96 protein-coding genes and 1 tRNA gene (2 of these 97 only partly in view) are annotated in these 115,343 nt (G+C 32.8%); 61 read left to right on the forward strand and 36 right to left on the reverse strand.

Annotated elements, in window-relative coordinates; translation table 11 throughout:
- From V6246_RS09710 to V6246_RS09720, 3 genes are all read left to right on the forward strand, one after another.
- A protein-coding gene (locus V6246_RS09710; protein WP_341560204.1) for a prolipoprotein diacylglyceryl transferase crosses the window boundary here: on the forward strand, positions 1-664 show its 3' portion. It extends 86 nt beyond the left edge of the window; only the last 664 of its 750 coding nucleotides appear in the window; its start codon lies beyond the left edge, outside the window; the stop codon is at positions 662-664.
- 108 nt (positions 665-772) lie between these two features.
- On the forward strand, positions 773-2,167 hold the full coding sequence (locus V6246_RS09715; protein WP_341560205.1) for a radical SAM protein: 1,395 nt from the start codon (positions 773-775) through the stop codon (positions 2,165-2,167).
- Positions 2,164-2,361: a hypothetical protein gene (locus V6246_RS09720; RefSeq protein ID WP_341560207.1), complete on the forward strand. Its 198-nt coding sequence runs from the start codon at positions 2,164-2,166 to the stop codon at positions 2,359-2,361. The genes V6246_RS09715 and V6246_RS09720 overlap by 4 nt, the downstream gene beginning before the upstream one ends.
- A 97-nt stretch (positions 2,362-2,458) precedes the next feature.
- Here the strand turns inward: V6246_RS09720 and V6246_RS09725 are convergent, their stop codons facing one another.
- Together V6246_RS09725 and V6246_RS09730 are read right to left on the reverse strand one after the other, a co-directional pair.
- Entirely contained in the window at positions 2,459-3,541 is a 1,083-nt protein-coding gene (locus V6246_RS09725) for an HmuY family protein (RefSeq protein ID WP_341560208.1), read from the reverse strand.
- Between the two features lie 18 nt (positions 3,542-3,559).
- The gene (locus tag V6246_RS09730; RefSeq protein WP_341560209.1) at positions 3,560-5,692 is read right to left on the reverse strand and encodes a TonB-dependent receptor plug domain-containing protein; all 2,133 of its coding nucleotides are present in this window, start codon (positions 5,690-5,692) and stop codon (positions 3,560-3,562) included.
- Between the two features lie 114 nt (positions 5,693-5,806).
- Here V6246_RS09730 and V6246_RS09735 point away from each other — a divergent pair, with 114 nt between their 5' ends.
- The 5 genes from V6246_RS09735 to V6246_RS09755 are packed head-to-tail and all read left to right on the forward strand — an operon-like array spanning position 5,807 to position 11,326.
- Positions 5,807-6,712, forward strand: coding sequence for a DUF6607 family protein (locus V6246_RS09735; RefSeq protein WP_341560210.1), 906 nt, complete (start codon positions 5,807-5,809; stop codon positions 6,710-6,712).
- Positions 6,713-6,717: 5 nt separating this feature from the next.
- Positions 6,718-8,211, forward strand: a complete 1,494-nt coding sequence (locus tag V6246_RS09740; RefSeq protein ID WP_341560212.1) for an ankyrin repeat domain-containing protein — start codon at positions 6,718-6,720, stop codon at positions 8,209-8,211.
- Positions 8,212-8,217: 6 nt separating this feature from the next.
- Positions 8,218-8,709, forward strand: a complete 492-nt coding sequence (locus tag V6246_RS09745; protein ID WP_341560213.1) for a DUF2271 domain-containing protein — start codon at positions 8,218-8,220, stop codon at positions 8,707-8,709.
- 46 nt (positions 8,710-8,755) lie between these two features.
- Positions 8,756-10,957 (forward strand): PepSY domain-containing protein, encoded by a 2,202-nt coding sequence (locus V6246_RS09750; RefSeq protein ID WP_341560214.1) that lies wholly within the window; start codon positions 8,756-8,758, stop codon positions 10,955-10,957.
- 12 nt (positions 10,958-10,969) lie between these two features.
- Positions 10,970-11,326 carry a DUF6686 family protein gene (locus V6246_RS09755; protein WP_083415727.1) on the forward strand — a complete coding sequence of 119 codons (357 nt, stop codon included), beginning with the start codon at positions 10,970-10,972 and terminating at the stop codon, positions 11,324-11,326.
- A 52-nt stretch (positions 11,327-11,378) separates the two neighbouring features.
- On the opposite strand, the gene trhO is transcribed toward V6246_RS09755, so the two are convergent.
- The 7 genes from trhO to V6246_RS09790 all read right to left on the reverse strand — a co-directional run bounded on the left by trhO (position 11,379) and on the right by V6246_RS09790 (position 17,887).
- Entirely contained in the window at positions 11,379-12,455 is a 1,077-nt protein-coding gene (gene trhO / locus V6246_RS09760; protein ID WP_341560215.1) for an oxygen-dependent tRNA uridine(34) hydroxylase TrhO, read from the reverse strand.
- 362 nt (positions 12,456-12,817) lie between these two features.
- A complete protein-coding gene (locus V6246_RS09765) occupies positions 12,818-13,678 on the reverse strand; it encodes a reverse transcriptase family protein (RefSeq protein WP_341560216.1) in 861 nt (286 codons plus the stop codon).
- Complete coding sequence (locus V6246_RS09770; RefSeq protein WP_341560218.1) at positions 13,675-13,968, reverse strand: helix-turn-helix domain-containing protein; 294 nt, start codon at positions 13,966-13,968, stop codon at positions 13,675-13,677. The genes V6246_RS09765 and V6246_RS09770 overlap by 4 nt, the downstream gene beginning before the upstream one ends.
- A gap of 36 nt (positions 13,969-14,004) precedes the next feature.
- Positions 14,005-14,250, reverse strand: coding sequence for a hypothetical protein (locus V6246_RS09775; RefSeq protein ID WP_341560220.1), 246 nt, complete (start codon positions 14,248-14,250; stop codon positions 14,005-14,007).
- Positions 14,251-14,922: 672 nt separating this feature from the next.
- Positions 14,923-15,687: a pentapeptide repeat-containing protein gene (locus V6246_RS09780; protein ID WP_341560221.1), complete on the reverse strand. Its 765-nt coding sequence runs from the start codon at positions 15,685-15,687 to the stop codon at positions 14,923-14,925.
- Between the two features lie 167 nt (positions 15,688-15,854).
- Positions 15,855-16,232 (reverse strand): hypothetical protein, encoded by a 378-nt coding sequence (locus V6246_RS09785; RefSeq protein WP_341560223.1) that lies wholly within the window; start codon positions 16,230-16,232, stop codon positions 15,855-15,857.
- A 2-nt stretch (positions 16,233-16,234) separates the two neighbouring features.
- Positions 16,235-17,887, reverse strand: a complete 1,653-nt coding sequence (locus V6246_RS09790) for a hypothetical protein (RefSeq protein ID WP_341560224.1) — start codon at positions 17,885-17,887, stop codon at positions 16,235-16,237.
- Between the two features lie 505 nt (positions 17,888-18,392).
- Between V6246_RS09790 and recA the strand changes: the two genes are divergently transcribed.
- The 4 genes from recA to V6246_RS09810 all read left to right on the forward strand — a co-directional run bounded on the left by recA (position 18,393) and on the right by V6246_RS09810 (position 22,115).
- Positions 18,393-19,400 (forward strand): recombinase RecA, encoded by a 1,008-nt coding sequence (recA, locus tag V6246_RS09795; RefSeq protein WP_341560226.1) that lies wholly within the window; start codon positions 18,393-18,395, stop codon positions 19,398-19,400.
- Between the two features lie 160 nt (positions 19,401-19,560).
- Positions 19,561-19,968, forward strand: a complete 408-nt coding sequence (locus V6246_RS09800; protein WP_159018722.1) for a hypothetical protein — start codon at positions 19,561-19,563, stop codon at positions 19,966-19,968.
- Positions 19,969-19,995: 27 nt separating this feature from the next.
- Positions 19,996-20,538, forward strand: a complete 543-nt coding sequence (locus V6246_RS09805; RefSeq protein WP_341560229.1) for an RNA polymerase sigma factor — start codon at positions 19,996-19,998, stop codon at positions 20,536-20,538.
- Positions 20,538-22,115, forward strand: coding sequence for a hypothetical protein (locus V6246_RS09810; RefSeq protein ID WP_341560230.1), 1,578 nt, complete (start codon positions 20,538-20,540; stop codon positions 22,113-22,115). The genes V6246_RS09805 and V6246_RS09810 overlap by 1 nt, the downstream gene beginning before the upstream one ends.
- Positions 22,116-22,199: 84 nt before the next feature.
- On the opposite strand, the gene V6246_RS09815 is transcribed toward V6246_RS09810, so the two are convergent.
- Positions 22,200-22,937, reverse strand: coding sequence for a lysophospholipid acyltransferase family protein (locus V6246_RS09815; protein WP_341560231.1), 738 nt, complete (start codon positions 22,935-22,937; stop codon positions 22,200-22,202).
- A gap of 115 nt (positions 22,938-23,052) precedes the next feature.
- Between V6246_RS09815 and trpS the strand changes: the two genes are divergently transcribed.
- Together trpS and V6246_RS09825 are read left to right on the forward strand one after the other, a co-directional pair.
- Positions 23,053-24,021, forward strand: a complete 969-nt coding sequence (gene trpS / locus V6246_RS09820) for a tryptophan--tRNA ligase (protein ID WP_341560232.1) — start codon at positions 23,053-23,055, stop codon at positions 24,019-24,021.
- Positions 24,022-24,089: 68 nt separating this feature from the next.
- Positions 24,090-24,899: a DUF1853 family protein gene (locus V6246_RS09825; RefSeq protein ID WP_341560233.1), complete on the forward strand. Its 810-nt coding sequence runs from the start codon at positions 24,090-24,092 to the stop codon at positions 24,897-24,899.
- Positions 24,900-24,960: 61 nt separating this feature from the next.
- On the opposite strand, the gene V6246_RS09830 is transcribed toward V6246_RS09825, so the two are convergent.
- Positions 24,961-27,114 carry a prolyl oligopeptidase family serine peptidase gene (locus V6246_RS09830; protein ID WP_341560235.1) on the reverse strand — a complete coding sequence of 718 codons (2,154 nt, stop codon included), beginning with the start codon at positions 27,112-27,114 and terminating at the stop codon, positions 24,961-24,963.
- Positions 27,115-27,241: 127 nt separating this feature from the next.
- On the opposite strand from V6246_RS09830, the gene V6246_RS09835 reads away from it, so the two are divergent.
- On the forward strand, positions 27,242-28,198 hold the full coding sequence (locus tag V6246_RS09835; protein WP_341560236.1) for a M28 family metallopeptidase: 957 nt from the start codon (positions 27,242-27,244) through the stop codon (positions 28,196-28,198).
- 61 nt (positions 28,199-28,259) lie between these two features.
- On the opposite strand, the gene V6246_RS09840 is transcribed toward V6246_RS09835, so the two are convergent.
- The 4 genes from V6246_RS09840 to V6246_RS09855 all read right to left on the reverse strand — a co-directional run bounded on the left by V6246_RS09840 (position 28,260) and on the right by V6246_RS09855 (position 31,627).
- On the reverse strand, positions 28,260-29,249 hold the full coding sequence (locus V6246_RS09840; RefSeq protein ID WP_341560237.1) for an aspartate-semialdehyde dehydrogenase: 990 nt from the start codon (positions 29,247-29,249) through the stop codon (positions 28,260-28,262).
- A gap of 135 nt (positions 29,250-29,384) precedes the next feature.
- Complete coding sequence (gene mscL, locus V6246_RS09845) at positions 29,385-29,792, reverse strand: large conductance mechanosensitive channel protein MscL (protein WP_159018731.1); 408 nt, start codon at positions 29,790-29,792, stop codon at positions 29,385-29,387.
- Positions 29,793-29,877: 85 nt separating this feature from the next.
- Complete coding sequence (gene alr / locus V6246_RS09850) at positions 29,878-30,987, reverse strand: alanine racemase (RefSeq protein ID WP_341560239.1); 1,110 nt, start codon at positions 30,985-30,987, stop codon at positions 29,878-29,880.
- Positions 30,980-31,627, reverse strand: coding sequence for a thymidine kinase (locus V6246_RS09855; RefSeq protein WP_159018733.1), 648 nt, complete (start codon positions 31,625-31,627; stop codon positions 30,980-30,982). Before V6246_RS09855 ends, alr begins: the two co-directional genes overlap by 8 nt.
- Before the next feature lie 97 nt (positions 31,628-31,724).
- Here V6246_RS09855 and V6246_RS09860 point away from each other — a divergent pair, with 97 nt between their 5' ends.
- The 9 genes from V6246_RS09860 (at position 31,725) to lepA (ending at position 41,182) form a co-directional block, all read left to right on the forward strand.
- A complete protein-coding gene (locus tag V6246_RS09860; RefSeq protein WP_341560241.1) occupies positions 31,725-32,468 on the forward strand; it encodes a hypothetical protein in 744 nt (247 codons plus the stop codon).
- Entirely contained in the window at positions 32,468-33,142 is a 675-nt protein-coding gene (gene rsmI / locus V6246_RS09865; RefSeq protein ID WP_074936626.1) for a 16S rRNA (cytidine(1402)-2'-O)-methyltransferase, read from the forward strand. Before V6246_RS09860 ends, rsmI begins: the two co-directional genes overlap by 1 nt.
- A 4-nt stretch (positions 33,143-33,146) precedes the next feature.
- Positions 33,147-33,494 carry a HopJ type III effector protein gene (locus V6246_RS09870; protein ID WP_341560243.1) on the forward strand — a complete coding sequence of 116 codons (348 nt, stop codon included), beginning with the start codon at positions 33,147-33,149 and terminating at the stop codon, positions 33,492-33,494.
- 40 nt (positions 33,495-33,534) lie between these two features.
- The gene (locus V6246_RS09875; RefSeq protein WP_341560244.1) at positions 33,535-34,545 is read left to right on the forward strand and encodes a dipeptide epimerase; all 1,011 of its coding nucleotides are present in this window, start codon (positions 33,535-33,537) and stop codon (positions 34,543-34,545) included.
- On the forward strand, positions 34,545-35,594 hold the full coding sequence (locus V6246_RS09880) for a pyridoxal phosphate-dependent aminotransferase family protein (protein WP_341560246.1): 1,050 nt from the start codon (positions 34,545-34,547) through the stop codon (positions 35,592-35,594). Before V6246_RS09875 ends, V6246_RS09880 begins: the two co-directional genes overlap by 1 nt.
- A 75-nt stretch (positions 35,595-35,669) precedes the next feature.
- Positions 35,670-36,092, forward strand: a complete 423-nt coding sequence (locus V6246_RS09885; RefSeq protein ID WP_341560247.1) for an OsmC family protein — start codon at positions 35,670-35,672, stop codon at positions 36,090-36,092.
- 149 nt (positions 36,093-36,241) lie between these two features.
- A complete protein-coding gene (recJ, locus tag V6246_RS09890; RefSeq protein WP_341560249.1) occupies positions 36,242-37,936 on the forward strand; it encodes a single-stranded-DNA-specific exonuclease RecJ in 1,695 nt (564 codons plus the stop codon).
- A gap of 61 nt (positions 37,937-37,997) precedes the next feature.
- A complete protein-coding gene (locus V6246_RS09895; protein ID WP_159018743.1) occupies positions 37,998-39,266 on the forward strand; it encodes an MFS transporter in 1,269 nt (422 codons plus the stop codon).
- A 119-nt stretch (positions 39,267-39,385) separates the two neighbouring features.
- On the forward strand, positions 39,386-41,182 hold the full coding sequence (gene lepA, locus V6246_RS09900) for a translation elongation factor 4 (protein WP_159018744.1): 1,797 nt from the start codon (positions 39,386-39,388) through the stop codon (positions 41,180-41,182).
- Between the two features lie 143 nt (positions 41,183-41,325).
- On the opposite strand, the gene V6246_RS09905 is transcribed toward lepA, so the two are convergent.
- From V6246_RS09905 to V6246_RS09915, 3 genes are read right to left on the reverse strand one after another with little or no spacing between them, the layout of a single operon-like run.
- Positions 41,326-42,090 carry a LytR/AlgR family response regulator transcription factor gene (locus V6246_RS09905; protein WP_341560251.1) on the reverse strand — a complete coding sequence of 255 codons (765 nt, stop codon included), beginning with the start codon at positions 42,088-42,090 and terminating at the stop codon, positions 41,326-41,328.
- A gap of 7 nt (positions 42,091-42,097) precedes the next feature.
- Entirely contained in the window at positions 42,098-43,108 is a 1,011-nt protein-coding gene (locus tag V6246_RS09910) for a sensor histidine kinase (protein ID WP_341560253.1), read from the reverse strand.
- Between the two features lie 15 nt (positions 43,109-43,123).
- The gene (locus V6246_RS09915; protein ID WP_341560255.1) at positions 43,124-45,478 is read right to left on the reverse strand and encodes an outer membrane beta-barrel protein; all 2,355 of its coding nucleotides are present in this window, start codon (positions 45,476-45,478) and stop codon (positions 43,124-43,126) included.
- Positions 45,479-46,207: 729 nt separating this feature from the next.
- Here V6246_RS09915 and glgA point away from each other — a divergent pair.
- The 6 genes from glgA (at position 46,208) to V6246_RS09945 (ending at position 56,110) form a co-directional block, all read left to right on the forward strand.
- Positions 46,208-47,410, forward strand: coding sequence for a glycogen synthase (glgA, locus tag V6246_RS09920; RefSeq protein ID WP_341560256.1), 1,203 nt, complete (start codon positions 46,208-46,210; stop codon positions 47,408-47,410).
- A gap of 30 nt (positions 47,411-47,440) precedes the next feature.
- Positions 47,441-48,706: a glucose-1-phosphate adenylyltransferase gene (locus V6246_RS09925; RefSeq protein WP_341560257.1), complete on the forward strand. Its 1,266-nt coding sequence runs from the start codon at positions 47,441-47,443 to the stop codon at positions 48,704-48,706.
- A gap of 107 nt (positions 48,707-48,813) precedes the next feature.
- On the forward strand, positions 48,814-50,751 hold the full coding sequence (locus V6246_RS09930) for an alpha-1,4-glucan--maltose-1-phosphate maltosyltransferase (RefSeq protein WP_341560259.1): 1,938 nt from the start codon (positions 48,814-48,816) through the stop codon (positions 50,749-50,751).
- A gap of 73 nt (positions 50,752-50,824) precedes the next feature.
- The gene (gene glgB / locus V6246_RS09935; protein ID WP_341560260.1) at positions 50,825-52,732 is read left to right on the forward strand and encodes a 1,4-alpha-glucan branching protein GlgB; all 1,908 of its coding nucleotides are present in this window, start codon (positions 50,825-50,827) and stop codon (positions 52,730-52,732) included.
- 329 nt (positions 52,733-53,061) lie between these two features.
- A complete protein-coding gene (locus V6246_RS09940) occupies positions 53,062-55,458 on the forward strand; it encodes a glycoside hydrolase family 31 protein (RefSeq protein ID WP_341560261.1) in 2,397 nt (798 codons plus the stop codon).
- A 262-nt stretch (positions 55,459-55,720) separates the two neighbouring features.
- Entirely contained in the window at positions 55,721-56,110 is a 390-nt protein-coding gene (locus tag V6246_RS09945) for an MFS transporter (RefSeq protein WP_341560263.1), read from the forward strand.
- A gap of 11 nt (positions 56,111-56,121) precedes the next feature.
- Here V6246_RS09945 and V6246_RS09950 read toward each other — a convergent pair whose 3' ends face one another.
- Positions 56,122-57,957 carry a cation:proton antiporter gene (locus V6246_RS09950; RefSeq protein WP_341560266.1) on the reverse strand — a complete coding sequence of 612 codons (1,836 nt, stop codon included), beginning with the start codon at positions 57,955-57,957 and terminating at the stop codon, positions 56,122-56,124.
- Positions 57,958-58,019: 62 nt separating this feature from the next.
- Between V6246_RS09950 and V6246_RS09955 the strand changes: the two genes are divergently transcribed.
- The gene (locus V6246_RS09955; RefSeq protein WP_341560267.1) at positions 58,020-58,907 is read left to right on the forward strand and encodes a universal stress protein; all 888 of its coding nucleotides are present in this window, start codon (positions 58,020-58,022) and stop codon (positions 58,905-58,907) included.
- Positions 58,904-61,108 carry a SulP family inorganic anion transporter gene (locus tag V6246_RS09960; RefSeq protein ID WP_341560269.1) on the forward strand — a complete coding sequence of 735 codons (2,205 nt, stop codon included), beginning with the start codon at positions 58,904-58,906 and terminating at the stop codon, positions 61,106-61,108. Before V6246_RS09955 ends, V6246_RS09960 begins: the two co-directional genes overlap by 4 nt.
- A 23-nt stretch (positions 61,109-61,131) precedes the next feature.
- On the opposite strand, the gene V6246_RS09965 is transcribed toward V6246_RS09960, so the two are convergent.
- The 3 genes from V6246_RS09965 to V6246_RS09975 form a co-directional block, all read right to left on the reverse strand.
- Positions 61,132-62,355 (reverse strand): PepSY-associated TM helix domain-containing protein, encoded by a 1,224-nt coding sequence (locus tag V6246_RS09965; protein ID WP_341560271.1) that lies wholly within the window; start codon positions 62,353-62,355, stop codon positions 61,132-61,134.
- Positions 62,356-62,504: 149 nt separating this feature from the next.
- Entirely contained in the window at positions 62,505-64,820 is a 2,316-nt protein-coding gene (locus V6246_RS09970; RefSeq protein ID WP_341560273.1) for a TonB-dependent receptor, read from the reverse strand.
- A gap of 142 nt (positions 64,821-64,962) precedes the next feature.
- On the reverse strand, positions 64,963-65,340 hold the full coding sequence (locus V6246_RS09975; RefSeq protein ID WP_341560275.1) for a hypothetical protein: 378 nt from the start codon (positions 65,338-65,340) through the stop codon (positions 64,963-64,965).
- Between the two features lie 228 nt (positions 65,341-65,568).
- Here V6246_RS09975 and V6246_RS09980 point away from each other — a divergent pair, with 228 nt between their 5' ends.
- The 9 genes from V6246_RS09980 (at position 65,569) to V6246_RS10020 (ending at position 76,175) form a co-directional block, all read left to right on the forward strand.
- Complete coding sequence (locus V6246_RS09980) at positions 65,569-66,429, forward strand: MBL fold metallo-hydrolase (protein WP_341560276.1); 861 nt, start codon at positions 65,569-65,571, stop codon at positions 66,427-66,429.
- Between the two features lie 27 nt (positions 66,430-66,456).
- Positions 66,457-68,064 (forward strand): S8 family peptidase, encoded by a 1,608-nt coding sequence (locus V6246_RS09985; protein ID WP_341560278.1) that lies wholly within the window; start codon positions 66,457-66,459, stop codon positions 68,062-68,064.
- Between the two features lie 53 nt (positions 68,065-68,117).
- Positions 68,118-69,965, forward strand: a complete 1,848-nt coding sequence (locus V6246_RS09990; RefSeq protein WP_341560279.1) for a M1 family metallopeptidase — start codon at positions 68,118-68,120, stop codon at positions 69,963-69,965.
- 243 nt (positions 69,966-70,208) lie between these two features.
- On the forward strand, positions 70,209-71,054 hold the full coding sequence (locus V6246_RS09995) for a hypothetical protein (protein WP_341560280.1): 846 nt from the start codon (positions 70,209-70,211) through the stop codon (positions 71,052-71,054).
- Between the two features lie 5 nt (positions 71,055-71,059).
- Positions 71,060-71,452: a hypothetical protein gene (locus tag V6246_RS10000; protein ID WP_042496260.1), complete on the forward strand. Its 393-nt coding sequence runs from the start codon at positions 71,060-71,062 to the stop codon at positions 71,450-71,452.
- A 296-nt stretch (positions 71,453-71,748) separates the two neighbouring features.
- Complete coding sequence (gene rnpA / locus V6246_RS10005) at positions 71,749-72,123, forward strand: ribonuclease P protein component (protein ID WP_042496266.1); 375 nt, start codon at positions 71,749-71,751, stop codon at positions 72,121-72,123.
- 11 nt (positions 72,124-72,134) lie between these two features.
- Positions 72,135-73,769 (forward strand): S41 family peptidase, encoded by a 1,635-nt coding sequence (locus V6246_RS10010; protein WP_341560283.1) that lies wholly within the window; start codon positions 72,135-72,137, stop codon positions 73,767-73,769.
- 114 nt (positions 73,770-73,883) lie between these two features.
- Positions 73,884-74,762: an OmpA family protein gene (locus V6246_RS10015; RefSeq protein WP_341560284.1), complete on the forward strand. Its 879-nt coding sequence runs from the start codon at positions 73,884-73,886 to the stop codon at positions 74,760-74,762.
- Positions 74,763-74,768: 6 nt separating this feature from the next.
- Positions 74,769-76,175: a T9SS type B sorting domain-containing protein gene (locus tag V6246_RS10020; RefSeq protein ID WP_341560286.1), complete on the forward strand. Its 1,407-nt coding sequence runs from the start codon at positions 74,769-74,771 to the stop codon at positions 76,173-76,175.
- Positions 76,176-76,180: 5 nt separating this feature from the next.
- On the opposite strand, the gene V6246_RS10025 is transcribed toward V6246_RS10020, so the two are convergent.
- Genes V6246_RS10025 through V6246_RS10035 form a run of 3 tightly spaced genes read right to left on the reverse strand, consistent with a single transcriptional unit; the run spans position 76,181 to position 78,059 of the window.
- Positions 76,181-76,624, reverse strand: a complete 444-nt coding sequence (locus tag V6246_RS10025) for a GNAT family N-acetyltransferase (RefSeq protein WP_341560288.1) — start codon at positions 76,622-76,624, stop codon at positions 76,181-76,183.
- Between the two features lie 36 nt (positions 76,625-76,660).
- Positions 76,661-77,581 (reverse strand): cation diffusion facilitator family transporter, encoded by a 921-nt coding sequence (locus V6246_RS10030; RefSeq protein WP_341560290.1) that lies wholly within the window; start codon positions 77,579-77,581, stop codon positions 76,661-76,663.
- Positions 77,582-77,624: 43 nt separating this feature from the next.
- Positions 77,625-78,059: an RpiB/LacA/LacB family sugar-phosphate isomerase gene (locus V6246_RS10035; protein WP_042496276.1), complete on the reverse strand. Its 435-nt coding sequence runs from the start codon at positions 78,057-78,059 to the stop codon at positions 77,625-77,627.
- An 889-nt stretch (positions 78,060-78,948) separates the two neighbouring features.
- Here V6246_RS10035 and rnr point away from each other — a divergent pair.
- Positions 78,949-81,153: a ribonuclease R gene (gene rnr, locus V6246_RS10040; RefSeq protein WP_341560292.1), complete on the forward strand. Its 2,205-nt coding sequence runs from the start codon at positions 78,949-78,951 to the stop codon at positions 81,151-81,153.
- 723 nt (positions 81,154-81,876) lie between these two features.
- On the opposite strand, the gene V6246_RS10045 is transcribed toward rnr, so the two are convergent.
- A complete protein-coding gene (locus V6246_RS10045) occupies positions 81,877-82,407 on the reverse strand; it encodes a sigma-70 family RNA polymerase sigma factor (RefSeq protein WP_341560294.1) in 531 nt (176 codons plus the stop codon).
- 367 nt (positions 82,408-82,774) lie between these two features.
- Between V6246_RS10045 and V6246_RS10050 the strand changes: the two genes are divergently transcribed.
- The 3 genes from V6246_RS10050 to V6246_RS10060 all read left to right on the forward strand — a co-directional run bounded on the left by V6246_RS10050 (position 82,775) and on the right by V6246_RS10060 (position 86,420).
- Positions 82,775-83,074: a heavy metal-binding domain-containing protein gene (locus V6246_RS10050; protein WP_341560296.1), complete on the forward strand. Its 300-nt coding sequence runs from the start codon at positions 82,775-82,777 to the stop codon at positions 83,072-83,074.
- A 114-nt stretch (positions 83,075-83,188) separates the two neighbouring features.
- Positions 83,189-83,863: a head GIN domain-containing protein gene (locus V6246_RS10055; protein ID WP_341560297.1), complete on the forward strand. Its 675-nt coding sequence runs from the start codon at positions 83,189-83,191 to the stop codon at positions 83,861-83,863.
- 133 nt (positions 83,864-83,996) lie between these two features.
- Positions 83,997-86,420, forward strand: coding sequence for a hybrid sensor histidine kinase/response regulator (locus V6246_RS10060; RefSeq protein ID WP_341560298.1), 2,424 nt, complete (start codon positions 83,997-83,999; stop codon positions 86,418-86,420).
- Here the strand turns inward: V6246_RS10060 and V6246_RS10065 are convergent.
- The 4 genes from V6246_RS10065 to V6246_RS10080 all read right to left on the reverse strand — a co-directional run bounded on the left by V6246_RS10065 (position 86,413) and on the right by V6246_RS10080 (position 88,956).
- Positions 86,413-87,753: a sigma-54-dependent transcriptional regulator gene (locus V6246_RS10065; protein ID WP_341560301.1), complete on the reverse strand. Its 1,341-nt coding sequence runs from the start codon at positions 87,751-87,753 to the stop codon at positions 86,413-86,415. The two genes, V6246_RS10060 and V6246_RS10065, sit on opposite strands and share 8 nt — an antisense overlap.
- 114 nt (positions 87,754-87,867) lie before the next feature.
- A complete protein-coding gene (locus V6246_RS10070; RefSeq protein ID WP_341560302.1) occupies positions 87,868-88,197 on the reverse strand; it encodes a hypothetical protein in 330 nt (109 codons plus the stop codon).
- Positions 88,198-88,240: 43 nt separating this feature from the next.
- Positions 88,241-88,585, reverse strand: coding sequence for a hypothetical protein (locus V6246_RS10075; RefSeq protein ID WP_341560304.1), 345 nt, complete (start codon positions 88,583-88,585; stop codon positions 88,241-88,243).
- Between the two features lie 41 nt (positions 88,586-88,626).
- Positions 88,627-88,956: a hypothetical protein gene (locus tag V6246_RS10080; RefSeq protein ID WP_341560305.1), complete on the reverse strand. Its 330-nt coding sequence runs from the start codon at positions 88,954-88,956 to the stop codon at positions 88,627-88,629.
- A gap of 382 nt (positions 88,957-89,338) precedes the next feature.
- On the opposite strand from V6246_RS10080, the gene V6246_RS10085 reads away from it, so the two are divergent.
- Together V6246_RS10085 and V6246_RS10090 are read left to right on the forward strand one after the other, a co-directional pair.
- The gene (locus V6246_RS10085) at positions 89,339-89,926 is read left to right on the forward strand and encodes a DUF3575 domain-containing protein (RefSeq protein ID WP_341560307.1); all 588 of its coding nucleotides are present in this window, start codon (positions 89,339-89,341) and stop codon (positions 89,924-89,926) included.
- Between the two features lie 84 nt (positions 89,927-90,010).
- Positions 90,011-90,691 carry a LysE family translocator gene (locus tag V6246_RS10090; RefSeq protein WP_341560308.1) on the forward strand — a complete coding sequence of 227 codons (681 nt, stop codon included), beginning with the start codon at positions 90,011-90,013 and terminating at the stop codon, positions 90,689-90,691.
- Positions 90,692-90,775: 84 nt separating this feature from the next.
- Here the strand turns inward: V6246_RS10090 and V6246_RS10095 are convergent.
- From V6246_RS10095 to V6246_RS10105, 3 genes are all read right to left on the reverse strand, one after another.
- Positions 90,776-90,846, reverse strand: a tRNA-Cys gene (locus V6246_RS10095).
- 50 nt (positions 90,847-90,896) lie between these two features.
- Positions 90,897-91,259: a dihydroneopterin aldolase gene (gene folB / locus V6246_RS10100; protein ID WP_042496298.1), complete on the reverse strand. Its 363-nt coding sequence runs from the start codon at positions 91,257-91,259 to the stop codon at positions 90,897-90,899.
- On the reverse strand, positions 91,259-91,468 hold the full coding sequence (locus V6246_RS10105) for a zinc ribbon domain-containing protein (RefSeq protein ID WP_341560310.1): 210 nt from the start codon (positions 91,466-91,468) through the stop codon (positions 91,259-91,261). The genes folB and V6246_RS10105 overlap by 1 nt, the downstream gene beginning before the upstream one ends.
- A gap of 114 nt (positions 91,469-91,582) precedes the next feature.
- On the opposite strand from V6246_RS10105, the gene V6246_RS10110 reads away from it, so the two are divergent.
- From V6246_RS10110 to V6246_RS10125, 4 genes are all read left to right on the forward strand, one after another.
- Positions 91,583-93,592, forward strand: a complete 2,010-nt coding sequence (locus V6246_RS10110; protein WP_341560312.1) for a glutamine--tRNA ligase/YqeY domain fusion protein — start codon at positions 91,583-91,585, stop codon at positions 93,590-93,592.
- Between the two features lie 21 nt (positions 93,593-93,613).
- The gene (locus tag V6246_RS10115) at positions 93,614-94,717 is read left to right on the forward strand and encodes a TPM domain-containing protein (RefSeq protein ID WP_341560313.1); all 1,104 of its coding nucleotides are present in this window, start codon (positions 93,614-93,616) and stop codon (positions 94,715-94,717) included.
- Between the two features lie 75 nt (positions 94,718-94,792).
- Positions 94,793-95,278: a DUF1761 domain-containing protein gene (locus V6246_RS10120; RefSeq protein ID WP_341560315.1), complete on the forward strand. Its 486-nt coding sequence runs from the start codon at positions 94,793-94,795 to the stop codon at positions 95,276-95,278.
- 66 nt (positions 95,279-95,344) lie between these two features.
- Positions 95,345-96,505, forward strand: a complete 1,161-nt coding sequence (locus tag V6246_RS10125) for a GNAT family N-acetyltransferase (protein WP_341560317.1) — start codon at positions 95,345-95,347, stop codon at positions 96,503-96,505.
- Between the two features lie 68 nt (positions 96,506-96,573).
- On the opposite strand, the gene V6246_RS10130 is transcribed toward V6246_RS10125, so the two are convergent.
- Complete coding sequence (locus V6246_RS10130; RefSeq protein WP_341560319.1) at positions 96,574-97,500, reverse strand: SPFH domain-containing protein; 927 nt, start codon at positions 97,498-97,500, stop codon at positions 96,574-96,576.
- A gap of 77 nt (positions 97,501-97,577) precedes the next feature.
- Here V6246_RS10130 and V6246_RS10135 point away from each other — a divergent pair, with 77 nt between their 5' ends.
- The 3 genes from V6246_RS10135 (at position 97,578) to V6246_RS10145 (ending at position 101,971) form a co-directional block, all read left to right on the forward strand.
- The gene (locus V6246_RS10135) at positions 97,578-98,261 is read left to right on the forward strand and encodes a hypothetical protein (RefSeq protein WP_159018787.1); all 684 of its coding nucleotides are present in this window, start codon (positions 97,578-97,580) and stop codon (positions 98,259-98,261) included.
- A gap of 16 nt (positions 98,262-98,277) precedes the next feature.
- On the forward strand, positions 98,278-99,393 hold the full coding sequence (locus V6246_RS10140; RefSeq protein WP_341560321.1) for a glycoside hydrolase family protein: 1,116 nt from the start codon (positions 98,278-98,280) through the stop codon (positions 99,391-99,393).
- A 73-nt stretch (positions 99,394-99,466) separates the two neighbouring features.
- A complete protein-coding gene (locus V6246_RS10145) occupies positions 99,467-101,971 on the forward strand; it encodes a T9SS type A sorting domain-containing protein (RefSeq protein WP_341560323.1) in 2,505 nt (834 codons plus the stop codon).
- A 303-nt stretch (positions 101,972-102,274) separates the two neighbouring features.
- On the opposite strand, the gene gltX is transcribed toward V6246_RS10145, so the two are convergent.
- A complete protein-coding gene (gltX, locus tag V6246_RS10150; RefSeq protein ID WP_341560324.1) occupies positions 102,275-103,786 on the reverse strand; it encodes a glutamate--tRNA ligase in 1,512 nt (503 codons plus the stop codon).
- Between the two features lie 191 nt (positions 103,787-103,977).
- Between gltX and V6246_RS10155 the strand changes: the two genes are divergently transcribed.
- From V6246_RS10155 to V6246_RS10175, 5 genes are all read left to right on the forward strand, one after another.
- Positions 103,978-107,424 (forward strand): hypothetical protein, encoded by a 3,447-nt coding sequence (locus V6246_RS10155; protein ID WP_341560326.1) that lies wholly within the window; start codon positions 103,978-103,980, stop codon positions 107,422-107,424.
- Positions 107,417-107,827, forward strand: a complete 411-nt coding sequence (gene ybeY / locus V6246_RS10160) for an rRNA maturation RNase YbeY (protein ID WP_341560328.1) — start codon at positions 107,417-107,419, stop codon at positions 107,825-107,827. The genes V6246_RS10155 and ybeY overlap by 8 nt, the downstream gene beginning before the upstream one ends.
- An 83-nt stretch (positions 107,828-107,910) precedes the next feature.
- Positions 107,911-109,782, forward strand: coding sequence for a tRNA uridine-5-carboxymethylaminomethyl(34) synthesis enzyme MnmG (gene mnmG / locus V6246_RS10165; RefSeq protein ID WP_341560329.1), 1,872 nt, complete (start codon positions 107,911-107,913; stop codon positions 109,780-109,782).
- A gap of 618 nt (positions 109,783-110,400) precedes the next feature.
- The gene (locus V6246_RS10170) at positions 110,401-111,261 is read left to right on the forward strand and encodes a class I SAM-dependent methyltransferase (protein ID WP_341560331.1); all 861 of its coding nucleotides are present in this window, start codon (positions 110,401-110,403) and stop codon (positions 111,259-111,261) included.
- Between the two features lie 251 nt (positions 111,262-111,512).
- The gene (locus V6246_RS10175; RefSeq protein WP_042496322.1) at positions 111,513-112,043 is read left to right on the forward strand and encodes an OmpH family outer membrane protein; all 531 of its coding nucleotides are present in this window, start codon (positions 111,513-111,515) and stop codon (positions 112,041-112,043) included.
- Positions 112,044-112,130: 87 nt separating this feature from the next.
- Here the strand turns inward: V6246_RS10175 and V6246_RS10180 are convergent, their stop codons facing one another.
- A complete protein-coding gene (locus V6246_RS10180) occupies positions 112,131-113,285 on the reverse strand; it encodes a DNA polymerase III subunit (RefSeq protein ID WP_341560334.1) in 1,155 nt (384 codons plus the stop codon).
- Positions 113,286-113,491: 206 nt separating this feature from the next.
- Here V6246_RS10180 and V6246_RS10185 point away from each other — a divergent pair, with 206 nt between their 5' ends.
- Both V6246_RS10185 and V6246_RS10190 read left to right on the forward strand, forming a co-directional pair.
- Positions 113,492-114,679, forward strand: a complete 1,188-nt coding sequence (locus V6246_RS10185) for a phosphoglycerate kinase (protein ID WP_341560336.1) — start codon at positions 113,492-113,494, stop codon at positions 114,677-114,679.
- A gap of 296 nt (positions 114,680-114,975) precedes the next feature.
- On the forward strand, positions 114,976-115,343 hold the 5' portion of the coding sequence (locus V6246_RS10190) for a lytic transglycosylase domain-containing protein (RefSeq protein ID WP_341560338.1). 1,219 nt of this gene lie beyond the right edge of the window; only the first 368 of its 1,587 coding nucleotides appear in the window; its start codon is at positions 114,976-114,978; its stop codon lies beyond the right edge, outside the window.

Below are 115,343 nucleotides of genomic sequence, written 5' to 3' on the forward strand. Positions count from 1 at the left end.
TCGGTATTACTTGTTTTTACGGCGTAATAGTAAAGATGTAATTTCTACAACAAACCGCTTATCAATAATTCTTGGTGCTGCTTTGGGTGCACTTATTGGCTCCCGCTTGGTTGGTTTTTTAGAAAACCCCTTGGTAGAATTCTCAAAAGAAAACCTGGTAGAATTGCTAAACGCCAAAACCATAATGGGCGGTTTATTTGGAGGTTTACTTGGTGTAGAACTTGCTAAAAAAATAGTTGGCGAAACGCAACGCTCTGGCGATTTGTTTGTGTTTCCTATAATTTTAGGTGTTTTTATTGGCCGAATTGGTTGTTTTCTTTCTGGAATTAACGAGTTTACGTATGGTTATAAAACCTCTTCTATATTTGGAATGGATTTAGGCGATGGCCTTTTAAGACACCCAACATCGCTTTACGAATTGGTGTTTTTAATATTACTTTTTATAGGCTTACAAAAGCTTAAAACATCTGCAACTCTAGAAAACGGAATGCTTTTTAAATGGTTCATGATTTTGTATTTCGCCTTTAGGTTTTTTATTGAATTCTTAAAACCTAATGTGTTTTATGTTTTTGGTTTAAGCTCAATTCAAATATTATGTTTAATTTGTTTGCTGTATTACAGAACCACTATTTTTAGCCTAAAAATTGGCAAAAAAGTGCGTTAGGGATTGCAACGTAAAGCCCACAGCCTGACGAAGGAAGTGCGAGGACTTGCAGAGAAAAGCCCGACCCTTTTCGGGTAACGCCCAAAATATTTATTTAAAAACAAAAAAATGCCTGTTAGAAAATATACTTATTACGATTTTACTTTAAGCTTATGCCCGGAATGTTTAAAGCGTGTGGATGCTAAAATTGTGTTCGAAAACGGTAACGTTTACATGCTAAAACGATGCAAGGAACACGGGAATTCTAAAGTGTTAATTGCCGACGATATTGAGTATTACAAAAACATACGGAATTACAATAAACCTAGTGAAACGCCTTATATTTTTAACACCAAAACCGATTATGGCTGCCCTTACGATTGTGGGTTGTGCCCAGACCATGAGCAACACAGTTGCTTAACGGTTGTGGAGGTTACGGACCGCTGTAATTTAACGTGCCCGACTTGTTATGCAGGATCGTCGCCTACTTACGGCAGACATCGTACTTTAGACGAGGTTAAGGCGATGTTAGACACTATTGTTAGGAATGAAAAAGAGCCTGATGTGGTTCAAATTTCGGGGGGTGAACCCACTATACATCCGCAGTTTTGGGAGATTATGGATTATGCAAAATCGTTACCAATTAGGCATTTAATGCTGAATACTAATGGTATAAAAATTGCTAAGGATATCGCTTTCGCGGAACGATTAAAAACGTATTCACCCGATTTTGAGATTTATTTACAATTCGACTCTTTTGAGAATAGCGTTTTACAGGAATTACGTGGAGCAGATTTAAACCATATTAGAGCGCAGGCTATTGCTAATTTAAACGTTGTAAACCTATCGACCACATTGGTTGTTACGTTACAAAAAGGATTGAACGACCATGAAATTGGAAAAATTATAGAGTATGCTTTAAAGCAAAAATGTATTCGCGGTGTAACGTTGCAACCAACACAAATTGCTGGTCGATTGGAGAATTTTAATCCGGAAACGGACAGAATGACTTTAACGGAAGTGAGACGGAAAATAATGGAACAAACCGATATTTTTAATCCTGACGATTTGTTACCTGTACCTTGTAATCCGGATGCTTTGGTGATGGGTTATGCTTTAAAATTGGGTGAAGAAGTTTTTCCGTTAACGCGATATATAAATCCTAACGACTTGCTAGATAATAGCAAAAACACTATTATTTACGAGCAAGATGCACAACTACAAGATAAAATGGTTGAGCTCTTTAGCACAGGAAACTCTGTTGAAGTTGCCGAAGAAAACTTAAAATCTATTATGTGCTGTTTACCTAATATTGATGCGCCAAATTTGGGTTACGATAATTTGTTTAGAGTTATTATAATGCAATTTATTGATGCTTATAATTTTGATGTGCGTGCCATAAAAAAATCGTGCGTGCATATTGTGGATAAAGACAATAAAATTATACCTTTTGAAACCATGAACTTATTTTATCGTGATGATAAAAAGGCCAGATTAGAAGAACTTAGAAAAGAAATATTATGATGTTTTTAGAAGTAGGAAATTTAGATAGTTTAATATACCTTATTCTAGCCATTATGTTTGGGCCAGCAATTTTCCTGGCTATTATTGGCTTTATCGTGTTTAAAAAACATAAAAAAGCAGCTAAAATTCTTTTCATTTTAGCTGCCGTTTATTCTATTGTTAGTTTGGGGATTTGCGGGAGTATGATGGCTTAATTAAAACATAAACTACCATTTATAAAAAACTAAAAAGCCACTCATTTACGAGTGGCTTTTTTTAACTAACTTAAAATAACTGGTACTAATACAGTTGCTATTGCAACAGGCTATAAACAAACTCAGGGTAACCACGCTCGCCATCAGCGTTGGTTAATGCTAAAAATTGTAATTTATATAGGTTTCCATCGGTATCGTTTACCACATAAAACACATTATCTTTTAAAGAAGGTAGAGATCCTGGGCCACCACCATTTCTCCAGCTACTACCAATACCGCGTTGATCGCTATTAAAATTTGCGCTATTAACGTTTGCTAAAGTAAAATCGGCATAAGTAAGAGCATCTACCTCAGTATCCACCATATAAACTTGCGCATTTGCTTTTACATTATTTACAACAAAATCGGAATATCCGTAAGATCCATAACCTTCTATTTCATTAGTGAAAACGGTAAAATTTAAATCCCAATTTGTTTTTTCTGGCTCTACACTTACTATAGCTTCTGTATTAAAACTAAAGAATGTAAAGTTGTAATTAGAATTTTTAGAAATAGTTACTTCTTCATGAGTGGTAGCGTCTAAATCTGCATATTGTAAAACATAATCGTCTCCACTTTTTAAAACACGTATTTTTTTCCACCCTCTAGAATCTCCAGAAATAGAAACACTACCTGTAGCAGGAGTTTCTGTACCTACGGCGTTTCCTAAGTTTACTAGATACACTTTGTTATCTGCATCGGTAGCAGATGTTTCTGAAATGGCAGTATTTGTAATTGCACCTTCTGGAGAATCTACATATATAATGTTTTCAGCTTGGTATGTACCAACAGCCACTAAAGGTTGTAAATCTTGTACTTCGGTAGACGTTGAACTTACAGCATCAATGTCGGTTTCGGTTAATTCGGCTACAGCCATATAAATTGCCCCATTTATAGCAACTCGAAACTCCGCCCCTCCATAGAAACCTAAATCCCAAGAATCTCTTTGGATAGCCGTTGTTGTATTAGAACTTAAATCGATATAAACTTGGTTTTGCTCGTTTGGCCCACCAACTTCTGGAGATACCGCAGCTCCTTCAATTACTATTTGTATAGGTTCAGTTGGTGTATCGTCACTACTACAACTCGAAAAAACAAGTGCAGAAATGCATAAAATTAAAGTTGAAAATTTGTTATTCATATTAAAAGTATTTATTGGTTAAAAATTAAGATTGTATAAAAGTTTTAAATAATAAGATCGTCCATACCCCAGTAATAACGAACTGTTAGTACCAGCATGAACAGCGCCACTAGAAGAACCGCTAACTCTAACATCAGTGACATCGAGCAAGTTTCTACCTCCCAGAGTAGCTCGAATTTTATTATTAAAAAAAGATTTTTTAATAGATGCATCTAACCACGAGTAAGCATTGGTTGTTGCTTTTTCGAATACAGAATTTCCATCGTCATCGGTTCCCGATCCCACATAGTCTTTCTGTTCTCCGTTGTGTTTTAAAAGCAGCGTTACACCTGTATTCCATTTTTTAATGAAGTAATTTGCGCTTGTATTTATTTGATACGAATACAGAAAATCATTATTCGCATTTACCTCATTATTAGCAATTCGGGAAATCCCCTGAAGCGTAGCGCCTAAATTGAAAGACCAATTATTGGTTTTTATTTTATTTTCCGAAGTTATTCCCCATAATTTATAAGCATCAATATTGATATACTGATACTGCAAAGGCGAAGTATTTACAACGGCTAAATCTATTTTATCATTAACATCGAGATAGGTAATTTTAAATGTATTTATAAGCGAAACATCATCTATCCAACTTCGTTTTTTAAGATTTATGGTTGCTGAAAACCCATTCTCAGGATTTAAATTTTCATTCCCTTGCACATCGTGATTAGAATCTACAAAATAGTAGTACAACTCGCTAAAGCTTGGCGTTCGGTACGACGTGCCAATATTTCCTCGCAATTCAAAACCATGTTTCATTAAATAGCGCGTGCTAAAAGAACTTATTAATTTGGAATGAAATAGCGAATTGTACTCATATCGAATTCCTGGTCGAATTGAGAATTTTTCACTTAAGCTAAATTCCGAAGACCCAAAAACAGCCGTATTATTTTGCTTTTGTTCCTTATCTAACTGAGTAACATCTCCCGAAGCTTCGGTATCAAAGCCCTTCATCAAGCGACTTTCAAACCCCAATTGAAAGTTAAATACATCACTTTTTACCAAATTACTAACCAATCCTTTTGCAAAAAACACATGACTAGACTGATAAGTTTCATCGGTTTCGTTTGTTCTGTCTTGGGTAAGTATGTAATAATTAAACTCGTTTAAATCGCGTGTTTGCTGCTGGTAAGAAAGCGACAGTCCATAATTTGCTCCGGATGTAAAATGTCCGTTAAGGTTTAAATTATTTAAAAATCTATTGGTAGTGAAAATTTTATCGGTTGCCGACGGATTACTAGTTTGTGTTTCGGTATCAATATTGGCACGAACAGCGGCATCGTAATAATGAATCACTTCATTAAAATACTCCGATTTATAAGATAAGCTGAAGGATTTCTTCTTATAATTTAAAAATACATTAGAGTTTATTTGTGTTTTTGGAAGCCAATCATACCCGCGTAAACCATCATTTTGATAATGGTTTTCACCTAATTGTGCATTATAAAATCCCGCAAACTGATTTCGGTTTACACCAACACGGCCAAACCAATTTTCATTAATATTATGCGAAACATTTAAACCTTGTATATGCCTACCTTCATCAAACCAAGCATACTCATCGCTTACTGTTTCTTCTTGTAAAATGGCCTGAATACGCCATGCATTATCTATGGATGTTTTTGTGATAATGTTAATAACACCCGAAACAGCATTGGCTCCGTACTCTACACCCATGGCGCCTTCAACAATTTCAATACGTGCAATATCATCTAAATTTATTTGAGTTAAATCGATATTATTCCCTAAACCATTATCGCTTACTAACGGAATATTATCAATCAAAACATTGAAATACTGCGCATCTAAACCAAAAAATGAAATAGTAGATTTTCCGCTTTGCGCATTAGGAATAACCGTTAAGTTTAGATTATAATTAAGTAAATCGGCCAAATTATTCGCAGCCTGATTTTCAATTTGTTCGCGATTTATAACGATAACACTATTAACCGATTTTCGGATAGACTGCGGATTGTATTGGCCCGTAACCACAACTTCCTCTAAACCATTCACTTCTTGTTCCGCTTCTTTTTCTGCTTGAGAAAATGCAATGCTTGAAAAAGTTATTGAAAAAAAGATTAAAATAATGTTTTTATTTAGATTCATTCTATATAAATTTGCTGCAAATATAAACGTTATTTTAATTCAGTCTAAATAAGAACAATAAATTTTAATTTATTTTACATCAATCACTAACCCAAGAAAAAAAACAGCTTAAAAATGAGACCATTAGCGCTATTAATTTTAATATGCTTTACAATTACAACAACAGTAAAGGCCCAAAACAAGAAAAAACAAGATGCCGCTGCCATTAAAAACATGTGCGGTTGTTTTGAAGTTACCTTTAATTTTGCCGAGACTTTTAACTACAGCGAAGACTCACTATACAAACCATCGCAAACCAAAGTTGATAAGGGTTTAGAGTGGGCGCAACTTGTTGAAGATGATAAAAACAAAATTTCTATTCAGCATTTATTACAAGTTGGACCAGCAAACAGCCCATACATTGTAAAGCACTGGAGACAAGATTGGCTTTTTGAAAACACAGAGTTCTACATGTTTAATGGCGATAATACTTGGAATTTTATCACAAAACCAAAAGCTGAAGTGAAAGGGCAATGGACGCAAAAAGTATATCAAGTAGATGATAGTCCGCGTTACGAAGGTTCAGGAACTTGGGTACATGTAGACGGTAAAAATTACTGGGAAAACACCACTGATGCGCCACTACCAAGACGAGAATACACAAAACGTAGCGATTACAATGTAACCACACGTGGCAACCGTCACGAAATTACAAGCACTGGCTGGGTACACGATCAAGATAACAGTAAAGTAATTCGTGAAGCTGGCAAAGCTGATGTGATTTTAGCTAAAGAAAAAGGGTATAACACTTACGTGAAAGTAGCCGATAGCAAATGTAAAGCTGCTGCCGATTGGTGGACAGAAAACCAAGATAAATGGGCACTTGTTCGTAACAAATGGGATGCTGTTTATAACAGAAACACCAACCTTATTTTGGAAGAAAAAGTAGACAATAAGCCACTTTATAAGTTTTTGTTTGATAATGAAAACTACAATACTTCAGAAAAAATTAATCCAGTAATAGAATCTTTTGTAAAATAATAAATATGAAACAATTAATAAAAATTGCATTAATCTTAGTTTGTACTATCAGCGCCTTTGCACAGGACACAAACTCATTACGCAACAAAAAATTCTGGGCAAATAAACCCAGTTTAGAAAAAATAAAGCAAACTATTAAGGAAGGCAATAGTCCTTCGGAATTAACCGCCTTTGGTTTTGATGCTGTAACAAGTTCTATCTTTGCCAAAGCCGATTTTAACATCACAAAATACTTATTAAGTTTTGAAGAAAACGGTGTTAACAAATTAACACACGATGGCAGAACCTACTTATTTTGGGCCGCTTACTCCGGAAATTTAGAACTCGTAAATTACCTATTAAAAAACGGTGCAAAAACAGATATTATTGATGATAAAGGAAGTTCTCCATTAATTTTCGCAGCTGCCGCAGGACAAACAAACACCAAAATATATGATGCTCTAATAGCTCATGGAGCTAACGTACTTACTGAAACAAGTAAAGATGGAGCCAATGCGCTTTTACTTCTAGTTCCTAAACTGTCAGATTTTGAACTTGTCAACTATTTTGAAGCTAAAGGCATCGATTTAAAAAGTAAAGATAATTACGGAAATGGCGTGTTTAATTACACGGCAAAATCAGGTAATATCGATATGCTTAAAAAGCTTGTAGCAAAAGGTATTGAATACAATACCATCAATAAAAACGGTGGAAATGCTTTTATTTTTGCTAGCCAAGGCGGTCGTGGACATTCTAATGGTATTGAGGTTTACAACTATCTAGAAAGCTTAGGTATTGAAGCCAATATTACTACTAAAAACGGGACAAACCCATTGCATAACGTTGCTGCAAACACTAAAGACATCAAGATTTTAGATTATTTTATAAAAAAAGGAGTCGATGTTAATAAGCAAGATGAAAACGGAAATACGCCATTTATAAAAGCAGCGCAATCTAATAGTTTAGACATTGTAAAATATTTAGAGCCACTTAATAAAAATATTAATGTATTAAACAAAAAAGGACAATCGGCTTTAACGCTTGCAGTAGAACGTAACAAGCCAGAAGTTGTATCTTATTTATTAGCTAACAAGGCCGATGCTAAAATTGTAGATAAAGAAGGTAACAATTTAGCTTACTATTTAGTAAACACTTACAGCAAAAGGCAAAAAACTGGTTTTAACGAAAAGGCAAAACTATTAAAAGCGCACCAAGTAGATTTTACCGCTACGCAAGCTGGTAATAACACCTTATACCAAATCGCAATAGAGAAACTAGATTTAGATTTACTAAAATTTTTAGAACCAATAAAACTCGACATCAACACTACCAATAAAGATGGCCTTTCAGTACTTCATATTGCAGCCATGAAAGCGAAAGATGCTTCAATTTTAAAATACCTTATTGAACAAGGTGCCGATAAAAATGCTGTAACAGAATTCGAGGAATCTGTTTTCGATTTAGCACAAGAAAACGAGATACTAAAAGCAAATGCAATCGATATTAACTTCTTAAAATAATACCCAATGAAAACAAAAATAAAACCATACGCATTCCTTACTATACTTGCCCTAACCTTAATAGCATCTTTTGCTTTTACACCAAAACCAAACAGCTTTAAATGTATGGTGCAAATGATTAATTATTCTGGAGAAGGCGCTTATGTCGTAATTTCCTTAATTAATCCAGAAGGTGAATATGAAAAAACACTTTACGTACAAGGTGACGATGATGAATGGTACCATGATATTTCGGAATGGTGGCGTTTTTACGGTAAAACAAGACCATCTATCGATGCCATTACAGGCGCCACTATTGGCGGAGGAGAACGCGCTATAAGTGTAGTTGAAATTGAAAACGATAAAATAAACGCTGGATACAGCATCCGTTTTGAAACCGCCGTAGAAGATAAAGAATACCACACTAAAGATGTTGAGTTTCCTTTAACTTCAGAAAACGTAAAATTAAAACATGAGGGAAATGGTTACATACGCTATGTACGTATGATACCGCAATAAATCTCTCGGGGCACTACGCCTTAATATTTAACAAATATTGCATTAAATGACCATTTCTATTTGGAGATATAGCCATCTTATTTTGGCTATATCTTCTTCTCTATTTATTCTACTAGCCTCTATAACTGGCATTATTTTAGCATTCGAACCTATTTCGAATAAGCTAGAGCCTTATGCTGTGCACGAAGCAGAGACCTTATCTTTAGCTAAAACCATTGAGGTTTTACAAAGCGAATACTCAGAAGTTATAAATATAGATATTGATAAAAACGATTTTGTAAGCGCTTCTGTAATAACAAAAGAAGGAAACAATGAAACCTTTTATATAAATCCTTTTACAGGAAAAAAAATAGGAGAACTTATTGAAAAAGCGCCCGTTTTTAAGTTTGCAACCAATCTACACCGGTCCTTATTTTTAAAATCGACAGGCCGTGCTATTATTGGTATAGTCTCGTTTTTACTCCTTTTAATGGCTATAACAGGCGTTATTTTAATAGGAAAGCGTCAAGGTGGTTTATCAAAATTTTTCTCTAAAGTTGTAAAAGAAGAATTCGATCAATATTATCATATTATCATTGGTCGTTACACGCTTATCCCAATAGTTATTGTAACTATTACTGGTGTTTACTTGTCTTTAGAAAAGTTTTCATTATTACCTTCCGATAAAATTTCGCATCAATTTTTAGATGAATCTTTTACCGAAACCTCAAAAATTAATGTTGCAGACTTTCAGCTTTTTAAAAATATTCCATTAGAAGATGTTGAACATCTAGAATTCCCTTTTTCTGATGACATTGAAGACTATTTCACCTTAAAATTAAAAGATGAAGAAATACTTGTAAATCAATTCTCAGGAGTTGCCATTAGCACGCAACAAAAACCTTTAGTAACACAAGCCTCAAACCTAAGTTTTGTCTTGCATACTGGGCAAGGTAGCATAATTTGGCCTCTTGTTTTATTATTTACTTCTGCAGCTATTTTATTCTTTATTTATTCTGGTTTCGCTATGTCTATTCGACGTACAAAAAAGAGTACCGTGCCAAAAAATAAGCACAAAAAAGACCAATCGGAATTCATTATTCTAGTCGGCTCAGAAACCGGAAACACATTTGCGCTCTCAAACGCCTTTTACAATGCGCTTTTAGCAGCAGGAAAAGCGGTTTTTATTACTGAATTAAACAAATACACAACTTACAAAAAAGCCAAACAGCTTATTATTTTTACATCGACTTATGGCGAAGGCGAAGCACCAACAAACTCCAAAAATTTCGAGAAACTAATTAGCAATATTCAGCAAAAAAACAGTCTACAATATTCTGTGGTTGGCTTTGGGTCAATGGCTTATCCAGATTATTGCAAATACGCTGTAGTGGTAGATGCCACACTACAGTTTCATAAAAACTTTATTCCTAATACGGCCCTTCATAAAATAAACAATCAATCGTTTTCCGATTTTTCTCTGTGGGCAAAAAAATGGAGTGAACATAACGGTTTAACCCTAAATCTAGAAGCTCCAAAAAACAGAATAAACACCAAAAATCAAAAAACATTTCAACTAGTTAACCGCACAAATCTCAACCAAGACCAAACCTTCTTACTTCATTTAAAACCAAGTAAAAAAGTAACATTTCAATCAGGAGATTTACTTTCTGTTTACCCAGAGAATGATCCGGTAGAGCGCTTGTACTCTATTGCTAAGCTAGACAACAATATACTTTTAAGTATTAAAAAACATGAGTTTGGTTTATGCTCCAATTATTTTAACCACCTAAATATTAACGACATGACGACAGCCACGATAAAAACGAATACCGATTTTCATTTCCCTAAAAAAGCTAAAGAAGTAGTCATGATTGCCAACGGTACCGGCATTGCACCTTTTCTAGGCATGATTAACGATACTACCAAGCAAGCCAGAAAATACTTGTTTTGGGGTGGTCGCTCAAAAGAATCGTTAAAAATGTATTCCGATTTAATAGATCGTGCGTTTTATAGCAAAAGTCTTTCTGGTTTCTTCGTGAGTTTTTCTAGAGAAGAAAGCCAAAAGAAGTATGTGCAAAACTTAATTATGGAAAAAACAGAAATCATAACTCGGGTTTTAAAATCTGGTGGTGTTATCATGATCTGCGGCTCGGTTGCCATGCAAAACGGTGTTTTAATAACTCTTAACGATATTACCTCAGCCGAGTTAAACCTACCGTTAAGTGCCTTTCAAGACAACAATCAAATAAAAACAGACTGCTACTAAAAATTATAAATTATGTGTAGAGATAGTGTAAAAGTTTTATCCAAAGTCCCCAGTGGCGAACTCTCCTTTTGTAGTGAATGCCATGTATTTCATTTGGAATTCAACAATATATACTTAGAGTTTCAACAAAGCGAGTTTAAACAATTTAAAGACTATGTAATCAATATAGAAATAGATTATTGGGAGCATAAATATGCCTGCGCCAAAGTGCAGCGTAAAATACCAATACCATCTATGCAGCCCAATTTAGTACTTATGTTTAATCGCGAAGAAATAAAAGAATTACAATCGCTATTTAATCTCGAAAACCGAAAAGACATCAGCCTTTTATCGCTACAAGACATTAACTACACGCTTATTATAAACTAAAAATGCCACCAGGTGTCCCCGTGGCATTTCAATATTAATTTGTAGTAAAAAATTAAGCTTCTTTTTGTGTTTTCAAAACATCAAAAATGTTGCGTAAATCCTTTTTATAAGGTAAGTGATCCGCACGACCTTTCTTAAAAATATCGTTGCTATTACCTTGTCCTTTACGGAGTTCTTTTTGTTCCTCGAAAGGTAAAGCGTGTATTTCTTTACAAGCTGTAGAACAACAACTGTCCATTTCTGTTTTACAATTATCGCACTGTATAAATAATAAGTGGCAAGCCTCGTTAGCACAGTTGGTGTGTACATCAAACGGTGCTCCACATTGGTGACAATTAGCAATCACATCGTCACTAATACGTTCAGCACGACGCTCATCAAAAACAAAATTTTGTCCTAAAAATTTATTCTCAAGTTGATCCTCTTTCACCTGGCGCGTATATTCAATAATACCACCTTCCAACTGAAAAACATTTTTGAATCCTTTATGCTTAAAATAGGCACTCGCTTTTTCGCAACGTATGCCACCGGTGCAATACATCACTAAATTTTTATCTTCTTTATGCGCTTTTAAATCGTCTTCAATAATATCTAAAGACTCTCTAAAAGTATCCACATCTGGAGTTACAGCATTTTTAAAATGCCCAATTTCACTCTCATAATGGTTTCGCATATCCACCAAAACGGTGTTTTCATCTTCAATTAATTCATTAAATTTCCCAGCATCTACATGCACACCTTTGTTACGCACATCAAAGGTATCATCGTTTAAACCATCGGCAACAATTTTGTTTCGCACTTTTACTTTCAACTTCAAAAACGACTTATTATCCTGCTCTACAGCAACATTTAATCGAATATCTTTTAAAAAATCTATGGTATCTAAATGCGATTTAAACTCGTTAAATCGATCGGCTGGCAAAGATAATTGCCCGTTAATACCCTCGTGGGCCACGTAAATTCTACCTAAAACCTCCATCGGGTCCCAAGTTAAAAACAAATGATCTCTAAAAATTTGCGGATTGCCAATTTTGGCATACTGATAAAAAGAAAGTGTTAATCGACTTTTTCCTGCGTTGTCAATTAATTCAGCTCTTTCTTCGGCGCTTAATTTGTTGTACAGTTGCATGCTATACTAAGTTTTTAAGGTTAAGAAATATTTTAAGCCACAAAGATAATATTTTCAAAAGAACTCACACTTAGAATAAAAACATTTTGAGCGCTACCCGAAAAGGGTCGGGCTTTCACTACTCAATCTTTTTGTTTTTAAAGGAAAAACAAAAAGGATTTCAAACATACCGTTCAATCCCTAGCGCGAGTGTTTGCCGAGGTTTGATAGTTATAAACAAATTAACTTACCATAAACGTTACCTATCCAAAAAAGAAAAGCCTTTACTGAAAAAAGAATGGAAAACCAGCGATTGTTATTACAAGTCAAGGCTGATTTACGATAATAACTGTTAGAGTAATTTAGTGAGTTTCACCTATTTTTTAGCACAGTACTTTGTTGGCAACTGGCTTTTTTCCGTAATTCGCTTTATCTACCTTTTCTTTATACATTTTAAGACCAGCAATTTGTTCCGCTGTTTTGTTTTCAGTCGATTCTAATTTTGCTATAAATGATTGAGGTAATTTTAAATGGTTATTCATTGCGTGAAGTCCAGTAATATTTGGATTTCGAGAGTAATTCGTTTTCTTGTGACTTATTTTATAGTCGTTTGTAATAATCTCTAAAATCTGAGGAATTTTACTTTTAAAATCTTGTGCTGAAGAAAAAGTCATATCGTCCACAAATGAAGTGAAAGTCGCATTATTTTCTTTGGCGAATTCTTGTAAAATATCTCCAGTTTTGATAAAGACTAAATTAGCCAAAGTAGAGGAAGTTGGTGCTCCTTGTGGAATTTTACCTTTATAAGTGGTTAGTTTAGTAAGAAGACTTGAAACTTCGGGCGAAAAACCTTGACTAACAAACATCTTAAAAACAGCTTTGTTAGTTATTGATGGAAAGAAATCTTTTAAATCTGTTGTAAATTTGTATCTTTTTCCTTGATGTTGTTTAGCATTGTCAACATTGTCTTTCCCTTTTACAGCACCAAATGCATAACTTGGCATTGCAATTTGGTTTAGAATATTTCTATGTATTCTAGTTTGAATTACTTTTAATCTTTTTGTACTTGGATTTATTATTCTTTTTTTAGGTTCACCCTTTGCATCTAGTTTTGGTTTACCAAATTTATCCTTTTTAATTTCAATTTTCTCTCTGTAGAAATTGTCGATATTATTTAAAATTGAATGTATTTCTTTAATATCTACTTTTAAAGTAAAGGCTAGATGTTTTGGTGTTTTAATCATTGAGTTGTGAAAAATTGATTTATCAATGATTTTACCGATGGTGCAATTATCTTGAAAGCATCTTCTTTTTCTGGACTGATGTCATCACTATCTATTGAAAGAAAAAATAGAATAGGTAATGGTGTTTCTAGTTTCTTAGAAATTGTTTTTAAAGTCGAAAGATTTGGTTCTTTGTTATTATTCTCAATCTGTGATAAGTAGGCTTGAGTAATTTCACAAAGTTCCGCAAATTGGTTTTGTTTTAAACCTTTTTGTTTTCTAATTGATTTTATTGCTAGTCCTAAATCCATGTGTTATTTATTTGAAAAAATTAATGGGGTGTCAGGTTAGAAAATGTTCGGAAAATCATCAAAATTGGTCATTACTCTGTTGAGTAAATCAATTCCTCTGAAAACTAAACTCCAATCTATAGGCTTTTTATCGCTTTCTTTTTTAGAGTTTTCTAAATATCTAATTGCATTAGATAAGTGAACTTTTTCTTCGTCTGAGAATGAACAACGGTTCTCAGAAAGGATAGTACTTATACCTAGTATAAGACCATCGACGTGTTGATAATTGTGCTTTTTACGCATATCTATTGTGTATTTAATTAAAAGGCAATATCGCCTTGCTACATTTACAATATGCTTGTAATTAAATCCAATATGCGTTGTTCACATTATCACCCCAAAATTATTCCTTGCTACTAAGGTCTCTTTTAAAATAGACTCTTTTACAAGTTATTAGTTTTATTCAATTCAGGTTAACTTCGAGCGCGTTTCTAGGGGTTTTCCTAAATGCATCTTTACTGCTTTCCTTATTGAATGACTTCGTGTTTTCGGCGTTTGCCTGAACCGAGTTTCATCGTTGCTTTCTTTTCAGAGCGCTACGTGTCGTCGCCAATAGAACCATAATTGGTTGTGTAACTTAATACACTTTAGTAGTTTGAATTTTAATTACTACAATTTTCAATACTCTTTCAAAGAACTTATGATGCAAAGATAGAAGTTATTTTGGATTCACCAAACAAAATTGAATAAAATATTACTGTGAGTATATAAAACTAGTGGTTTGATATTCTTTAGGAAATAAAAAGTTGATGGTTTGTTACGATTTTCAGCTTGTTGCCAACGTTTATGTATAAGAATAGTTGCGGGTTTGTATGCGAGGATTTTCCGAAGGAAAATCAGACGTTACAAACACGCAACGACCTTTGATTAAGCACTAAAACCGCAATTATTTTTATACTTTGTTGTGTGTAGGTTTTATTTCTTAATTATTTTATAACCAGTTCTTTCTTCTTTCATCTTTGGGATTTCAAAAATCTTATATTTATCTTCTAATTCTTTAATTCCAATGTTTCCATTTTCTTTCATTTCTTTAAACCAGTTTTCAGTATGCACAATTGTACCAACTAATGATACATCTGTTAAATTACATTCTGTAAATTGAGTTTTAAATAAAATTGCTGAATCAAATTTACAATTAGTAAGGTTTACATTTCTAAATGAACTTTGATATAGTTCAGTTAAATAAAATATAGAGTTAGAGCAATTATTCATTAACCAAGAAGTGTCATTCAAGTTTGCCGCAGAGAAATTCCATTTTTGCATTTCTTCGTTCTCAGTTATTCCATTTGCATTTTGTAAAAAACAATGTTTTAAATTTAATTCTTTTTCATTAAGTTTTATTAACCTTTTTACTAAACCACTTATTCGAAATTTGGCTTCTTCACTTTTCCAGAATCTAAAATCATTTATTTCTTCCTTATATCTTTCAATTTTTTCACTTTTCGCCTTTGTTATTCTTTCTTTTTCTTGTTTTCTTTCTTTGTTAGTTTCATATATAGTCAAAACAATTCCAAAAACAAAAAGATCATAAATAAGGCCGTGAAGTTCAACAAGTATATCGTGAAAATTAAACTTTTTATCAATTAAATCTAATATTATAATTAGCAAAACACCTAAAATTCCTAGTAGAATAAATAAATTAATTTTAGAATTGAATAAGTTAAAAATATGTTTTTTCATTTATCGGATTTTGAGTTTTTTTTAACTTACACACAACGGTTGGTTATATGAAAAGTAGCAGATTTGTATGTGCATTTTTCGGATAAGAAATAAAGAAAGCAGAAAAGAACCAAACTTTGGTTTAGCTCTTAACTGCTATTTTTTATATAACGTGTTGTAGGCAGTATTTAATCAATTATTTTATCCTCAATCATCCATATTTTTTCAACTTCTATAAGACAACCTTTATCATCTTTTTCTTTAATAAAAACATAAAATATATATTCAGTAAAATACTCTGGATATTTTTTCTTTTTATTTAATTCAATAAATTCAGAGTAAGAAGTTAAAATACTACTTTTTAGTGAATTATATTTTACATCAATTTTTTTATTTTTTTCGTTATCATACTTAAAAGTATGTTTTTTATCAATGGAATAAATTTCTGAGTTCTCTTTAATAATCATGGTATCTTTACTTTCATTAAAAAGAAATATTATTTTTTCTTTTTCTTGTGAAAAAAGGTTTATTGATATTAATAAAAAAATATAAATTAATTTTCTCATAATTATTGACAATTAGGATTATTAATATTAAAGTCAGCAATAGTTTGGCTAATGCTATCTCTTTTAGTTTGTGTTAAATTATTCCAAGCGACTGTATTTTGAAGTCCAGTCCAAGCAAGAGCTTCGTAAATTTCATTGGTCTGCGAATTATCAAATTCTTTGAGCGCTTGTTTAATAATGCCTCTATAGTGTTGAGCCATAGCTTCATGTTGTGCACTTGAAGGGCTCTGACCTTGAGGTACATTCCATTTCCACCTCATATAGTAATCATATAAACCTGGATAATCATTCCTTAATTGTATCAATTGATTGTGGTCTAACTGAATACTTGGATGTTGTGCTACAGATAAAAGTTTTCTGAAAGTTTCAGCATGAATCATTTCATGAATAAAAGTTCTTGCAATAGATAAGATAGGTCTATCTAAGTTATTTTCATTAAAGGTAATTGTAATTAAATAATTTTGTGGTGCACTTGTTTCTGCATTTGTATTGGCATCAAGAGTAGTACTTGATGTTAGTTTTAAATTAGCAACAGACATATCTCCATCAAAATTATTTAAATAATTTGCAAAAGTTGTAGATTTGCCCATCCCTGTATATACTGAATAAAGACAATCGTTATCTTTTAAATCACTATCTAAAATTAATTCTTCTTCAAAATCCACTTCGCCACCATTTATTAAAGACTCAATGGCACTTTTAAGAAACTCTTTAGCTTTATCATCACAGTTATTAGTATTTAAAAAGTCGCTAAATGGTCGTAGTTTAATGTTATTTAGAGAGTTTAAATAAGAGTTTTGTTGAGTTGTTAAATTTGTTATGCAATCTTTTATATTATTTAACAAAAGGGCTTTAATTTGAGAAGAACTAGCCGTTGGGGATGTTACCCCTCCACCATAATTATTGGTTGTTGGGTTTGTTTCCCCTGCAGGGTCAGGAACACCTTGATTTACATTAGAAGTATTGCTTATGTGCAAGGAGGAAGTGCTTGTGGTTGGGTGTGTGCAACTAGCTGTTAAATGGTCATCTTGATGTTCAGGATGAGAGCAAGGTTCTTCTGTAATTATAACAATGGTAGTAGCTTGATTGTTTTGTTTTGCAAAAATATTGTTTACTAATTGGTCATCTTTAAATTCAGCAAAACTTACCTTATTGTTCAAATCTACAGGAAGGTTATTGTTCAAGTCTAAAACCTCTTGCTCGGTCAGGTCATAGGTAACAATAAAAGTTTTATAAGCTCCGTCATTTTGGCTTGATAACATTAAATTTTCAAGTCCAAAATTATTGTTTGCTCTGTAAATAGGAAATGTATAAGAATGATAAGTGCTGTCTTGATTCTGTATATATTTAACAATACCTGTGTCTATAGAAAAATCTTGGTCAGAACTATAAACTACTTTTGGATTCTTACTATTCTTGTTGGTTTTGTTTGATTTGTTTTTAATGCTTTTGATTTTATTAAAAGCGTAAGTATTGGATTCAATATCTTTTAACTCTAGTGTTTGGATTGTAAAATCAGATTGGGAATTAGTTTGAATTATTGCATTGCTTTCTTTTTCTGAAATGATTTCGTCTTTTTGACAGTTTGTAAAAAATAGAGAGATTCCAAGGATTAGAATTCCGAGTTTGAGTGTTTTCATTAATTTGTCTTTCATTTATACCGTTGTTTATGGTTTGTTAAAATGTTCAATGTGAAGGCATATTGCCTACAACTTAATTATATGGATTAATAATTCGTCTATAATAAATTAAAAAGGAGGGATAAGCTTACTTTTTCTAGATAAATCCCATCCATATACTTATTTAACTTTATAAATATATGCTTTTTTTAAAACCCCTAACTCACTTACAACATCAAATTTTCCTACAACCAATAAATAGCATAAAAAAAGCACCTAAATAATAAATATCTAAGTGCTATTAAAATAGTTTGAGCTAGTCGTTATCAAGTGCTCATTTGTTAAATTTCACAGCAAACAATTTTCCCTTTTTCATTTAATAGATGCAAAACAAACTAAAAGGTTGCGTAAATAGTTTCATTTTCTTCCAAAAACCAATAAATCAACCCTATTACAATCTAAATTATGTTGAAAACTATTATTGTGTTCTCCCAAAAGATGTAGTATTTTAGCAGACAAATCTTCAGAAAAAAAATATATAATGAGCAGCGAAAAAGAAGCGAAATTAAAAGCCCTAAAACTTACTTTAGATAAACTAGATAAAGCCTACGGAAAAGGTACGGTAATGAAAATGAGCGATGCCGCTATTCAAGATGTTGAAGCTATTCCTTCAGGTTCGTTAGGTTTAGATATCGCATTAGGCGTTGGTGGATATCCACGTGGACGTGTTATTGAAATATACGGACCAGAATCGTCGGGTAAAACCACATTAACGTTACACGCTATTGCCGAAGCTCAAAAAGCTGGTGGAATTGCAGCTTTTATTGATGCAGAGCATGCTTTCGACCGTTTTTACGCTGCAAACCTTGGTGTAGATATAGATAACCTAATTATTTCTCAACCAGATAATGGTGAGCAAGCATTAGAAATTGCCGATAATTTAATTCGTTCTGGCGCTATCGATATTGTTGTTGTCGATTCCGTTGCTGCATTAACACCAAAAAGTGAAATTGAAGGCGAAATGGGAGATTCTAAAATGGGCTTACACGCACGTTTAATGTCTCAGGCTTTACGTAAACTTACAGGGTCTATTAGCAAAACAAACTGTACTGTAATATTTATTAACCAATTACGTGAAAAAATTGGTGTAATGTTCGGTAACCCAGAAACAACAACTGGTGGTAACGCATTAAAATTCTACGCATCTGTACGTTTAGATATTCGTCGTTCTACCCAAATTAAAAACAGTAATGGTGATGTTTTAGGTAACAAAACCAGAGTAAAAGTTGTAAAAAACAAAGTAGCTCCACCATTTAAAATGGCCGAATTCGATATTATGTACGGAGAAGGTGTAAGTAAAGTTGGTGAAATTCTTGATGTTGCTGTAGAGTACGAAATTGTAAAGAAAAGTGGTTCTTGGTTTAGTTACGAAGATACTAAACTTGGGCAAGGTCGTGATGCTGTAAAAGCAATCATTAAAGACAACCCAGAGCTTTTTGATGAGTTAGAACAAAAAATAAAAGCAGCTATTAAAGAAAGCCTGAACTAAACATCGTTTTCTTTTAAATATATAAAATCCCGATACTTTCGGGATTTTTTTTGCTCCAAACTTTAGGCTTACTAAACTAAAATCAATTATCTACGCAACCATTTAGCAAAAGTGGCATCTATAAAACAAAACGCAAATTTTAACTAAAAAAAATATTGAAATGAAAAAATTGCTTGTAATTTGTTTAACTCTAATTTTGGCCTCGTGTAGCGTAGATGATGACGGCTTAGATTATAGTTTTGAGATTTTACCCGTAGAAAGTGTCGATATTCCAGAGGAATTTACATTAGGTGAAACTTACCCAATTACGGTATCATACCTAAGACCATCTAATTGCCACTCTTTTAGAGAATTTTACTATAATAAAAACAATAACGAACGTACCGTTGCCCCAATCAATTATGTATTTGAAAATAACGATTGCGAAACATTAGAAAACGAACTGGTTGAAAACACTTTTAACTTTATTGTAACAAGTAACGGATCGTATATTTTTAAATTTTGGCAAGGCGAAGATGCCGACGGCGAAAACCAATATTTAACTATTGAAGTGCCTGTTGTAGAGTAAAAATAACTAATTAATACGTGTGTAATTTTGAGTTTAAATCAACTCATAGAAAATTGTAAAACTAACGATACTAAGGCACAGGGCGAACTGTACAAACTCTTTTCGAGTAAACTTTTCGCTGTGTGCTTAAAGTATTCTAGAAACTATGCTGAAGCAGAAGATAATCTGCAAGACGCATTTTTAACCATATTTAAAAAAATTGAACAATTTAAAAACAAAGGCTCTTTTGAAGGTTGGCTAAAACGCATTACCATTAACACCGTAATGCAACGCTACCGCAACGAAAAAGTTTTTGATATTATTAACGAAGATGCCATTGAAGATGTTGAAGTTGATATAGATGACGACCAACTTTCTATAGATTATTTACTTCAAATAATACAAGAATTACCAGACAGATACCGACTCGTTTTTAACCTGTATGTACTAGACGATTATTCGCATAAAGAAATAGCCGAGATGCTAAAAATTAAAATAGGAACTTCAAAATCTAATTTAGCCCGAGCTAGACAAATTTTGAAACAAACTATCGAAACACATAAATCCGCAACAAGTTTGCAATCATTATAATGCGTGATAAAAAACACATAGACAGACTTTTCCAGGAAGGCTTAAAAGATTTTGAAGCCACTCCCAGCAATGCTGTATGGAAAAACATAGAAGCCGAACTTAATCAAGACAAGAAAAAACGACGAGTAATACCAATTTGGTGGCGCTATGCAGGTGTTGCTGCACTTTTATTAGTTTTTCTAACGCTAGGTATTAATATGTTTTACAACGAAATTAAAGGCAACCAAACACACGAAGTTGTTAATACAGAAGCCGAACAAGCCCCTGAGATTGAAGACACATCTATTACTGATGCAATCTATTCAGAAACAACTATAAATTCAGCTATTTCAGAACAAAACAGTCAAGAAAACAGTGTAAATCTAGATTCGGAAAAACACACTATTAGCAATAAAAACAACAATCAAAACACGAACAGTAATAATCAAAACTCTGCAACAGCAACAACAATTGCAAGCGCCGACCATACAAATCAAACCAATAGTAATTCCGCCCAATCAGCGAAAAAATCAAATAAAAGCAAGCCATCTTCTTCAGTAAAAAACAAAAAAGAAAATGTGTTTTATGAAAAGAACAATAATACTGTAGCTCTACAAAACTCAAAAGAAAGCAACGCTTCCGCGGAAACCAAAAACAATAATATTTCAATTTCCGAAGAAAAAATTATTGCTAAAACAAATACAGAGAACACAAATCTAGAAAAGACTAAAGCAGAGAAAATTAAAACAGTAGAAACTAGCGAAGCTATTGCCTCTAATGATACAAAAGATAACAACTTAAGCATTGAAGACGCTCTAGATAAAACAGAGGACCTAATTGATACAGACACCCCAACAGACCGTTGGAGTTTAGCTGCCAACGCTGCTCCTGTTTATTTCAATACCACCGGAAAGGGCTCGTCCATAGACCCTCAATTTAATAGCAATTCTAAAACAGGTGAAGTAAACATGAGTTATGGTGTTACGGCTAGTTATGCAGTAAATAAAAGATTACGTGTTCGTTCGGGAATTAACCGTGTAAACCTTGGCTATAATACAAATAACGTGGTAAGCTACCAATCTATTGGCGTAAGTTCTCCGACTAGCACTTTACAAAATGTAAGTAACAATAGCACCATTAATAATAGTGTTAGCAATGCACCAACCGAACAATTATCGCTAATTAGTGCCGATAATTTAAGCTCTAAAAACGCGAGTGGTTTATTAAAAACATCAAACACATCTATTAATCAAAGTTTAGGCTACATAGAAGTGCCACTAGAATTACAATACGCTGTTTTAAGCAATAAATTTGGCGTTAATGTTATAGGTGGTTTTAGCTCTTTATTTTTAAATAATAACGAAGTGTTTTCGGAAGCTCAAGATGGCAACCGCACCTTTTTAGGTGAAGCAAATAATATTAATAAGGTAAGTTACAGTGCTAACTTTGGTTTAGGTTTAAATTACCAGGTCACTAAAAAAATTGATTTGAATTTAGAGCCTATGCTTAAATATCAAATAAATACATTCAATAATACATCTGGTGATTTCCAGCCATTCTTTGTTGGTGTATACACCGGACTTGCTATTAAATTTTAGGTTTTTGGTTAAATCTAGTTATTGATTTCCTTTAAGCTCGGAAATCAATACTAAATAAAAACGACTCTACTTAGGGTCGTTTTTTTATTTCTTAAACGCTTGTAGTTGATTATATATAATTTCGCGAGACGCATCATTCAATTCTCGGGTTTCTTTAATAGTTAAACCTTCGGTTGAAATAAATTTATGCATCTTAACACGCATTCTTCCCGGACCACCGCTAAAAAAAGTATACGAAAATCGTTTTTTATTATCAGCAAAAGTTATTGGCACAACTGGTATTTGGTGGTTTATTGCCAACCTAAAAGCGCCATCTTTAAAGGCATCTAAATCAATATGCTCTTCCGGTACACCGCCTTCTGGAAAAATACAAATACTCACGCCTGTTTTTAATCGGCGTTGCGCTCTTAAAAACACCGCTTGTCTACTTTTAGCAGAACTTCTATCTACCAAAATACAGGTGCGCTTATAGAAAAATCCAAATAACGGAATTTTAGATAACTCCGCTTTCCCAACAAAAACAAATGGGTTTTTAACCGAAACTAGCATTAGCATAATATCAACCATTGAAGTATGGTTAGCAACAAACATGTAGCTTTTAGAACGATCTGGAGTTTCCTCACGGTCTATTTTATAAGCAAAGCCCATACCAACCAAAATTATTTTAGCCCAAACCCGAGCTATTCTAAAAAACAGTGGATACCAAGCCTCTTTAGCGATAGACACTAATAAAATTGGAAATAAGATAATTATAGGTAACCCTACCAGTATATAAAACCAAACACGGTACAATACCCAAAAAATGTATTTAAAAACTTTCATCGTCTCAAAAATACATAATTGTATTGAGCAATTCTATTAAAAAAATTACCTTTGCTAGCATATCAAAAATTGAGTTTAATTTTAACAAGATTCCCACAATTTAGGGAACGCACACATGGCAAGAATACTTACAGGCATACAAAGCACAGGAACACCACATTTAGGTAACATTTTAGGCGCTATTATTCCAGCAATTGAAATGGCTAAAAACCCTGAAAACAATTCGTTTTTATTTATCGCAAACCTACATACTTTAACGCAAATTAAAGATGCAAAAACATTGCGCGAAAACACGTATTCTACTGCTGCAACCTGGCTTGCTTTTGGTTTAGATATTGAGAAAACGGTATTTTACCGCCAAAGCGATATTCCACAAACTACAGAGCTATCTTGGTATTTGAGCTGTTTTTTTCCGTACCAACGCTTAACTTTAGCTCACAGTTTTAAGGATAAAGCAGACCGTTTAGACGATGTTAACGCAGGGCTTTTTACTTACCCAATGCTTATGGCTGCCGACATTTTATTGTACGACGCTAACATTATTCCGGTTGGAAAAGACCAATTACAACATATAGAAATGACACGTGATGTTGCATCACGTTTTCATGCTAAAATGGGTGAAACTTTTGTGTTACCAGAAGGAAAAATACAAGAAAACACTAAACTTATTCCTGGTACCAACGGTGGTAAAATGAGTAAGAGTGCTAATAACACTATCAATCTATTTTTAACCGATAAAAAATTACGCAAGCAAATAATGTCTATCGAAACTGATAGCACAGCGCTTGAAGACCCTAAAGATTGGAGTACTTGTAACTGCTTTGCTATATACAGTTTGCTAGCAACAGAAGCTCAAATTGAAACCATGAAAGCTAATTATGAAAATGGTAATTATGGCTACGGACACGCAAAACAAGCTTTGTTTGAATTGATAGTTGAAAAATTTGCAACAGAACGTGAACGCTACAACTACTACATGAACAACCTAAACGAAATTGATGCTGCTTTGGCCATTGGTGCAAAAAAAGCGCAATTAGTTGCTAACGATGTATTGAGCAGAGTTAGAGAAAAGGTTGGTTACTAAAATACCAGAATCACATAAAGACTTGCTGAAGGCTAAACATTTCGGCAAGTCTATAATATTTTGAGTTTGTGACAAAACACACCAAAGACGTACAGAATAGATACGACGGCTTCCTAAAAACACCTAGTTTATGGAAAAAGGATGTGGTTTTCAACATGACTCAATTTGAAACATCCTCTAAATTTGATAAAATAGATTTAGATATTGACGACAAACTTAGAGTCGGAAAATATATAGAACGCTTAGTTTCTTTCGAATTAAGCCAAAATCCAGCCATTAAAATACTCTCAGAAAATCTTCAAATTCAAGAGAACAAAATCACTTTAGGCGAAATTGACTGCTTATTACTAAAGGAAGAGAAACCGATTCATCTTGAAGTTATTTACAAGTTTTATGTTTACGATGCCTCGGAAGGCGCTTCGGAAATTGATCATTTTATTGGCCCTAATAGAAAAGATGCGCTAATAGAAAAACTAAAGAAACTTAGCGAAAAGCAATTGCCTTTACTTTATTCTAAAAGTTGCGAACCTTACTTAGAAAACCTAGGTTTAAAAGCTTCAGAAATTGATCAACAAGTTTATTTTAAAGCACAATTATTTATTCCTTTAGGTGAAAAAATTATTTTAAAAACCTTAAATCAAGACTGTATTTCAGGTTTTTACATCAAAAAAAAACAGCTCGCTCAGTTTTCAGAATGTAAATTTTATATTCCGAAGAAAATAGATTGGATTATAGCGCCACACACCCAAGTAGATTGGCTTAATCATCAAGATTTCACAACCGTTTCTAACACTATTTTAGAACGTCAATTTTCACCAATTTTCTGGTTAAAACAACCAAACGGTATATTAAACAAATGTTTTCTAGTTTGGTGGTAATCACATTATTTTTAAAGCCTAGCAGAGTTTAAAGTCTACTAGGCATAAATTTAAAACTTCTTTATTCTTCAATGGCAACAGGCAATTTATTAAAGCCCATATTAAAAAGGGTAAACCCATAAATATCGGCATATTGCTCAATAGTTTTACTTATTGGCGTTCCTGCACCATGGCCGGCATCCGTTTCAATACGTATTAACGTTGGGTTGCTTCCTGTTTGCTTACTTTGTAATTCGGCTGCAAATTTAAAACTATGCGCAGGCACAACCCGATCGTCATGATCTCCGGTAGTTACTAAAGTCGCTGGATATTCTACTCCAGGTTTTACATTATGAACTGGTGAATATCCTTTTAAGTATTCAAACATCGCTTTATTATCTTCAGCTGTTCCATAATCGTAAGCCCAACCAGCTCCTGCAGTAAACGTATGGTAGCGTAACATATCTAAAACACCAACAGCAGGTAAAGCTACCTGTGCTAAATCCGGACGCTGCGTCATGGTTGCACCAACCAATAAACCACCGTTAGATCCGCCTCGAATTGCTAAATACTTTGTGCTCGTGTAATTTTGTGCCTTTAAATATTCCGCTGCAGCGATAAAATCATCAAATACATTTTGTTTCTTTTGCTGCGTTCCGGCATCGTGCCAAGCCTTTCCATACTCACCACCGCCACGAAGGTTAGCTACGGCATAAATACCACCTTGCTCCATCCAAACTGCATTAGGCGTGCTAAACGACGGTGTTAAGCTTACATTAAATCCACCATAACCATATAAAATAGTTGGGTTTTCGCCGTTTAATTCTAGCCCTTTTTTATGTGTTATTATCATTGGTATTTTAGTTCCATCTTTAGAGCTGTAAAATACTTGATGACTTTCAAAATCATCACTATTAAAAGCAATAGCAGATTTCCTATACAATTCCACAACGCCAGAGTCGGCATTTAAAGTATAAGTTGTAACCGGTGTGTTATAATTTGTAAACGAGAAGTAATTTGTTTTTTCTTCTTTTTTACCACCAAAACCACTTGCTGTTCCTAAACCTGGTAATTCTATATCTCTAATAAATTTACCGCTATAATCGTATTGTTTTACTTTAGAAATCGCATCGACCATATAAGTTGCGTAAAAGTAACCACCGCCTTTGGAAATAGACAGCACATGCTCCGTTTCTGGAATAAAATCTACCCAATGCTCTGGTGTTGGATTTGTAGCATCTACCGTTACTATTTTTTTGTTTGGCGCATTTAAATTAGTAATTAAATAAAGTTTACTTCCCTCGTTTTCTAGAACACCTGTATCGCTATCTGTGTGATCTAAAATGGAAATAAATTCACTATTTGGCACAGATAAATCTTTTATTAAAAGCTTGTTTCCGGAGGTTGAAACACGAGGAGATATAAACAAGTATTTATTATCTTCGGAAACGTTGGCGTAGATATAACGGTGTTTTTCTTCGGGTGTTCCACCATAGATTAATTCGTCTGCGCTTTGTACTGTTCCTAATTTATGATAGTATACTTTATGCTGATCTGTTTTAGCCGAAAGCTCACTTCCTTTTGGTTTATCGTAACTAGAGTAGTAAAAACCTTCGTTTTTGTACCATGATAGCTGCGTGAATTTCACATCAATTAACGCATCTTCCATAATCTCTTTAGACTCAACATCCATGATTAGAATTTTTCGCCAATCGCTGCCGCCTTCAGAAATAGTATAAGCCAAAATTTTTCCATTTTTAGAAAAACTTATTGCACCTAAAGATACCGTTCCGTCTTCCTTAAACGTATTTGGGTCTAAAAATACGGTTGCCGTTTTAGAATCGCCCCCTTTTTTAAAACGATAAAGTACACTTTGGTTTTGTAAACCATCATTTTTATAAAAATACGTGTAATCGCCCTCATTAAACGGAGCGCTTACTTTCTCGTAATTCCATAATTTAGACAAACGATTTTTTAACGCCTCTCTAAACGGTATTTGATCTAAATAGGTATTTGTAGCTACGTTTTCGGCTTTTACCCAAGCTTCGGTTTCTGCACTTCTATCATCTTCTAACCAACGGTATGGATCTTTTACTTCAACACCAAAATAAGTATCAATAGTATCTACAGTTTTTGTTTTTGGGTAACTCACAACAATATCTTTTTTTTCTGTTTTATCATTTCCACAAGCAACGAGCAAGCTTAATGAGAAAAACGTTAACGCTATTTTTTTCATGATTCATTAAATTAATCATTCAAAAATAAACAAAAAACATAAGCTAAAGTTCTAGATTTATTCAATAATAACGGAATTAAAATGCCGTATAATTATATATTTGACAATGTTACTCAAAACCCTAATAATGAAAAAAACAGCACTACTCGTATTATCCATCGCATCATATTTCAGTATGTTTTCTCAAGCTGAAATAACCGAAAATGAAATAAAAGATCATATTGAATTTTTAATATTAGATAAAAACGGAGGAAGATTTCCAGGAGAAAAAGGCGCTAAACGCGTTGTAAAATATATTAAAAAAGAATTTAAAACTATAGGCTTAAAACCGTTAAGCAAAAATTACGAGCAACATTTTAAAGCCATATTACGAGTTGATAAAGGTATAGACGAAAAACCAGAAGTAAGCACTTGTAATGTTATTGGTTTTATTGAAGGAAACGATCCGGAATTAAAAAACGAATACATTGTTTTAGGAGCACATTACGATCATTTAGGACTTGGCGGACCATCTTCCAAATCGGATAAAAGAGGCGTAATATATCATGGTGCTGATGATAATGCTAGCGGAACAGCCGCTCTATTAGAAATTGCAGAAAAGTTAATTTCAAAACAAGACCAATTAAAAAGAAGTGTACTATTTATTGCCTTTGGAGCCGAAGAACAAGGTTTATTAGGTAGTAAATACTTTGTAGAAAACCCGTTAATTCCACTTTCTCAAATAAAATTAATGATTAACATGGATATGGTTGGCCGCTTAAACGATAAAAAACATGTGTATGCAGGTGGCGCAGGCACATTTACTAATGGCGTAGATTTCATGAAGAACCTCGGGAAATCTCTAGGTTTAAACCCTATAGTTCACGCAGGATCTGTTGGTGGTTCCGATCATGTTTCATTCTACAAAAAAAGCATATCGGTTTTAGGTGTACATACTGGCGGACATCCACAATACCACACACCCGAAGACACTTTGGAGCTTATAAATCTAGAAGGCGAAAAGCTGGTTTGCGAATATGTTTTTCAAACTATTTTAAACAAAGCATCAACACCCGATAACATTGAGTTTATAAACCAAGATTAACACCAAAAAAAAAAGCTCCTGTAAAATTTACAGGAGCTTAAAATATTTAAAAAAGTGTAAATTACACTAATTTATTTGCTACTAAATATTCAGCAATTTGCACGGTGTTTGTTGCAGCACCTTTACGTAAGTTATCGGCAACAATCCACATATTTAAAGTGTTAGGTTGTGTTTCGTCTCTTCTAAGTCTTCCAACAAAAACCTCATCTTTATCGTGTGCGAAAATTGGCATTGGATAACTGTTTGTAGAAGGATCATCTTGAAGTACAATACCCGATGTTTCGCTTAACATTTTACGAACGTCAGCTAAATCGAAATCATTTTCAAACTCAACGTTAACAGATTCTGAATGCCCACCAGCAGTAGGAATACGAACAGCCGTAGCCGTTACAGAAAATGTACGATCATTAAATATTTTTTGTGGCTCACGAGCCAATTTCATTTCTTCTTTAGTGTATCCGTTTTCTAAAAACACATCACAATGTGGCAATGCATTTCTACCTATTGGGTAAGGATAAGCCATTTCGCCTTCAATACCAGCAATTTCATTTTCTAGTTGTTTTACAGCTTTTACACCTGTACCAGAAACCGATTGGTAAGTTGAAACAACAACACGTTTCATTTTATATTTTGCATGTAGCGGCGCCAAAGCCATTACCATTTGTATGGTAGAACAGTTTGGGTTTGCTATAATTTTATCTTCTTTTGTTAATTCGCTTGCATTAATTTCCGGAACCACTAATTTTTTAGTTGGATCCATTCTCCATGCAGAAGAATTATCGACTACCGTTGTACCAGCTGCAGCAAATTTTGGTGCCCATTCTACCGATGTATCTCCACCTGCAGAAAAAATTGCGATATGTGGCTTTGCGGCAACAGCATCGGCTAAACCAATAACGGTATATTCTTTATTCTTGAAAGTTAATTTTTTTCCAACAGAACGCTCTGAAGCTACCAATAATAATTCGGTAACAGGAAAGTTACGTTCTTCTAAAACCTTTAGCATCACCTCGCCTACCATTCCAGTAGCGCCTACAACTGCTATTTTCATAATTTTTTGTTTATTAAATTTCTGTTAGCAAAACTAAGTATTAATTCTATTCTAAAATCTAAAAAAAGCCCTCATTTACGAAAAATGAGGGCTTTTTAACAACAAATAACAGTGTGTTATATAATTAACACTTTGTTATTTTTTAAGTAAATCTCTAATTTCAGCAAGTAAATCTTCTTGAGATGGTCCAGCTGGAGCTTCTTCTTTAACCTCTACTGGCTTTTTAGTTTTATTATAAGCTTTAACAATTAAAAACATTACAAGACCAACAATAACTAAATTAACAATAGTGTTAATCCAAGCACCATACATAATTGCATTTTCTGCAGTAGTTACAGCACCTTCAGCATTAACTGCAGCTTCTGTTAATACAATTTTCATGTTCGCAAAATCGGTTCCACCTGTAAAGTGACCAACTACTGGCATAACAATATTGTCAACAAAACCTTTTACAACACCACCAATAGCTCCTGCCATGATAACTGCTACAGCAAACTCTATAACGTTGCCACCTGTAATAAACTCTTTAAATTCTTTAAGCATAATTTTAAATTTTATAATTCTTGGTTAATAATTATTTAGACCACAATATAGTTAAAAAGTCACAAATTAAATTGAAACAAAATATTTAACCTGAGATAATTTCTCGCTTTACGCGCTGTGAAATACTCGTAATCAACTCATAAGAAATTGTGTTTGCGGTTTGCGCTAAGGTTTCTGCCGTAGAATTAGCATCAAAAACAATAACCTCATCACCCTCATTACAATCTATATCGGTAATATTTACCATAATCATGTCCATACAAACATTACCAATTATGGGTGCTTTTTGATTGTTAATTGTTACAAAACCCTTTCCGTTTCCATAAATTCTACCAATACCATCGGCATGACCAATAGGTAAGGTTGCAGTTTTTAAAACCGATTCGCTTTTAAACGCTCGATTATAACCAACTGTTTCTCCTTTTTTTAAATGATGAATTTGTGAAATAGCAGTTTTTAATGTTGCAATAGGTTTAAAATGTATATTTTCTTCTTCGGAATTTCCAAAACCGTACAATCCTATACCGCTACGCACCATATTAAACTGTCCTTCAGGATAATTTAAAATTCCTGAAGTATTACAAATATGAAGCATAGGCTTGTAGCCAAACATGTCTTCAAAATTAGTTGCAATACCTTTAAAAGTTTCTATTTGATTTAGGGTGAACGCTTTCTCTTCCAAATCTTCACTAGCCGCTAAATGCGAAAAGATCGATTTTACATGAATAACTTTGGTTTCACCTATAGTATTATGAATAGTTTCTACATTGCCTTGCCAAAACCCTAATCTATTTAAACCCGTATTAAACTTGACGTGAATAGGATAGTTTTGTTTTTTTTCCGCGGAAGCGATTTCAATAAATTCTTTAAGTATTTTTAAATTGTAAATACTAGGTTCTAAATTATTTTCTAGTAAAACTTTGAAATTTACCGTTTGCGGATGCAGTACCAAAATAGGCTTTGTTATCCCTGCTTTTCGTAATGCCACACCTTCATCTATATAAGCTACAGCAAAATAATCGGCCCCAATAGTTTCTAAATAATTTGCAATTTTAGAAGCTTCATTACCATAAGCAAACGCTTTAACAACGGCTAAAAATAGCGTATCGTTATTAAGTCTCGATTTTAAATACTCAAAATTATGTTTTAGTTTTTTTAAATCGATTTCAAGCACAGTTTCTCTTGCTTTAGGCATCGGAATCTTTTGTTTTAGATTCAACCTCCTCTTCATCTTTCACTTGCATATTGCGCACTTTATCGCGCTCCATAGCTTTGTAATAAGCTGCTCTGCTTAAAGGTTCGTACTCTTCCACTTCACCTAAAAGCACCAAACTATCGCTTTTAGCTTTACGGTAACTGTATTGTGCTAAATTCCCCGTGCGGGTACAAACAGCGTGAACTTTAGTAACATAATCGGCTGTTGCCATTAAGTTTGGCATAGGCCCAAAGGGATTTCCTTTAAAATCCATATCCAATCCGGCAACAATTACGCGAACGCCTTTGTTGGCCAAATCGTTACAAACACGAACAATTTCGTCATCGAAAAACTGAGCTTCATCTATACCAACCACATCACAACCATCGGCCAAAATAGGGATGTTTGCTGCTGCTGGAACAGGTGTAGAACGAATTTCGTTAGAGTCGTGAGACACTACCATTTCCTCGTCGTAACGCGTATCTAAGGCTGGTTTAAAAATCTCAACGCGTTGCCTTGCGAACTGTGCACGTTTAAGTCTACGGATGAGTTCTTCGGTTTTTCCCGAAAACATAGAGCCGCATATGACTTCAATCCATCCAAATTGTTCTTTATGATTTACCGTATTTTCAAGAAACATTTCGTAATTTTAACACTAAAATTGGTTTGTATAAAGGTGACGCAAATTTATTAAAAATCAAACGCCTTAATACCTTTAAATTTTAAATTTATAAACAATGAAGAAGAAATTAGAATCTGAACTTGTAAGTATAGCTCATAGAATTCTGAAACTGAAAGGTAAAGAAGATGTAATTAAAATGCATACCGAAGCAAAAGAGTTGTTTGAAAAGCTATCGGTTTTAAAGTTTGCTCAGGAAAATTTTGAAGATAGTATCCCGAGTATAGGTAACGACTCGTCGTTTTTTAGCATGCTCGACACGGCTTTTAACAATAAAATTAGTGATAATATTGAGGAGGACGATAAAATTTACACCAACTTAGAAGATCACCAAAACGAAGAGATTACCGAACCATTAATGGAAACCATTAAAGATATGGTTGCGCAAATGCCACACGAAACTCAGCAAGTAGATGATTTATTTGAAAAAATAGAGCCAAAAACACCTGTTGTTAAACATAATTTGGAAGATTTGACTTTAGGCTTTGAAGAAACACCTGTTTTTGAACCTGTGAATAAAAGTGATGGCGATGTTTTAACCGATAAAAAATCGCTAAACGATAAGCTTAAATCTGGCGGATTAAAAATTGGCTTGAATGATAAAATAGCCTTCATTAAACATTTGTTTGACGGTCAGGTCGGAGATTACGATCGTGTTATCTCGCAACTAAACACCTTTCTTTCTTATAAAAACGCCAAAGAATTTATCGATACCATGGTAAAACCCGATTATAATAATTGGAACGATAAAGAAGAATTTGAAACCCGCTTTTTGGAAATTATTGAAGCCAAATTTGAATAATGAGTAAACTATATATAGTACCAACACCTATTGGCAACTTAAAAGATATCACTTTTAGAGCCGTTGAAGTTTTAAAAGATGTCGATTTAATTTTAGCTGAAGATACCCGAACATCGGGAAAACTCTTAAAGCATTTTGAAATTTCGACTCACATGCAAAGCCACCATATGCATAACGAGCATAAAACGGTTGAAAATATTATTCAGAAATTAAAAAGTGGAACAACCGTAGCTTTAATTAGCGATGCCGGAACGCCTGCTATTTCCGATCCTGGATTTTTATTATCTCGTGCCTGCATTGAAAATGGTATTGAAGTAGATTGCCTACCAGGTGCTACAGCATTTGTGCCGGCATTAGTAAATTCTGGACTACCCAATGATAAATTTATATTCGAAGGTTTTTTACCAGTAAAAAAAGGACGCCAAACACGTTTATTACTTTTAGCTGAAGAAACTAGAACCATTATATTTTACGAAAGTCCGCATAAATTAATAAAGACGTTAGGCCATTTTTGTGAGTATTTTGGAGAAGACCGAGAGGTTTCTGTATCTCGAGAACTTACAAAACTATACGAAGAAACTATTCGCGGCACCGCAAAAGAAGTATTAGAACATTACACCAACAAACCACCAAAAGGTGAAATTGTAATTATTGTTGGAGGAAAAAAGAAATAAAAAAATGACATTAGAATTATTTAAAAGCACATTAAAAAACGCACCGGAAACCATTGCTTTTTCGGATACTATAACTACTCTTGAAGCGAAATACAATTTTACACCAACCGCTTTTACAAATGGGGAATTAACAAATGCTGCAGGCGAAAACTCTGGCTCTTGCAAATTATTTGCCTTTGCTAAAAACGAAGGTTTTACAAAAGAGGAAACACTAGCTTGTTTTGGTCAATATTATTTTAACGATGTGCTAAAGGATCCAAACGGAGACGGCCACCAAAACATTAGAAACTTTATGAAAACAGGTTTTGATGGATTAGCTTTTGAAGGTAAAGCGCTTACTGAAAAACAATAAACCTTTACAACATATCACAACTCTCTATAAAAACTCATAAATGCAAATACAATTAAAGGCTTACAACCTAAAACTCAAACATACATTCACCATTTCTAGAGAGTCTCACGACATTCAACCTAGCTTAATTGCTTGTCTTACCCTAAACGGAAAAACAGGTTATGGTGAAGCAACATCCAACCCATATTACAACATTACTGTTGAAAGCATGACGGCAGAAATTAACGCAATTTCAACTGAAATTGAAAACTTCAACTTTACAACGCCAGAAGTTTTTCATACATTTTTAGTTGAAAAAGGCTTAACCAATTTTGCTATTTGTGCTTTAGATTTAGCTGCTCACGATTTATACGGCAAACTAGAAGGTAAACCACTTTATGATATTTGGGAAACAACTTTAGAAACATACCCAACAACCAATTACACTATTGGTATTGCGAGTATCGATAAAATGGTTGCTAAAATGAAAGAAATGCCATGGCCGATTTACAAAATAAAACTTGGCACCAACGATGATGTTAACATTGTAAAAGCATTAAGAAAAGAAAGTGATGCTGTTTTTAGAATTGATGCTAATTGTGCTTGGACGGCAGATGAAACTATTAAAAACGCACCGCTTTTAAAAGAGTTAGGTGTTGAGTTTCTAGAACAACCATTAAAAGCTGATGACTGGGAAGGCATGAAAAAAGTAATGAAGCATTGCGTTTTACCAGTAATTGCAGACGAAAGCTGCATTGTAGAAAATGATGTGGAAGCTTGTGGAAATCACTTTAGCGGTATAAATATTAAGCTTACCAAATGTGGCGGATTAACACCTGCTTTGCGCATGATTAAAAAAGGTAAAGCCATGGGCGTAAAAGTTATGGTTGGCTGCATGACGGAATCTACCGTTGGTATTTCGGCCATTGCTCAACTTATACCTCAACTAGATTATGTTGATATGGATGGAGCTCTTTTACTGAAAGAAGATATTGCAAATGGTGTAATTATTAAAGAAGATGCTAGTGTTATTTTCCCAACTTTAGGAGGCAGTGGCATAACTTTAAAATAATGACTTATAATTTAGATTCCTTTCCGTCTAACCACATTTTAATTGAAGGTAAAAACTACCTTTATTTTGGTGGCACCTCTTATTTGGGGCTACAAACCGATGTGGATTTTCAAAATATATTTATTGAAAACATTAGAAAACATGGAACAAATTATGGTGCGTCTCGAAAATCTAATGTACGTCTAAATGTATATGATGAAACGGAACGCTATTTATCTAAATTAGTTGGCAGCGAAGCTTGTGTTAGCATGTCTTCCGGGTATTTAGCCGGACAACTTATTGCTCAAAGTTTAAACACTGAAAAGTACAGTTTTTTTTATGCTCCAAATACACATGCTGCATTAAATTTATCAATTACAGAAAATAAATCAACCCAGTCTTATAGAGAGCTAAAAGCCATTTTAAGTTTTCATTTAGCAAACCAAACAGAAGAAATCCCTGTTGTTTTTTTAGATGCTGTAGATTTTCATGGTACAAATTTCCCTGATTTTGAAGGTTTAAAATCGTTACCACTTTCTAATACTATTTTGGTGGTAGACGATTCTCATGGCATCGGTATTACTGGTAAAAATGGTGGTGGCGTATTTAAAACTATTGAGGCATTAAACCCAAAAGAACTTATAGTTTGCTGCTCCTTAGGGAAAGGTTTCGGAATTCAAGCTGGTGCTATTTTCGGGTCTAAGTATAGAATTAATAAATTAGAAAGCACGCCGTTTTTTGGAGGTTCTAGCCCTGCCGCTCCTGCTAATCTAGCAACCATAGCTAGCGCAGAAAACATCTATAATGCGAAACGAAAAACGCTAAAACATAACATCGATTATTTCATAAACAATATAGAAAACCTTGAAAGGTTTAAATGGATGAAAACACATCCTGCTTTTAGCTTTTCTAATGAACAATTAAATAAACATCTCGAAAATAATAACATTATAATAACTAGTTTTAGGTATCCCGATGAAACATCTCCTATAATGAGTAGAATTGTAATTAGTGCAGCCCATACAGAAGAAGATATTAGCAGATTTTGTACGGTATTGAATGGGTATTGAAACCTTACTGCTCTATTTTAAGAAAAGCATTTTTACATTATTTTATACTATTTTTGAGCAAACAAATTAAGAAAAATGAAAAATTTAGTTACTACAACCTGGTTAGGCGAAATGAGATTTGAAAGCACAAACCCATCAGGACACAATCTTTTTATAGATGCAGGTGAAGAAAACGGCGGAAAAAGCGAAGGTTACCGTCCAAAAGCATTGATGTTATCTGGCTTAGCAGGTTGCTCTGGGTTAGATGTAGCATCATTAATTAAAAAAATGAAATTAGAGGTCGACGATTTTAAAATAGAAACCGAAGCCAACCTAACCGAAGAGCACCCAAAATATTACGATAAAGTTGCTATGCGCTTTCATTTTTACGGCAATGACTTAAATGAAAAAAAGCTTCAAAAAGCAGTCGATTTATCTATTGAAAAGTATTGTGGTGTTATGGAAATGTTCCGTCAATTTTCAGAACTAACCATCGAAACACACTTTCATTCAAAATAATATTTTTAAGTATAATAAACGCAATAAAAATCGCTAGTACTAAGTTAAATCACATAAGTAATACGGTTCTATAATTGTTAGTATTTTATACGAAGCCCTTTAAAGTATAAAGTTTTAATTACATTTGAAACCTCTTAAAGAAACACAAAATGCGTTGGACATTAAAAGAAAAACCACAGGCAGAAGAAACTGAAGCTTTGCAAAAAGCACTAAATGTAGACGCTACCACCGCAATATTACTTTTGCAACGTGGCATTAAAACTTTTGAAGAAGCAAAAACTTTTTTCCGCCCCAGTTTAACAGATTTACACGATCCATTCTTAATGAAAGATATGGACAAAGCTGTGGCACGTATAGAAAAAGCAATAGCAAACAACGAAAACATTTTGGTTTACGGCGATTACGATGTAGATGGCACGAGCTCTGTGGCGCTTATGTCTACCTACCTTAAATCGATACATAATTTGGTTTACACATATATCCCAAACAGGTATGATGAAGGTTACGGTGTATCTAACAAAGGAATAAACTTTGCACTAGAAAATAATTTCACTTTAATAGTTGCTCTAGATTGCGGTATTAAAGCCATAGATAAAGTGGCACACGCCAAAGAATTGGGTATAGATTTTATTATCTGCGACCACCACCGACCAGGTGCTAAAATTCCAGATGCGGCAGCCGTTTTAGATCCAAAGCGAGAAGATTGCAACTACCCATATAAAGAACTTTGTGGCTGCGGTGTAGGCTTTAAACTTATTGAAGCCTTAGCTTCTAAAGAAGGGAAAACAGCCGAAGATTTAACCGAATATTTAGATTTAGTAGCCACGGCTATTGGAGCAGATATTGTTCCTATAGATGGTGAAAACCGTGTTCTTGCTTATTTTGGTTTACAAGTTATTAACACCAATCCTCGACCAGGAATTAAAGCCATTTTAGCGCAAGTAGAAAAAACAGAACTAACCATAACCGATGTTGTATTTATTGTAGCACCACGTATTAATGCTGCCGGCCGTATGAAACATGGTAATTATGCGGTAACCTTATTAACCGAGGAAGATGATGAGTTAGCGACTAAATATGCCGCAGAAATTAACGATTACAATCTTGAGCGTCGCGAAACAGATAAAAGAATAACAGAAGAAGCACTTGTTCAAATTGAAAAAAATAAAGAACAAGACCGCCTAACCACAGTTGTTTACGATAAAGATTGGCATAAAGGCGTTATTGGTATTGTAGCTTCTAGATTAACCGAAACCTACCATAGACCAACTTTGGTTTTCACTAAAAGCGGTGAGTTTTTAGCAGCTTCGGCACGTTCGGTAAAAGGTTTTGATGTTTACAATGCCTTGGAAGCTTGCGCCGAACATATTGAACAATTTGGTGGACACAAATACGCGGCAGGATTAACATTAAAAGAAGAAAACTACGAAGCCTTTAAACAAGCTTTTGAAGACGAGGTTTCTAAAACTATAGATAGAAACTTACTTACACCCGAAATAAAAATAGATTTAGAAATAGATTTAGACAACATTACACCTAAATTTAATAGAATTTTAAAACAATTTGCTCCTTACGGCCCCAGTAATATGACACCTGTTTTTTTAACCGAAAACCTAATTGATACAGGCTACGGAAAACCAGTTGGTGCAGATCAAACTCATTTAAGATTAACAGCTACGCAAGCCGGCACATCTAAAAATGTTGTTGGTATTGGTTTTAGTATGGCAGATAAATTTGAAATTATTTCAAACGGCAAGCCATTTAAAGCTGTTTATTCTATAGACGAAAACGAATGGCAAGGTAATATAAGCTTACAAATGAAAATACGTGATATTAAGGCTTAAAACCTTAGTAGTTACTATTGCAAGTTAAAACTAAAATTCCTGTCTTCGCAGGAAGGTAATCATGGCAAAAACTGATCCCTACGCAGCATTGCGTATTAAAGAATTCAATATATTTTTATTAGTCCGCTTTCTACTAGTTTTTGGTTGGTCTATGCAGTTTATTGTTATTGAGTGGCAAGTTTACAGCCTTACAAAAGACCCTTTATCTCTTGGCATTATTGGTTTAATGGAAATTATACCGGCCTTTACCATGGCTCTTTTTGCAGGACATATTGTAGATCAAAAAGAAAAACGAAATCTCTTAGCTACTTGTATTGCTGCTTTTTCTCTAATTAGTTTTGGGCTATTCATGCTTACTTGGGATAAAATTGTTGGTGATTGGGGTTCTAAAAGCATTTTATATTCCATTTACGCCTTAGTCTTTTTTGGAGGTTTTTTACGTTCCTTTTTTGGACCTACAATCTTTTCTCTTGTAGCTTTAATTGTTCCTAAAAAAGTATATCCAAACGCCGCCACATGGAACAGTTCAACCTGGCAAATGGCAGGTGTTTTAGGCCCCGCTTTAGGAGGTTTTACCATCGGTTGGATTGGAGTACATTGGTCGCTATGCATCATATTCGGACTCATCCTTATGTCCTTTTTTATCTTATTACAAATAAAACGTAAACCTATTTTAAACCCTAAAATAGGCGAACCTGTAATAGACAGCTTAAAAGAAGGTGTGCGTTTTGTGTTCAAAACCAAAGCCATTTTAGGTGCCATGACTTTAGATATGGTTGCCGTACTTTTTGGTGGAGCCATTGCACTACTTCCTGTTTTTGCTCAAGATATTTTAAAAGTAGGCAGCGAAGGTTTTGGTGTATTACGTGCCGCACCAGCCGTTGGCGCTTTTATAACTATGCTGATTACAGCATATATTCCGATAAGTAAAAATGCAGGCATGAAATTATTAGTGGCTATTTTCGGTTTTGGAGTCTGTATTATTGTATTCGGGTTATCTAATATATTTTGGGTTTCAGCAATAGCCTTATTCTTTAGCGGCATGACAGATGGTGTGTCTATGGTGATTAGACAAACCATTTTTCAGATAAAAACACCCGACCATATGCGTGGTCGTGTATCCTCAGTAAACTCTATGTTTGTAGGATCTTCAAACGAGTTGGGCGCTTTTGAAAGCGGCGTTACCGCGAAATTTTTCGGCGCCGTTACTGCTGTGGTTTTTGGAGGCACCATGACATTAATTACTGTGGTTGCCACAGGTTTAGCTTCTCCTTCTTTTAGGAAATTAGATTTAACTGAAGATTTAAAAGCACACGAAAGTGACGATTAATTTTTACTTCATATTAAATTGAAATCGAAACAATGTAAGAAACCTAAAAAGTCTAATCGTAAAACTCAATGAAAACAGCTATCTTTGGCAAATCTTCGATTTTTTGAAGACTGTTGATTATGAAGAACATTAGAAACTTTTGCATTATTGCACATATTGACCACGGAAAAAGCACACTTGCCGACCGTTTGTTAGATTTTACAGGCTCTGTAACAGCTAGAGAGCAACAAGCCCAACTACTTGATAGTATGGATTTGGAGCGCGAACGTGGCATTACCATAAAATCGCACGCCATCCAAATGGATTATGAGTTAGATGGTGAAAAATATATATTAAATTTAATTGATACTCCTGGCCACGTAGATTTCTCTTATGAGGTTTCTAGATCTATTGCTGCCTGCGAGGGTGCGCTTCTAATTGTAGATGCCGCACAAAGTATACAAGCACAAACTATTTCTAACTTATACTTAGCTTTAGAGAATGATTTAGAGATTATTCCGGTGTTAAATAAAGTAGATTTACCAAGTGCAAACCCAGAGGAGGTTACCGATGATATTGTAGATTTATTAGGTTGCGATCCAGAAGAAGTTATTCACGCTAGTGGAAAAACAGGCTTTGGTGTCGAGAATATTTTAAAAGCTATTATCGATCGTGTTCCTGCTCCAAAAGGAGATCCTGACGCACCTTTACAAGCCTTAATTTTCGACTCGGTTTACAATACTTTTAGAGGTATTGAAACGTATTTTAGAGTTTTTAATGGTGAAATAAAAAAGGGACAAAAAATTAAATTTGTTGCTACAGATAAAGAATATTATGCAGACGAAGTTGGAACTTTAAAACTAACTCAAGTTGCTAAAAAAAGCGTAAAAACTGGAGATGTAGGTTACTTAATTACAGGTATTAAAACCGCTAAGGAAGTAAAAGTTGGTGATACTATTACCGATTTTGCTAACCCTACTACAAATATTGTAGAAGGTTTTGAAGACGTAAAACCAATGGTATTTGCTGGTATTTACCCTGTAGATACTGAAGATTACGAAGAGCTTAGAAACTCTATGGAAAAGCTACAACTTAACGATGCCTCGTTAGTGTTTGCTCCAGAAAGTTCTGCAGCTTTAGGTTTTGGTTTCCGTTGTGGATTCTTAGGAATGTTACACATGGAAATTATACAAGAACGTTTAGAACGTGAGTTCGATATGACGGTAATTACTACTGTTCCCAATGTATCTTACCATGCTTACACAAACAAAAACCCGAACGAAGCTTTTATTGTAAATAACCCGTCGGATTTACCGGAACCTACCACAGTAAATCGTGTTGAGGAACCTTATATTAAGGCTACTATTATTACAAAATCTGATTTTGTTGGTAATGTGATGTCTCTTTGTATTGAAAAACGTGGTATCGTTCTTAATCAAACGTATTTAACACCAGAACGTGTTGAGTTAACTTTTGAAATGCCTCTTGCAGAAATTGTATTCGATTTTTACGATCGTTTAAAAACAGTTTCTAAAGGTTATGCTTCTTTCGATTACCATCCTATCGGAATGAAAGAATCAAAATTAGTACGTTTAGATATTTTATTAAATGCACTTACTGTTGATGCGCTTTCTGCCTTAATTCACGCCGATAACGCACAGAATATTGGTAAGAAAATGTGTGAGAAATTAAAAGAATTAATTCCACGTCAACAATTCGATATTCCAATTCAGGCGGCTATTGGTGCAAAAATTATTTCGAGAGAAACAATTAAAGCCCTCAGGAAAGATGTAACAGCAAAATGTTATGGTGGTGATATTTCTCGTAAAAGAAAACTACTTGAAAAACAGAAAAAAGGTAAAAAACGTATGCGTCAAGTTGGTAATGTAGAAATACCTCAACAAGCGTTTATGGCTGTTTTAAAGTTGAATGATTAAAAATAAAGACATCTTATAATTAAGAAAAACAATCTTTTATAAGATCTTAATTTATATTAAAACTCCTGCTTCTGTAGGAGTTTTAAGTTTTGATATTATTCATTATTAAAACATGCAAGCTCCCTTTTTACAAAGAGATTTTTTTACTGCTCCAACCACCTTCTAAAATCGGAAGTTGTTGACGAACTCGTCATCACTTTGTCTTTAATTCCTGTTACTGTAATTAATAAACGATTTTTAAAATGACTTTCTATATTTTCGATACCATCGATACTGATAATTTCACTTCTATTTATTTTAAAAAATTTACTTGGGTGTAATTGACTGTGAATAGCTCCTAAATTTTGAGAAATAGTATGGCGTTTCCCTTTTAAATCGGTTGCCATGCAGAAATCGCCAGAGGCTTCTATTTTTACTATTTCTGAAACACTTAATAACTGAATGCCTTTCGACTTCTTTATTACAAATCGTTTTTTATAACTGGTGTGCTCTTCTTTTAAAGCTGATTTTAGCTCGCTTATTGTTTCTTGATTTAATGCCGTGTAATGCCCTTGTTTAAATAATGATTGGTATTTCTCGATAGCTCTTTTAAAATCCAACTGCGTGTATGGTTTTAAGATATAAGCAATACCATTGGTATTAAAAGCTTGAAATAAATAATCATCGTGAGCAGAACAGAAGATAATAGGCGTATTTATGGAAACATCATTAAACAAATCGAAAGAAAGCCCGTCTAACAGCTGAATATCCGATAGAATAAAATCGTAAGTATTATTCGTCAACATCAGTTTTCCCTCACTTACAGAGCGCGCCCAATCGTGAGGAATTTCATCTTCAAAATAATCGTTTACAAAGGATAGCAACTTTTGGTATGCTGGTATTTCATCTTCTAAAATTAAAATCTTCATACTGTTTTCAATTTTCTTCAACTAAATTAATAATCGGAATTGCTATTTTAAATTCCTCTTCTGTATCAATAATAACAACCTCTTTATCTGATAAGAATTTATAACGTGTTTTCAAGTTCTCTAAACCCGTTCCAAACGATTCGTTTTTAGATATAATATTAGACTTCGTGTTAACAACCGTTAATTCATTTTCATCAATATAAATTACCGTTTTTATAGCACTACCGTCAACGGGTTTATTATGTTTCACCACATTTTCTAGTAATGTTTGTATTGCTCCTGTTGGTATAAACTTATCTTCAATATCAATTTTCTTTTCTATTTTAAAATCGTAATCTGTTGCAAAACGTGTTTTAATTAAAAACATATAATTTTCAGCTAGCTCAATTTCTTCGGCTAATTCCATTACCTCAGCATCTTTAGTTTTTATTAAGTACCTGTAAATAAGCGACAACCTATTAATATACTCTTTAGCTTTTAACGTATCACGATCAATAAGAGCATCTAGGGTATTTAAATTATTGAACAAAAAATGCGGATCTATTTGTGAACGGAGTAATTTAAGCTCGTTTTCTTTTTGTTGTTTTTCAATTTTTAAATATTCGGTTTGCCCTTCATAAAACTTTTTAGTTAAAAATAAAGCAAATGGAAAGGCCGATTGCTGAGTTCCCAAACTAATCATTTGTAAAACAAAATCGATACCCTTAGGGAATTTTGCCCAATCGTTAGCCCCTGTCCAAAAGCCTATAGTATAATCGATTCCAGAAATAATAAGTAAAATTAAAACGCCGTAAATTATAAACAAAACGTATTTTTTTTGAACAACTACTTTTGGTATTAACCAAAATGTAAATAAAAAAATAACACTTGTAACACTTATAATCTCGACAGGAAAATCGATTAAATATTCTCTCAGCAACGCATCACGCTCAATATAATACTTGCCTTGAATAATAAACGACACCAAAAAATAAACGCCTAAAATTAGAAAATCGGTTCTATTTATTTTTTTATTCATAATTATACAAACATATTAATTATTATCATTAATTCTGTTTTCTTCATCTTCAGAAGCGTTTCTTCTACTTGTCTTTTTTCCAAATTTAGACCCAAAACTATACGATAATCTTAATTGAATATTCTGCCTAGATTGATTACTCTCTACTTCTGCATACAATCCATTATAATCTATAACCCCAACAAACCCTCTATTTAAAATTTTACTAAGCGCTAAATTTACTTTTAGTTTATCGTCTAAAAACTTTTTACCTAAAGAAAAATTTAAATCGGCAAACCAATCGGTATCAAGACCTCCTTCTAAGGCCCCTGTTCCGTAGTTTCCACTAACTTCTGCATTAATTTTCCATGGTAGCTCGTAACTAGCTTGAGTAAACCAAATTAAGCTCAATTTTTCTAAATTTAAATTATTAGTGGCAGATCCAAATTTATTCTGACTCACAATTATTCCCGTATATCCTTCTACATTATTTATAAAACTTAAAGGACCAAATAGTCTAAAATTCCAGTTTTTACTATCGCTTAAATTAATAGTTGTACGCTCTATTTGTGCAGTTTCATTATCTTGAGAAACAAACTGAAACATATCATCTTTAGTTTCGCTGTAAGCTATTGCAAAAAATGGTTGCCCATCGAAAGTTAAATTAAATTGATATTTATTGGTGAATGATGGTTTTAAATTTTCGTTACCAACATCTGACGATAATGGATCGTAATACGTAACAAAGGAGTTTAAAGTATTATAACTAGGCCTGCTAATACGGTAGCTATAAGCTAGACTTGCTGCTAAATTTTTATTTATTTTTCTGCTTAATGCCGCACTTGGGAAAAGCTTAGAAATTTTCCGTTCTCGTGTTTCATTATCACTGCTAGATGTCCCTTTTGTATTGCTATCCTCAAAGCGTAAACCACCAGAAAAAGACCATTTACCTTCTGTGATGTTAATTTTAGAGTATAGTGCAAAAATGTTTTCGTCTACCAAAAAAATATTGCTTGCTGCGTTATTAAACTCAAAATCACCATCTTCATTTTCACTAAAAGATTGCAAATCGCTATCTGTATTTACCTGAGAATATTTTGCACCAACACTTAGTTTAAAATCTTCGGAAAGCGTACGAACATAATCACTCTTATAGGTTTTAATTTGGTAATTTCCGTCTTGTAAATACCTTTGGTTTGTGTAAGCAATAGTACTACCGTTTACAGATGCCAATGTGTTTCTATTATCGTTTTTATAATCTACATAATTAAAATCGGCGGTAAGTTTATGTCCTTCTGTTTTAAACTCATAATACGGATTGATATTAAATACTTTTTGGTCACGATTAAAACTATTTTCAGAATACAAAAAATCTATAGTGCTCGCTGTGGTTATAATATTTGCACTGTTTGCAACTCTATCAGAATTTGTGTTACTGTTTTTAACTCCAAAACCAATAGAATGTTTATCATTAATGTAATAATCAATACTACCACTAATTCTAAACGTTTTTGGATTATAAGGTTCAATAGTTGCTTGGTTGTAGTTTTCGTTTCCAACGCTTCTATTAAGAAACAAATCTTCTCGCCATGTCGGGCTCGAATAACCTGTACTAGCTTGCCAATTTAACTTGTTTTTATAACTAGCAATAGATGCACTTGTACCATGCTCAAAGCCTTCATCTTCACCAACCCAAGTAGACACACTACCATGTGTACCTAATTTTACGTTTTTCTTTAAAATAATATTAATAATTGGCCCAGAGCCTGTAGCATCAAACTCTGCACCTGGCTGCTCTACCAGCTCTACTTTAGCTATATTATCGGCAGGCATATCACGCAACAGCGTATCCATGTCCATATAATCGGTAGTTTTTCCGTTTATCAAAATTCTAATATTACTTTGCCCAGCATAACTAATACCATTATTGGTTACAATAATTCCTGGCACGCCACGCATAATATCTTGTAAATTAGAATTTATCATTTCTGATTGTTCCAAATCTATAATCAATTTCTCGGCCGTTTGCCTAATTACAGGGCGTTTATGGGTAATTACAATTTCATCTAAAACATCTTCAGCTAAGGTAAAATCCATAGTTTCAGAATTATTTTCTAACAGAAAAGTATTAGACCGTTTCATTTTAAAACCCAATACCGAAATTTCGAGATAGTAATTGCCGTTTTCAATATTTTCAAATTTATAGAATCCTTCTTCGGAAGAAATAACGCCCGTAACAGTTTCTTTTGAAATTGCATTATGTAGTATAACATTGGCAAACTCTAAAGGCTTTTTACTATCATCTAAGATATAGCCAGAAATATCGTTTTGAGCATAAGCCGAAACCATACTTATAAAAAAAATAATAAGCGTTTTAATGATTGTATTCATAACTGTTCGATTTTTTGATATAACAAATTTGAATAAAAATGGATGGGATAAAAAATACAATAATATCAAATGGGATAAAAAAAGGTTGAATTGGTATTATTTAAAGTTGAATTGTTTTTGCCTTCAACGCATAACTCCTTGTTATTTACAATCACACACACCACTAATTCCATAAATTTTATGGCCTAATATACGGCTGTCCTTTTTTTCCTTCAATACTAAAGAAAAACAATCACTATTCTTCAAGCCTTTTGGTGATTAAGTAAAATTAATTATTGAATATTTCGATTAAACTCCTTAACACCTATTTTTCTTCAAAAATAAAATTCGACCAAATTTGTTAACAATAATTTTGTATGTTTATAACATAGGAATTATTATTAATAATTAAACTTGCAAAAACACTTAACAACACGGTGTTTTTCTAAAAATATTTTCCAATTAATTAATATTTTTTCACATTAAGAGTTACTAACAATTTTTCAAAATTCAGGCATCGATTTGTTGCTTTTACAACAAAACATAGCATATAAAAATGATGTTTATATTTTTTTAAAATTGTAGGAAAAAAAAGAATCAATTAAACAAATTGTTTTTACTTTTATTGTGATACTAAACAGGTTATATTGATATTCCTATTCATGATACATTTAAATATTCAAAATACAACTGCTCCAAACCGTTTTGAAATAAATGTCTCTAACGACCCTATAAAACAAAAACAACTAAATGAAAGCACTTTTTTACACAAGAGAATTTCCACCGTATGTTTACGGAGGAGCCGGCGTACATGTTGAATATTTGGCCGATGAGCTGTCCAAATTAATGAAAATCGATGTTCGATGTTTTGGAGACCAAGACTCGAAATCGGATAGTTTAAGTGTAAAAGGTTACCCGTTTGATAACCCAATTTTTGATGGTGCAGACGATAAATTAAAATCGGTATTTAAAACATTAAGCACCGGTATACAAATGAACACAGAGCCTATTGATGCCGATGTTGTGCATTGCCATACTTGGTATGCTCATTTTGCTGGTATTATAGCTAAACTTTGTTACGGCACACCATTAGTGATCACCACACACTCCTTAGAGCCTTTACGCCCATGGAAACGCGAACAATTAGGTCGCGGTTACGATGCCTCTTCTTGGGTAGAAAAAACAGCTATTGAAATGGCCGATGCACTTATAGCAGTTTCAAAAGAAACCAAAGAAGATGTTCTTAAACATTTTGATGTAGACGAAAGTAAAGTACACGTTATCTACAATGGTATTAACCTAGAACAATACATAGAAACAAGTGAAACAGCAACCCTAGATACTTACGGTGTTGATAAAACTAAACCCTATGTACTTTTTGTTGGTAGAATTACACGCCAAAAAGGAATTATCCATTTAGTAAACGCTATAAAATATATAGATCCAGATACTCAAATTGTACTATGTGCAGGCGCACCAGATACACCAGAAATTGGTGAAGAAATGAAAAACGCTGTAAACGCAGTTAAAAAAACACGTGAAAACGTAATTTGGATTGATAAAATGGTAACTAAGGAAGAAATTATACAGCTATATTCTCATGCTGCTGTATTCTGTTGCCCTTCTATTTACGAGCCTTTTGGTATTATAAACATTGAAGCTATGGCTTGTAACACTGCCGTTGTAGCAAGCGCTGTTGGTGGTATTAAAGAAGTGGTTGTACATGGTGAAACCGGACTTTTAATTCCGTTAGAACAACAAACCGAAGCGCCTTTTGAACCTATTGATCCCGATAAATTCTCGAGAGATTTAGCTCAAGGAGTTAACCAAGTTATCAATGATAAAAACTTAAGAGAAACCATGGCAAAAAATGGCAGAAAACGTGTTGAAGATTATTTTGACTGGGTAGCCATTGCAAAACAAGTAGAAACACTATACGAATCAATAATATAACTAACAACTAAGCACTAAAAAACTAAAAATATGATAAACAACAAAGTTTTAGCCATTGTTTTAGGAGGCGGCCAAGGATCCAGACTTTACCCATTAACCGATAAAAGATCTAAACCTGCAGTTCCTATTGCCGGAAAATATAGACTTGTAGATATACCAATCTCTAACTGTATTAACGCAGATATTAAGCGTATTTTTGTGTTAACTCAATTTAACTCAGCATCACTTAACAAACACATTAAAAACACATATCACTTCAGTTTTTTTAGTAGTGCTTTTGTAGATGTACTGGCTGCCGAACAAACTCCAGAAAGTAAAACTTGGTTTCAAGGTACTGCCGATGCGGTTAGACAGAGCATGCATCATTTTTTAAGTCACGATTTTGAATATGCTTTAATCCTTTCGGGAGATCAATTATATCAAATGGATTACGATAAAATGATTGAAGCTCATGAAGCCTCTAATGCCGAAATATCTATTGCAACCATTCCTGTAAATGCAAAAGACGCCACATCTTTCGGTATTTTAAAAGCGAATGATGAAAACGTGATTACATCATTTATAGAGAAACCCGATGCCGAATTATTACCAGAATGGACTTCGGAAGTAAGCGAAGAAATGAAAGGACAAAACCGTAACTATCTAGCTTCAATGGGTATTTATGTTTTCAACAAAGATTTGCTAATTAAACTTATGCAAAACCCAGATACTATAGATTTTGGTAAAGAGATTATTCCGCAATCTATACACGATCATAAAACTTTAAGTTACCAATATGAAGGGTACTGGACCGATATTGGAAATATAGACTCATTCTTCGAAGCGAACTTAGGCTTAACCGACGACATTCCTCAGTTTGATTTATACGATGAAAAAAAACGTATTTATACGCATGCTAGAATGTTACCTACCACAAAAATAGCAGGCACTGTTTTAGACAGAGCTGTAGTTTCTGAAGGTTGTATTATTGGTGCTGCAAAAATTGAAAAATCTGTAATTGGTATTCGATCTAGAATTGGTAAAGAATCTACCGTAATTAACACCTACATGATGGGCAGCGATTTCTACGAAACCTTAGATGAAATAGAAAACAACCGTATTAAAGTCCTTACCGGAATAGGAGAACGCTGCTTTATTAAAAACTGTATTTTAGATAAAAACTGTCGTATTGGTGATGATGTTCGTATTAACGGCGGAAAACATTTAGAAGATAAAGAAACAGACATGTACTTTATTAAAGATGGTATTGTTGTTGTTAAAAACGCTGCAACCATACCTTCAGGATACGTTATTTAACCAAAATAGCAACCAAAAATCAAGTTCCTTTACCAATTAAAACAACTTTAACTGGTAAAGGAATCTGACTAAAAAAATATTGATTACCATACATAACTAAGCAAACAATGCAAAATCAAAAAAGAGTTGTAATTGATTATGTTTCACCAACTGTAAACGGTGGCGACTTTTATATTAAACGTGTAGTAAATGAAATTGTAAGTGTAGATGCACATATTATGGCCGATGGTCATGATGTTTTAGGAGCTGCCATACTTTACAAACACGAAAATGATAAAACATGGCAAGAAACCCGAATGATGCTTACTTCTAATGATGAGTGGAAAGCATCCTTTAGTGTACAAAAACAAGGGTTTTATAGCTATAAAGTAGAAGCCTGGGTAGATTATGCTTTAAACTGGAGATACGGTTTAATTCGCAAAATAAACGATGGCCAACACGTGGTTTCAGAATTATTAGAAGGTGCAGAATATATCGAGCCCCTTTTAAATAAAGTAAACGCTGAAGACAAACAGTATTTAGAGCATTTACAGCAAATTTTTAAAGATGAAAATAGTTATGGCGAAGCCATTTCTGAAGCAGTAAAAGAAAGACTTTATAATATTTTCTTCCAAAACCCAATTAAAACACTTGCCAATACCTCTACAACATACAAAGCTTATGTAGATAGAAAAAAAGCAAGATTTAGTACATGGTACGAGTTTTTTCCGCGTTCAGCGTCGGAGCACAAAGGTGTTCACGGCACTTTTAACGATTGCGCACGCTTATTACCAAGAGTAAAAAACATGGGGTTTGATGTGGTTTACCTACCACCTATCCACCCAATTGGAGAAGTTAACCGTAAAGGAAAAAACAATACTACAGAAGCTAAAGAAGGTGATGTTGGTTCTACATGGGGTGTTGGTTCGCAATATGGCGGGCATAAAGACATCCATCCACAGCTAGGGAATATCGACGATTTTAAAGCGCTTATACAAACAGCAAAAGATAACAACCTTGAAATTGCTATGGATTACGCCTTACAAGCCGCACCAGATCATCCTTGGGTAAAAGATCATCCAAAATGGTTTAAATGGCGACCAGATGGTACCGTTCAATATGCTGAAAATCCGCCAAAAAAATATCAAGACATTCTTCCTATTTATTGGGAAAGTGAAGACTATAAAGCCCTTTGGAACGAGTGTTTAGATGTTATGCTATATTGGGTAGATTGTGGTATTAACATTTTTAGAGTTGATAACCCACACACAAAACCTTTCTATTTCTGGAATTGGATTATTTCTGAAGTAAAAGCAAAACATCCCGATGTTATTTTTTTAGCCGAAGCTTTTACAGCTCCAAAAGTAATGAAACAGCTTGCTAAACAAGGTTACACACAATCGTACACCTATTTTACATGGCGCGAAAGCAAACATGAAATCACAGAATATGTAGAAGAGCTTACGCAAAGCGAACTAAAAGAATATATGCAACCTAATTTTTGGCCAAACACGCCAGATATTAATCCATATCATTTACAAGGCGCTAACGAATCTAAACATATTCAGCGTTACGCACTTGCTGCTACTTTAAGTTCTAGTATTGGTATTTATGGGCCGGTTTTCGAATACATGCTTTCCGATTCTTTATTAGGAAAAGAAGAGTATTTAAATTCTGAAAAATTCCAAATAACACATTACGATTGGGAACTTAAAAACAAGCTAACCACTATAATTTCGAAAATCAACTTTATTAGAAACCATAACGAAGCCTTACAGCAAACTAATAATATTAAATTCTGTAACATACAGAATGATAATTTAATAGCTTTCTATAAATGGAACGATGATAGAACTAATGAGGTTTTAGTAGTTATTAGTTTAGATCCGCACAACTCGCAACAAGCTAACATACAAATGCCTTTGCAAGATTTAGCGGTGCATGCCGGACACAATCTAGAAATGCACGATTTAATTACCGATAGCCGTTATAATTGGCATAATGAATGGAATTACGTAGAGTTACACCCTACTATGCCTTTTCACATTTTCAAGATTAACAAGTAAAACTTAAGGGTTTAAATCCCATATTAAAAAACGACATAATTTTCCTTTAAACAGGAATTAACAACATAATTTTATGGCACAAGTAAAACCGTATAGTTTATTTACAGAATTCGACATAAACCTTTTTAAAGCCGGAAAACATTACAGACTTTACGAAAAAATGGGGTCGCATTTAGTAACCGTAGATGGTATTGAAGGTACGTATTTTGCCGTTTGGGCACCCACAGCAAAACAAGTGTCTGTAATAGGCGATTTTAACTTCTGGATGGAAGGCGAGCATCAATTAAATGTACGTTGGGATTCTAGTGGTATTTGGGAAGGTTTTATTCCGCTTGTTACTAAAGGTAACGCCTACAAATATAAAATACAGAGTAATAATAACGATATAAAAACCGAAAAGGCCGATCCATATGCACGCCGTTGTGAGCATCCTCCAAAAACAGCTTCTATTGTTTGGGACGATTCTTATAAATGGAAAGATAAAGATTGGATGAAAAAGCGTAAAGAAAAAAACGCTTTAGATGCACCTTACTCGGTTTACGAAGTTCATTTAGGTTCTTGGAAAAGACAAGTTGAAGAAGACCGTTTTTTATCTTATTTTGAATTAGCAGACGATTTAGTGAAGTATGTAAAAGACATGAATTTTACACACGTAGAGCTTATGCCTATTATGGAATATCCTTACGATCCATCGTGGGGTTACCAACTTACTGGGTATTTTGCACCATCGTCTCGATTTGGTTATCCTGAAGAATTTAAATACCTGGTAGATAAACTTCACCAAAATGATATTGGAATAATTTTAGATTGGGTACCATCACATTTTCCAGAAGATGCTCACGGTTTAGGCTTTTTTGATGGCTCGAACTTATACGAACATCCGGACCCAAGAAAAGGTTATCATCAAGACTGGAAAAGTTTAATCTTTAATTATGAACGTAACGAAGTAAAATCGTTTTTAATAAGTAACGCTGCCTTTTGGATGGATCAATACCATGCCGATGGCTTGCGTGTAGATGCTGTAGCATCGATGTTATTTTTAGATTACTCTCGTGAAGATGGCGAATGGGAACCAAACATTTATGGTGGTCGCGAAAACCTAGCAGCTATAGATTTCTTAAAAGAATTAAATCAAGAAATATACGCATCGTTTCCAGATGTACAAACCATTGCCGAGGAATCTACAGCATTCCCAGGCGTGTCAAAACCCGTGTTTTTAGGTGGTTTAGGTTTTGGAATGAAATGGATGATGGGTTGGATGCACGATACTTTAGATTACTTTTCTAAAGATCCTGTATACAGAAAATATCACCAAAATGATATTACCTTTAGTTTAGCTTATGCCTTCTCAGAGAATTTTATGTTACCCCTTTCTCACGATGAGGTGGTATATGGTAAAAACTCTATTCTAGGCCGTATGCCTGGAGACGAGTGGCAACGTTTTGCAAACTTGCGTTTACTTTACGGTTATATGTTTACACACCCTGGCACCAAATTAAACTTCATGGGTGGCGAAATTGCTCAGTATGACGAATGGGATTTTCAAGGCAGTGTAAACTGGAATTTATTAGAATTCGAACCACATAAAAACTTTCAAAATTACTTTAAAGAGTTAAACAAAGTATACAGAACAACACCAGCTTTATATGAAAAAGCCTTTACAGGTGAAGGTTTTGAATGGATTAGTTACGACGACCATGAAAACTGTGTGATGTCTTACATGAGAAAAGGTTATGAATCTAAAGATGATGTTGTGGTTATTTGTAATTTAACACCAACGGTTCGCGAAAATTATAAAATTGGTATTCCTGTAAATGGTAAACTAAAAGAACTGTTTAACAGTGATGCTAAAGCATTTGGTGGTAGTGGTGTTTCAAACAAAAAACAAATTACCATTAAAAAAGACCCTTGGAATGGTAAAGATTATTCAGCTGAGGTTACACTGTCTCCTCTATCAGTAACTATTTTTCAGTTTAAATAGAAAAATTAGATTAATTGTCTCATATAAAACAAGTTATTGTACTTAAAAAAGTTAACATCAATTAGTATCCCTTTTCAAATTGAAAAACTACTAATTGGTGTTTTCTAATATTCTAACAAATCGAATTCATAAAAAAATCAACTTATTTAGTAATTAATAATAATCTGAAATTCAAAAAACAGAACTTTTACCGTTCTTTAAGTATTTTTCAATAAACCCCTAAAAATTTGAGTTTTACACATAATATCAATTCAATTTTTAGTAAAAAGAAGCCTGTTTGCGCATTAAAAATTAGTAATTTCGAAAAATAATTTTAATACTTAGTCCATATGATATTAAATACAGAACTAGAATATAAAGGGAACCTATTCCCTTCTAACATAACAAAATACAGTAAAGATGTAGATGTACTACATTTTTCTACTTCAAATAATGTAATACTTAAACTTACCGTTTTACGCGATAGTGTACTTCGTTTTACCTACACTACTGTTGGTAAATTTGAAAGAGACTTTTCTTATGCTATAGACGAAGATGCTAGTAGAGGTTATAACCATTTAGAAATTACAGACGACGAAGAAAAATATGTTGTTACTACTTCAAAATTAATTTGCCATATTCATAAATCGGATTTAAGAGTTTCACTTTACGATGCTGCCGATAATAAAATTATTTGTGAAGACGAACTTGGTTTTCACTGGGAAGAAAGTTACGAGCTTGGTGGCGATATTGTAAAAATGAGTAAAGCCGCTCAAAACGGAGAAAGTTATTATGGATTAGGTGATAAGCCAGAACATTTAAATTTAAAAGGACGTCGTTTTGAGAACTGGGCAACGGATTCTTATGCTTTCGGTAAACATACCGACCCTATTTATAAAGCTATTCCGTTTTACACAGGTTTACACAACGGAAAATCTTACGGGATTTTCTTCGATAATACTTTTAGAACTTACTTCGATTTTTGTAGCGAACGTAGAAACGTAACAAGTTTCTGGGCACAAGGTGGTGAAATGAATTATTACTTCATTTACGGCCCTAAAATGCAAGATGTAGTAAAGAACTATACCGATTTAACAGGAACCCCAGAATTACCACCATTATGGGCCTTAGGGTACCACCAATGTAAATGGAGTTACTACCCAGAATCTAATGTAAAAGAAATAACAGCAAAATTTAGAGAACTTCAAATCCCTTGTGATGCTATTTATTTAGATATCGATTACATGGAAGGTTTCCGTTGCTTTACTTGGAGCAAAGACTATTTTCCAGACCCAAAACGTATGGTTAAGGAACTAGCAGACGATGGTTTTAAAACCGTAGTTATTATAGATCCAGGTATTAAAATAGATAGCGAATACAGTGTGTTTAGAGAAGGTCTAGAAAAAGATTATTTCTGTAAACGTGCCGATGGCCCTTACATGAAAGGAAAAGTTTGGCCAGGTGAGTGTTATTTTCCAGATTTCACCAGACCAGAAGTTCGAGAATGGTGGGCCGGTTTATTTAAAGAATTAATAGAAGATATAGGCGTAAAAGGTGTGTGGAACGACATGAACGAGCCAGCAGTAATGGATGTACCAGGAAAAACATTTCCGCCAGATGTACGTCACGATTACGATGGTAACCCATGTAGCCACAATAAAGCACACAATATTTACGGTATGCAAATGGCCAGAGCCACTTACCATGGTTTAAAACGCTACAACTATCCAAAACGTCCGTTTGTAATTACACGTTCGGCATATTCAGGAACGCAACGTTATACCTCAACCTGGATGGGAGATAATGTAGCCACTTGGGAGCATTTACAAATAGCAAACATACAAGCGCAACGTTTAGCATTATCAGGATTCTCTTTTGCAGGATCGGATATTGGTGGCTTTGCAGAACAACCAAACGGCGAACTTTACGCACGTTGGATTCAATTAGGTGTATTCCACCCATTCTGTAGAACACACTCTTCTGGAGATCATGGAGAACAAGAACCATGGGCGTTCGATGAAGAAATTGTAGATGTTGTTCGTAAATTTATCGAAATTAGATATCAATTATTACCATACCTATACACAGCATTCTACCAATACTCACAAGACAATGTGCCTATGCTGAAATCTTTGGTTTTATTTGACCAAGACGATGTACAAACACACTACAGAATAGACGAGTTTATCTTTGGTAACCAAATATTAGTTTGCCCAATAAACGAGCCTAATGCCAAAGGAAGACGCATGTATATTCCAAAAGGCGAATGGTTTAATTACTGGAATAAAGAGCAAGTATCTGGTGGAAAAGAAATGTGGGTAGATGCCGATTTAGACAGCATGCCAATTTTTGTAAAAGCAGGTGCCGTTATACCTAAATACCCTATACAACAATACGTAGGCGAAAAAGTAATTGAAGAGCTAGGCTTAGATGTTTACTACAAAAATGGTAAAGAAGATTCTGAACTTTATGAAGATGCAGACGATGGTTACGATTACACTAAAGGGCGCTACAGTTTAAAGAAATTTAACTTAGCCGGATCTGAAGATAAATTAATTATCCGTATCCATAAAAGAGGTCAATACGTAACCACTTATAACACGTTTAAAATTAACTTATACGGTTTACCTTTCGAAGTAAAATCTATAAAAGTAGATAACGAATATGTCGATTTAAAAGACGTACAGTTCGAAAACAACAGCCTTGTAATAAGTAAAGAGTTTACAAACCTTCAAATTAAAGGTTAATATCAAAATACCAATAGTACTAAAACCTCTTTGTGAAAACGAAGAGGTTTTTCTTTTTTTGGGCAAATGGCGAGCCACCGCGCTATCCGTTACTAGTTTTGGCTCGATGCACGCCTCGCCAAAAGCTAACCACTACTATCGCTTTTGCATTATCTGCCAAATACAGTCAACACCTCAACTAAAAGCCAATTTGCACTGTACATTTTAAATAACAAAAAAAATATCTAAATTCGTTAACCAAAACAGCAACACAACTTTAATTATGGAAGAGAAATTAAAAGTAACAAAAATGATACATATCGCTTTATGCTCAGGTTTAGTTATGGCTTATATTTTTATAGGCGATGTAAGCTTTAATATGCCAGCTTTAAGCCAATCTAACATCATTTATGTGCTTATACCTATAATTGCTTATATATTCAGTAATTTCATGTTTAAAACGCAACTAAAAGCTGCCGATAAAACACTAAAGCCAGAAGCTAATATGGCTGTATACCAAACTGCGTCTATAGTAAGATGGGCCATACTAGAAGGTGCTGCCTTTCTAATATTATTTCTAAATAAAGATTTTGTGCTCTTCGGTATTTTAATAATACTATACCTAGCGTTAATACACCCTACGGAACATCGTGTAAAAACAGATTTAACTTAAAAAGCATGTAATTAAACTTTCTCAACATCAATAGGTTTACCTAAATACACCAACTGAAAACCTTCTTCTATAGTATCTACATTTAAGTTATTAGAAGAAATAATATGCAATTCTCCTTCATTATCTTTTATAAAAAGCGGGATAATCTCTTTGTCCTTATTAGTGATTTCTATTAAACCTTCGTAGTGTTCTTTACTTTCTAAATCAATTTCTTGTATCGATGGGTGGTTTCTAGTTACATCGCTCAAAGTATTGTAGTCATCCGTTTTACTAAACAAACCTTCATTTGGACTACTATTTTCATCTAGCATTTCTTCTTTAGTAACTAACCTAAAAGCACCGTTTTCACCAAATTGCTTGCTAAACTTATTGATAGCATATTTATTAATATCAGAATTTGCAGTTAATGCCATTAAATATCCCATATCGTTCAACTCAATATCATCCATTAAGCTATCCGAGTAAATATTCATATTCATTGCACTTAAACCTAGTTCTTTTGCTTTTTGGATATTGCGTTCGTTGCTATCAATTAGCACCACATTTCTACCATTAGCTTCTAAATAATGTCCTAATAACCTCGATACTTTAGAAGCACCAATAATTAAAATTCCTTCAGATTTCTTCAAGAAAACACCCACCATTTTTGCAAACATACGTGCCGTAGTTGCGTTTAATAGTACGGTTCCTAAAACAATCATAAAAACCAAAGGCGTAATATATTCTGCTCCTGGAACTCCTTCTTTAGCTAATTTTAAACCAAATAAAGATGCAATACCGGCAGCCACAATACCACGTGGACCAACCCAACTAATAAACACTTTTTCATTTAATTTTAGTAAAGAGCCATAGGTACTTAAAAACACACCTATTGGGCGAATTACAAAAACAATAACAGAAAAAAGGATTACGGTTTTCCAATCGTAAATTAACATTAAGTCAGATACATTTATGTTGGCCGCCAAAAGAATAAACAGAATAGAAATAAGTAATACACTCAGCGATTCTTTAAAATAAAGTAACTCTTTTAGATAAGGCGATTTTGAGTTTCCTAAAACCATCCCCATAACAACTACAGCTAGTAAGCCCGATTCGTGAGCAAAACTATCAGATAGTACAAAAACACCTAAAACAGCCGCTAATGCAAACACATTTAATAAATAATGAGGCACAAACTTTCTGTTTAATATAAAATTCATGGCATGTGCAAAAGCAAAACCAAAAGTAGAACCAAATAATACAATTTTACCAAATTCTATTAATGCTGTTTTGGTAAACTCGCCACCAGCATCTACACTAATAAACTCAAAAACTAATACGGCTACTAAAGCCCCAATCGGGTCTATTAAAATACCTTCCCACTTTAAAACAGTCGAAATATCTTTTCTTAACGGTATGTTTCGTAAAATAGGCGTAATTACCGTTGGGCCAGTAACAATTATTAAAGCTGAAAATAAACAAGCAATTTGCCAGCTTAGATCAAAAATATAATGAGCAGCCAAAGCAGCACCGAAAAAAGTAACCATAGAACCTATGGTAATAAGTTTAGTAATTACGGGTCCTACATTTTTAATCTCACTTAATTTTAAGGTTAATCCACCTTCGAAAAGAATAACACTAATTGCTAAAGAAACAAAGTAGAATAGGCTTTCCCCAGGGAATAAGCCTTCGCTTCCATTCCAAATCGGTTCTATCCATTTTGTACCATCTCCGCTTAAAAACTCGGCCGCAATAGGGCCAACTAATAAACCAATTAAAATTAGCGGTAATATTGCCGGAATTTTAAATTTCCATGCTACCCATTGTGCTAATATGCCTAAAATTATAATGCCTGCTAGTTCTATCATCTATAAGATTCTCTAAAAAAAGACTAATTTAAGTAAAACAGACGACTTGAAGTTTTTAAAAAATGTTATCTTTCAACTTTGAGCAAAAAATAGCAAAACACGTGAGTTTAAAGCCTTTTAAAAGTATTGGAATTGGTGTGGCCTTTTCGCCAAACCTAAAAGCGAATCTATTCGAGGCCGCGAGGCTATCGGTATTTTTTGATGCCAAATTATTTTTAATACACGTTGGTGAACCTTCCGAAGAAAAAACCAATAGCTTAAACGAGATTCTTAAAAGTTTTGAAAAAGATAATTTGAATTTTGAAGTTGTTTTTAAAACTGGCGATCCTGTAGATGTTATTTTATCGACTTCCGAAGAAAAAAAGATAGATTTACTTATTCTTGGAGCCGTGCAACGCGAGCGTTTTGTAAAATACTATGTAGGTTCGATTGCTCGGAAAATTACACGCCAAGCCAAATGTTCTATTTTATTATTAGTTAAACCATCGGTTGTTAGAGCACCTTGCCAACATATTGTAGTTAACGGTTTAAAAGATCCAAAAACCGAAAGCACTATTACAGCAGCCTTTTATGTTGCCAACCAATTAAAAGCTAAAAAGGTTACTATTGTTGAAGAAATTAACGAAGACCAAGTAACTGTAAAGGTGGACGATGATAAATCTTTACGTCGTGCAACGATAATAAAAGAGCGTATAAAATTAAGAGAAAACTCGAGAATAAAGGAAATAATAAGTCATATTCCGGTAGAATGCACCACAGAAAAAACCATAAAACTACAACCCATATTTGGTAAAAAAGGCTATTCTATTGGGCATTATGCTCAAATTATGCGTGCCGATTTATTAGTGATGAACGCACCAACAAAAATGACGTTTTGGGATCGTTTATTTCCGCACGATATTGAACATATTTTAACCGAATTACCAACCGACGTACTAATCCTTCAATGAGTTCAAAAAAAAATAACATAGCCACATTTTTTCAAACCTTACCCAAAAACATATTTTCTGGTTTTGTAGTTAGCCTTATAGCCTTACCCTTAGGTTTAGGTTTAGCCATGGCTAGTGATGCTCCACCAATTGCAGGTATAATTTCAGCCGTTATTGGCGGTATTGTAGTCTCCATTTTAGGTGGAAGTCATGTTACCATAGTAGGCCCAGGAAACGGCTTAGTAGGTGTAATTTTAGTAGCCATAACTACATTGGGTTTACAAGATGCTTACATCGCTATTGTTTTTTCGGGTGTGCTTTTAATGGGACTTGGTTTTTTACGTATGGGTGCTTTAGCCAATTTTTTCCCGTCATCGGCCATACAAGGGATGTTGGCTGCCATTGGTTTAATTATTTTAGGTAAACAATTTCATATTATGTTCGCGCACAAAATAAAGCGTGAAGACACCATAGATTATTTATTAGAAATACCTTTTACTATTAACGATGCCTTGCATTACGAAAGTAAAGGACTTGTTTTTGCAGCTTTGGCAGGTGTAATTAGTTTAGCAATTATGTTGTTTTATTCCAAAATTAGAAACAAATATTTGCAACTTATTCCTGCACCTATGTGGATTGTTATTTTATCCATTGGGTTTAGTTATTACTTTGAAATTGGCTTGCACGAACCCAACCCAATTGCTAAAGAATACATGATTTCTGGCATACCAAGTTTTCAAGATATTATTGCAGATATACCTACGCCAAATTTTAGCGGTATTTGGAGCTTTCCGTTTTGGGCAAGTGTTCTAGCACTTACGCTTATTGCAAGTATAGAATCGCTTTTAAGTATAAAAGCCGTAGATAAATTAGATCCAGAAAAAAGACGTTCCAACGTAAATCGCGATTTAAAAGCCTTAGGTTTAGCGACTATTGGTAGTGGTTTTTTAGGCGGATTAAATGTTGTTACCGTAATTGCACGTAGCTCGGTAAATGTAAATAATGGCGCAACAAATAGATCGGCCAATTTTTTCCATGCCTTTTTCTTAGTACTATTTATTGTGCTTTTTAGCACGCAGCTGACCAGAATTCCGCTGCCTGCTTTAATGGCTATTTTGGTTTATACAGGTTATAAATTAGCCTCTCCAAATGTAATTACAAAAATATTTTCCATAGGAAAAGAGCAGCTCGTTATCTTTTTTGTAACACTTATTATCACCTTAAAAATCGGATTAATTTCTGGAATTATATCGGGTGTTATTGCCACATTAATTATTCATATCATCATTAATAAAAGTGCTGGCTTATTTCTAAGAAACGTATTAAAGCCGAATGTTTTAATGTATCAAGAAACAGATGGGCAACACAACTTTTATGTAAGTGTAAAGCACTTTTGTAGCTTTTTAAATTACTACAGACTTAAAGAACAACTCGATGCTGTTCCCGAAAATCAAGATATTATTGTAGACTTTTCGCTTTGCGAGTTTGTAGACCATACCGTTATGGAAAACATGAATAATTACCAAGAGTTATTCCAAAAACGTGGTGGCCATTTTGATGTTATTGGTTTAGATATGCACGATACAGATTCTAAACACCCATTCGCGCTACGCCGTATGTTACCTGTTCCAAAAATTATAAAAAACAGCTTAACAAGACGCCAAACTAGCATGAAAAGTTTAGCTAAAGATTACAACTATAATTACAGTTCTAAAAAAGAAAAAGAAGTTTCGTTTTTAAACAATTTTCAGTTTTTTAACACCAAAAACATCAATCATGTTTATAACAAATTATCTCATGAAGATAAAAAGATGAAACTCTTTGATATTGAATTTTCTGAAGGTGAATTTATCGCTAAAGAAGTGATTAGAAAAACCATGCTTTACATTAACCTAAACCATAATATTCCTGAATTTACTCTAGATAAAGAAGGTTTTTTAGAAAAAGTATCTGCTCTTGCTGGTATTAAAGATATTGATATTGAAAATCATGACGATTTCTCAGATCGTTTCTACCTTTTAGGAGAAAATGTAAACGAAATTAGTGCCTTTTTTGATGATGATATCACGCACTTTTTTGAAAGCAATCCTTACTATCACGTAGAATCTAACGGCTCTGCCCTACTTATTTTTGGCAGACAACGTCTAGCTGGTATGAAAGAAATAAAAGCCCTATTCGATTTTGGAAAACGTTTAAAACTGGAAATCAATAAACAAGCTTAATACAAGCAAAAGCAGATTGTTTTTTATTTTTTTCTAATGTATTCAATGAGTGTAATTATTAACACACTAACTCCAAATAAAGGGAAAATAATACCCAAAACAACAATTAGGGCAACAATACCATACCCCACATTAAAAGCTGCAGGTACTTTGGGTGTTCCCCATTTGCCGGATTCTTTACGCGTTACATAAGATACTAATCCTGCAATAGCTACAATAGCTAATAACGACGCTACGCCAAGCATTAAAACCCAATTCCAGAGTCCGAATTGTCCTTGATGAAATGCCATAAACCATCTACGGCCACGCATTAAAACACCAACATCTTCCCAATTATAATTAACTAACTCTTCCCCAGAATACTGATCAAAATGCATTCGTTTTTGTTCACCTAAATCAAAGGTTGTATTGTAAATGCTATAAACACCTTCCGGATTAGTAGGTAAACCAATACTCACTTCACCTTTTAAATTCATAGACTTTGTTAAAACTACCATTTTATCTAATGTAATAGTTTTACCATCGGCTTTAGATTTTACAGATCTCGCATCCCATTTTTTTGGAAAACCGGTATTTGTAACCTCATGAACCCATTTAAAACTACTACCAAAAACATCGGTCCAAGGCATACCTCCTGCTAAAGTCATTAATAATAAAACAGAAATCCAAAATCCAAAAACCGTATGTAAATCTCTAAATAATGTGCGCTTACCCTGCTTAAATCTAATTTTAAAAAAAGCTTTTAACCCTTCTTTTTTACTAGGCCAGAATACATAAATGCCGGTAATAATTAGAACAAACATCCAGCTTGCAATAAGCTCTATAATTTTGGTCCCAAACTTACCTAAAAGTAATTCACCATGTAGTTTTCTAACGGTATACATGTTAGAATCTTTAGGACTAATTCTACCAGTAACCTCAGCCTTGTAAGGATTGATATAAGCATTCATTTTATTACTAAACATTCCTGAAGAAAAGGCCGTAGCTTGGTTTGCTTCTTGTGGAACTATCATAACATTTGGCGCTTTATCCAAAGTTTTTTTAGCTAATTGCCATTGGTCTTGAAACAGCATGGCTTCGCCATCAACAACAACTGTTTTTATATGTGCTTGCCTAGGCGCTTCATATTTATCTTTAAACAAATAAATACCTCCAGTAACAGCTAATAATACAATAAAAGGCATAGCGATAACCCCTGCGATAAAATGCCACTTCCAAAGCCATTGATTTAATTTTCTGTTTTTCATATATATTTAAATTAAAAGAAACCGCCTATTAAGCTTTTAATAATATTGCCCATTTCAAAAATAAAATTGATAATAGCATAAAAAAGATTTGATAAGTGCAATATCTCCCTCAGCTTAATTCTAGGCAGCTTCTTTATGTTGTAATTAAATTAGAAATGATATTTTAAACCTAAATGAAATGCTCTCGGATTACCTACCATATACGTGTTTTCTCTACTCCACTTGCTGTAGGTTGCTCTAGGTGAATACAAATCGTCGAAAAGATTTAAAGCATGTACCCAAACTTCGAAACTTTTAAATTTGTAAGCTACCAAAGCGTTAAAAATATGATGCCCTTTATACGTTGCTGTACTAAATGTACCATCACCATTATCTACCTGGTTTTCGTAACTGGTGTTATATTTACCAATCATTTCATGGGTTACGCTTAATTTTAAATCTGATAAACCTTGAGGTATAAAACTAATTTTAGACGTTCCAATTATAGATGGTGCCGTTTCTCTATCTGTATCAGAATAATCTACATCGCTATCAAAAAAATCAACGTATCTATGTTTAGAAAAACTTCCGTTATGGCTAATTGTTAAACCTTGTATTGGTGTATATTTTAAACCATATTCAACACCATAAGATCTTGTTTTACCAGCATTGGCGTTATAATAATCATCATTTTCATCACGTAAACTAACCAACGTATTCTTTCCTTCTAAAATATATACAGCGATATCTGCTTTAAATGTATTAGAGATATTAAAGTAGGTTCCTATTTCATAATTATCATAACTACTCGGTTTTAAATCGAAAACAACATCACCTTCATCTAAATAACTATTTCTGTATAAACTTGAAGATTGTGGTGGCGTAAACCCGTTAGAATAATTTGCATAAATCCCTAAATTTCTACTGAAGTTGTAGTTAGCTCCTATTTTTGGTGAAAAGTTATCATAACTGTTTTTAGAATCGCTTGGTCCTGCAATGCCTTCAGCTAAGTTATCATAATCGTAATCGAACTTATCAAAACGTAAAGCTGCGGTTAATTTTAAAGCATCGGTAGGGTTAATTTCATATTGTAGATAAGCGGCGTAATTAAAAATACTGGCTTGATAATTTAAAAGATAATCACCAGTATTAATTGAATAATCGGTGTTTATATCGGTTTCTGGTTCTATAGTTACCGAAATAGTTTCAGCAACATAATCTTGAGGAGAATAATCTAAATTTCCTCCTACAATTAAAGATGATTTAGCAAAATCGAAATCTATTTTATGTTGTAATAAACCAACGTAACTTTTAAATTGGTTACTGTTAATTTCACCAAGTCCGCTACTTTGACTAATACGATACGACGGAATTTGATCTAAAAGATTTCTTCTGAAAATAAAATTAAAAGCCGTTTTATTATTAGCATTCCATTGCTTGTCTAGTGTACTTCTAAAACGAAAAGATAGTGCAACACGATCGGTAAATGTTTGATCGCTTTCGTAATTTCCTGCGCTATAATCTGTTTCGCTTAAAGATCCAGAAGTATCCGATCGGTAATCCACAATATCGAAAACATTAGTCCAATTTGTAGATTCCGATAAGTGATTTACATTCTTAAATGTTAATGCAAATTTTTCGTAATCACTATGAGAAACAGGGCCATCTTTACGTTGTACATATTGTGTACCTACATAGAAACCAACGTTTTCTCCAGCGTATTTAGAAAGTTCTAAATCGTATCGGGTTAATCCCATATCGTTAATTTGAAAACCAACACCTCCAGATAAATCTCTGGTTGGGTTTTTAGTTATAAAATTAAAACTACCACCAATAGCCTCACTTCCATAAATACTAGATGCAGGACCTTTTAAAACCTCAACTCTATCGAAAGAGACGTCGTTCATTTCCAGTAAAGCATTGTGGTTAAAAACAGCAGTTGGCCTAATAGGCAAACCATCTTCTACGTATAAAAATAAAGACCGCGTACTTATTGGCGATCTCACGGACATTAAATGTTGCTCGTTACCAGCTGCGCGAGACAGTGTCATTACAACACCGGGAACATTATTTACCAGTTGGTCGATTCCAAAGGCTTTAGTTTCGTCTATATCTTTAGAAGAAATTACAGAAATAGATGCGGGAACCTCTTTACGTTTCTGTTTCTCTCTACTTGCCGATACAACAACTTCTTCTAGTAATTCGTCGTTTTCTATAAGTTTAATGGTGTTTTTAGTTTTAAAAAGTGCTTGCTCTACAGTTACAAAACCCATGTACTTTACAATTACAACGGTATTATTTACTAGAGTAATTTTAAATTGGCCATCGGCATCGGCAATAACTGCATTTTTTGGATTAGTTTTAGATTGAATTGTGGCGCCTGTTAAGGGTTGGTTATTTTCATCTACAATATTACCCGTAAACGAATTTTGTGCGTATGTGCATAAACCTACTAAACAAATAGTAAGCATTAATAATTTTTTCATTTTTGAAATTTATCTTTTGAGATCATAGAAAAACATCCATAAGTATATTACAGATATCAATCTTTTAATAAAATTTAAGGTGTAAGCAATGTGGTTCAGATATTAAATCTAAACATGCTTATGTAAAAAAGTAAAATGAAAATTAGGCTTGTGGAGGTCTATCTGTGCCAGCAAGATAGACAGATGTTAACAATTTGGAGTAATTCCAATTATTTTTAATGGTTTTATTCTGAATAAAAATTTTGAAATCAAATTGATAGGCTTGAAAATAAACAGGTACAAAGGTTTCAAACAAGGTATTTAAGTAAGGAACTTCGTTTGATGTATCTGTAGTACTTGTAGATAATTGCGTTGCTAAATGGCATTTACCATTACATTTTAGTTCTGGCTTCTCTGTATTAACACAATAGGTTTCTATGATATAATCTATGTTAAGCTCAAAATAAGCAATATACCCCATATTATATATAGGCCTAATTGCTAAAGCAAAAAATAAAATATATGATAAAAATACCTTCAATTTACTGTTTTAATAATAGAATGACGTTTAAGTGAAATAAACACATTTAGTTTTAAGCCGTAAAAATATAATTAATCTTTTTGTTGTAATCATAAAACTAAAAATAATTCCTACAAATTAAAAAACTAGAGGTATCTCTAAAAAAACAGAAATAATTCCCGTTTTTATTCTTAATAAATCCTTAACGATTAGCTAATATCGTTGCGTTTTTTTTAATTTTACATCCGTATGAAGCTTTATCCAATAAATTCCGGTAATTTTAAACTAGATGGCGGCGCTATGTTTGGTGTTGTACCTAAAACATTATGGCAACGCACAAACCCGGCAGATGCTAATAATCTAATCGATATTGCAGCACGTTGCTTACTTATTGAAGATGGCGACAGGCTCATTTTGATTGACACGGGCATGGGCGACAAACAATCTGATAAATTCTTTGGTTACTATTCGCTTTGGGGTAACGATACTTTAGATGGCTCACTAAAAGCACATGGTTTTCATCGTGATGATATTACTGATGTATTTTTAACGCATTTACACTTCGATCATTCTGGTGGATGTATAGAATGGAATAAAGATAAAACAGGTTATCAACCCGTTTTTAAAAATGCTCATTTTTGGAGTAACGAAGACCATTGGCAATGGGCAACCCAGCCAAATAATCGTGAAAAAGCATCCTTTTTAAAAGAAAATATTATTCCTATTGAAGAAAGCGGACAGCTTAAGTTTACAGGAATTCCTAATTCGAATACATTAAAAAATTCACCCCTAGGATTTGATATCTTCTTTGCCGACGGACATACCGATAAACAAATGATACCGTTAATACATTACAAAGGAAATACTATCGCCTTTATGGCCGATTTATTACCAACCGTTGGGCATTTGCCATTACCATTTGTTATGGGTTACGATACCCGACCATTGTTAACGTTAAACGAAAAAGAAAGCTTCTTAAATTTAGCAGCAGATAACAATTTCTATCTGTTTTTAGAACACGATGCACACAACGAAATTATTACCGTAAAGCACACGGAAAAAGGCGTGCGATTAGATCAAACATACACAACTCAAGATATTTTTAAATAAAATTAAAGACTAACTCAAATAACAAAAATGAACACATTCAAATCAATTACCGTATCTGCTTTTGCAGCGCTACTAATTACAGGTTGCGGAGGCGCAGCAGCAATACTTTCTACACCTGTAGAGAATATAGATAATACACCTTTAAAAGTTTCAGATTTAACTGAAATTGAAAAACACAATTGGGGACATTTAGATTTAATAAAAGATACCATCCCTGGTATGAGTGTTGATAAAGCTTACGCTGAAATTATTAAAAACAAAAAAGGAGAAAAAGTTATTGTAGCAGTTATAGATGCTGGTATTGATATAGATCATGAAGATTTAAAAGATGTTATTTGGACCAACACCAAAGAGATTCCAAACAACGGTATAGACGACGATAAAAACGGCTATATTGATGATATCCATGGATGGAATTTTCTAGGTGATACTTACAATGAGCAATTAGAATTTGTTAGAGTTTTAGCTAAAGGTGATACTAGCGATCCAGATTACGCGAGAGCTAAAACTGAATACGATGAAGAATATCAAAAATACATGGGTTATAAAACAAATTATGACCAAATGTCTATGCAAATTGCAAGTGCAGATGAAACCTTATCTAAACACTTAAACAAAACAGATTACACTAAAGCCGAGGTAAACGCTATTAAAACAGACGACGAAACTTTATCTCGTGCTGTACAAATTGCAAAATACTTTTACAGTAACGGTATGGAATCTTTAACGGCTGCTAAAAAACAAATTGACAATAGCACAACACAAATTAACGATCGTTTAAACTACAACTTAAACAAAGAGTTTAGCGGACGTATTAATGGTGATAATGCAGATGATATGTCGACTAAATTTTATGGTAACGGTAATGTAAAACCAACTATAAAATCTGAAAGTCATGGTACACACGTTGCCGGAATTATTGCAGCAAAACGTAATAATGGTAAAGGCGCAAATGGTGTTGCTAACAACGTAGAAATTATGAGTGTTCGTGCCGTACCAAACGGTGATGAGTACGATAAAGATATTGCATTAGGTATTCGCTATGCTGTAGATAATGGCGCATCTATTATTAACGGAAGTTTTGGTAAATACTACTCACCACATAGTGATTGGGTACGCGATGCTATTGCTTACGCTGCTAAAAACGATGTGCTTTTTGTAAATGCTGCAGGTAACGAAGGTATTAACTTAGACGAAAAAGATGTATTTCCAAATGATGCTATTGGTATTGGTCCAGAAGTTTCAGATACCTTTATAACTGTTGGAGCTTTAGAGCCTAAATATGGTTCTGGTATTGTTGCAGGTTTTTCTAACTACGGAAAAGTAAATGTAGATGTATTTGCACCAGGAGCTAAAGTATATTCTACAGTCCCAGAAAACGAATATGATACTAAAGGAGGTACGTCTATGGCTGCTCCTGCTGTTGCAGGTGTTGCTGCTTTAATACGCTCTTACTATCCTAAATTAAGTGCTGCACAGGTAAAACAAATTATTATGGAATCTGGTTTAGCTGTAAAAAGTAAAGTTATTGTTGGTGGCGACACTAATGATATTAAACCATTTGCAGATTTATCCAAATCTTCTAAAATGGTTAATGCTTACAACGCACTAATTTTAGCCTCAAAAACACATTAATTATAACTTAAAAAAGAGGCCTTAAACAGCCTCTTTTTTTATTCAATATTTATATGAAGCAAATATATATTTCAATTTTAAGTATCGCTTTACTAGCCTCTTGTACAAGTACCAAAACGGTAACAAATACAACAAGTTCTAGCACATCTATGGTTTTAAATTCTCCTGCAACAGCCACATATTGGCAACAGCATGTAGATTATAAAATGGATATTGATATGGATGTAAACAACTATCAATACCAAGGGAAACAAACATTGGTTTACACCAACAATTCTCCCGATGTTTTAGATCGTGTGTATTATCACTTATTTTTCAATGCCTTTCAACCAGGTAGCGAAATGGATGTGCGCTCGCAAACTATTGCCGATCCAGACGCTCGTGTTGGTAGCAGAATTGGGCAATTAAAACCAAACGAAATTGGTTACATTAAAGTAAACAGTTTAAAACAAAACGGAACAACTTTAGCACACGAAACCGTAGGTACAGTTTTAGAAGTTAAACTTGCAAACCCTATTAAACCAGGAGAAAAAGTAACGTTCACTATGGATTTTGATGCACAAGTTCCTGCACAAATTCGTAGAACGGGTAGAAACAATGCCGAAGGTGTTGCTTTATCTATGGCACAATGGTATCCAAAATTAGCCGAATACGATTTTGAAGGTTGGCATGCCGATCCATATATTGGTCGTGAGTTTCACGGTGTATGGGGAGATTTTGATGTAAAATTAACTATCGATAAAGATTACACAGTTGCAGGTTCTGGTTACTTACAAAACCCAAACCAAATTGGTCATGGTTATGAAACTGGAGCGGTTACAAAATCGAATTCAGACAAATTAACTTGGCATTTTGTTGCACCAAACGTGCACGATTTTACTTGGGCTGCAGATAAAGATTATATCCACGATACTAAGCAAGTACCAAACGGACCGCTTTTACATTTTTTCTATAAAAATAATTTAGATGCTGAGCATAAAGATTACTGGAAAAAAATGCAACCAAAAACTGTGGAGCTTATGGAATACTACAGCGAAAATATTGGTAAATACCCATACAAGCAATACTCAGTCATTCAAGGTGGCGATGGTGGTATGGAGTATGCCATGAGTACTTTAATTACAGGTAATAGAAGTTACGGTAGTTTAGTTGGTGTAACAGCTCACGAATTAGCACACACTTGGTTTCAGTTTTTATTAGCTTCAAATGAATCTAAACACGAATGGATGGATGAAGGTTTTACAACCTATATCAGTAATATGGCCATGAACGATATTATGGACGAAGGCAAAGAAAACCCTTTAGCAAACGCTTATAAAGGCTATATTTATTTAGCAAATTCTGGTAAAGAACAACCACTTACCACACATTCCGATCGTTATGCTTACAATCGCTCATACAGCATTGCTGCATACAGTAAAGGCGCTGTATTTTTAAGTCAGTTAGGTTACGTTATTGGAGCCGAAAACTTAAAGAAAACTATAAAAAAATATTATACCGATTTCTCTTTTAAACATCCAAAACCATTAGATATCGTGCGAACCGCAGAACGCGTATCTGGTTTAGAGTTAGATTGGTATTTAATAGATTTCGGACAAACAACAAACACCATTGATTATAGCGTAAAAGCTATAGAAGGTAATAACATTACTTTAGAGCGTATTGGTTTAATGCCAATGCCTATAGATTTAAAAGTAACGTATGTAGATGGTACTTCGGAAGATTTCTACATTCCTTTACAAATGATGCGTGGTGAAAAACCAACCACAGCTACTATAATTAGCGATTGGGCTTGGGCCTACCCAACTTATAGCTTCGATGCAAAAAAAGCTGTAAAAACAGTTGAAATTGATCCTTCGGGATTAATGGCCGATGTAGATAGCTCGAACAATAAAAAATAATACGTTTTAATACCTTTTTAAAAGCCTTTTTGTGAAAACAGAAAGGCTTTTTTGTTTTCTAAACTTTCCGAAGAAAAATAAATTTTAACTGATTATCAATCACTTAAAATAATACAAGTTATAAAATATTGATTTCACCAGAAAAAAGATATAAATTAGTAGGGTAAATACTTCATACACAATTCGTACTAATTTTAAGTTACCACAAGCTATTTACGTAAACCAATAAAGTTCCCTTAAAAAATGATGAAACCTCTTAAAATTTACGGCCTATTATTCATGGCCATACTCTGTGTTTCTAGTTGCGTAAATTTAAAACATGTGAATACTTATTCTTCAGAATCGTTAACAGGTGTTCAATATTTTGAAACCTTAAACTATAGTTTTCAACAAAGTTGTTTAGATAAATGTTTTGAAGAAAAAATTAATGCTTTAGAATTTCTAGATCAAAATTGCAATTGTAAACAAGAAAAAGTGGCTGATAGCATTACCCTAAAAATTTACGCTTCTGTTTTTGGGTATTTTGATGGTTTAACAAATTTATCGGATAACGATTTAACATCTTACAAAACCGAGGCTTTATCAAACGCTTTATCCGAAGGTGATTTTGGCTCCATTACTATTAAAAAGGAACATGTAGAATCTTATACCAAAGTATCGCAACTTTTAATTCATGCCTTTACCGATTCATACAGAAAAAAGAAAATTAAAACATACGTTAAAGATGCTAATGCCTCTGTAAAATCTTTAATTTCATTTCTAGATTTTAATATTTCATCCAATTTAAATGGAAAATTAGAAGTGAAAAAAAACAGACTGAAAGCCGATTATTTCGATTTAGTAAAAGATACCTCACTCTCTAATTTTGAAAAGCGAAATACCATAAAAGAATACTACAATAGTATTTTAGAAATTGAACAACAACAAGCTAAATTTACGGCATACTCAAAAACCTTATCGGCTATATCTGCTGGACACCAAAAGCTTTATGATGATATTGAGCATATATCGTCAAAGGCTGTAAAACAAGAACTTTTACAGTCGGCTAGTGAAATTAAATCGATTATTTCAGAATTAAAAAAATTATAAAAACCATGGCAAAATTAACATCAAAACAGGTGAATGAGCTGGCTAATTATTTTTTAGCATTAGCACAATCTATGGGTGATTATAGAATTTTAAACTTCGATAATTTAACTAAACTTGAGAATAAAAAACTAAGAGAAACGCATAGAAAAACATTAGAATATTCCGATGATTTATTCACCATGTCGGCCACCTTTGTTTTAGACGATGTAACGGCTTCTCTCGAAACCTTGGATGCGATTACCAAAAAAATTAATAAATCGTACAAAGGTTTACAAGATGTTCAAAAAGCCATCGACATATCTACACATGTTGTTACGCTAGGTGCTTCTATTTTCACTTTTAATACATTGGCTATTATTGATAGCTTAGATAACTTAAAAGCATCTATAAAGGCTTAATTTAAATTTAGAAATGACAGAATCTGAATTAAAAGAGTTATAAAATATTAAGGAACTTTATTCCATCGGTTATCAACACACGATAATATATGGCAAGAATTCACTCCCAAGCAGAATTTTTATTCACTAAAGTTCTTTAACTTATAGGAAATAATTATTCTGATTATGAAGCGTCTGAAATAATCGAAGCTATTACTATCAAAACAGTAACCATCAACATCCTCTAAAATATTTACTACAAACCACTTCACTCCGGTTTTTTTATTTCATTACCTTTGAGCAATAATAAAAAGACATTGAGTTTTACATACCCACAACAAGAAAAATTAAAAAGCAAAAAGCTAATTGAAAAGCTGTTTACCGAAGGAAAATCGGTTTCGGCATATCCGTTACGTATGGTTTATTTATCAACGCGTTTTAATGAAGATATTTTGGCAAAAACTGGCGTATCGGTAAGTAAACGAAACTTTAAAAAAGCCCCAGACAGAAACCGTATAAAGCGCTTGTTACGCGAAGCTTACAGATTAAATAAAGCCGAGTATTTTAACAATTTAACCGCCCAACATGCGTTTATGATTTTGTACATTGGCAAAGAAAAGCCCACATTTGTGCAGGTTGAAACTAAAATGAAACAAGTTTTCGAAAAGTTTTCAAATAAAATTTCAGAATAAAATTACTTTACATGAAACAATTCTTCAAAAAGAAAATAATAATTCCAATTTTAGCTTGTTCGCTATTTTTTACAACCACAGCTTTTAAAAACGATTTTTTTGAAATTGCAAAACAGCTAGAAATTTTTACCACATTATTTAAAGAACTCAACATGAATTATGTTGACGAAACCAACCCTGGCGACTTAATGGATATTGCTATAAAAAGCATGCTAGCTAGTTTGGATCCGTACACAAATTTTATGAACGAGCAAGATGTGGAAGCCGCTAGAATTAACAATACTGGCGATTACACAGGTATTGGTGCTAGAATAAAAACTTTTAAAGATAAACTTGTTGTTGTTGAACCATACAAAGATTATCCTGCCGATAAAGCCGGATTAAAAGCTGGAGACGAGATTATAAAAGTCGGTAATGTTTTAATTGAAACGTATAAAGATTACTCCGGAGATTTATTAAAAGGAGCTCCAAATTCTGAAGTTGAGGTTACTTACAATCGCCAAGGAAAAACCCAAACAGCAACCATAAAACGTGCCGAAGTAGAAATAAAAGCCGTGCCTTATTTTTCAATGATAAACGAAAAAACAGGTTACATTGTTTTAAGTAAGTTTAATAAAAAAGCACACAAAGAAACCAATTATGCATTACGCGATTTAAAAGCCCAAGGTGCCGAAAAAATAATTTTAGATTTACGTGGTAATCCGGGTGGTTTATTAAACGAAGCCATTAAAATTGTTAATCTTTTTGTACCAAAAGGCCAACTGGTAGTAACTACAAAATCTAAGGTAAAACAATACAATAAAACCTATTACACACAAAGCGAACCTATTGATACAGAAATTCCGTTAGTCGTTTTAATTAACGGCAGAAGTGCATCGGCAAGTGAAATTGTTTCGGGTGCTTTGCAAGATTTAGATCGTGCCGTTGTGGTTGGATCTCGTAGTTTTGGAAAAGGATTAGTACAACGCCCAAAGTTATTAACATACGGTACACAGGTTAAAATTACCATTTCTAGATATTATACACCTTCTGGGCGATGTATACAGGCTTTAGATTATTGGCATCGTGATGAAAAAGGAGAAGCTGTACGTGTAAAACAAGAACAATACAATGCCTTTAAAACTAAAAACGGTCGTCAAGTCTTTGATGGTGGAGGTGTTTATCCAGATGTTTTAGTGGGTCAAAATAAAAAATCGCCTGTAGCTACTGCAATTGTTAATAACGATTTAATTTTTAACTACGCGACCAACTATCATTACTCACATCAAATTGAAGATATTAACACCTTTGAATTATCGGATACGGATTTTACAGACTTTAAAAAGTATTTAAAAACAAACAATTTTTCTTTTGAAACCGAAACTGAAAAAGCACTTAGTAAAGCTTTTGAAACTGCAACAAATGAAGAACTTAACGATAATATTGAAAAAGACTATAACACCTTAATGGCGAATTTAAAACAATCGAAATCTGATGTTATAGATGAAAATAAAGCTTTTTTAATGGAATCCTTAACGGAAGATATCGTGAAACAATACGCCTACCGCGAAGGCCTATTTGATTACTACAAAACTCACGATGCTAGAATTAAAAAAGCAACAGAAATTCTTAGTAATCCTTCAAAATATTCTGAGTATTTAAAGTAAATATCAAGTGGATTTTACGTTAGTTTATTTGGTTTCAAAGTTGGCTAAGTTTACATTCATAGAGGTTAAAATCTCAAAAACAGTATATTTACAGCCCCAATAGCCTTTAAAACTATGTATAAATTTATTTTATCGTTCCTTTTCATTTTAACAACTGGTAGTACTTTTTCACAAAGTGAACTAAGCCATGATGTTTATTTTGATACCGATAAATTTACTGTGCCTTCTACCGAAAAAAACAGGTTACTCCTTTTTATTTCAACCTTACAAGATCTAGAAATTGAATCCATTTCAATCTATGGTTTTTGTGATGATGTTGGTGCAGATACTTATAATTTAAAACTATCTCAAAACCGAGCTGATGCCATAAAATCTATTTTTTCGGATAATGAAATTAGTGAAGATTTAATTACCAATGTTGATGGTAAAGGTGAAATTTTACTCAAAATTATTGAAGACAATAATATTTTAAACATTAGAGGCTTAAATAGAAAAGTAGAAATTAATGTTAATCCAAAACCACCTGTTGTAGAAGAGGTTGTAATAGAAGACATTGTAGAAGTTGAAGAACCACTAAAACCTAAATTACCTAAAAATGCACCAGAAAAACTGCAGGGTAAACTAAATATTGGTGATAAAATTATACTAGATAATATTCTTTTTAAAACGGGTTATAGCACCATTTTACCTTCATCTAAAAAAACATTAGATACACTTGCTAAAATATTGGTAGCGCGTAAAAATCTTTATTTTACTATACAAGGCCACGTGTGTTGCACGCAACTTACTAGAGATGCTGTAGATAGAAAAACAAAAGAACGTAATTTATCGGAAACACGAGCTAAATTTGTTTACGACTATTTTGTAAAAAAAGGTGTAAATAAAAGACGCATGCGTTACATGGGTATGCGCCGTAAATTTCCGCTTGGTGGCGATCCAAAACTAGATAGACGTGTAGAGGTTTTAATAACGCACGTTGGTGATACAAACTAATATATTATGAACAGGAAAACCTATTTTTTATTTGTTTACCTGTGCATAGTTTGTAATTATATTCAATCTCAAAATACTTTTGTTCCAGATGATAATTTCGAACAGTTTTTAATAGATGCTGGTGCAGATTCTGGACCTTTAGATAATTTGGTTCCAACTGCGAATATTAGCATTATAACCAATTTAGATCTAGAATCTCAAAATATAACGGACCTTACCGGAATTGAAGATTTTACAGCATTATCCATACTTAATTGCTCCGATAATAACTTATCGTCTTTATCAGTTATTAACAATGTAAACTTAACCGAGTTATACTGTAGTAACAATGGTATTACCAGCTTAGATGTAACATCACTTAGTGCTTTGAAAATATTTTGGTGTGCTAATAATCAACTTTCTAATCTCGATGTTACTCAAAACCTAAATTTAATTTCTTTGGTTTGCGATGCTAATTTTTTAAATTATTTAGATACTACCGAAAACGGAAAACTCACTGTATTATCTTCTGCAAATAATACATTATTAGATTTAAATGTAACCGAAAACAAGAATTTAAATTCTTTGTTAATAAACGGCAATAGGTTAGCAAACATAGACCTTACGGAGAATTCTATTTTAACAATTTTAGACTGTAGTTTCAACTTATTAACAACCTTAGATCTTTCATTTAATAGAAATATTAGAACAGTGACTTGCAATGATAATGCGCTCTCTACATTAGAAACTTCTAATAACGGTGATTTAGTGGCTTTAAACTGCAGTAATAACAACTTATGCATACTAAATATTAAAAACGGAAACAATAGCAGTTTAAACAGCTTAGATTTTAGTTTAAATACTAATCTAAACTGTGTTGTAGTAGATAATCCGGAAAATAGCTATACACATTGGGAACCAACAACGTTTACAAATTACGTAAATTCTACAGAAGCATGCAGCGTTACTATACCTGTTGATAGCCTCGAAAATTATATTGGCATTAGCTATACATTACCACAAATTACTAACGGAAAATATTTTACTCAAGCTAATGGAAACGGTCTAGAATTAAGACCTGGCGAAGTTATTAACAATACACAAACCATATTTATTTTTAATGAAACGATATGCGATAGTAATCAGTCATTTTTTACAGTTACCATTATAAACGATGCTTTTTATATCCCTAAATATTTTACACCCAATAATGATGGTAATCACGATTTTTGGCAGATTTACGATACTTTAAATTTAGTAGACCGTATTTATGTGTTTAACAGACATGGCAAGCTACTAAAAAGCTTCGATACCAATTATATAGGTTGGAATGGTGTTTACAATGGTCAATTATTACCTCCTACCGATTATTGGTATTTAGTGACATTAAAAACAAAAGAAACGCTAAAAGGGCATTTTACACTAAAACGGTAGTTGTTTTACTGTTTCATCATAGCAATATGCGGAATACCATCTTCTAAATAAGATGCTCCAATTTCAGAAAAACCTAAATTATTATAGAATTTTTTAAGATATACTTGTGCTGAAATTTTTATAATCGTTTGGCTAAAGTGTATTTGTATCGCTTCCGCGGAAGCGTGCATAATATCGTAACCATATTTATGCTGTCTTTCATTTTTTGCCACTACTACCCTACCAATGCTAGATTCTTCAAAATAATCGCCTGGTTTAAAGATACGCGTATAAGCAACAATTTTATCATTTTTGATTCCTAAAACATGCAACGCTTTTTGATCTTTACCATCAATATCTTGATAAACACAATCTTGTTCTACACCAAAAACCTCGCTACGTAATTGTAACAAACTATATAATTCTTGCTTTGTCAAAGCTTCGAAGGTTTTTACTTCAATATTAATCATAAATAAGGGTAAATGGAGTTATTAACAATTTTGGGTTTAATCTTGTACTATTATGTCTTTAGAGTCGTTTTTATCAAATTCTGGTTGGATAGTAACATGGTTAATATCATGATTTTCATGTAAATAAGTTTCTATCTTACTCAAAATAGCATCGAAATCAGTTATTAACACATTTTCTTCTAAATCTAAATGTGCCTCTAAATGTAGCTCATTATCACTTAAATTCCAGATATGCACATGGTGCAATAATTTCACCTTTTCGAACTTATTAACATCACTAACTAGGCTATTAATATCAATATGTTCGGGTGTAAATAGCATCAACATTTTGGTAGAAGTCTTTAAAAGATCGAAACCCACCCAAATTAAGTACAAAGCTATCAGGAATGTTAATAAACTATCAACCCAAAAAAGCTGGTAATATTTCATTAACATACCACCAATAAATACGGCTACACTAGCCAACATATCGGTTAATAGGTGAATATAAGCCGATTTGATATTAATATTATTACCGGCATCTTTTTTTAACAACAACACGCTAAAACCGTTACCAGCAATAGCTAACAGGGCTAAAACAATAACTAAGTTAGACTCGATAACCTGCGGATTTTGAAACCGCACTACTGCTTCTTTAATTAAAATAAAAGCAACAATTACTAATGTAGATGCATTGATAAAAGCTGCTAAAATTTCTGCTCGTTTATAACCAAACGTACGGTGTTCGGAGGCTTTCCTTTTAGATAATTTAGAAGCTAGATAACTTACTACTAGCGAAATAACATCGCTAAAATTATGCAAAGCATCACTCAATAAAGATAAACTACCCGAAATTAAACCACCAATAACTTGAGCTACCGTAATAACGATATTTAAGAGAATAGAAATCAATAGATTTTTATCCTTCATATCATGATGGTGATGCTGCGAATGATTATGCCCGTGGTTGTGGCTCATTTATTTTATTTCAACTGTAGTTTATTAAAAAGAAAAATTCTTATTAACAAGATAAAGGTATTTTATCGATACGGTTTTGGTGACGTCCGCCTTCAAATTCTGTATTTAAAAATACATCTACCATTTCTATAACTTGTTGTACAGCAGTAAAACGCGCCGGAATACATAAAATATTAGCATTATTATGGCTACGTATTAAATGTACAATTTCTTTATTCCAGCATAATCCTGCTCTAATTTTTTGATGTTTATTAGCCGTCATAGCTACACCATTAGCACTACCACAAATTAAAATACCAAAAGTAGATTTCTCGTTTTCAACATCGTCTGCAACTGGATGTACAAAATCTGCATAATCCACACTATCGTTAACATCTGTACCGTGGTTAATAATAGTGATTCCTTTTGCTTCTAAATGCTTAATAATAGCAAATTTATACTCAGTTCCTGCGTGATCGTTTCCTATGGAGATTGTCATTATATATATATTAAAGTAAACTTAAACAAAGGTACTAAATAATGTACTGCTATTATATATTTGCAATGTGCTAACTATAGGTATACGTGCTAAATTTACGTTAAAAGCTATTAATGCTTTACAAATCAATACCTTGTAAACACTAAGCTTAAAAAGTGCTAGGGTTATTAACAATTGTAATACTAATGTGTATTACTGTATTCATTACTTGTTAATAAGTGTTGATTAGTTTGTAAAAGAAAATCATTGAATATCCAATAATTTTTACAATCCATAACATTTAGGTAACATGCAAATAAGTTAACGTAAATTTTTGGTTAAGTTATTAGCATCAAAAAGGGTAGTTTTTAGAATTGTTAATAGCGAGAGTTATTAAAAATTGTTGTTAATATGGGTTATTAACAATTGTTAATAGCATTTTTAAAAACCTTTAAATTAAATGAGTTAGAGTGTTTAAAGCTGTTCATTTGTTATCAACAACATTCAATAAAATACAAATCAAAATAAAGCTTGTAAAAGTTATACCGCTATTCACATGCTATAATAAGCATCATTATTTTTTTTAAATTTAAAAGAAAAACTGATTATATATATATATATGTGGATAACTCTAAAATTTAAGGAAAATTGATTTTTTACTTTTTATAAATATCTTTTTAAATTATTAATTCTATTTACTTTAAAAAATATAGTTATAATTAAACTATTTGTTGATAAGCTAAAAAACGTTCTAAACCACTTAGTTTTCATTAATTTAACCTTTAGAAAATATCATTTAATATATAAATTGTAGCTTTGTATAAAATAAATAGCGCATCTTCTCCTAAAATTACGCTATTAAATAACAGAATTTCCATTATCTTAGGAAATCAAAATGATTACAAATTAAATGACAAGAAAGAAAAAAGGAAAATCCAAAAGTAAAGGGATTTCCAACCTATCAAATACAATCTTAAGTATATTAAAAAAAGAAAGAAACCAAACTTTTAACTACAAGCAAATAGCAGCAAAAATTGGTGTTAACGATGCGAGTAGCCGAAATCAAATTATAAAGAAACTTCGCGATTTACAAGGTAAAAAAGAAATTGAAGAAGTAGAGCGTGGTAAGTTTAAAGCCGTTATAAATGCGGAATACCACACCGGAATTTTAGATTTAGCAGCCAAAGGAAATGGCTATATTATTTGCGACGATTTTGAAGACGATGTATTTATTGCCTCAAACAATATTAATAAAGCTTTAAATGGTGACGAAGTAGAATTTTACGCTTACAAACGTAGAGTTCGTGGTAAAATGGAAGGTGAAATTACTAACATTATTAAACGTGCCAAAAGCGAATATGTTGGTGTAATTCAAATTCATGAAAAAAAGAATTTTGCTTTTGTAGTTTGCGATAGCAATAAAATGAGCAGAGATATTTTTGTACCTATTAACAAAATTAATAAAGCCGAAGATGGCGATAAAGTACTTGTTTCATTAGAAGATTGGCCAGAAAAATCCGATTCTCCTAACGGAAGAGTTTTAAAAGTACTTGGTAAACCAGGCGAACATAACACCGAAATTCATGCGATTTTAGCAGAATATGGGTTACCAATGGAATTTCCTCACGAAGTAGAAGAGTATGCTAATAATTTAGATACTACAATTACAGAAGAAGAAATTGGAAAACGTCGAGATATGCGTAAAGATTTAACCTTTACCATAGATCCAAAAGATGCTAAAGATTTTGATGATGCCTTATCTTTTGAGGTGTTAGACAACGGTTTATACGAAATTGGAATTCATATTGCCGATGTTTCGCATTATTTACAAGAAGGTACCGTTTTAGATGATGAGGCTTACGAGCGTGCTACATCGGTTTATTTAGTAGATCGAGTAGTTCCTATGCTTCCAGAGGTTTTATCGAATAACGCTTGCTCGCTGCGTCCACACGAAGAGAAATTAACCTTCTCTGCAGTGTTTCAAATGAATGATAAATGCGAAATTAAAAACGAATGGTATGGCCGTACGGTAACGTATAGTGATGCACGATTTGCTTACGAAGAGGCGCAAGCCATTATAGAAAGCAACACAAATAACATTCCTAAAGAAGTTTCGTTAACAGGAGAAGCTTACAAAGCCGATCAAAAAGTTGCCGATGCCATTTTAAAAATGGACGATTTAGCAAAATTAATGCGTGGTAAACGTATGACGTCTGGAGCTATTTCTTTCGATAAAGTAGAAGTGAAATTTGACTTAGACGAAAATGCAAATCCAGTAGGAGTATTCTTTAAAACCAGTAAAGACGCTAATAAATTAATTGAAGAATTTATGTTATTAGCAAACCGAAAAGTATCGGAATTTGTTGGTAAAAAAGATCCGAAAAAGACGTTTGTTTACCGTGTTCACGACGAGCCAGACGATAGTAAATTAAATAATTTACAAAACGTTGTCTCTAAATTTGGTTACAAATTAGATTTTAAAGATCGTAAATCTGTATCAGCATCGCTTAATAATTTACTTAAAGATGTTAACGGTAAAAAAGAACAAAACCTGGTCGATACTTTAACGATTAGAACCATGAGTAAAGCCGAATATACTACCAAAAATATTGGGCATTACGGTTTGGCTTTCGATTATTACAGTCACTTTACATCGCCAATTCGTCGTTACCCAGATGTTATGGCGCATAGATTATTGCAGTTGTATTTAGACGGAGGAAAATCGGCAAACCAAGATGTTTACGAAGAAAAATGTCAGCATTCCAGCAACATGGAAGGTTTGGCAACTAGAGCCGAGCGCGATTCTATAAAATACATGCAAATTAAATTCATGCAAGATCATCAAGATGAAGAATTTGTTGGTGTTATTTCTGGAGTAACCGATTGGGGAATTTACGTTGAAATTATTTCGAATAAATGTGAAGGTATGGTAAGTGTTCGCGACATGAAAGACGATCATTACGCCTTCGATCAAGATACTTACAGTATGGTTGGTAGCAAAAATAAAATTTCTTACCAGCTTGGAGAAGAGATTATTGTGAGCGTTAAAAATGCAGATTTAGTTAAAAAACACTTAGATTTTCATTTAATAGGCAAGCCAGAAAATCAAGAATAAAATAAGTTGGGCGTTACTCTAACCGCGCTTTTAAGGCGCAGTTAGAGTCGGGCTTTCACTACTCAATCTTTTTGTTTTTGAAAGAAAAACAAAAAGGATTTCAAACAAACCGTTCAATCCCTAACGCTCATATTTGCTGCGTTTTTGGTTAATTGAATGGTTTTTTTTGTCCTTTTTTATCATTGCTTCAAAAAAACTTTTCGTTATGCGATGTCTCCATGCGTCGACATGACTATCAACATTTTATAAGTATTTGGATGGAATTTTAAAGATGAATAGCTAAATATTTCACCACTTTTTTTTTGTCATTTCGACGCTAGGAGAAATCTCATAATCAATCTCATTTCCTGTAAAAGAAAACTTTTCGTTATGTGATTTCTCCATACGTCGACATGACTATTAACATTTTATGAGTATTTGGATAGAATTTTAAAGAGGTATAACTAAATATTTTACCATTTTTTTTTGTCATTTCGACGCTAGGAGAAATCTCATAATCAATCTCATTTCCTGTAAAAGAAAACTTTTCGTTATGTGATTTCTCCATGCATCGACATGACTATCAATATTTTATGAGTATTTTGATATATTTTTAATGATGTATGGCTAAATTTTTTATCACTTTTTTTTTGTCATTTCGACGCTAGGAGAAATCTCATAATCAAGCTCATTTCTTGTAAAATAATAATAATTTGTCTTATTTTTAAAGGTCTCGTGAAGTTATTAACAAGGATTACAAATGGTACAATCGGGCTCACCAATTAAGTTTCCTTTTTTATCCAAGTCGTATTTACAACAGGCTTTAAAATTTGTTTTCAAAATTTCTTTAGATCTTTTTATTCTAGCTTTTACATTTTCTAGGCTTATATCTAGAGTACTCGCAGCTTCTTTTTGTTTTAAGCCTTTAATGTAAACCAGTTCAATAACATCCTGATAAATTTTTGGTAAATCGGTTATAAAACGATCAAAACAACATACGTTTTCATTAATATCTTGAGAAATTTCTTTATTCGTATTTACCTCTTCACCTGCATAAAGAGCCTCTTTATTAAAGTGATTTGTAATTTCATTTCTAGCAATCTGAAAAATCCAAGCTTTTACTTTTTCTTCATTTTTAAGTTTATCTAGATTTTTATGAATTTTTAAAAAGGTATTTTGGAAAATATCATTGGTATCGTTCTTATTTTTTACACGTTTAAGTATAAAAAAATAAAGTTCGTCGTTGAAAGTATTCCATATGTTTTGGGTTTCCATATTCAAAAATAAAAAAAGGTTAGTTTTAAAACTAACCTTATATTAGGTTTAACAGCAGTTACATGTATCGCATTCGCATTTTTCGCAAAGGCATTTACTTTCTAAACAATTTGTACAGTTGCAATTAGTACAACTACAGTTTGTGCATTTACAATTATTCATAGCTTTTAAATTTTATTATTCACTAAGTAGACTGGCGAAGGTTAAAAAAGATACATTTTTTATTCGGTTTAAATATTTTTTAACATTTTATTCAAATGTATATAGTATTTTTTGGAGCTTTATTTTTAAGTCATATTTTCAAAAAATAGTAAATAACTGTAACTTTATTGCGGTTTTTTATACTTATAAACAAAACGATAAAGAGATGATTTTAACAACAACAAATACTATTGAAGGACACAGCATTAAAAACTATTTAGGTGTTGTAAGTGGCGTAGATGTTAATATGCCAAAAACTACAATTTCATTTAATATGGAAAAATATTATGAAAATTACGAGAATAAAATCAATGAAGTAAAGGAAGCAGCTTTTCAAAAACTGCATGCTAATGCTAACAAATTAGGCGCAAATGCCGTTGTTGGTATTGCCTTAGATATAGAAACGATGCCAACTTCGGGTATTATTATAGTCTCTATTACCGGTACAGCAGTTATGGTGGTTTAGTTATTGCTTAACTTGCCTAATGATAATGTTTTGCTAAAGTTTTACACTTCGGAATAATTATTGATAATTTTACATTTCATTATATCATTGAAATTAAAAAAATAAAATATACAGATGAAAACATTAGTTAAAATTTTAGTACTATGTATCACGACAACCTTATTCGCAAATAACGAAATAGATAAGGAAATTGGAGAATTTAAAACCTTAAAAGTTTACGATTTAATAGAGGTAGAGCTTGTAAAAGATAATGTTAACAAGGTTGAAATTACCGGTAGAAATGCTGAAGATGTTGTAATTGTTAATAAAAACGGGTTACTTAAAATTAAAATGAGTTTAAACGAAATTTTTGATGGCAACAACATTAAAATTAAACTGCATTATACAGCTTTAGATGTTATTGATGTTAACGAAGGATCTAAAGTGTTTTCTAACGATACCATCGAGCAATTCGAGATCGATTTAAGAGCGCAAGAGGGTGCATCTATCAAGATACCTTTAAAAGTGAGTTACGCGAATATTAAAGCTAATTCTGGCGGTATAGTAGAAGCGACTGGTACATCTACAAGTCAAAAAATATCATTGTACACAGGTGGTATTTACAATGGTGAAAATTTAAATACAACCAAAACCGATGTAGCTATTAAAGCTGCAGGAGAAGCTCACGTAACAGCTACCGACGAAGTTGATGTAAATATTAGAGCTGGTGGTGATGTGTATATACACGGAAAACCAAAGAATGTTACCGAAAATAAAGCATTTGGCGGACGTGTGAAATATGTAGATTAAGATAATTTCTTTTTTAAAAATAGTATAAAATTCATGTGGTTAAAATTCTAACTGCATGAATTTTATTTTTTTATGGTAGTTGCTTAGTTGTATATTATCATTTATTTTTAGAGTTAACACAACATGTATTTTTATGAAATATGCTAGACGCGCTATTACTTTTAAAGTTATAATTGGCTATATAATACTTGCTAGTTTAGCTACCGTTTCGGGTTTTTTAATTTTTCATGAAATAAAAACATTTACAAGTTTACAGAAAGAAGATATTACCGATCGAAGTAAAATTATTAGAGCAGGAAGTTTAATTGCAGATATTTATGAAAATGAAAGTTTAGCCAGAGCTGCAATTCAGTTAAAATCTTCAGAAAAATTTGATGAGTATGTTTTAGAAAACGAACAACTTCTTTTAAAAATAGATTCGCTTAGATCACTTATTAACAGTGATAGTCAACAACATATTTTAGATAGTATTAAAGTTTATGTAAACCAGAAGTTTGAAAATATCAAGGAGTTAAAAGAATTGAAAACCCGCGATAATGCAGATGAATCTATAAATAAAGCTATTAATAAACTTACCTCTATAGACTCTCATTTAGGCAAGGTTTCCATAAATGATTTAGTTAAAAATCCTGATGCTTTAGATAAAAAAACGCGTTCGAATTTTGAAGAGTATGTTAAAATACTTAATAAATATAATCCTAGAGATTCTATAAAACAAACCGACCAAGTAGAGATCGATTCGTTGCTGTCCATTTCTAAAAGTATGCTGAAAGATGTGCAGGTTAAATCGAATAATCAGCGGGTATTTTTACAGAAAAAAGAAAGTGAACTTATTCAAAACGATTTAATAATTTTTAGAAAACTACAACAATTATTAAGTGCCTTAGAGCGCGATATTGTAGACTATAGTAGTGTTATTAATCAACAAAGAGAGTTAACAATTAATCGTAGTAAAAATATAATTTTAGCATCTGCAGCTATAAGTTTTATTGTAATTATTATTTTTTCGATTATCATTTTAAACGAGTTTAGAAAAACACAGCGTTACCGAAAACAACTCGAAGAAGCTAATGAAACTACATCGTCACTTTTAAAAAGTAGAGAGCAATTAATTTCTATGGTAAGTCACGATTTACGAACGCCTTTAAGTACTATTACTGGGTTTAGCGAATTACTACAACAATCGGTTCTAGAAAAAAAAGATAAAAATTATATAGAACATATTTCTAGTGCTTCTAATTATATGGGAAAACTAGTGGACGATCTTTTAGAATTTTCGAAATTAGAAAACGGAAATATCACCATAGAATCTATACCATTCAATTTAGAAAATCATATAGAAGAAATTGTTCAACATGTAAAAAATAGCATTAAAAATAAGCCTATTGAATTTATTTTAGAACATGATCAATCTATAGAAAATCTTATAATTACCGATCCATTTCGATTAAAGCAAGTATTGTTTAATTTGGTTATCAATGCGTATAAATTCACCAATGAAGGTAGTATTACCATATCGAGTTTATTAAAACAAGATGTATTAGAAATTAAAGTGAGCGATACTGGAGTGGGGATTAATGATAATCAAAAAGAGCATATTTTTAAAGAATTTGCTCAGGCTGATAATAATCAAAATAGTAACGATAAAGGGTTTGGATTAGGTTTAACCATCTCTAAAAAATTAGTTGAAATTTTAGGCGGAGATTTAACTTTAGAGAGCGAATTAAACAAAGGCAGTATATTTACTTTAAAAATACCTGTAAAGCGTTCTAATAAGCCTTTAAATACGAATAGCACATCTACAGAGGTATTAGTAAAACCTATTTTTAATTTAAAAGCCATAGTTGTGGAAGATGATGCCTCTATGCAGCAATTTATTCACGATGTTTTAAAACAATACGGTATACAAGCTTATGTATTTGGAAATGCAAAAAATGCTTTAGATGAAATAAAACAGATTGATTTTGATTTTGTTTTAACCGATATCCAGCTGCCAAAAATGAATGGTATTCAATTTATGGAAATTATTAAAACAGATACTTCTTATAAAAATCAACCTATAATTGCGATGACGGGTCGTGCAAAAATGTCTACCAAAGATTATTTAAACAATGGTTTTTCCGAAGTGATCATAAAACCATTTAATTCTAGTAAAATTCAACATGTTTTAGAATCGTTTTTTAGTAGTGAAGGCACTTACATAAAAGAAAAAATTATTAATGAAGAAGTTATAGAACCAGAAGGATTTAGTATTGTGTCCTTAAGTACTTTTTTTAATAATGATACCGATGCAGTTAAAGGAATATTAAAGACTTTTTTAGAAGATACTAAGAAGAATGATGAGTTATTAACTGTTGCTAAAAACACTAATGATATTAACACCATTAATAGCTTAAGCCATAAAATGCTTACTATGTTTAAACAGTTAAATGTTGAAGCAGTAATTCCTTTTTTAGAAACCTTCGAATTGAGTAAAATTATAGAAAATAACGATTTTATAGCTTTTAAAAAAGAGTTAGAAAAGTTTATTAAAGCCTTAGAAGATTACATTAATTAATATCGTATTCCTTTATTTTATTATAAAGTGTTTTTCTGGTAATATTCAATAGTTTGGCAGCGTTCGTTTTATTATTATTTACTTCTTTTAAAGCATTTATAATAAGTGTTTTTTCGTTTTCTTTTGTTGAGAAACTAGCGTTACTCTGCACCGTTTCTTTAGGTTGTGTTAACTCGCTTGGTAAAACATTGGTATCAATAAGTTCTGTTTGTGTTAACAAAGTAGCACGTTTAATAACATTAGATAATTCTCTTAAATTACCAGGCCAAGCATAATCTAAAAATATATTAAGCACGCTTTTAGAAAAACCAATAACCGATTTGTTTAATTGTTTATTAGCTTTTTCTAAAAAGAAATCGGCATAAAGAATTAAGTCGTTGTTTCTCTCTTTTAGGTTAGGTATTTTAATAGAGAATTCATTCAGTCTATGGTATAAATCTTCACGAAAAGTCCCTTTTTCAACAGCAAGAAGTAGATCTTCATTTGTTGCAGTTATCAACCTGATATCAACATTAATTTCAGTATTGCTACCTACAGGTTTTACTTTTCTTTCTTGTAAAGCACGAAGTAGTTGTATTTGATTTTCGTAGGTTAAATTTCCAACTTCATCTAAAAATAAAGTACCACCATTTGCGGCTTCAAAATGTCCTATTTTATCGTCTGTTGCACCGGTGAAAGAACCTTTTTTATGTCCAAAAAATTCACTCGAAGCGATCTCTTTTGGAATGGCACCACAATCTACAGGTATAAATGGTTTATCTTTTCTTAAACTTTCTAAATGAATTGTTTTTGCAACAACCTCTTTACCTGTACCACTTTCACCAGTAATTAAAACCGATAAATCGGTTGGAGCAACCAATTTAATATATTCATTTAAGGTTTTAGAAGCGGCACTAATACCTTTAACAAACTCTGTATTTGTATTATTTTTTTGTTCTTTATTTATTTTTTCTGGTGTACTATTAGTAGTTGCTTTTTGTTCTAAAGCATTATTAATAACTTCTAAAACTTCATCTGGATTAAAAGGTTTAGAAATATAGTCGAAAGCACCTTGTTTCATGGCTTGTACAGCGGTAGAAACTTCAGCATAACCCGTCATTAAAACAACAGGAACAGTGTTTTTATCCTTTTTTATTTGCTTTAATAAATCAATACCACTACCATCTGGTAGTCTTAAATCTGTAAAGACTAAATCGTATTTTTGATTTTTTAAAAGGGTAGAAGCGCTATTAATATTATAGCTTAAAGTTACTGCATATTGATGGCGTTCTAAAAAATGTTTTAGCATTTTAGAAAAAGAGACATCATCTTCAATTAATAATATTTGCTTCATAAAAAAGTATTGTTCTACAAATGTATTAAGTTTAATGGATAGGTAAATTTTATAAACACAAAAAAAGACGTTTTATTTCAAAACGTCTTTTTTTAAGAATGGCGTTATATAACACTATTCCATGGTTTCTTGAGTTGCCTCAACATCTTTTGCTTGTAACCAGTTACCATCTTTATCAGCATACACAACATTGTCTGTACCGTCCATAGTAATTTCAAGTTTGTATTGCTCGCTGCTGTTTACATAAGCTTTGTTTAAAGTTGCTGTAGATAAATCTTTAACTAAGGCATCAGTTACTGCAGTTGGTACATTTTCTAAAGCAACTTCTTTAAATTCTTCAGAGATAGAAACCGTTGCGATTTCAGATTGAATAGGGTTTACTGTTAAAGCGAAAGTTGATAATCCACTTGCTACGATTGCTACTGCTAAAATTAATTTTTTCATGATTTTTTATGTTTTAAATGTTTACTTAATTATTTATAAAATATTACTCTTCAATAGTTTCTTCAGTATCTTGAGCTGGAGCTTCAACGTCTGATGCTTTTAACCAGTTACCATCTTTATCAGCATATACAACATTGTCTGTACCGTCCATAGTAATTTCAAGTTTGTATTGCTCACTGCTGTTTACATAAGCTTTGCTGATGGTAGCTGTAGAAAAATCTTTTGCTACGGCTGCAGTAACTTCTGCTGGTAAGCTTTCTAAAGCAACTTCTTTAAATTCTTCAGAGATAGAAACCGTTGCGATTTCAGATTGAATAGGGTTTACTGTTAAAGCGAAAGTTGATAATCCACTTGCTACGATTGCTACTGCTAAAATTAATTTTTTCATGATTTTTTTGTTTTTAAATGTTTACTAATTATTTATAAATATTATTGCTCAGTTGATGGTGCTACTTCGATATCTGTTAATTTTAACCAGTTACCATCTTTATCAACATAAACCACGTTGTCTGTACCGTCGATAGTAAGTTCAATTTTGTATTGCTCACTGCTGTTTACATACGCCTTGTTTATGGTAGCTGTAGAGAAATTTTTAGTTACAGCTTCAGTAACTGCAGTTGGTACATTTTCTAAAGCAACTTCTTTAAATTCTTCTGTGATAGAAATAGTTGTTATTTCAGATTGTATAGGGTTTATTGTTAATGCGTAAGTTGATAATCCACTTGCCACGACTGCTACTGCTAAAATTAATTTTTTCATGATTTTTTCGTTTTATGATTATTGTAAATTGTTTTACGATGAGTTAATTGAAATAAATATGCCGTAACTGAAATTAAATGAATTAAAAAACGTAATAAACTGATATATAGATAATTAATATTTTTGTAAAAAAAATAGAATAGTTTTTGTTGTGTAATAAGTGTATAAAAAAGAAGATTCATGGGTAAATATTACCCAACTGATGTGTTTATTTTCTTCGGAAGAAGGAATGCGTGAAAAATAAATTTATAGATGAAAAATTTTCGAGGCTTCAGTTTATAGCTTAGAATCTATTTTTAAAAATAGATACCGTTAAAAACCTTAAATTTGTAACATATCTGATATAGAGATTATTAAGTTTAACCAACTAAAAACCAACCAAATGAATTTTAAGTTTCACGTATTCAGTATTATTCTATGTATAGGAAGTTTTCAAATACATGCCCAAGAAGATTCCATTGCAGTACAGAAAGAAACATACATAAAAGGTAATGGAGCAACCATTTTATTGGCTGTTCCACATATAGGTATAGAAACTACAGTTGGTAAAAAGTTTAGTTATCAATTTGATGTTATGGCTTCGTTTTGGAATTCTATAGACGGTTTACCTTATAAATTTGGCATTGCCACTTCAGAATTAAGATATCATTTCAAAAAACGTTTTCACGGAATTTATGCTGGTGTACATGTAGCAGGCACAACCTTTAAAATAGCTAAAAACTTTAGAGTTCGCGATTTCGAATATCAGCAAGGTTTGGGCTATATGGTTGGATCTACTATTGGTTTTCAAAAGAAATTAAAAGGCAAATGGATGCTCGATGTTTTTATAGGTGGTGGTTGGCATCAAGGGTATTACAAAGGCTATCATGTAGATACTGGCGAACGTCTAGAACCTGCAACTAAGTACAATAAAAGCGGGGAGTGGTTACCTTACCGCGGTGGTATTATGCTAGCGTATAAAATTAACTAGGTAAAACAATCTCTAAATTTGATGCGTAAATAAAAAATGGTTTATAAAATATTTCATTACTTTGTGTAAACCTCTATTAAATTTATGTTCGACGATATTTTAAGAGCTATTCCTTTCGGAATTATTTTAGCATTCACCATTGGTCCAGTATTTTTTGTACTGCTAGAAACTAGCGCTACAAAAGGATTTAGGAGCGCTTTAATATTTGATAGTGGCGTTATGTTGGCCGATATACTTTTTATATTGGTAGCCTTTTTTAGTACTAATAAACTTCTTGAAAAAATAAAAGACGATCCTAATTTTCTAATCTTTGGTGGTGTACTTTTATTAGTTTACGGTTTAATTTCATTTATAAAAACATCAAAATCTTTTAGAGAAATTGTTCGCGAATACCACAAGGTTGAAATAAAAAAGGGCTACGGAAAGCTATTTTTAAAAGGTTTTTTACTTAATTTTATTAATATTGGTGTGCTACTAGGTTGGGTTGCTTTTATTGTTTTAGCAAACTCGCTTACCACATCAAAAAATGGTGTAGTTGTATTTTTAGGCACTATTTTAATTGTTTATTTCATAACCGATTTAGCAAAAATAGTAGTGGCTAAAAAGCTTAAAAACAAGTTAACACCGCGCTTAATCTACAAAACTAAAAAAGTTATTGCATTGGTTATTTTAGGTTTTGGAGTGTTGCTTTTGGCACAGGCCTTCTTTCCAAAAGAAAAGGAATTACTTAAAGAAAAGTTTGAGCAAATTAGCCCGATAAATTAATATTCAAGAATACTAATAGCCTTAAGAATTATAAATATTGACATATAAAAAAAGCTTCCTAAAATTTAGGAAGCTTTTTTGTTGAGGTGTCGAGCGGATTCGAACCGCTGTAGCAGCTTTTGCAGAGCTGAGCCTAGCCACTCGGCCACGACACCTTATTGGAGGTGCAAATTTAAAAAATTTTTACAATTTCCAACACTTTAAATTACTTTTTATGCTTTTCGGTCATTTTTATAGTTACTCGAGCCACGTCGCCACCAATGGGAGGGTTTAATTTACTTACCCAAACTGTTGCTTTGCTCACCATGGTATCTTCTTCAAAAATACGATTTAAAATACGCTTGGCTACCGTTTCTAAAAGATAAGACGGAATGTCCATTTCTTCTTTTATAACGCGATTTAAAAACACGTAATCTACAGTATCACTAAGTTTATCTGTTTTAGCAGATTCTTGTAAATTAGCTTTAACCTTTAAATCTACGCGGTAATCGCTACCAATTTTTGTTTCTTCTTTTAAACAACCGTGGTATGCAAATACCCGTATGTTTTCAACTTTTATTATTCCCATTAGTTTGTAAATAAATCAAAAATGTTACTCAAGGCGCTCGTTTTGGCTTTGTAAAATTCGGTATATGTACAACGTTTGCACGTTACCGAAGTAAATTTCTTGTTCTGTATATCAAATATTTTAGACCATCGGCCACCAGTGGCGCGCATTTCACCGGTTTCAAATTCTCTATTTGCGCATTTAGGACAACTGTAATTATTATTTTTCATAGCATAGCTTTTAAAATATTAGTTACAAATAATCCAAATTTGTTACGCTTCTTAAGTAGAATTAGGTCAAAAATAACTTGAATTTACGTAATTTTGAAGCTTATTGATTTAAATATGTCTGAAGAAAGAAAATCACTCAATTTTTTAGAGCAAATTATAGAAGAAGATTTGGCAAATGGAATGCCAAAAGAAAATCTTCGTTTTAGATTTCCACCAGAGCCAAATGGGTATTTACACATTGGCCACACTAAAGCTATAGGTATAAGTTTTGGTTTAGGTGAAAAATATAATGCACCCGTAAACTTACGTTTTGATGATACAAACCCGGCTAAAGAAGAGCAGGAATATGTAGATGCCATTAAGGAAGATGTATCGTGGTTGGGGTATAAATGGGATAAGGAATTATTCTCGTCTGATTACTTTCAGCAACTTTACGATTGGGCTGTATATTTTATAAAAGAAGGAAAAGCTTATATCGATTCGCAGTCTAGCGAAGCTATGGCCGAACAAAAAGGAACGCCTACACAACCAGGTGTAGATGGACCTTTTAGAAATAGAAGCGTTGAAGAAAACCTCGATTTATTCGAACGTATGAAAGCGGGAGAATTTAATGAAGGTGAACATATTTTACGCGCTAAAATCGATATGCAACATGTAAATATGTTAATGCGTGACCCGATTATGTATCGTATTCTAAAGAAGCATCATCATAGAACGGCAAACGATTGGTGTATTTACCCAATGTACGATTGGACGCATGGTGAAAGTGATTATTTAGAGCAAGTATCACATTCCTTATGTTCGCTTGAATTTAAACCTCACAGAGAGCTTTACGATTGGTTTTTAGACCAAGTGGTCACAGAAGATAAATTACGCCCTAAACAACGTGAATTTGCCCGTTTAAACCTGAGTTACACCATTATGAGCAAACGTAAGTTGCTTAAATTGGTTGAAGATGGTGTGGTAAATGGTTGGGACGATCCTAGAATGCCAACTATTTCTGGTTTGCGTCGTAGAGGATATACACCAAATTCTATTCGAAAATTTGTGGAAGCGGTTGGTGTTGCCAAACGTGAAAACATGATTGATGTATCACTTTTAGAATTTTGTATTCGTGAAGATTTAAACAAAACAGCACCACGTGTTATGGCGGTTTTAGACCCTATTAAAGTGGTAATTACAAACTATCCAGAAGATAAAGAGGAATGGTTTGAGGCTGAGAATAATCAAGAAGATGATGCCGCTGGTTTTAGAAAAGTGCCATTTTCTCGTGAAATTTATATAGAAAAAGAAGATTTTAAAGAAGAAGCAAGTAATAAGTTTTTCCGTTTGAAATTAGGCGGAGAAGTACGATTGAAAAACGCTTATATTATTAAAGCAGAATCGGTTGTAAAAGATGCTAACGGTAATATTACAGAAGTACATTGTACATATTCTGATGATACGGAACGTCGTGTAAAAGGGACCTTGCATTGGGTTTCTATAAAACATGCCGTTAAAGCAGAAGTTAGAGAATACGATCGTTTATTTTTAGATGAAGCTCCAGATAGCCATCAAGACAAAGACTTTATGGAATTTGTAAATCCAGATTCTTTAAAACTTATTAAAGCTTTTGTTGAGCCAAGTTTACAAGACGCTGAGGTAGGGCAAAGGTTTCAATTTCAACGTTTAGGTTATTTTAATGTGGATAACGATTCGTCTTCAGATAAATTAGTATTTAATAAAACCGTTGGATTACGTGATTCTTGGGCTAAGGTTAAACCACAACCAGCAGCTAATACAAACACTAATAATAATCAGCAAAAACCGCAACAACAATCGCAAAGACAAGCAATTGATGTGATTCAAAAATTAGGAAAAAAGTATACAAATTTACCTGATGAGAAACGACTAAAAGTTAGATCTGAAATTTTAGAATTAGCTAAAGATGTTACTTACGATGAGGTAGAACCCCTTTTTAACACCGCTGTTAAAAAAGTAGGAACTCGTATTGCTGTAGCCCTTATTTTGAAAGTTTTATTAGAAAACGGACAAGCCAAAAATGATGATGTCAATAGCTTTATTGAAAAAGCGTTGGAAGATAAAAATGAGTTATTAGTAGAAGAAGCTAAAACGTTCAATTAAATACTTGGTTACTTACAGCATTTGAGTAAAATAAAATTAATAATCCTCTTGTTTTTTGTTTGGTTTCAACATACCAACGGGCAAGAGGATTTTCCTATTTTAACCGAAATAGTAACCGATAATGCAGCTCTTTTCAGCGAAAGCGAAACCTTAGAACTTCGAGAAAAACTAAAAGCTTACGAAACTGGAACTACGCATCAAATAGTAGTTTTAACTGTTAATTCCTTAGGTAATAATACAGTTGAAAACTATGCCTTACAGATTTTTGAAAAGAATAAACTCGGACAAGAAGAAGCCGATAATGGACTCTTAATTTTAATAGCAAAAAACGATAGAAAGTTTAGAATTGAAGTAGGTTATGGTCTAGAACCCATAATTACCGATGCTTTTTCTTCTCGAATTATTCAAGAAACCATGACGCCTGAGTTTAAAAAAGGCGATTTTTATAAGGGTGTAGATTTAGCAACTTCAGAAATTATTAAGCTTATTGACGATCCCAAATATCGAGATGAATTTACCAATTTAATAGAACAAGAAGGTAAAATGCCTTTATGGGGAAAAATAATTATAGGGTTTATTCTACTTATATTTTTGAGTCTTTTTATTGGGGTTGGATCTACTGTATTTTATAAAGGTTTTAAGCAATTAATAAACGTTTTTCGCGGTTTAATTACTGGTAAAGTAAGTGTTGTATTATTTCCGTTTTTATTAGTGTCTTCATTATTAACAATTGGTTTTAGTTTACCTTTTATTATTATGCCTCTCCTTTTTGGTATTTTTATTATTGGTATCGCATCAGAAAATAATATAGATATTGATCCTTTTGAATATTTAGAAAGTTTACCATTAACAGCAATACCAATTACTATGGTTTCGTTAGTTGTAATATTTATTATTCTACCCTTAATTATTGCTATTTACACGAGATCTAATAAAGACTATGAGTCTGTTAAATTTTCATTTTTAAAAAGTGATAAAAGTTTTATGAGCAAGAATTTCTCTTCTAGTGGTTCTAGCTCAAGTTATAGCCGGTCAGGTTCAGGTTATAGCAGTTCATCCTCAAGTAGTAGTTTTTCTGGAGGTGGAGGAAGTTCTGGAGGTGGTGGTGCTAGCGGAAGTTGGTAATAGCAATTAATTGATAATAAACAGGTTATAATCTAAATTTAATTACCTTTAAAAACTAACTAAACTTTAAATATTATGGATTTTTTTAACCCTATTGCGCTTTTATTAGCGGCTGTTTCTGCATTGGTTGTTGGTTTTGTTTGGTATAATCCAAAAGTATTTGGAACCATTTGGATGAAAGAAGCTGGTTTAACCGAAGAAAGTATGAAAGGTGCAAACATGGCTAAAATTTTTGTTTTGGCTTTTATTTTTGCCTTTTTATTAGCGATGACTATGATGCAAATGAGTATTCATCAAACCGGAGCCTTGAGTTTGGTTGGTGGAGATCCTTCAAAAGCTTTACCATCTTACGCTGCTTTTATGGCCGATTACGGTAATCATTTTAGAACTTATAAACACGGCGCGCTACACGGTGTTTTAGCAGGCGTATTTGTCGCTTTACCTATTTTAGGCACCAATGCATTGTTTGAACGTAAAAGTGCTAAATACATCTTTATAAACTCCGGATATTGGATTGTAACTTTAGGTGTTATGGGTGCTATTATTTGTGGTTGGAAATAGTATTTTTGTAAACTATTAACTTATTTAGAGACTGATAATTAAAATTTTCGGTCTTTTCTATTTCTATTGATACACTATAAAATTTATAACGCATGTAACGAACTTCCAGAAAACTGGGATGTTCTTGTAAAACACGATATTTTCTTGCAAACAGCCTATTTGCAGGCTTTAGAAAATGCAGCGCCAAATAATTTGGAGTTGTTTTATATTGCTGTGTTTGAAAACGATGTTTTGGTTGGTGCGGCTGTTACACAACGTGTACAATTGTATCTGCATGATATGTTTAGAAAAACCGATACGTCGTGTTTTAAAAACTATGTGCGCGATTTAATTTCTAAAATTTTGAAAGGAAATATTCTTGTTATCGGGAATTTAACGCACACTGGGCAACATGGTTTGTTTTTTAAAAGAAACGAGATCTCTCAGGAAGCTTTTTTTAAAATTACACAAACGGCTTTACATGAAATAAAGTCTATTATAAAAGCCAAGCAGAATAAAACTATTAGAATGTTTGTGTTGAAGGATTATTTTGAAAATGATCCGATTCATAAAGAGAAAGAAAGCTTAGATGCTGCCAAGCTACACCAAGTTGTTATGCAACCTAACATGATGTTTTCTATAAAAAGAGATTGGCTTACTATTGAAGATTATACTGCAGCCTTACAGAAAAAATATAGAGATCGTTATAAGCGGGCTAGAAAGAAATTAAACGGTATAAAGGCGATAGAATTATCTACAGCGGATGTTAAGAATAATAATGAAACTTTACATCAATTATATTTAAATGTATCGAGCAATGCGAAGTTTAATACCTTCATTTTACCCGAAAACCATTTTTATAGTTTAAAACTTCAACTAAAAGATAATTTTAAAGTCTTTGGTTATTATTTAGAAGATAAACTAGTTGGTTTTTATACTTTAATTCAGAATAAAAAAACGTTAGAAACTTATTTTCTTGGGTATGATAGTGAACATCAGTATTCAAATCAATTGTATTTAAACATGCTTTACGATATGCTTAAATTTGGTATAGAAAACCAATTTAGAACCATTGTTTATGCACGTACAGCTATGGAAATTAAAAGTTCGGTAGGAGCAGAGGCTAAACCTATGTTGGTATATTTAAAGCATACCAATGCCATTATGAATGCCTTATTAAAACAAATATTTAAATTGATGAATCCGTCGCAAGATTGGGAAGAACGCCATCCTTTTAAAACTTCTTAATAGAACAAAAAAAATCCTTAAAGTTTATACCTTAAGGATTTCATTTTAATTAAAAAAATAGAGTTATACTATTCTTTAATTTCTTTCTTTTTATTGTTTTTCATCGCTTCACCAATTTGGTTACTCGCTGCAAAACTAGCTACCATATCGTTTAGCATATTACTTCCTGCTTGTGGCGAATTTGGTAGTAAAATTAGGTTACTATTAGTTTCGCTACCAATGGCTTGTAAAGTATCGTAATGCTGTGTTACCACTATTAGCGCCGATGCTTCTTGGCTATTAATACCTACTTTGTTTAAAACCTCTACAGATTCTTCTAAACCACGAGCAATTTCGCGACGTTGATCTGCAATACCTTGCCCTTGTAAACGTTTACTTTCAGCTTCAGCTTTAGCACGTTCTACAATTAAAATACGTGCAGCATCACCTTCATATTGAGCAGCTGTTTTTTCTCTATCGGCAGCATTAATACGGTTCATGGCTTCTTTTACTTGCGCATCTGGATCAATATCTGTTACTAAAGTTTTTATAATATCGTAACCATAGTTTTGCATGGCATCGTTTAATTCTGATTTTACAGCAATCGCGATATCATCTTTTCTTAAAAATACATCATCCAAAATCATTTTTGGAACTTCGGCACGTACCACATCAAATACATAACTTGTAATTTGATCGTGCGGATAATCTAGTTTGTAAAAAGCATCTTCCACTTTTTCTTTAATTACTTTATATTGCACAGAAACTTTTAGACGCACAAACACATCATCTTTAGTTTTAGTTTCTACAATAACATCTAATTGCTGAATTTTTAAACTTAAACGGCCTGCAATTCTGTCTACTAATGGAACTTTCCAATTTAAACCAGATTGGCGTATACCTTGGAAGCGTCCAAAGCGTTCTACAATAGCAGCAGTTTGTTGTTTTACCGTAAAGAATGAAGAAATTAAAATAAATAGCCCAAACACAATTAGGGGAATGTAAACGAAATCCATAGAATTTTTATTAAATGATTAGAAAAATTAAGATACGAAAATTAAACTATATTTGGGGATTTATATCCCGAACTAGTATGAAATTTATTCGACCTTTACTGTTAGTAGCCATTACCCTATGTTTTGTTACAAAATCTTTTTCTCAAAAAGGAAATATACGTATTACAAACAGTATTAGTATTGGTGGTGGTATTACACAATTTAATATTGATACCGATAATTTTGAAACTAAAAGTGCTCAAGGTTTTTTAGCCGGAACAGCTGCAATTGTAGATTTACCGCATAAATTTTATAATATGAGTTTTGGTTTACAGCTCTCTGAAAACCATATTGAAATACTAGGTAGGCCAAGTTTAATTAGCTCAGAAGAGGCTTATATTGATTATAAAATATTTGCTGCTCAGTTTTCTTTATTAATGCATATAAAGGTAATACCAAAGCATTTTACTATCGATATTGGGCCAATGTTGCAATATAATAGTAGGTTGGAGTTTGATGATAAAGGGCAAGATGATTATTACATTGCGAATTATACTAATTTATCGGCTAAGGATATTACAAATATTTCTCAATTTAATTTCAACGGAGCCGTAGGTGCATCAGTTGGAATAAATAATTTTAAACTTAAAGCTCAATATATTTACGGATTTACAAACATTCTTAATAAAATTGAAAATCAAAGCTTAGACTTTTCTGGTGGAGATTCTCGTTTTAAAGGCAACCAAAATATGTTAGTTTTGGGTGCGATAGTTATGTTTTAAATTAAAAAAAATAGACATGAAAAGAAGAACATTTATTGAAACCTCTATAAAAGGATCTCTAGCATTATCATCGGTTGGTTTATTATCTTGTATGAACGAGAATAAACCGCCGGAAGCATTTATAGATCGTGTTTTACCTGCACCAATTGGAGGTGGTTTTCGTGATGATAATTACTGGATTTGGGGATCGTCTGTTATAAAAGGCGAAGATGGTAAATACCATATGTTTGCTTCAAGATGGTCTAAAGATGTTGGTTTTGGTAATTGGGTTACAAATTCTGAAGTAGTTCGTGCAGTAGCCGATACGCCAGTTGGACCTTACGAGTTTCAAGAAGTGGTGCTTCCTGTTCGTGGACCAGAATTTTTCGATGGTATGTGTACGCACAACCCAAGAATTGTAAAGTATAAAGACAAGTATTTATTATATCATTTTGGTACGACCTACGATTTTAATCAACCCACAAAAGACAATCCAAAACCAGATGGTTATGATTGGAATGCGGCTTGGTTAAACAAGCGTGTAGGTTTAGCAATTAGTGATTCTATTTTTGGTCCTTGGGAACGTGTTGATAAACCTGTTATAGAACCTAGGCCAGGACATTGGGATGCAACAATTACGTCTAACCCGTCGCCAGCAGTAGATCCGGAAACAGGTAAAATTTTGTTGATGTATAAATCTTCTGTAACTCCAAAACCGCCATTATTGCTTGGTGTTGCTATGGCAGATAGTCCAAAAGGAGAATATAAACGCTTAAGTGAAGAACCTGTTTTTAGGTTTGAAACACCAGGAAATAGCCATGTAGATGTTGAAGATCCATACATTTGGTGGGCAGGCGATAGGTACGAAGGTGTTATGAAAGATCGCTCTGGTGAAATTTGTGGTGAAGAAGGTGGAGGTATCCATATATGGTCTAAAGATGGTGTAAAATGGAATTTATTTGAAAACGTAAAAGCATACAGTCGAGATGTGTTGTGGGATGATGGAACAACATCGCACCAAAACCATTTTGAACGCCCTTTTGTTTTAATTGAAGATGGCGTGCCTACGCATTTATTTGCTGCTGTTGGAAGTGGTCCGGAAGCTTGGAAGTTTGAGAATACTTGGAATATGGTGATTCCTTTGAGGCATTAGGGAGTTTAAATTTTTACGAATTATGATTCTTATACCTTAGTTGGCAATAATATTAAATAAAATATAACTTATTATGAACACAAAATTACCCCTACTTTTTTCTTTATTATTTTTTATAAATATTAATGCTCAAATTGAGTTTAATGATCATATAATAACTAGTGAAATAAAATCAACAATTCAACCATCAACAATTCGTACAGCCGATATTGATAATGATGGGGACTTAGATGTTGTATCATCATTTTTAGTTGATGATAAATTAGTTTGGTATGAGAACATTGACGGAGAGGGTAACTTTGGGTTTCAAAAAATAGTTGATGTTGAAATAGAAGATATTCAGGCAATTTTTATTAAAGACATTGATGGAGATGGAGATGTTGATATTGTTGGTGTTAATGACGGCGGTAATAGTTATAATCATATTGTTTTTTTGTATAAGAACATTGATGGATTAGGAACATTTAGTGAACAAATTATTGTTACTAGAGATATTAGATCTGGAGCAGATGTTGCTTTAGCAGATATAGACAATGATGGTGATATGGATGTTGTTTCAGCTTCTAGTAATAAAATTGCTTTATACAAGAATATTGATGGATTAGGTAATTTTGAAAGTCAACTGGTATTGGAAACTCCTCTTAATGGTTTTAGAGATTTTTCAAAATTCGAGATTAAAGATTTAGATTCAGATAATGACTTAGATATAGTATTTTTAGAGCACGGAACAGTTAATTGGATAGAGAATCTTGATGGTCAAGGAAGTTTTAGTGATCGAATTCTTATCCATTCTATTTCTGGTTCTGATTTTACTTCAATTCATGTACAAGATTTTGATGGAGATTCAGATAATGATATTTTGTATACTCACTTTCATATTATAGGTTGGTTAGAAAATGTAGATGGATTAGGTGATTTTGCAACAAATAATATAATTAATTCAGATGCAAAACAAGCTCAATGTGCTTATACTGAAGATCTTGATGGAGATGGTGACTTTGATATAATATCAGCATCAAAAGGAAATAGCACTGTTGAATATTATGAAAATTTAGATGGTTTAGGAACATTTGGAACCCCAAATATTTTATCGGATAATACTCGTTTACCTCAAGCTGTTTATGCAGCAGATATTAATAATGATGGTAAAATAGATATTTTAACTGCATCTCAAGCTGACCATAAATTACAATGGTTTAAAAGTTTAGATGGTTTAGGAAACTTTAGTTTACCTATAATTATCTCAAAAAATACAGACGCACCTTTTGGTTTAGGAGTGGCCGATTTTAATTCGGATGAACAAATAGATATTTTAGTAGTCTCTGATTTTGATAGAGAAGTTTCATGGTTTCCAAATAATGCTTCTCAGTTTGACGTTCAACATGTCGTAGTTAACCAAACAAACCCTCCAAATTCAACTTTTTCTTATAATCCAGTTTCAGCATATAGTGTAGACATAGATTCTGACGGAGACATGGATATTATTGCGGGATTTTCTAATTCTGAAATAAGTATTGTTTGGTACGAAAATCGAGATGGTATGGGTGATTTTGGAAACGAACTCCCTGTATCTGAAGGTATTAATCAACTTAGGGATATTTACCCAATAGATATAGATAACGATGGAGATATTGATGTTATTTCTGCTGATAGTGGTCAGTATTGTAGAATTAGTTTGTTTAGAAATGAAAATTCAGGTATTTTCTCTACAGAACAAATGATTTATGATCCCATTGGGAATAGTGATATGACGGCTCAAATTTCTTCCATTCAGGCTAATGATGTTGATGGAGATAATGATATGGATATTTTATTTACACTCAAAAGATCTATTGATTCTGGAAACATCACCGTATGGATAGAAAATTTAGATGGTATTGGAGAAACTTTTTCAGATGTGAAATTAATTGATGGAGAAGGCTTTACTGGCTCAATAAGCTCTTTTTATTCTTCTGATCTTGATGGCGATGGAGATATAGACGTGGTTAGTGCTTCTCATAGTGATCAAAATATAGCTTGGTATGAAAATTCGGATGGCCTGGGTAAATTTGGTTCACAACAAATTATTTCTGCTTCTTCAATTGTAACCAATGTTATAAGTTTAGATATTGATGGAGATGGAGATCAAGATGTTATTTCAAACCAAAATGGTTTGACTTTGTTTGAAAATATTAATAGCCTTGGGAGTTTTGATAATGGTCAATTAATTTCATCAATGAGTAACAATTCAATTAAAAGTGGAGATTTCGATGGTGATGGAGATTTGGATTTAGCAACAACATCTGTAGGTTATGATAGGGTTGCATGGCATGAGAATTTAAAAGTAAACAATTTAAGTATAAATGAAAGTAAATTATCATATTTTAAAATATTTCCAAATCCAACAAAAGGAATATTAAATATTATATCTAAATCGCCTGTAACCAATTTAGTAGTATACAATAATATTGGTCAAGTTGTTTTATCGGAATTTAATAAAACAGCTATAAATATTTCTGTTTTAAGCTCTGGTCTTTATTTTATAAAAATCAAAGATGACCTTGGTAATTCAGAAACTAAAAAGATTATTAAGGAATAAAAATACTATTGCAATAACGTGTATAATTAATTGCTTGGTATAGGTCTGCTCGGAATTTCCGATAGGAAATTCCTCTCACTCGTCCACTTTTTCTAAACTAGGTGCTTAAACAAGCTACTAATCATGCACAAAAACATTGTACGTAATTTTGCCCCGTCCTGAATAAAAGCTACATAGTTTTAAACATTATCTATAAAAATCAAAAAGGAATTCGGGTTTGTAATCAATTACCCAAGAACTAAAAAACCACCTTGTTTTCACAAAGTGGTTTTTCAATTTCTATAAAATATTTAAGCTATAAACTTATATTATTTTTACTAAATTCTCAATACGCTTAATAGTTTCATTTTTACCAATCATGTAAATAATATCGAAAACATCTGGACCTTGTAAAGCACCAACTAAAGCTAAACGTAATGGCATCATTACTTTTCCGAAGCCAATTTCGTTACTTGTAATCCATCCTTTTACTTCGGTTTGTAGTTGTTCTACAGTAAAGTCGGTATTAGCGTTTAAAACAGCTATAAGTTGCTCCATGAGCTCTGCTGTACCTTCTTTTAGAGCTTTTTTAGAAGCTTTGGCATCAAATTCTGTAGGAGCTACGAAAAAGAAGCTGGTTAAATCCCAAAAGTCGCTCACAAACGTAGCACGTTCTTTAATTAAATTTATGGCCATTGCAATGTAGCTTGTGTCGATATCTGCTAATTCTGGTGTTGAATTTTTGAATATATCTGCTAACTCTTCGTTGTTTTGTTCTTGCATATAATGGTGGTTAAACCATTTAATTTTATCTGGATCAAAACGTGCACCAGATTTGTTTACTTTTTTCAAATCGAAAGCAGCAATCAATTCTTCTAGTGTAAAAATCTCTTGTTCTGTTCCTGGATTCCAACCTAAAAAAGCAAGGAAATTTACCATAGCATCGGCAAAATATCCATCTTCTTTATATCCTCTAGAAACTTCGTTAGTTTTTGGATCTTCCCATAATAATGGAAAAACAGGGAAACCTAATTTATCGCCATCACGTTTGCTTAATTTTCCTTTACCTGTTGGTTTTAAAATAAGAGGAAGATGTGCAAATTCTGGTGCATCCCATCCAAAAGCTTTGTATAACTGGTAGTGTAATGCCAAAGATGGTAACCACTCTTCACCACGAATTACATGCGAGATTTCCATTAAATGGTCGTCTACAATATTCGCTAAATGGTAGGTTGGCATACCGTCACTTTTAAATAAAACTTTATCATCTAAAACGTTGGTATCAATTTTTATATCGCCACGGATAATATCTTTTAGATGAAGTGTTTCATCTTGCGGACTTTTAAAACGGATTACGTAATCGTCTCCAGCATCTAATTTAGCTTGAGTTTCTTCCGCGCTAAGCGATAAAGAATTGCTTAATTTTAAGCGATTATGCCAGTTGTAAATAAAGGTTTCTTTATTGGCTTCGCATTGTTTTCTTTCGGCATCTAGTGTTTCGGCAGTATCAAAAGCGTAGTAAGCATTTCCTGAAGTAATTAATTCTTCAGCGTAAGCTTTATAAAGAGGTTTACGTTCGCTTTGGCGGTATGGACCAAATTTTTCGTTGGTTCCTGGGCCTTCATCGAAAGGCATTCCGCACCAATTTAAAGCATCAATAATATACTGTTCTGCACCTTCTACATAACGGTTTTGGTCGGTATCTTCTATTCTTAAAATAAAAGTTCCGTTGTGTTTTTTTGCAAATAAATAATTGAATAAAGCAGTACGAACACCGCCAATATGTAGCGGTCCTGTTGGGCTTGGTGCAAAACGCACGCGAACATTTTTGGTCATTTTGTAATTTATAATAAAGCTTAAATTTTTATATTTAAGTGTTAATAGAAACGGTTTTAATCTTTAAAAACTAAGTTTTGTTTCAAGATTTGCGACAAAGATACAATTAACAACTAATTATAAACCTTGTAAAAAATAAAATTGTAGTTTAGTGGGTTAATACGTTAGTACCGAATAGTTTTTAGAAACACATGGATAATTTTAAAAATATACAGCACAAATTAGAGGCATTTATTAAGCGATTTTATACTAATGAATTGCTTAAAGGGGCCATTTTATTTTTTGCTATAGGTTTGCTGTATTTTCTATTTACAGTTTTTATTGAGTATGTGTTATGGTTAAATACCACGGCGCGTAGTGTATTATTTTGGTTATTTATTGCTGTAGAATTGGCTTTACTTATTAAGTTTATTGTGGTGCCGTTGGCTAAATTATTTAAACTTCAAAAAGGGATTAATTATAAGGAAGCGTCCAAATTAATTGGTGAACATTTTCCGGAGGTTAGCGATAAGTTATTGAATGTATTACAGCTTAATGAAAGTGATTTTAAATCGGAATTATTACTAGCGAGTATCGATCAGAAATCTTTAGAGTTAAATCCAATTCCATTTAAACTAGCTATAAATTTTAGGAAGAATCTTGGGTATTTAAAGTATGCGGCTATTCCGGTTTTAATTTTATTGCTTACTTTTTTTACAGGAAATTTTAATTGGTTTAGCGATAGTTATACACGTGTTGTAAATTATAAAACAGCTTACGAGCCGCCTGCGCCGTTTCAGTTTTTTGTGGTGAACGAAAATTTAAATGCCATAGAAAATAAAGATTTTAAACTCATTGTAAAAACGGCTGGCGAGGTTATGCCAGAGAGTGCTCAAATTATTTATAATTACGAAACGTATTTTTTACAACAAAAAGGAATAGGGGAGTTTGAGTATATTTTTCCGCAGCCTAAAACAGAAATTAATTTTCAGCTATCTGCAAATAAGGTTACATCAAAACCGTATACTATAAATGTTGTTGAGGTGCCTTCTCTTTTAGATTTTGAAATGGTGTTAGATTTTCCGAGCCATACCAGGAAAAAAACTGAAACTTTAAAAAGTACCGGTAATGCTATGGTGCCTGAGGGAACGGAAATTATTTGGAAGTTAAAAACAAAATCGACTACTTCTGTCAATTTATTTTCTAAGGACACTATAAGTTTCCAAAAATCGGCTCCTGGCATATTTGGCGTAAAACGAAAAATTTTTAAAAATTTCTCATATACGCTAAGCACGAGCAACGCAGATTTAACAAATTATGAGAACCTAGCCTTTAATATAAATGTTGTTAAAGATGAATTTCCAGAATTAAAACTAAAAGTTGAAACAGATTCTGTCGATTTGCAAAGTTTATATTTTTATGGACAAGTAAGCGACGATTATGGTTTTAGTAAATTACAGTTGGTTTATTATCCATCGGAAGATGAAAAAAATAAACAGATAGAAAATATTCCTATTTCAAATTCTAATATTTCGGAATTTATAAGTGCTTTCCCTAATAATTTAAAGATTGAAGAGGGGATTCCTTATAATTTATATTTTCAAGTATTTGATAATGATTTAGTTAATAGGTTTAAAAGTACAAAAAGCAAGGTTTTTTCTTATAGAAAACGCACAAAAGCTGAAGAAGAGCAAAAACAACTGGAAGAGCAGAAAGAGAATATTCAGGATTTAAATAAATCTCTAGAAAATTTTGAAAAGCAAGAGAAGCAACTGCAAGAGGTTACTAAAACTCAGAAGGAGAAGTCGAACTTAAACTTTAACGATAAAAAGAAATTAGAGTCATTCTTTAAGCGCCAGAAGGAACAGGACGAAATGATGAAAAATTTTAATAAGAAGTTAAAAGATAATTTAGATGAATTTCAAAAGGATAATCCAAAGGAAGACGAATTTAAAGAAGATTTAAAAAAGCGTTTGGAGGAGAATGAAGAGAAATTAAAAGAAGATGAAAAGTTGCTTGAGCAATTAAAGCACCTTCAAGAAAAAATTAGAAAAGACGACTTAGTTCAAAAGTTGGATGAGCTTGCTAAGCAGAATAAAAATAAAAGGAAAAGTTTACAGCAGTTACTAGAATTAACGAAGCGATTTTATGTTGAAAAGAAACTAGAAAAACTAAAAGAAGATTTAATGAAACTGGCTTTAGATCAAGAAAAGTTGGCTAATAAAAGGGATGAGGAAAACACCAAAGAAAAGCAGGATGCACTAAATAAAGAATTCGAAAAGTTTAAGGAAGATATTAAAAACTTAGAAGAGGAAAGTAAAGGATTAAAAAAGCCTATTGATATTCCAAGAGATAAATTGGATGAGAAGGAAGTTGAGAATGAGCAGCAAAAAGCATCGGAAGCTTTAGATAAAAAAGAACAGGAGCAAGCTGGCCAAAAACCAAATGGAGAACCAAAGGAAAGTAAAGATCAAAATTCAAAAGAGGCCAAGGATAGTCAGAAAAAAGCATCCAAGAAAATGATGCAGATGAGTGAGCAAATGGGTGCCGCTATGAGTGGAATGCAAGGCGATCAAATGCAAGAAGATGTAGAAGTACTTCGTCAGGTTTTAGATAACTTGGTTTTGTTTTCTTTCGATCAAGAAGCCTTAATGAATAACTTTAAATCTATAGAAGTTAACAATAATAAGTTTGCTTCATACTTAAAAAAACAAAATAACTTAAAGGAGAATTTTGAGCACGTTGATGATAGTCTGTTTGCTCTATCATTGCGTCAACCTAAAATATCTGAGACTGTAAATAAAGAAATTACTGAGGTGTATTATAATATAGATCGCGCTTTAGACTTACTAGCTGAAAACAGATTGTATCAAGGAGTATCTAATCAGCAATTTGCTATAACCGCTGCTAATAATTTAGCAAATATTTTAAGTGATGTTTTAGATAATATGCAAGAGAGTATGAGTATGTCTATGGGTAAAGGTCAAGATGGCGATATGCAATTACCCGATATTATTATGAGCCAAGAGCAGTTGAATAAGATGATGCAGGAAGGTATGAAAAAAGGCGAAAATGGAAAGCCAAAAAGTGGTGAGGGTAAAAAAGAAGGTGAAGGCGAAAAGGATGTAGAAGGGAAGAAGGAAGGAGAGAATGGTAAGGGTGGCTCTGGTGGCGATCAAAAAGGAAAAGGTGAAAACGGGAAAGAACCTGGAGAAGGTCAAGATGGATTTAGTGAAGATCTAAATGGTGAGCTTTTTAAAATTTACCAGCAGCAGCAAGAATTACGTCAAGCTTTAGAAGAGCAACTAAATAAGGAAGGTAAGTTTGGTAAAGGTGGTAATGGGGATAAGTTAGTTAAGCAAATGGAAGATATAGAATTGGATTTGTTAAATAAAGGTTTTAATAATAGAACGCTTCAGAAAATGATGCAGTTAAAACATCAATTACTTAAATTAGATAAGGCTAGTTTTCAGCAAGGTGAAGATAATAAGCGGGAATCTGAATCGAATACTAATGAGTTTAACAACAGTTCTAATAACCAAATACCTACCGCTAAACAATATTTTAATACTACTGAAATATTGAATAGACAAAGCTTACCTTTGCAGCAAATTTACAAACAGAAGGTTCAAGAATATTTTAAGCAAAGCAATGATTAATTTTAATTACGAAATAGATTTTAATTTAGAGGAAGAAGAGGTGGTTTCTAAATGGATAATAGATGCAATTTCTAATGAAGGTTTTAAATTAGAAGAAATAAACTATGTGTTTTGTGACGATGAATATCTGCATAAATTGAATGTAGAATTTTTGGATCACGATACTTTAACAGATGTTATTAGCTTTGATTATTCCGTTGGAAAAATTGTTCAAGGCGATATATTTATTTCTGTAGAACGGGTAATTGATAATGCAAAGGATTTTGAAGTGAAGTTTGATAGCGAGTTAAAACGCGTTATGGTTCATGGTGTTTTGCATTACTGTGGGTATAAAGATAAAACGGAATCGGACGCTAGTTTGATGCGAGAAAAAGAAGAGTATTATTTAAATCTAATCAAGTAGAAACTTCGGTTTAGGTTTATTGATTTCAAAATAAAAATATTTATGTTCCACGTGGAACACTACAAGTTAAAAAAAGGAAAAGCATGTTTAATGATGTTTATGATGTTATAGTAGTTGGTGCTGGGCACGCAGGAAGCGAAGCCGCTGCCGCTGCTGCTAATATGGGTAGTAAAACACTGTTGGTTACCATGAATTTACAAAACATCGCTCAGATGTCTTGTAATCCAGCGATGGGTGGTATTGCTAAAGGACAAATAGTTCGAGAGATAGATGCGCTTGGTGGGTATAGCGGAATTGTTTCCGATACATCGGCTATTCAATTTAAAATGTTGAACAAATCTAAAGGGCCTGCAATGTGGAGTCCGAGAGTTCAAAGTGATAGAATGCGTTTTGCTGAAGACTGGAGAATGCTTTTAGAAGGAACTCTTAATCTTGATTTTTATCAAGATATGGTTTCTAGTTTAATTGTAGAAAATCATAAAGTGGTTGGTGTAAAAACCTCTTTAGGAATTAGTATAAAGGCTAAATCTGTTGTGCTTACAAATGGTACTTTTTTAAATGGCTTAATTCATATCGGAGATAAAAATTTTGGTGGAGGTAGAGCAGGTGAAAGAGCGGCAACTGGAATTACAGAACAGCTTGTAGAATTAGGTTTTGAATCTGGTAGAATGAAAACAGGAACACCTCCAAGAGTTGATGGTCGTAGTTTAGATTATTCTAAAATGCTTGAACAACCTGGAGATGTAAACCCAGAGAAATTCTCTTATTTAGATATTACAAAACCTTTGGAGAAACAACGTTCTTGTTACATGACTTACACAAGTCTTGAAGTACATGATTTGCTTCGTGAAGGCTTTGATAGGTCTCCGATGTTTAACGGTAGAATTAAAAGTTTAGGGCCGCGTTATTGCCCTTCTATTGAAGATAAAATTAATCGCTTTGCTGATAAGGATCGTCATCAATTGTTTATCGAACCTGAAGGTTGGAATACCTGTGAGGTTTATGTAAACGGCTTTTCTACATCTCTACCCGAAGATGTTCAGTTTAAGGCTTTGCGTGGAGTAGTTGGTTTTGAAAACGTGAAGTTCTTTAGACCAGGATACGCTATTGAATATGATTATTTTCCGCCTACACAATTAAAGCATACACTAGAAACTAAGTTGGTAGAAGGCTTGTATTTCGCAGGTCAAATAAATGGAACTACAGGTTACGAAGAAGCCGCTTCTCAAGGTTTAATGGCTGGGATAAATGCAAGTTTAAAAACCCAGGAGAAAGATCCTTTTACTCTAAAAAGAGACGAGGCTTATATAGGTGTTTTGGTTGATGATTTGATTACTAAAGGTACAGAGGAACCTTATCGAATGTTTACATCTCGTGCTGAATATAGAACACTTTTACGTCAGGATAATGCGGATATTAGGTTAACGCCAAAAGGATTTGAGTTGGGTTTAGCTTCTGAAAAACGTCTGAAACGTATGGAAGAAAAGCATGATGCTGCGGCTAAATTTGTAAGCTTTTTTGAAACACAAAGTGTGAAGCCGGAGGAGATCAATCCGATATTAGAGTCTAAGAATTCAGCTGTTGTTAATCAGTCTGGAAAGCTTTTTAAAGTGTTCGCTAGACCTAATGTGGATATGGAAGATGTGCGTAAAGTTGAAAGTGTAGAGGCGTATATTCAAGATAATAATTTGGATAGAGAAGTGATAGAGCAGACCGAAATTCAGGTAAAATACTCTGGATATATAGCAAAGGAAAAAGTGAATGCAGATAAGTTATCGCGATTAGAGTATGTAAAAATACCTGCTAATTTTGATTACTCACAGATTAAATCTATGAGTTTAGAAGCTCGTGAAAAACTTAAAAAAGTACAACCCGCAACAGTATCTCAGGCATCAAGAATTAGTGGTGTTTCACCAAATGATATTTCTGTTTTACTGGTTTATATGGGAAGGTAATCCTTGATAAATAATTTTGAAATATGCTTTTTTGAGTGAAATGAAACAGGTTTTTTAACGTTCCACGTGGAACAAGTTGAGTTTTGAATTTGATGTTTTGTATGTTTCTTGAGATTTAAAACACGATAATCGGAATATAAAAGATTAAAAAGCTATCGGTTTTTCAATCCAATTCTTTGAAAATAGAAAGCTGTTTTTATAAAATTTGTAAATAGCTTAGAAGAATTTGAATGAAATTTTATTGGTTTTTATAGAGAATAAAATATATGGTTTTTAAATTTCAGGTAAGGTAAACTTCAAAAATCAATCTAAAAAAGTGTGCTATTTTTTAAAACGATGTTGAGCTTTTATATTGAATTAGTTTATTAAATTTAGTTTTGATGTTTGTTTTAAAACTTTAAAAGAGATATAAAATACTCGATTTTAAGAAAATATTTATTAAAACATCGACGTGGTTTTAAAGTGAAAAACTAAACAAAAGAAGAGTGTTTTAGTTTTTTAAATCTAAAAACAGTTTTAATTTCAACTTCAATCTGTTAAAATAAATAAGAAAAAGTGCTTCAAGTATTTATAGAAGTAATCGTTTTTAAAGTGTCAATTAAATAAATTACGTGGTTCGTGGTAAAAAATCAATCAACAAATAAGTATTTAAAAGTAAAAGATTATTCTGTTTCTGGAGAAGAATTTGAGTTAATAGAAAACCCAGAATATGGTTTTTTAGAAACTACACCGCAACCAACTTTAGATAAATTACCTGGGTATTATCAAAGTGAAGATTATATTTCACACACCGATTCTAAGAGAAATGCCTTCGAAAAGGTGTATCATTTGGTGAGAAGTATTTCACTAAAAAAGAAACTTAAGCTTATTAATTCTTTTTCTTCGGAAACAAAACAGCTTTTAGATGTAGGTTGTGGTACAGGTGATTTTTTACAAACCGCACAACAAAATGGCTGGTTGGTCTCTGGTATTGAACCAAACGAAGAGGCTAGGGGTATAGCGAATAGTAAAACAAATAAGTCTGTTTTTGATACAGAACAACTTCAGAAATTTGAATCGAAACAATTTGATGTTATTACGCTTTGGCATGTTTTGGAACATTTACCGAATTTAGAAGATCATATAAAAACCGTTAAAACACTTTTAAAAGACAACGGAACTTTACTTATTGCTGTTCCTAACTACAAAAGTTTTGATGCAAAACACTATAAAGAATTTTGGGCCGCGTTTGATGTGCCTAGACATCTTTGGCATTTTAATCAAGATTCTATTTCTAAATTAGTTTCTAAACAAAACATGAGTGTTGTAAAAACAAAACCCATGCTGTTTGATGCGTTTTATGTGAGTATGCTTTCTGAAAAATATAAAACGGGCAAGATGAATCCGGTTAAAGGATTTTGGTACGGTTTACGTTCTAACTTGAAATCTTTAAGCTCAAAAGAGGCTTCTTCGCTAATTTATATCATTAAAAACAGATAAAAATTATTTTTAGCTATCTATTTTAGATTATTTAATGCTATAACGTCTAAATATAAGCAGGTTTTTTAAAAATCGTTTAGAGCGCTTTATACGAAGCTGTTTTTGATAGTAATTATTTATATATTATTTAAGTTGCTATAAGTTTTCGTTATATGTTAAAATCCGAATAATTACGTGTCGTTTTAAAGCTTACTTTATTACATTTGTTCGGATTAAAAAAATTAACCAAAAACTAATCAAAAAAAATAAAAATGAAGAACATACTTTATGTAGCCATCGCGATGCTTGTTTTAGCATCTTGTGAAAAACCAAATAAAATTGGATTTGTAGATAACGGAGTCGTTATTAATGATTATCAAGAAAAAATTGATTTAGAAGCAAAATACAAAGCAAAAGATGAAGCTTTTAGAAAAAGAGCAGATAGCATTGGATTAGCTTTTCAAACAGAAGCACAAAAAACACAAACAGAAGCACAAAAAATTGCTAGAAGTAACAGGCAAAAAGCAGAGGAGTTAATGGCTGGCTTACAACAAAAGCAACAACAGTTACAACAGCAAATGCAAGTTGAACAACAACAATTAACACAAGCTTTTCAAGCAGATATCGATTCTGTAATTGTAAAAGTTAAAGATTTTGTTGGCGCTTACGGAAAAACAAACGGTTATAACTACATTTTAGGAACTAGTGAAGCTGCTGCTACAGTAATGTACGGCGAAGAGAAAAGCGACCTTACTAAGACTATTGTTGAAGCTATCAATGCTGATTATAAGAAAGCAGAATAAGCTTTAAATTATAAAACTAAAAAAGGCCTATTAAATTATTTAATAGGCCTTTTTTTATGCGATAAACTTATTGTTTTTAGAATTATTTTAATCTGCTTTTTTATGTAGTAAACGCGTTAATTTTATAGATAAATCGGTAAGTATAATTTTAGAATTTCCGTTACGTTCAATATGGTAAATGGCTTCTTGAAGCTCATTACTAATATCCATAATATTATTACCGTGTACATAAGGGGCGAAGTTTTCTAGTTTAAATTTATCCGATTTAGGTTCAAAAAACACCAAATCATCAGCTTTGTAATTAAGCAATAAAGCTTGTCTGAAAAAATCTAAACAGAAGTTTAAAAATTGCTTTTGAGTTTCACGACCGGTTTTAGCAATATCCTCGCTCCAAGAAATTAAATCTATAATGGCAGCTTTGTTTCCTTTGGCTTTAAAAGCGCTTCGAATCCACATAATAAACCAAGTTTCAAACTGGTTATCTTCGGTATCTTGATATACTAAATCGCATGCTTTATTGTAATTCCCATTGCTTTGGTGTGCTATTTTAGTAGCTACATTTCTATCAATATTAAATTGCTTCACTAACGCATCTACAATAACATCTTCGGCTAGTGGCGGAAAGTGTAAAATTTGACAACGCGAACGTATGGTGTTTATAATTTGCTCTTCTTCTTCAGCAATTAATATAAAAACGGTTTTATTTGGTGGTTCTTCTATTAGCTTTAAAAGCTTATTGGCACAGGCGCCGTTCATTTTTTCGGCCATCCAAATAAGCATCACTTTATAGCCGCCTTCGTAAGACTTCAGTGTAAGCGATTTTACAATATTTAGCGCTTCGTCCACACCAATTTGGCCTTGTTTATTATCTACGCCAAGTAGTTTGTACCAATCAAATAAGTTTCCGTAAGGTTGTTCTTTTAAAAGTTTTCTCCATTCTTCTAAGTAAAAACTAGACACCGGTTTGCTTTTTACTTTATCGCTGGTAGTTACCGGAAAAGCAAAGTGTAAATCGGGATGAGAAATACTATTAAATTTTAAATTGCAAGCTTCGTTTCCAGAGGTGTTTTCTCCTCCAGAATTTGAGCATAGCAAGTATTGCGCATAAGCGATGGCCATGGGTAATGTACCCGACCCTTCGTTACCTACAAATAATTGCGCGTGAGCAATTCGTCCATTATCAACACTCGTGGTTAAATGGTTTTTTATGTGGTCTTGACCTAAAACATCTTTAAAAAGCATGAAACAAACCTACATAAAATTTAGATATTTTTTTGTAATTAATCTATGAATATCTGCTAAAACGGGTTGTATCTAGAGTGTGCATTTCTAGTTTTTAAAAATTATCGCTTCGCTACATCGTTTTCGTGAAAAAACACGTTTTAAATGGCTGTTTATTTAGTTACATTTGTGAATCAAATAGTTAAAAATTAAAACATATAAATAAAATGAAAACGCTTAACGATTTTAATTTCGAGAATAAAAAAGCATTAATTCGTGTAGATTTTAATGTGCCTTTAAATGATAAGTTTGAAGTTGCTGATGCTACGAGAATTGTATCTGCAAAACCAACAATTATTAAAATTTTAGAAGATGGTGGAAGCTGTATTTTAATGTCTCATTTAGGTCGTCCAAAAGGTTTTCAAGATGAGTTTTCTTTAAAGCACATCGCTAATAAAGTGGAAGATGTTTTAGGTGTTGAAGTTAAAACTGTTGCCGATTGTATTGGTGCAGATGTTGAAGCAGCTGCTGCAAGCTTAGAGCCAGGACAAGTTTTGTTATTAGAAAACTTACGTTTTTATAAAGAGGAAACTGCGGGAGATAAAGATTTTGCTGAAAAACTATCTAGATTAGGTGATATTTATGTGAATGATGCTTTTGGTACAGCACACCGTGCGCATGCATCTACAACTATTATTGCTCAATTTTTTGAAGGTAAAAAATGTTTTGGTAGCTTATTAGCACAAGAAATAGAAAGTATTAATAAAGTAATGGAAACAGGAGAGAAGCCTGTTTTAGCTATTCTAGGTGGTGCAAAAGTATCGTCTAAAATTACTATTATCGAAAACATTTTGGATAAAGTAGATCACCTTATTATTGGTGGTGGTATGGCATTTACTTTTGTAAAAGCACAAGGTGGTAAAATTGGTAATTCTATTTGTGAGGATGATAAAATGCCTTTAGCTTTAGAGATCTTAAAGTTAGCAAAAGAGAAAAATGTTCAAATTCATATTCCTGTAGATACTGTTGCTGCAGATGATTTTAGTAACGATGCTAATACACAAATTGTTGATATTAACGAAATTCCTGATGGTTGGGAAGGTGTAGATGCTGGACCAAAATCTAGAAAACAATTTCATGATGTTGTAATGCAATGTAAAACCATACTTTGGAACGGACCATTAGGTGTTTTTGAAATGGAAAGTTTCGCTGGCGGAACAATAGAATTAGGAAACTCTATTGCTGAAGCTACCAAAAAAGGAGCGTTTTCTTTAGTTGGTGGTGGAGATTCTGTTGCTGCTGTTAAACAATTTGGTTTTGAGCATAAAGTAAGTTACGTAAGTACTGGTGGTGGTGCTATGTTAGAAAGCTTAGAAGGAAAAACACTTCCTGGTATTGCTGCTATTTTAGAATAGGTAGTATATATTTTAATAATATAAAAATCATCTTGGTTTTCTTTTTTATCTAAAGAAACTAAGATGATTTTTTTTGTGCGTTTTAGTTTCGTGTGAGCTAAATTTTGGTATATATTTTGTGGTAAGGTTTTAGTGCTTTTTTTAGAATTAAAAAGATGGTTTTGTAGTGTTTACGGACGTTTTAATCTGCTTTGTTTTTTCTGAATTAGAAAGTAATTAATATTTAGTTTTCTAATTCTCATAAAAAAACACGACTTTAGCCATAACATCGTTGAATAACGAACTGAACAGATTTTATGAATTTTCGATTTTATATAGTTTTATTTATCTTTAATATTAGCTTTTGTTATGCTCAAGAAGCCGATTCTACATCGGTACAAGGCGTAAAAGTTAAAGATTCCCTTGTTCAGCAAACAGGCTTGATGCAAGATTCTTTAATTGATAAAACGACGCGAGGTGTTAAAGAAATCTTGGTTTTAAAAGATAGTTCGTCCTTCAAAACATTAAAAGATGATGCTTATGCGGCTAAAATTGACCAAAAGTGGCTTGAAGAACTTTACAGTAATGCCCTTTATGATACTATTTACAAGTCTGTAAGCGAGTTAAAGTATGATCCTGTTGATTATCCTGAATTATCTACAGATACTTTAAAAGCGCGCTTAAA

It is taken from the genome of Algibacter sp. TI.3.09, from assembly GCF_038154905.1.
In the GTDB taxonomy this organism is placed as follows: Bacteria; Bacteroidota; Bacteroidia; order Flavobacteriales; family Flavobacteriaceae; genus Algibacter.

Excerpts from the sequence above, each read along its gene's own strand:
- V6246_RS09715 (WP_341560205.1), top strand. The coding sequence starts at position 773 with ATGCCTGTTAGAAAATATACTTATTACGATTTTACTTTAAGCTTATGC.
- V6246_RS09720 (WP_341560207.1), top strand. The coding sequence starts at position 2,164 with ATGATGTTTTTAGAAGTAGGAAATTTAGATAGTTTAATATACCTTATT.
- V6246_RS09725 (WP_341560208.1), bottom strand. The coding sequence starts at position 3,541 with ATGAATAACAAATTTTCAACTTTAATTTTATGCATTTCTGCACTTGTT.
- V6246_RS09730 (WP_341560209.1), bottom strand. The coding sequence starts at position 5,692 with ATGAATCTAAATAAAAACATTATTTTAATCTTTTTTTCAATAACTTTT.
- V6246_RS09735 (WP_341560210.1), top strand. The coding sequence starts at position 5,807 with ATGAGACCATTAGCGCTATTAATTTTAATATGCTTTACAATTACAACA.
- V6246_RS09740 (WP_341560212.1), top strand. The coding sequence starts at position 6,718 with ATGAAACAATTAATAAAAATTGCATTAATCTTAGTTTGTACTATCAGC.
- V6246_RS09745 (WP_341560213.1), top strand. The coding sequence starts at position 8,218 with ATGAAAACAAAAATAAAACCATACGCATTCCTTACTATACTTGCCCTA.
- V6246_RS09750 (WP_341560214.1), top strand. The coding sequence starts at position 8,756 with ATGACCATTTCTATTTGGAGATATAGCCATCTTATTTTGGCTATATCT.
- V6246_RS09755 (WP_083415727.1), top strand. The coding sequence starts at position 10,970 with ATGTGTAGAGATAGTGTAAAAGTTTTATCCAAAGTCCCCAGTGGCGAA.
- trhO (WP_341560215.1), bottom strand. The coding sequence starts at position 12,455 with ATGCAACTGTACAACAAATTAAGCGCCGAAGAAAGAGCTGAATTAATT.
- V6246_RS09765 (WP_341560216.1), bottom strand. The coding sequence starts at position 13,678 with ATGATTAAAACACCAAAACATCTAGCCTTTACTTTAAAAGTAGATATT.
- V6246_RS09770 (WP_341560218.1), bottom strand. The coding sequence starts at position 13,968 with ATGGATTTAGGACTAGCAATAAAATCAATTAGAAAACAAAAAGGTTTA.
- V6246_RS09775 (WP_341560220.1), bottom strand. The coding sequence starts at position 14,250 with ATGCGTAAAAAGCACAATTATCAACACGTCGATGGTCTTATACTAGGT.
- V6246_RS09780 (WP_341560221.1), bottom strand. The coding sequence starts at position 15,687 with ATGAAAAAACATATTTTTAACTTATTCAATTCTAAAATTAATTTATTT.
- V6246_RS09785 (WP_341560223.1), bottom strand. The coding sequence starts at position 16,232 with ATGAGAAAATTAATTTATATTTTTTTATTAATATCAATAAACCTTTTT.
- V6246_RS09790 (WP_341560224.1), bottom strand. The coding sequence starts at position 17,887 with ATGAAAGACAAATTAATGAAAACACTCAAACTCGGAATTCTAATCCTT.
- recA (WP_341560226.1), top strand. The coding sequence starts at position 18,393 with ATGAGCAGCGAAAAAGAAGCGAAATTAAAAGCCCTAAAACTTACTTTA.
- V6246_RS09800 (WP_159018722.1), top strand. The coding sequence starts at position 19,561 with ATGAAAAAATTGCTTGTAATTTGTTTAACTCTAATTTTGGCCTCGTGT.
- V6246_RS09810 (WP_341560230.1), top strand. The coding sequence starts at position 20,538 with ATGCGTGATAAAAAACACATAGACAGACTTTTCCAGGAAGGCTTAAAA.
- V6246_RS09815 (WP_341560231.1), bottom strand. The coding sequence starts at position 22,937 with ATGAAAGTTTTTAAATACATTTTTTGGGTATTGTACCGTGTTTGGTTT.
- trpS (WP_341560232.1), top strand. The coding sequence starts at position 23,053 with ATGGCAAGAATACTTACAGGCATACAAAGCACAGGAACACCACATTTA.
- V6246_RS09830 (WP_341560235.1), bottom strand. The coding sequence starts at position 27,114 with ATGAAAAAAATAGCGTTAACGTTTTTCTCATTAAGCTTGCTCGTTGCT.
- V6246_RS09835 (WP_341560236.1), top strand. The coding sequence starts at position 27,242 with ATGAAAAAAACAGCACTACTCGTATTATCCATCGCATCATATTTCAGT.
- V6246_RS09840 (WP_341560237.1), bottom strand. The coding sequence starts at position 29,249 with ATGAAAATAGCAGTTGTAGGCGCTACTGGAATGGTAGGCGAGGTGATG.
- mscL (WP_159018731.1), bottom strand. The coding sequence starts at position 29,792 with ATGCTTAAAGAATTTAAAGAGTTTATTACAGGTGGCAACGTTATAGAG.
- alr (WP_341560239.1), bottom strand. The coding sequence starts at position 30,987 with ATGCCTAAAGCAAGAGAAACTGTGCTTGAAATCGATTTAAAAAAACTA.
- V6246_RS09855 (WP_159018733.1), bottom strand. The coding sequence starts at position 31,627 with ATGTTTCTTGAAAATACGGTAAATCATAAAGAACAATTTGGATGGATT.
- V6246_RS09860 (WP_341560241.1), top strand. The coding sequence starts at position 31,725 with ATGAAGAAGAAATTAGAATCTGAACTTGTAAGTATAGCTCATAGAATT.
- rsmI (WP_074936626.1), top strand. The coding sequence starts at position 32,468 with ATGAGTAAACTATATATAGTACCAACACCTATTGGCAACTTAAAAGAT.
- V6246_RS09870 (WP_341560243.1), top strand. The coding sequence starts at position 33,147 with ATGACATTAGAATTATTTAAAAGCACATTAAAAAACGCACCGGAAACC.
- V6246_RS09875 (WP_341560244.1), top strand. The coding sequence starts at position 33,535 with ATGCAAATACAATTAAAGGCTTACAACCTAAAACTCAAACATACATTC.
- V6246_RS09880 (WP_341560246.1), top strand. The coding sequence starts at position 34,545 with ATGACTTATAATTTAGATTCCTTTCCGTCTAACCACATTTTAATTGAA.
- V6246_RS09885 (WP_341560247.1), top strand. The coding sequence starts at position 35,670 with ATGAAAAATTTAGTTACTACAACCTGGTTAGGCGAAATGAGATTTGAA.
- recJ (WP_341560249.1), top strand. The coding sequence starts at position 36,242 with ATGCGTTGGACATTAAAAGAAAAACCACAGGCAGAAGAAACTGAAGCT.
- V6246_RS09895 (WP_159018743.1), top strand. The coding sequence starts at position 37,998 with ATGGCAAAAACTGATCCCTACGCAGCATTGCGTATTAAAGAATTCAAT.
- lepA (WP_159018744.1), top strand. The coding sequence starts at position 39,386 with ATGAAGAACATTAGAAACTTTTGCATTATTGCACATATTGACCACGGA.
- V6246_RS09905 (WP_341560251.1), bottom strand. The coding sequence starts at position 42,090 with ATGAAGATTTTAATTTTAGAAGATGAAATACCAGCATACCAAAAGTTG.
- V6246_RS09910 (WP_341560253.1), bottom strand. The coding sequence starts at position 43,108 with ATGAATAAAAAAATAAATAGAACCGATTTTCTAATTTTAGGCGTTTAT.
- V6246_RS09915 (WP_341560255.1), bottom strand. The coding sequence starts at position 45,478 with ATGAATACAATCATTAAAACGCTTATTATTTTTTTTATAAGTATGGTT.
- glgA (WP_341560256.1), top strand. The coding sequence starts at position 46,208 with ATGAAAGCACTTTTTTACACAAGAGAATTTCCACCGTATGTTTACGGA.
- V6246_RS09925 (WP_341560257.1), top strand. The coding sequence starts at position 47,441 with ATGATAAACAACAAAGTTTTAGCCATTGTTTTAGGAGGCGGCCAAGGA.
- V6246_RS09930 (WP_341560259.1), top strand. The coding sequence starts at position 48,814 with ATGCAAAATCAAAAAAGAGTTGTAATTGATTATGTTTCACCAACTGTA.
- glgB (WP_341560260.1), top strand. The coding sequence starts at position 50,825 with ATGGCACAAGTAAAACCGTATAGTTTATTTACAGAATTCGACATAAAC.
- V6246_RS09940 (WP_341560261.1), top strand. The coding sequence starts at position 53,062 with ATGATATTAAATACAGAACTAGAATATAAAGGGAACCTATTCCCTTCT.
- V6246_RS09945 (WP_341560263.1), top strand. The coding sequence starts at position 55,721 with ATGGAAGAGAAATTAAAAGTAACAAAAATGATACATATCGCTTTATGC.
- V6246_RS09950 (WP_341560266.1), bottom strand. The coding sequence starts at position 57,957 with ATGATAGAACTAGCAGGCATTATAATTTTAGGCATATTAGCACAATGG.
- V6246_RS09955 (WP_341560267.1), top strand. The coding sequence starts at position 58,020 with ATGTTATCTTTCAACTTTGAGCAAAAAATAGCAAAACACGTGAGTTTA.
- V6246_RS09960 (WP_341560269.1), top strand. The coding sequence starts at position 58,904 with ATGAGTTCAAAAAAAAATAACATAGCCACATTTTTTCAAACCTTACCC.
- V6246_RS09965 (WP_341560271.1), bottom strand. The coding sequence starts at position 62,355 with ATGAAAAACAGAAAATTAAATCAATGGCTTTGGAAGTGGCATTTTATC.
- V6246_RS09970 (WP_341560273.1), bottom strand. The coding sequence starts at position 64,820 with ATGAAAAAATTATTAATGCTTACTATTTGTTTAGTAGGTTTATGCACA.
- V6246_RS09980 (WP_341560276.1), top strand. The coding sequence starts at position 65,569 with ATGAAGCTTTATCCAATAAATTCCGGTAATTTTAAACTAGATGGCGGC.
- V6246_RS09985 (WP_341560278.1), top strand. The coding sequence starts at position 66,457 with ATGAACACATTCAAATCAATTACCGTATCTGCTTTTGCAGCGCTACTA.
- V6246_RS09990 (WP_341560279.1), top strand. The coding sequence starts at position 68,118 with ATGAAGCAAATATATATTTCAATTTTAAGTATCGCTTTACTAGCCTCT.
- V6246_RS09995 (WP_341560280.1), top strand. The coding sequence starts at position 70,209 with ATGATGAAACCTCTTAAAATTTACGGCCTATTATTCATGGCCATACTC.
- V6246_RS10000 (WP_042496260.1), top strand. The coding sequence starts at position 71,060 with ATGGCAAAATTAACATCAAAACAGGTGAATGAGCTGGCTAATTATTTT.
- V6246_RS10010 (WP_341560283.1), top strand. The coding sequence starts at position 72,135 with ATGAAACAATTCTTCAAAAAGAAAATAATAATTCCAATTTTAGCTTGT.
- V6246_RS10015 (WP_341560284.1), top strand. The coding sequence starts at position 73,884 with ATGTATAAATTTATTTTATCGTTCCTTTTCATTTTAACAACTGGTAGT.
- V6246_RS10020 (WP_341560286.1), top strand. The coding sequence starts at position 74,769 with ATGAACAGGAAAACCTATTTTTTATTTGTTTACCTGTGCATAGTTTGT.
- V6246_RS10025 (WP_341560288.1), bottom strand. The coding sequence starts at position 76,624 with ATGATTAATATTGAAGTAAAAACCTTCGAAGCTTTGACAAAGCAAGAA.
- V6246_RS10030 (WP_341560290.1), bottom strand. The coding sequence starts at position 77,581 with ATGAGCCACAACCACGGGCATAATCATTCGCAGCATCACCATCATGAT.
- V6246_RS10035 (WP_042496276.1), bottom strand. The coding sequence starts at position 78,059 with ATGACAATCTCCATAGGAAACGATCACGCAGGAACTGAGTATAAATTT.
- rnr (WP_341560292.1), top strand. The coding sequence starts at position 78,949 with ATGACAAGAAAGAAAAAAGGAAAATCCAAAAGTAAAGGGATTTCCAAC.
- V6246_RS10045 (WP_341560294.1), bottom strand. The coding sequence starts at position 82,407 with ATGGAAACCCAAAACATATGGAATACTTTCAACGACGAACTTTATTTT.
- V6246_RS10050 (WP_341560296.1), top strand. The coding sequence starts at position 82,775 with ATGATTTTAACAACAACAAATACTATTGAAGGACACAGCATTAAAAAC.
- V6246_RS10055 (WP_341560297.1), top strand. The coding sequence starts at position 83,189 with ATGAAAACATTAGTTAAAATTTTAGTACTATGTATCACGACAACCTTA.
- V6246_RS10060 (WP_341560298.1), top strand. The coding sequence starts at position 83,997 with ATGAAATATGCTAGACGCGCTATTACTTTTAAAGTTATAATTGGCTAT.
- V6246_RS10065 (WP_341560301.1), bottom strand. The coding sequence starts at position 87,753 with ATGAAGCAAATATTATTAATTGAAGATGATGTCTCTTTTTCTAAAATG.
- V6246_RS10070 (WP_341560302.1), bottom strand. The coding sequence starts at position 88,197 with ATGAAAAAATTAATTTTAGCAGTAGCAATCGTAGCAAGTGGATTATCA.
- V6246_RS10075 (WP_341560304.1), bottom strand. The coding sequence starts at position 88,585 with ATGAAAAAATTAATTTTAGCAGTAGCAATCGTAGCAAGTGGATTATCA.
- V6246_RS10080 (WP_341560305.1), bottom strand. The coding sequence starts at position 88,956 with ATGAAAAAATTAATTTTAGCAGTAGCAGTCGTGGCAAGTGGATTATCA.
- V6246_RS10085 (WP_341560307.1), top strand. The coding sequence starts at position 89,339 with ATGAATTTTAAGTTTCACGTATTCAGTATTATTCTATGTATAGGAAGT.
- V6246_RS10090 (WP_341560308.1), top strand. The coding sequence starts at position 90,011 with ATGTTCGACGATATTTTAAGAGCTATTCCTTTCGGAATTATTTTAGCA.
- folB (WP_042496298.1), bottom strand. The coding sequence starts at position 91,259 with ATGGGAATAATAAAAGTTGAAAACATACGGGTATTTGCATACCACGGT.
- V6246_RS10105 (WP_341560310.1), bottom strand. The coding sequence starts at position 91,468 with ATGAAAAATAATAATTACAGTTGTCCTAAATGCGCAAATAGAGAATTT.
- V6246_RS10110 (WP_341560312.1), top strand. The coding sequence starts at position 91,583 with ATGTCTGAAGAAAGAAAATCACTCAATTTTTTAGAGCAAATTATAGAA.
- V6246_RS10120 (WP_341560315.1), top strand. The coding sequence starts at position 94,793 with ATGGATTTTTTTAACCCTATTGCGCTTTTATTAGCGGCTGTTTCTGCA.
- V6246_RS10130 (WP_341560319.1), bottom strand. The coding sequence starts at position 97,500 with ATGGATTTCGTTTACATTCCCCTAATTGTGTTTGGGCTATTTATTTTA.
- V6246_RS10135 (WP_159018787.1), top strand. The coding sequence starts at position 97,578 with ATGAAATTTATTCGACCTTTACTGTTAGTAGCCATTACCCTATGTTTT.
- V6246_RS10140 (WP_341560321.1), top strand. The coding sequence starts at position 98,278 with ATGAAAAGAAGAACATTTATTGAAACCTCTATAAAAGGATCTCTAGCA.
- V6246_RS10145 (WP_341560323.1), top strand. The coding sequence starts at position 99,467 with ATGAACACAAAATTACCCCTACTTTTTTCTTTATTATTTTTTATAAAT.
- gltX (WP_341560324.1), bottom strand. The coding sequence starts at position 103,786 with ATGACCAAAAATGTTCGCGTGCGTTTTGCACCAAGCCCAACAGGACCG.
- V6246_RS10155 (WP_341560326.1), top strand. The coding sequence starts at position 103,978 with ATGGATAATTTTAAAAATATACAGCACAAATTAGAGGCATTTATTAAG.
- ybeY (WP_341560328.1), top strand. The coding sequence starts at position 107,417 with ATGATTAATTTTAATTACGAAATAGATTTTAATTTAGAGGAAGAAGAG.
- mnmG (WP_341560329.1), top strand. The coding sequence starts at position 107,911 with ATGTTTAATGATGTTTATGATGTTATAGTAGTTGGTGCTGGGCACGCA.
- V6246_RS10175 (WP_042496322.1), top strand. The coding sequence starts at position 111,513 with ATGAAGAACATACTTTATGTAGCCATCGCGATGCTTGTTTTAGCATCT.
- V6246_RS10180 (WP_341560334.1), bottom strand. The coding sequence starts at position 113,285 with ATGCTTTTTAAAGATGTTTTAGGTCAAGACCACATAAAAAACCATTTA.
- V6246_RS10185 (WP_341560336.1), top strand. The coding sequence starts at position 113,492 with ATGAAAACGCTTAACGATTTTAATTTCGAGAATAAAAAAGCATTAATT.